The 114,250-nt window shown below is 64.5% G+C and carries 103 protein-coding genes, 1 other RNA gene and 1 pseudogene (1 of these 105 cut by a window edge); 54 read left to right on the top strand and 51 right to left on the bottom strand.

Going from position 1 to position 114,250, the window contains the following annotated elements; all coding sequences use genetic code 11:
* From ybgF to aspS, 12 genes are all read right to left on the bottom strand, one after another.
* A protein-coding gene (gene ybgF, locus E4487_RS08660) for a tol-pal system protein YbgF (protein ID WP_134677357.1) crosses the window boundary here: on the bottom strand, positions 1–609 show its 5' portion. Its footprint begins 201 nt before the window's first position; the window shows 609 of its 810 coding nt (coding positions 1–609); the start codon lies at positions 607–609; its stop codon lies off the left edge, out of view.
* Positions 610–615: 6 nt separating this feature from the next.
* On the bottom strand, positions 616–1,113 hold the full coding sequence (gene pal, locus E4487_RS08655) for a peptidoglycan-associated lipoprotein Pal (RefSeq protein WP_037047296.1): 498 nt from the start codon (positions 1,111–1,113) through the stop codon (positions 616–618).
* Positions 1,114–1,168: 55 nt separating this feature from the next.
* Positions 1,169–2,467, bottom strand: coding sequence for a Tol-Pal system beta propeller repeat protein TolB (tolB, locus tag E4487_RS08650; protein ID WP_150608567.1), 1,299 nt, complete (start codon positions 2,465–2,467; stop codon positions 1,169–1,171).
* A 5-nt stretch (positions 2,468–2,472) separates the two neighbouring features.
* Positions 2,473–3,426 (bottom strand): cell envelope integrity protein TolA, encoded by a 954-nt coding sequence (gene tolA / locus E4487_RS08645; RefSeq protein WP_134677355.1) that lies wholly within the window; start codon positions 3,424–3,426, stop codon positions 2,473–2,475.
* Positions 3,426–3,878, bottom strand: coding sequence for a protein TolR (gene tolR, locus E4487_RS08640; protein ID WP_037047288.1), 453 nt, complete (start codon positions 3,876–3,878; stop codon positions 3,426–3,428). The genes tolA and tolR overlap by 1 nt, the downstream gene beginning before the upstream one ends.
* A 15-nt stretch (positions 3,879–3,893) precedes the next feature.
* Positions 3,894–4,589 (bottom strand): protein TolQ, encoded by a 696-nt coding sequence (tolQ, locus tag E4487_RS08635; RefSeq protein WP_037047286.1) that lies wholly within the window; start codon positions 4,587–4,589, stop codon positions 3,894–3,896.
* A 20-nt stretch (positions 4,590–4,609) separates the two neighbouring features.
* On the bottom strand, positions 4,610–5,044 hold the full coding sequence (gene ybgC / locus E4487_RS08630; protein WP_037047284.1) for a tol-pal system-associated acyl-CoA thioesterase: 435 nt from the start codon (positions 5,042–5,044) through the stop codon (positions 4,610–4,612).
* 53 nt (positions 5,045–5,097) lie between these two features.
* On the bottom strand, positions 5,098–6,150 hold the full coding sequence (gene ruvB / locus E4487_RS08625; RefSeq protein WP_175253145.1) for a Holliday junction branch migration DNA helicase RuvB: 1,053 nt from the start codon (positions 6,148–6,150) through the stop codon (positions 5,098–5,100).
* An 84-nt stretch (positions 6,151–6,234) separates the two neighbouring features.
* Positions 6,235–6,840 carry a Holliday junction branch migration protein RuvA gene (gene ruvA / locus E4487_RS08620; RefSeq protein WP_175253144.1) on the bottom strand — a complete coding sequence of 202 codons (606 nt, stop codon included), beginning with the start codon at positions 6,838–6,840 and terminating at the stop codon, positions 6,235–6,237.
* An 18-nt stretch (positions 6,841–6,858) separates the two neighbouring features.
* The gene (gene ruvC, locus E4487_RS08615) at positions 6,859–7,383 is read right to left on the bottom strand and encodes a crossover junction endodeoxyribonuclease RuvC (RefSeq protein WP_175253143.1); all 525 of its coding nucleotides are present in this window, start codon (positions 7,381–7,383) and stop codon (positions 6,859–6,861) included.
* A gap of 149 nt (positions 7,384–7,532) precedes the next feature.
* On the bottom strand, positions 7,533–8,282 hold the full coding sequence (locus E4487_RS08610; protein WP_047592698.1) for a YebC/PmpR family DNA-binding transcriptional regulator: 750 nt from the start codon (positions 8,280–8,282) through the stop codon (positions 7,533–7,535).
* A gap of 169 nt (positions 8,283–8,451) precedes the next feature.
* Complete coding sequence (aspS, locus tag E4487_RS08605; protein WP_175253142.1) at positions 8,452–10,227, bottom strand: aspartate--tRNA ligase; 1,776 nt, start codon at positions 10,225–10,227, stop codon at positions 8,452–8,454.
* Between the two features lie 192 nt (positions 10,228–10,419).
* Between aspS and E4487_RS08600 the strand changes: the two genes are divergently transcribed.
* The 5 genes and pseudogenes from E4487_RS08600 (at position 10,420) to E4487_RS08585 (ending at position 14,290) form a co-directional block, all read left to right on the top strand.
* On the top strand, positions 10,420–11,538 hold the full coding sequence (locus tag E4487_RS08600) for an HD domain-containing phosphohydrolase (RefSeq protein ID WP_175253141.1): 1,119 nt from the start codon (positions 10,420–10,422) through the stop codon (positions 11,536–11,538).
* Positions 11,539–11,877: 339 nt separating this feature from the next.
* Entirely contained in the window at positions 11,878–12,348 is a 471-nt protein-coding gene (locus E4487_RS08595) for a Dps family protein (protein WP_037047267.1), read from the top strand.
* A gap of 95 nt (positions 12,349–12,443) precedes the next feature.
* Positions 12,444–13,511 carry a GGDEF domain-containing protein gene (locus E4487_RS08590; RefSeq protein WP_175253140.1) on the top strand — a complete coding sequence of 356 codons (1,068 nt, stop codon included), beginning with the start codon at positions 12,444–12,446 and terminating at the stop codon, positions 13,509–13,511.
* Positions 13,512–13,684: 173 nt separating this feature from the next.
* Positions 13,685–13,990, top strand: a pseudogene (locus E4487_RS24675) (cold shock domain-containing protein membrane protein); the annotation flags it as partial.
* A 99-nt stretch (positions 13,991–14,089) separates the two neighbouring features.
* Positions 14,090–14,290: a cold shock domain-containing protein gene (locus E4487_RS08585; RefSeq protein WP_230622853.1), complete on the top strand. Its 201-nt coding sequence runs from the start codon at positions 14,090–14,092 to the stop codon at positions 14,288–14,290.
* A gap of 40 nt (positions 14,291–14,330) precedes the next feature.
* Here the strand turns inward: E4487_RS08585 and E4487_RS08580 are convergent, their stop codons facing one another.
* Both E4487_RS08580 and E4487_RS08575 read right to left on the bottom strand, forming a co-directional pair.
* A complete protein-coding gene (locus E4487_RS08580; protein WP_037047258.1) occupies positions 14,331–14,537 on the bottom strand; it encodes a SlyX family protein in 207 nt (68 codons plus the stop codon).
* Positions 14,534–14,965: an HIT domain-containing protein gene (locus E4487_RS08575; RefSeq protein ID WP_175253139.1), complete on the bottom strand. Its 432-nt coding sequence runs from the start codon at positions 14,963–14,965 to the stop codon at positions 14,534–14,536. The genes E4487_RS08580 and E4487_RS08575 overlap by 4 nt, the downstream gene beginning before the upstream one ends.
* Positions 14,966–15,620: 655 nt before the next feature.
* On the opposite strand from E4487_RS08575, the gene E4487_RS08570 reads away from it, so the two are divergent.
* Positions 15,621–16,889 (top strand): OprD family porin, encoded by a 1,269-nt coding sequence (locus tag E4487_RS08570; protein WP_175253138.1) that lies wholly within the window; start codon positions 15,621–15,623, stop codon positions 16,887–16,889.
* Positions 16,890–16,958: 69 nt separating this feature from the next.
* Here the strand turns inward: E4487_RS08570 and E4487_RS08565 are convergent, their stop codons facing one another.
* Entirely contained in the window at positions 16,959–17,366 is a 408-nt protein-coding gene (locus tag E4487_RS08565) for a PaaI family thioesterase (RefSeq protein ID WP_134677430.1), read from the bottom strand.
* 143 nt (positions 17,367–17,509) lie between these two features.
* Here E4487_RS08565 and E4487_RS08560 point away from each other — a divergent pair, with 143 nt between their 5' ends.
* Together E4487_RS08560 and E4487_RS08555 are read left to right on the top strand one after the other, a co-directional pair.
* Entirely contained in the window at positions 17,510–19,225 is a 1,716-nt protein-coding gene (locus tag E4487_RS08560) for a proline--tRNA ligase (protein ID WP_037047250.1), read from the top strand.
* Between the two features lie 20 nt (positions 19,226–19,245).
* Complete coding sequence (locus tag E4487_RS08555) at positions 19,246–20,202, top strand: hypothetical protein (RefSeq protein WP_037047249.1); 957 nt, start codon at positions 19,246–19,248, stop codon at positions 20,200–20,202.
* Positions 20,203–20,228: 26 nt separating this feature from the next.
* Here E4487_RS08555 and E4487_RS08550 read toward each other — a convergent pair whose 3' ends face one another.
* Both E4487_RS08550 and E4487_RS08545 read right to left on the bottom strand, forming a co-directional pair.
* Positions 20,229–21,050, bottom strand: a complete 822-nt coding sequence (locus tag E4487_RS08550; RefSeq protein WP_037047247.1) for an aldo/keto reductase — start codon at positions 21,048–21,050, stop codon at positions 20,229–20,231.
* Between the two features lie 64 nt (positions 21,051–21,114).
* Entirely contained in the window at positions 21,115–21,795 is a 681-nt protein-coding gene (locus E4487_RS08545; protein WP_037047246.1) for a bifunctional 2-polyprenyl-6-hydroxyphenol methylase/3-demethylubiquinol 3-O-methyltransferase UbiG, read from the bottom strand.
* Between the two features lie 171 nt (positions 21,796–21,966).
* Between E4487_RS08545 and E4487_RS08540 the strand changes: the two genes are divergently transcribed.
* Positions 21,967–25,065, top strand: coding sequence for a transglycosylase domain-containing protein (locus tag E4487_RS08540; protein ID WP_175253137.1), 3,099 nt, complete (start codon positions 21,967–21,969; stop codon positions 25,063–25,065).
* Positions 25,066–25,160: 95 nt separating this feature from the next.
* The gene (locus tag E4487_RS08535; protein ID WP_134677331.1) at positions 25,161–26,045 is read left to right on the top strand and encodes an alpha/beta hydrolase; all 885 of its coding nucleotides are present in this window, start codon (positions 25,161–25,163) and stop codon (positions 26,043–26,045) included.
* Between the two features lie 6 nt (positions 26,046–26,051).
* On the opposite strand, the gene E4487_RS08530 is transcribed toward E4487_RS08535, so the two are convergent.
* The 3 genes from E4487_RS08530 to E4487_RS08520 all read right to left on the bottom strand — a co-directional run bounded on the left by E4487_RS08530 (position 26,052) and on the right by E4487_RS08520 (position 29,396).
* Entirely contained in the window at positions 26,052–26,264 is a 213-nt protein-coding gene (locus E4487_RS08530; protein ID WP_037047239.1) for a VF530 family DNA-binding protein, read from the bottom strand.
* A 103-nt stretch (positions 26,265–26,367) separates the two neighbouring features.
* Positions 26,368–27,852 (bottom strand): sodium/proline symporter PutP, encoded by a 1,485-nt coding sequence (gene putP / locus E4487_RS08525; RefSeq protein ID WP_037047237.1) that lies wholly within the window; start codon positions 27,850–27,852, stop codon positions 26,368–26,370.
* Between the two features lie 410 nt (positions 27,853–28,262).
* Positions 28,263–29,396 carry a GNAT family N-acetyltransferase gene (locus tag E4487_RS08520; RefSeq protein WP_175253136.1) on the bottom strand — a complete coding sequence of 378 codons (1,134 nt, stop codon included), beginning with the start codon at positions 29,394–29,396 and terminating at the stop codon, positions 28,263–28,265.
* Between the two features lie 103 nt (positions 29,397–29,499).
* On the opposite strand from E4487_RS08520, the gene E4487_RS08515 reads away from it, so the two are divergent.
* Positions 29,500–30,105 carry an inorganic diphosphatase gene (locus E4487_RS08515; protein WP_175253135.1) on the top strand — a complete coding sequence of 202 codons (606 nt, stop codon included), beginning with the start codon at positions 29,500–29,502 and terminating at the stop codon, positions 30,103–30,105.
* A gap of 56 nt (positions 30,106–30,161) precedes the next feature.
* Here the strand turns inward: E4487_RS08515 and E4487_RS08510 are convergent, their stop codons facing one another.
* The 7 genes from E4487_RS08510 to E4487_RS08480 all read right to left on the bottom strand — a co-directional run bounded on the left by E4487_RS08510 (position 30,162) and on the right by E4487_RS08480 (position 36,004).
* Entirely contained in the window at positions 30,162–31,091 is a 930-nt protein-coding gene (locus E4487_RS08510) for a ParB/Srx family N-terminal domain-containing protein (protein WP_175253134.1), read from the bottom strand.
* Positions 31,092–31,177: 86 nt separating this feature from the next.
* Positions 31,178–32,476, bottom strand: coding sequence for an OprO/OprP family phosphate-selective porin (locus E4487_RS08505; RefSeq protein ID WP_150608549.1), 1,299 nt, complete (start codon positions 32,474–32,476; stop codon positions 31,178–31,180).
* 159 nt (positions 32,477–32,635) lie between these two features.
* A complete protein-coding gene (locus E4487_RS08500) occupies positions 32,636–32,968 on the bottom strand; it encodes a YnfA family protein (RefSeq protein WP_037047228.1) in 333 nt (110 codons plus the stop codon).
* A gap of 9 nt (positions 32,969–32,977) precedes the next feature.
* Positions 32,978–33,406 (bottom strand): hypothetical protein, encoded by a 429-nt coding sequence (locus tag E4487_RS08495; RefSeq protein ID WP_037047227.1) that lies wholly within the window; start codon positions 33,404–33,406, stop codon positions 32,978–32,980.
* A gap of 72 nt (positions 33,407–33,478) precedes the next feature.
* On the bottom strand, positions 33,479–34,612 hold the full coding sequence (locus tag E4487_RS08490) for a CynX/NimT family MFS transporter (RefSeq protein ID WP_175253157.1): 1,134 nt from the start codon (positions 34,610–34,612) through the stop codon (positions 33,479–33,481).
* A 130-nt stretch (positions 34,613–34,742) separates the two neighbouring features.
* A complete protein-coding gene (locus tag E4487_RS08485; RefSeq protein ID WP_037047221.1) occupies positions 34,743–35,555 on the bottom strand; it encodes an SDR family oxidoreductase in 813 nt (270 codons plus the stop codon).
* A 119-nt stretch (positions 35,556–35,674) separates the two neighbouring features.
* Positions 35,675–36,004, bottom strand: a complete 330-nt coding sequence (locus E4487_RS08480; RefSeq protein WP_037047219.1) for a DHCW motif cupin fold protein — start codon at positions 36,002–36,004, stop codon at positions 35,675–35,677.
* A 197-nt stretch (positions 36,005–36,201) separates the two neighbouring features.
* Here E4487_RS08480 and E4487_RS08475 point away from each other — a divergent pair, with 197 nt between their 5' ends.
* The 4 genes from E4487_RS08475 (at position 36,202) to E4487_RS08460 (ending at position 39,622) form a co-directional block, all read left to right on the top strand.
* The gene (locus tag E4487_RS08475) at positions 36,202–36,423 is read left to right on the top strand and encodes a DUF2061 domain-containing protein (RefSeq protein ID WP_175253133.1); all 222 of its coding nucleotides are present in this window, start codon (positions 36,202–36,204) and stop codon (positions 36,421–36,423) included.
* A 169-nt stretch (positions 36,424–36,592) separates the two neighbouring features.
* Positions 36,593–37,891, top strand: a complete 1,299-nt coding sequence (locus E4487_RS08470) for a serine/threonine protein kinase (RefSeq protein ID WP_150608545.1) — start codon at positions 36,593–36,595, stop codon at positions 37,889–37,891.
* The gene (locus E4487_RS08465; RefSeq protein ID WP_037047204.1) at positions 37,884–38,651 is read left to right on the top strand and encodes a VacJ family lipoprotein; all 768 of its coding nucleotides are present in this window, start codon (positions 37,884–37,886) and stop codon (positions 38,649–38,651) included. Before E4487_RS08470 ends, E4487_RS08465 begins: the two co-directional genes overlap by 8 nt.
* Positions 38,652–38,767: 116 nt before the next feature.
* Complete coding sequence (locus E4487_RS08460) at positions 38,768–39,622, top strand: pirin family protein (RefSeq protein ID WP_175253132.1); 855 nt, start codon at positions 38,768–38,770, stop codon at positions 39,620–39,622.
* Positions 39,623–39,628: 6 nt separating this feature from the next.
* Here the strand turns inward: E4487_RS08460 and E4487_RS08455 are convergent, their stop codons facing one another.
* Complete coding sequence (locus E4487_RS08455) at positions 39,629–40,810, bottom strand: patatin-like phospholipase family protein (protein WP_134677317.1); 1,182 nt, start codon at positions 40,808–40,810, stop codon at positions 39,629–39,631.
* Between the two features lie 35 nt (positions 40,811–40,845).
* A complete protein-coding gene (locus E4487_RS08450) occupies positions 40,846–41,778 on the bottom strand; it encodes a lipid A biosynthesis lauroyl acyltransferase (protein WP_175253131.1) in 933 nt (310 codons plus the stop codon).
* A 202-nt stretch (positions 41,779–41,980) separates the two neighbouring features.
* Between E4487_RS08450 and minC the strand changes: the two genes are divergently transcribed.
* The 7 genes from minC (at position 41,981) to lpcA (ending at position 47,390) form a co-directional block, all read left to right on the top strand.
* Positions 41,981–42,709 (top strand): septum site-determining protein MinC, encoded by a 729-nt coding sequence (gene minC, locus E4487_RS08445; RefSeq protein WP_150608539.1) that lies wholly within the window; start codon positions 41,981–41,983, stop codon positions 42,707–42,709.
* A gap of 100 nt (positions 42,710–42,809) precedes the next feature.
* Complete coding sequence (gene minD / locus E4487_RS08440) at positions 42,810–43,625, top strand: septum site-determining protein MinD (protein ID WP_037047179.1); 816 nt, start codon at positions 42,810–42,812, stop codon at positions 43,623–43,625.
* Positions 43,622–43,876, top strand: coding sequence for a cell division topological specificity factor MinE (gene minE / locus E4487_RS08435; RefSeq protein ID WP_037047177.1), 255 nt, complete (start codon positions 43,622–43,624; stop codon positions 43,874–43,876). The genes minD and minE overlap by 4 nt, the downstream gene beginning before the upstream one ends.
* Positions 43,877–43,985: 109 nt before the next feature.
* Positions 43,986–44,651 (top strand): RluA family pseudouridine synthase, encoded by a 666-nt coding sequence (locus E4487_RS08430; protein WP_373921509.1) that lies wholly within the window; start codon positions 43,986–43,988, stop codon positions 44,649–44,651.
* An 11-nt stretch (positions 44,652–44,662) separates the two neighbouring features.
* The gene (locus E4487_RS08425; protein ID WP_175253129.1) at positions 44,663–45,247 is read left to right on the top strand and encodes a trans-aconitate 2-methyltransferase; all 585 of its coding nucleotides are present in this window, start codon (positions 44,663–44,665) and stop codon (positions 45,245–45,247) included.
* A 100-nt stretch (positions 45,248–45,347) separates the two neighbouring features.
* A complete protein-coding gene (locus E4487_RS08420) occupies positions 45,348–46,637 on the top strand; it encodes a M18 family aminopeptidase (protein WP_175253128.1) in 1,290 nt (429 codons plus the stop codon).
* 165 nt (positions 46,638–46,802) lie between these two features.
* Positions 46,803–47,390, top strand: a complete 588-nt coding sequence (gene lpcA, locus E4487_RS08415) for a D-sedoheptulose 7-phosphate isomerase (protein WP_037047170.1) — start codon at positions 46,803–46,805, stop codon at positions 47,388–47,390.
* Positions 47,391–47,472: 82 nt separating this feature from the next.
* Here lpcA and E4487_RS08410 read toward each other — a convergent pair whose 3' ends face one another.
* Positions 47,473–48,222 carry an AraC family transcriptional regulator gene (locus tag E4487_RS08410; RefSeq protein WP_037047169.1) on the bottom strand — a complete coding sequence of 250 codons (750 nt, stop codon included), beginning with the start codon at positions 48,220–48,222 and terminating at the stop codon, positions 47,473–47,475.
* 282 nt (positions 48,223–48,504) lie between these two features.
* On the opposite strand from E4487_RS08410, the gene E4487_RS08405 reads away from it, so the two are divergent.
* From E4487_RS08405 to E4487_RS08395, 3 genes are all read left to right on the top strand, one after another.
* The gene (locus E4487_RS08405) at positions 48,505–49,176 is read left to right on the top strand and encodes a hypothetical protein (RefSeq protein ID WP_257229373.1); all 672 of its coding nucleotides are present in this window, start codon (positions 48,505–48,507) and stop codon (positions 49,174–49,176) included.
* A gap of 61 nt (positions 49,177–49,237) precedes the next feature.
* Positions 49,238–51,634, top strand: a complete 2,397-nt coding sequence (lon, locus tag E4487_RS08400; RefSeq protein WP_037047164.1) for an endopeptidase La — start codon at positions 49,238–49,240, stop codon at positions 51,632–51,634.
* Between the two features lie 126 nt (positions 51,635–51,760).
* Positions 51,761–52,153, top strand: coding sequence for a protease inhibitor I42 family protein (locus tag E4487_RS08395; RefSeq protein WP_037047429.1), 393 nt, complete (start codon positions 51,761–51,763; stop codon positions 52,151–52,153).
* A 270-nt stretch (positions 52,154–52,423) separates the two neighbouring features.
* Here E4487_RS08395 and E4487_RS08390 read toward each other — a convergent pair whose 3' ends face one another.
* The 8 genes from E4487_RS08390 to kdgD form a co-directional block, all read right to left on the bottom strand.
* Entirely contained in the window at positions 52,424–53,185 is a 762-nt protein-coding gene (locus E4487_RS08390; RefSeq protein WP_037047162.1) for an ABC transporter permease, read from the bottom strand.
* Positions 53,182–54,111, bottom strand: a complete 930-nt coding sequence (locus E4487_RS08385; protein ID WP_047591735.1) for an ABC transporter ATP-binding protein — start codon at positions 54,109–54,111, stop codon at positions 53,182–53,184. The genes E4487_RS08390 and E4487_RS08385 overlap by 4 nt, the downstream gene beginning before the upstream one ends.
* A 239-nt stretch (positions 54,112–54,350) precedes the next feature.
* Positions 54,351–55,289 carry a 2-hydroxyacid dehydrogenase gene (locus E4487_RS08380; RefSeq protein ID WP_175253126.1) on the bottom strand — a complete coding sequence of 313 codons (939 nt, stop codon included), beginning with the start codon at positions 55,287–55,289 and terminating at the stop codon, positions 54,351–54,353.
* Between the two features lie 58 nt (positions 55,290–55,347).
* Positions 55,348–56,766: an FAD-binding oxidoreductase gene (locus E4487_RS08375; protein WP_175253125.1), complete on the bottom strand. Its 1,419-nt coding sequence runs from the start codon at positions 56,764–56,766 to the stop codon at positions 55,348–55,350.
* 1 nt (position 56,767) lies between these two features.
* Entirely contained in the window at positions 56,768–58,324 is a 1,557-nt protein-coding gene (garD, locus tag E4487_RS08370) for a galactarate dehydratase (protein ID WP_175253124.1), read from the bottom strand.
* Between the two features lie 23 nt (positions 58,325–58,347).
* A complete protein-coding gene (locus E4487_RS08365) occupies positions 58,348–59,673 on the bottom strand; it encodes an MFS transporter (RefSeq protein WP_037047146.1) in 1,326 nt (441 codons plus the stop codon).
* Positions 59,674–59,728: 55 nt separating this feature from the next.
* Positions 59,729–61,078 (bottom strand): glucarate dehydratase, encoded by a 1,350-nt coding sequence (gene gudD, locus E4487_RS08360; RefSeq protein WP_134677297.1) that lies wholly within the window; start codon positions 61,076–61,078, stop codon positions 59,729–59,731.
* A 99-nt stretch (positions 61,079–61,177) separates the two neighbouring features.
* Positions 61,178–62,089: a 5-dehydro-4-deoxyglucarate dehydratase gene (gene kdgD, locus E4487_RS08355; RefSeq protein ID WP_037047142.1), complete on the bottom strand. Its 912-nt coding sequence runs from the start codon at positions 62,087–62,089 to the stop codon at positions 61,178–61,180.
* A 546-nt stretch (positions 62,090–62,635) separates the two neighbouring features.
* Between kdgD and E4487_RS08350 the strand changes: the two genes are divergently transcribed.
* The 4 genes from E4487_RS08350 to E4487_RS08335 all read left to right on the top strand — a co-directional run bounded on the left by E4487_RS08350 (position 62,636) and on the right by E4487_RS08335 (position 67,148).
* Complete coding sequence (locus E4487_RS08350) at positions 62,636–64,030, top strand: enolase C-terminal domain-like protein (protein ID WP_175253123.1); 1,395 nt, start codon at positions 62,636–62,638, stop codon at positions 64,028–64,030.
* 34 nt (positions 64,031–64,064) lie between these two features.
* On the top strand, positions 64,065–65,042 hold the full coding sequence (locus tag E4487_RS08345) for a tripartite tricarboxylate transporter substrate binding protein (RefSeq protein ID WP_037047135.1): 978 nt from the start codon (positions 64,065–64,067) through the stop codon (positions 65,040–65,042).
* A 66-nt stretch (positions 65,043–65,108) separates the two neighbouring features.
* Positions 65,109–65,618 (top strand): tripartite tricarboxylate transporter TctB family protein, encoded by a 510-nt coding sequence (locus E4487_RS08340; protein ID WP_175253122.1) that lies wholly within the window; start codon positions 65,109–65,111, stop codon positions 65,616–65,618.
* A gap of 9 nt (positions 65,619–65,627) precedes the next feature.
* A complete protein-coding gene (locus tag E4487_RS08335) occupies positions 65,628–67,148 on the top strand; it encodes a tripartite tricarboxylate transporter permease (RefSeq protein ID WP_047588753.1) in 1,521 nt (506 codons plus the stop codon).
* A 57-nt stretch (positions 67,149–67,205) separates the two neighbouring features.
* On the opposite strand, the gene E4487_RS08330 is transcribed toward E4487_RS08335, so the two are convergent.
* Positions 67,206–68,351, bottom strand: a complete 1,146-nt coding sequence (locus tag E4487_RS08330; RefSeq protein WP_175253121.1) for a mandelate racemase/muconate lactonizing enzyme family protein — start codon at positions 68,349–68,351, stop codon at positions 67,206–67,208.
* A gap of 113 nt (positions 68,352–68,464) precedes the next feature.
* Here E4487_RS08330 and E4487_RS08325 point away from each other — a divergent pair, with 113 nt between their 5' ends.
* Entirely contained in the window at positions 68,465–69,370 is a 906-nt protein-coding gene (locus tag E4487_RS08325; protein WP_037047125.1) for a LysR family transcriptional regulator, read from the top strand.
* Between the two features lie 3 nt (positions 69,371–69,373).
* On the opposite strand, the gene E4487_RS08320 is transcribed toward E4487_RS08325, so the two are convergent.
* Positions 69,374–70,528 (bottom strand): mandelate racemase/muconate lactonizing enzyme family protein, encoded by a 1,155-nt coding sequence (locus E4487_RS08320; RefSeq protein ID WP_150608527.1) that lies wholly within the window; start codon positions 70,526–70,528, stop codon positions 69,374–69,376.
* A gap of 309 nt (positions 70,529–70,837) precedes the next feature.
* Here E4487_RS08320 and E4487_RS08315 point away from each other — a divergent pair, with 309 nt between their 5' ends.
* The 4 genes from E4487_RS08315 (at position 70,838) to E4487_RS08300 (ending at position 77,418) form a co-directional block, all read left to right on the top strand.
* Complete coding sequence (locus E4487_RS08315) at positions 70,838–72,463, top strand: methyl-accepting chemotaxis protein (protein WP_037047120.1); 1,626 nt, start codon at positions 70,838–70,840, stop codon at positions 72,461–72,463.
* A gap of 145 nt (positions 72,464–72,608) precedes the next feature.
* Positions 72,609–73,766, top strand: coding sequence for an efflux RND transporter periplasmic adaptor subunit (locus E4487_RS08310; RefSeq protein ID WP_175253120.1), 1,158 nt, complete (start codon positions 72,609–72,611; stop codon positions 73,764–73,766).
* 193 nt (positions 73,767–73,959) lie between these two features.
* Positions 73,960–77,019: a multidrug efflux RND transporter permease subunit gene (locus E4487_RS08305; protein ID WP_175253119.1), complete on the top strand. Its 3,060-nt coding sequence runs from the start codon at positions 73,960–73,962 to the stop codon at positions 77,017–77,019.
* A 171-nt stretch (positions 77,020–77,190) separates the two neighbouring features.
* Positions 77,191–77,418: a hypothetical protein gene (locus tag E4487_RS08300; RefSeq protein ID WP_037047109.1), complete on the top strand. Its 228-nt coding sequence runs from the start codon at positions 77,191–77,193 to the stop codon at positions 77,416–77,418.
* A 160-nt stretch (positions 77,419–77,578) separates the two neighbouring features.
* Here the strand turns inward: E4487_RS08300 and E4487_RS08295 are convergent, their stop codons facing one another.
* Positions 77,579–78,208, bottom strand: coding sequence for an FKBP-type peptidyl-prolyl cis-trans isomerase (locus tag E4487_RS08295; protein ID WP_037047105.1), 630 nt, complete (start codon positions 78,206–78,208; stop codon positions 77,579–77,581).
* 210 nt (positions 78,209–78,418) lie between these two features.
* Here E4487_RS08295 and E4487_RS08290 point away from each other — a divergent pair, with 210 nt between their 5' ends.
* The 3 genes from E4487_RS08290 to E4487_RS08280 all read left to right on the top strand — a co-directional run bounded on the left by E4487_RS08290 (position 78,419) and on the right by E4487_RS08280 (position 83,655).
* A complete protein-coding gene (locus E4487_RS08290) occupies positions 78,419–80,908 on the top strand; it encodes an ATP-binding protein (RefSeq protein ID WP_175253118.1) in 2,490 nt (829 codons plus the stop codon).
* The gene (locus tag E4487_RS08285; RefSeq protein WP_037047099.1) at positions 80,898–81,968 is read left to right on the top strand and encodes an HD domain-containing phosphohydrolase; all 1,071 of its coding nucleotides are present in this window, start codon (positions 80,898–80,900) and stop codon (positions 81,966–81,968) included. Before E4487_RS08290 ends, E4487_RS08285 begins: the two co-directional genes overlap by 11 nt.
* Positions 81,969–82,029: 61 nt before the next feature.
* Positions 82,030–83,655, top strand: a complete 1,626-nt coding sequence (locus tag E4487_RS08280; RefSeq protein ID WP_037047095.1) for a methyl-accepting chemotaxis protein — start codon at positions 82,030–82,032, stop codon at positions 83,653–83,655.
* Here the strand turns inward: E4487_RS08280 and E4487_RS08275 are convergent.
* From E4487_RS08275 to E4487_RS08250, 6 genes are all read right to left on the bottom strand, one after another.
* The gene (locus tag E4487_RS08275; protein WP_081876413.1) at positions 83,646–83,792 is read right to left on the bottom strand and encodes a DUF2256 domain-containing protein; all 147 of its coding nucleotides are present in this window, start codon (positions 83,790–83,792) and stop codon (positions 83,646–83,648) included. The genes E4487_RS08280 and E4487_RS08275 overlap by 10 nt on opposite strands.
* Positions 83,789–85,348, bottom strand: coding sequence for a cryptochrome/photolyase family protein (locus tag E4487_RS08270; protein WP_244976481.1), 1,560 nt, complete (start codon positions 85,346–85,348; stop codon positions 83,789–83,791). The genes E4487_RS08275 and E4487_RS08270 overlap by 4 nt, the downstream gene beginning before the upstream one ends.
* Complete coding sequence (locus E4487_RS08265) at positions 85,345–85,647, bottom strand: DUF6482 family protein (protein WP_037047088.1); 303 nt, start codon at positions 85,645–85,647, stop codon at positions 85,345–85,347. The genes E4487_RS08270 and E4487_RS08265 overlap by 4 nt, the downstream gene beginning before the upstream one ends.
* Positions 85,648–85,775: 128 nt before the next feature.
* A complete protein-coding gene (locus E4487_RS08260; RefSeq protein ID WP_037047085.1) occupies positions 85,776–86,273 on the bottom strand; it encodes a TIGR00645 family protein in 498 nt (165 codons plus the stop codon).
* A 130-nt stretch (positions 86,274–86,403) separates the two neighbouring features.
* On the bottom strand, positions 86,404–86,757 hold the full coding sequence (locus E4487_RS08255; RefSeq protein WP_037047082.1) for a hypothetical protein: 354 nt from the start codon (positions 86,755–86,757) through the stop codon (positions 86,404–86,406).
* Positions 86,758–86,921: 164 nt separating this feature from the next.
* Positions 86,922–89,414 carry a Lon protease family protein gene (locus E4487_RS08250; RefSeq protein ID WP_037047080.1) on the bottom strand — a complete coding sequence of 831 codons (2,493 nt, stop codon included), beginning with the start codon at positions 89,412–89,414 and terminating at the stop codon, positions 86,922–86,924.
* 183 nt (positions 89,415–89,597) lie between these two features.
* Between E4487_RS08250 and E4487_RS08245 the strand changes: the two genes are divergently transcribed.
* Entirely contained in the window at positions 89,598–91,238 is a 1,641-nt protein-coding gene (locus E4487_RS08245; RefSeq protein ID WP_175253117.1) for a cation:proton antiporter, read from the top strand.
* On the opposite strand, the gene E4487_RS08240 is transcribed toward E4487_RS08245, so the two are convergent.
* Positions 91,231–91,542, bottom strand: a complete 312-nt coding sequence (locus E4487_RS08240; protein ID WP_037047077.1) for a TraR/DksA C4-type zinc finger protein — start codon at positions 91,540–91,542, stop codon at positions 91,231–91,233. The two genes, E4487_RS08245 and E4487_RS08240, sit on opposite strands and share 8 nt — an antisense overlap.
* Positions 91,543–91,660: 118 nt before the next feature.
* On the opposite strand from E4487_RS08240, the gene E4487_RS08235 reads away from it, so the two are divergent.
* Complete coding sequence (locus tag E4487_RS08235; protein ID WP_175253116.1) at positions 91,661–93,541, top strand: DUF4105 domain-containing protein; 1,881 nt, start codon at positions 91,661–91,663, stop codon at positions 93,539–93,541.
* On the opposite strand, the gene rtcR is transcribed toward E4487_RS08235, so the two are convergent.
* The gene (rtcR, locus tag E4487_RS08230; RefSeq protein WP_175253115.1) at positions 93,535–95,136 is read right to left on the bottom strand and encodes an RNA repair transcriptional activator RtcR; all 1,602 of its coding nucleotides are present in this window, start codon (positions 95,134–95,136) and stop codon (positions 93,535–93,537) included. The genes E4487_RS08235 and rtcR overlap by 7 nt on opposite strands.
* Positions 95,137–95,355: 219 nt before the next feature.
* Between rtcR and E4487_RS08225 the strand changes: the two genes are divergently transcribed.
* The 6 genes from E4487_RS08225 to E4487_RS08200 all read left to right on the top strand — a co-directional run bounded on the left by E4487_RS08225 (position 95,356) and on the right by E4487_RS08200 (position 102,368).
* Positions 95,356–96,906 carry a TROVE domain-containing protein gene (locus E4487_RS08225; protein ID WP_175253114.1) on the top strand — a complete coding sequence of 517 codons (1,551 nt, stop codon included), beginning with the start codon at positions 95,356–95,358 and terminating at the stop codon, positions 96,904–96,906.
* A 678-nt stretch (positions 96,907–97,584) separates the two neighbouring features.
* Positions 97,585–98,811: an RtcB family protein gene (locus E4487_RS08220; protein WP_134677267.1), complete on the top strand. Its 1,227-nt coding sequence runs from the start codon at positions 97,585–97,587 to the stop codon at positions 98,809–98,811.
* A gap of 4 nt (positions 98,812–98,815) precedes the next feature.
* The gene (locus E4487_RS08215) at positions 98,816–100,159 is read left to right on the top strand and encodes a PBS lyase (RefSeq protein ID WP_175253113.1); all 1,344 of its coding nucleotides are present in this window, start codon (positions 98,816–98,818) and stop codon (positions 100,157–100,159) included.
* A gap of 20 nt (positions 100,160–100,179) precedes the next feature.
* Positions 100,180–100,968: a nucleotidyltransferase domain-containing protein gene (locus E4487_RS08210; RefSeq protein WP_175253112.1), complete on the top strand. Its 789-nt coding sequence runs from the start codon at positions 100,180–100,182 to the stop codon at positions 100,966–100,968.
* A 53-nt stretch (positions 100,969–101,021) separates the two neighbouring features.
* On the top strand, positions 101,022–102,044 hold the full coding sequence (rtcA, locus tag E4487_RS08205; protein WP_175253111.1) for an RNA 3'-terminal phosphate cyclase: 1,023 nt from the start codon (positions 101,022–101,024) through the stop codon (positions 102,042–102,044).
* Between the two features lie 78 nt (positions 102,045–102,122).
* Positions 102,123–102,368 (top strand): hypothetical protein, encoded by a 246-nt coding sequence (locus tag E4487_RS08200; RefSeq protein WP_037047057.1) that lies wholly within the window; start codon positions 102,123–102,125, stop codon positions 102,366–102,368.
* 27 nt (positions 102,369–102,395) lie between these two features.
* On the opposite strand, the gene E4487_RS08195 is transcribed toward E4487_RS08200, so the two are convergent.
* On the bottom strand, positions 102,396–105,311 hold the full coding sequence (locus E4487_RS08195; protein WP_175253110.1) for an ATP-binding protein: 2,916 nt from the start codon (positions 105,309–105,311) through the stop codon (positions 102,396–102,398).
* 130 nt (positions 105,312–105,441) lie between these two features.
* Here E4487_RS08195 and ssrA point away from each other — a divergent pair.
* Positions 105,442–105,798: a transfer-messenger RNA gene (gene ssrA, locus E4487_RS08190) on the top strand.
* A 194-nt stretch (positions 105,799–105,992) separates the two neighbouring features.
* Here the strand turns inward: ssrA and E4487_RS08185 are convergent.
* Positions 105,993–106,883 (bottom strand): LysR substrate-binding domain-containing protein, encoded by an 891-nt coding sequence (locus tag E4487_RS08185; protein ID WP_134677258.1) that lies wholly within the window; start codon positions 106,881–106,883, stop codon positions 105,993–105,995.
* Between the two features lie 112 nt (positions 106,884–106,995).
* Here E4487_RS08185 and phnD point away from each other — a divergent pair, with 112 nt between their 5' ends.
* The 8 genes from phnD to E4487_RS24505 all read left to right on the top strand — a co-directional run.
* Entirely contained in the window at positions 106,996–107,862 is an 867-nt protein-coding gene (gene phnD / locus E4487_RS08180) for a phosphonate ABC transporter substrate-binding protein (RefSeq protein ID WP_134677253.1), read from the top strand.
* On the top strand, positions 107,859–108,656 hold the full coding sequence (gene phnC, locus E4487_RS08175) for a phosphonate ABC transporter ATP-binding protein (RefSeq protein ID WP_134677251.1): 798 nt from the start codon (positions 107,859–107,861) through the stop codon (positions 108,654–108,656). The genes phnD and phnC overlap by 4 nt, the downstream gene beginning before the upstream one ends.
* 1 nt (position 108,657) lies before the next feature.
* Positions 108,658–109,476: a phosphonate ABC transporter, permease protein PhnE gene (gene phnE, locus E4487_RS08170; RefSeq protein WP_134677249.1), complete on the top strand. Its 819-nt coding sequence runs from the start codon at positions 108,658–108,660 to the stop codon at positions 109,474–109,476.
* A gap of 228 nt (positions 109,477–109,704) precedes the next feature.
* On the top strand, positions 109,705–110,796 hold the full coding sequence (psrA, locus tag E4487_RS08165) for an iron-containing alcohol dehydrogenase PsrA (protein WP_175253109.1): 1,092 nt from the start codon (positions 109,705–109,707) through the stop codon (positions 110,794–110,796).
* Positions 110,797–110,912: 116 nt separating this feature from the next.
* Entirely contained in the window at positions 110,913–112,217 is a 1,305-nt protein-coding gene (locus E4487_RS08160; protein WP_134677245.1) for an MFS transporter, read from the top strand.
* A 40-nt stretch (positions 112,218–112,257) separates the two neighbouring features.
* Positions 112,258–113,130, top strand: a complete 873-nt coding sequence (locus E4487_RS08155; RefSeq protein ID WP_134677243.1) for a LysR substrate-binding domain-containing protein — start codon at positions 112,258–112,260, stop codon at positions 113,128–113,130.
* A gap of 70 nt (positions 113,131–113,200) precedes the next feature.
* On the top strand, positions 113,201–114,028 hold the full coding sequence (gene phnX, locus E4487_RS08150; RefSeq protein ID WP_134677241.1) for a phosphonoacetaldehyde hydrolase: 828 nt from the start codon (positions 113,201–113,203) through the stop codon (positions 114,026–114,028).
* Between the two features lie 144 nt (positions 114,029–114,172).
* Positions 114,173–114,250: hypothetical protein (locus tag E4487_RS24505; RefSeq protein ID WP_257229372.1), on the top strand; the 78-nt coding region annotated here is incomplete at its 3' end.

Here is a 114,250-nt window from a genome sequence, read left to right as displayed (position 1 = left end):
CTGCAGGTCACCCTTGGCCAGGTTCACTTCACCCAGCCAGTACTGCGCGTTGCCGGCGTACTGGCTGTTGGGGTAACGATTGAGGAACGCAGTGAATGCCTGCGACGCCTTGTCGAAGTCCTTGGCCTTGATCAGGTCGAAGGCGGCGTCGTAGTAGAGCTTTTCCTTGGCCGGATCGGCCGCCTCGGCGCTGCCCTGCTGCTGAGCGGCAGGCGGCGTCGGGGTGTCGTTGGCGTTCACCGCGCCATCGGCAGAATTCTGTGCGGGAGTACCACCGGCAGCGGCGCCGGAGGAAAGGCGTTGATCCAGATCCTGGTAACGCTCCAGGCCTTCCCGTTTGAGGCGCTGGATTTCATTCTGCTGTTCTTCCAGCATGCCACGCAGCTGGGCGATCTCCTGCTGCATCTGCTGCAGCTGATTGAACAGCATGCCCTGCGCCGATACCTGGGCACCTGCCCCGGTACCGGCGGAGGCGCCGGCCGTACCATAACCCGCCGGAGGATAGCTGCTGCCTTGCATGGAGCTGCTTTCCAGCACGGGAACTTCCGCCATTGCCACGAGTGGCAAGGCGAGCGTCAGAACGGTCAGAGTACGGCGGCACTTAAGCATGGCAAATTACTTGCGCAGCTCTACGCGACGGTTCTGAGCCCAGGATTGCTCGTCGTTGCCAGTGGCAACCGGACGCTCTTCACCGTAGGAAACCAGCTCCAGCTGAGCCGGGGAAACGCCCTGCAGAACCAGGTAGCGCTGAACGGCCTTGGCGCGACGCTCGCCCAGAGCCATGTTGTACTCGCGGGTACCGCGCTCGTCAGCGTGGCCTTCCAGAACGACGCGGTTGCCGTTGGCTTTCAGGTCCTTGGCGTGTACGTCCAGAGCGCGCATGGCTTCGGCTTTCAGGTCGGAGCTGTCGTACTCGAAGTAGAAGGTGGTGATAGCGCGCAGGGCCGCTTCTTCGCTCAGGCTGCCGTCGACAGCACCGGTGTTGGCGCCGTAGCCGGCGTTCGGGTCTACTGCGCCTTCGCCAGCAGCGTCACCGCCTTTGGAGGAGCAACCTACAGCAACGGCGAGAGCCAGGGACAGCGCAGCGAACTTACCGAATTTCAGCATTTCCATCATGTAACTCCTAATGAACCCCAGTTGTGTTAAGCAAGATTGGTGAAGCGCCGCATCAGTTCAGGTAAGGGGACCAAGAAGGCTCTCGAACTTCGCCTTGAGCGGTAGGAAGAGGGAGCCTCACGCGTCCATTGGTGGACGCCAACATCAAGACTCCCCGGCCCTGCTGGCGGGTGGCGTAGATTAGCATGGCGCCATTTGGCGCAACAGTGGGCGACTCATCCAAACTTGTGTCGGAGAGTATGCGCAGACGGTTGGTTTCAAGGTCCTGGGCGGCGACCTTGAACACGGTGAAACCGTCTTGGCGATGAATCATAACCAGCGTCTTCTCGTCAGCCGACAATTTCGGGTTGGCGTTGTAGTTACCGACGAAGGTGACTCGTTCTACCGCACCGGAATTGATGTTGGTTTTATAGATCTGCGGCTTACCCGCACGATCCGAGGTGAAGTACAGGGTCTGACCGTCCTTGCCCCAGAAAGGTTCGGTATCGATGGCATAATGATTCGTCACGCGGCGAATCTGCCGGCTACCCATGTCCATCACGTAGATTTCCGGGTTGCCATCCTTGGACAGCACGAACGCCAGGCGCGCACCGTCCGGCGACCAGGCCGGAGCACCATTGAGGCCTTCGAAGTTGGTGATCTGCTCGCGGCGACCGGTATCGATGTGCTGCACGAAGATGCGCGGACGACGCTGTTCGAACGACACATAGGCGATACGACGACCGTCGGGGGCGAAGGACGGCGACAGGATCGGCTCACGCGATTGCAGCAGGGTCACCGCGCGCGCACCGTCATAGTCGGAGCGCTGCAGGGTGTAGCGGGTGTTGTTGGTGCCCATGCGCTCGGCAGTGACGTAGAGCAGGCGGGTCGAGAACGCACCCTTGACGCCGGTGAGCTTCTCGAACGACTGGTCGGCGATGTAGTGCGCCATGTCGCGCAGTTGATCGGTACCACCGCCGACGTTACCGGTCACCACCTGTTGTTCGGTGTTGACGTTGAACAGCGCGTACTGCACCTGCAGGCGTCCACCGTTGGGCACGATGTTGCCGACCAGCACGTACTGCGCGCCGAGGGCCTTCCAGTCGCGGTAGATGACTTCACTGGCCTGGGTCGGCAGGCTGATCATGTTCTGCCGCGGAATCGGCTCGAAGTAACCGGAGTTGCGCAGGTCGTTGCCGATGATCTCGGCCATGTCCTGGGGCAGCACGTTGCCGCCCTGCCAACCGAACGGGACGACGGCGATCGGCGTGGCGCGGTCGGCGCCATGCGAGATCACCAGCGGGTCGGCTGCCTGGACGCTGCCGGCCAGCATGACCAGCCCCAGCAGGGCGATACGAATCAGGGTATTCACAGAGCTCAATCCTCCGGTTTGAAAATGACGCGGCGCTGCCTGTACAGACGATCGAAGGTAGCGCGATCCAATTGTTGCATCTCGGGAATACGACCAACGTTACGCACGGCGGCCACCGCCGAACTGTCGAAGGCGGCATCGCCGCTGGAGCGCGATACGCTGGCATTGGTGACGGTGCCATCGGGCAGCATCTGGATCAGCAGTTCGACACTCATACCGCGACGCGCCGACATCGGACGCTGCCAGTTCTCGGTAATCAGCTTGATGATCAGATCGTCGAGGTTGCCCGCGACCTGGTCACCATGGGTTTCGGCCAGCGCCTGCTGGTTCTGCACGTTGTCGGAAAGCAGCTCGGCCAGCGCCGCTGCCTTCTGCTCCTCGGCAGCCTTGCGCTTGGCATCCTCGGCCGCTTTCTTCTTCGCGTCCTCGGCTGCCTTCTTCTTCGCTGCCTCGGCAGCAGCGGCCTTCTTCTTGGCCTCCTCTGCCGCTTTTTTCTTGGCCTCTTCAGCCGCCTTCTTCTTCGCTTCTTCCTCGGCGCGTTTCTTGGCGATATCCGCCTGGCGCTTCTGCTCGGCGGCTTTCTCGGCCTCGGCCTTCTTCGCAGCTTCGGCCTTGGCCGCCTCAGCTTTGGCCTGCTCGGCCTGCTTTTGTTCCTCAGCCTTCTTGGCTGCGGCGACTTTCTGCTCCTCGGCTTTCTTCTGCTCCAGACGCTCCGTCTCGAACTGCGGCGCCGAGGTCTTCTGCGCCTCGCCCGCCACCTTCTGCGTGGTCTGGGTGGTGGCCTGGCTCTGCGACTTCAGCTGATACAGCGTAGCCTGCACCACCGGACGCGCCGGCGGCAGCTCCGGGCTGAAGGCGAAGCTGACGAACAGCATGGCGAACATCAGGACGTGCAGACCCACGGCCCAGACGATGGGCCAGAAGTAGCTTTCCGATTGCGAACGCTCGGTTTGCTGCATCAGGGGGCCTCGGTAATCAATCCGACGTTACCGACGTCGGCCTGTTGCAGACCGCCCATGGCCGCCATCACGGTGCCGTAGTCCACCGCCTTGTCACCGCGCACGAAGACCTGCACCTGCTTACCCTGGCGACGGTTCTCGGCAATGATCGCCGTGACGGCCTGGGTCATCTGCTCGAGCGTGGAGGCGCGCTCCTGCTCGGTGTCGACGTCCACTTCGCTACCCATGTTCCAGTAGTAGGTCTTGTCGGCCTTGATGGAGATGGTCAGCACCTGGGCGTCGTTGTCCTGCGGCAGCACTTCGCTGCTGACCTTCGGCAGGTCGACCTTGACACCCTGGTTGAGCATCGGTGCAGTCACCATGAAGATGACCAGCAGCACCAACATCACGTCGATGTAGGGCACCACGTTCATCTCGGCGACCGGTTTGCGTCTGTTGCGAATTCTCGCCATGGCTGAAACCTGCCCTTAGTCTTCCGAGGTGTGCACTTTGCGGTGCAGGATGGCCTGGAACTCGTCGGCGAAGGTGTAGTAGCGGCCGATCAGCATCTCGCCGCGCGCCGAGAAACGGTTGTAGGCGATGACCGCAGGGATCGCGGCGAACAGGCCGATGGCCGTGGCGATCAGTGCCTCGGCGATACCCGGAGCGACGGTGGCCAGGGTGGCCTGCTGCACCTGGGCCAGGCCACGGAAGGAGTTCATGATGCCCCATACGGTACCGAACAGGCCGATGTAGGGGCTGGTGGAACCGACGGTGGCGAGGAACGGCAGCGCGGTTTCCAGCTTCTCCTCCTCACGCGAGATGGCCACGCGCATGGCGCGCGAAACGCCATCCATCACGGCGTCCGGGTCGACACCCTGCTGCTGACGCAGGCGCGAGAACTCCTTGAAGCCGGCGCGGAAGATCTGCTCCAGGCCCGAGTCCGGGTCCGGATTGCTGCCCGCCTGGCGATAGAGCTTGGACAGGTCGATGCCGGACCAGAAGCGATCCTCGAAGTTGTCCAGCGCACGCTTGGCGGCACGCAGGGCACTGCTGCGCTGGAAGATCATGACCCAGGAAATGACCGAGGCGGCCACCAGGGTAAGCATCACCAGCTGGACCACCAGGCTGGCATTGCTGATCAGACTCCACATCGACATATGGTCAACGGCGTTAGCTTCCACGCTTACTCTCCTGCTGCAATTTAAGTCCGCGCCTGCGTCCCGGCGAACGCGTGTCGCAGGGTTTCGGGGATGGCCCGGGGTTTCAAGTTGTCGGCGCGCACACAGGCCACCAGAAACTGCCCTTCGCAGAGCAGCGCATCATCCGCAGCCCGCCTGACCTGTTGACGAAAACGCAGGCTGGCACGGTTCAATTCGATCACATCGGCGCTGATCAGCAGCTCGTCATCCAGTCGGGCCGGGGCGTGGTAACGCGCCTCGGCCGAATGCACGACGAACAACAGGCCCTCACCGGCCAGCGTCGACTGGGCATAACCCAGCTCACGCAGGCGCTCGGTGCGAGCCCGCTCCATGAATTTGAGGTAGTTGACGTAGTAGACGATACCGCCGGCGTCGGTGTCTTCGTAATAGACCCGACAGCGGTGGCTGAACGGCTGCACTCCGTTTGGCGCGCGCATACTCTATTCCTCGGCCTTTCGCTTGCCAATCCGGCCTGGTAACAATTTTTTCGTCATTCGTCGTCCGCCGCGAACAGGTCGGTGGCAGGCGGCTCGGCCTGGCGTGACGAAGTGTTGAGACCGAAGTGCTGGTAGGCATGCCGTGTCACCACACGCCCGCGCGGGGTACGCATCATGTAGCCCTGCTGGATGAGATAGGGCTCGAGCACATCCTCGATGGTGTGGCGTTCCTCGCCGATGGCTGCCGCCAGGCTGTCTAGCCCGACCGGGCCGCCGTCGAACTTCTCGATCATCGCCAGCAGCAGGCGACGGTCGGAGTGATCGAAGCCACGTTCGTCGACATCCAGCAGGTTCAGCGCCTGGTCGGCGATCAGCTGGGAGATCTGCCCGGAGCCGCGCACTTCGGCGAAGTCACGCACCCGGCGCAGCAGGCGGTTGGCGATGCGAGGCGTGCCCCGCGCGCGGCGGGCGATCTCGTAGGCACCCTTGGCTTCGATGGGCAGCCCCAGGATACCGGCGGAGCGCGAGACGATGGTGGCCAGGTCGTCGACGCCGTAGAACTCCAGGCGCTGGACGATACCGAAGCGGTCACGCAACGGGTTGGTCAGCATGCCGGCACGGGTCGTGGCGCCGACCAGGGTGAACGGTGGCAGATCCAGCTTGATCGAACGTGCGGCCGGGCCCTCGCCGATCATGATGTCGAGCTGGAAATCCTCCATGGCCGGATACAGCACTTCCTCGACCACCGGTGAAAGACGGTGAATCTCGTCGATGAACAGCACATCGCCGCTTTCCAGGTTGGTCAGCAGCGCCGCCAGATCACCCGGACGCTCCAGCACCGGGCCCGAGGTGCTCTTGATCGAACTGCCCATCTCCTGAGCGATGATGTTGGCCAGGGTGGTCTTGCCCAGGCCGGGCGGACCGAAGATCAGGGTATGGTCGAGCGCTTCCGCCCGCCCCCGCGCGGCCTGGATGAACAAGGCCATCTGCTCGCGCACGACGGGCTGCCCGGTGTAGTCGGCCAGGCGCAGCGGCCGAATGGCGCGGTCCTGCTGCTCTTCACGCTCGCGCGGGCTGGAGGTGATCAGGCGATCGGCTTCGATCATCGAGGTGTTCCACTAAGAGTCCATTGAATTGCGGTGCAGCGTTTTCCACCGGAAAACCGGTGGATGAAAACGGCGTCATCCAGCCTACGCCATGCCGCGCAGTGCGCGTCGGATCAAATCTTCGCTGCTCATGCCATCCTCCTTGACGGCGGCAACCGCTCGACTGGCTTCCTGCGGCTTGTAACCGAGGGAAATCAGCGCGCTGACCGCATCGTTCTCCGCGCTTGAGACTGCCTGGGCCAGTTGAGGTTCCACCACCAGGGGCGCAATGGCAGGGATCGACTCCCAGGCCTTGAAGCGATCCTTGAGCTCCACCAGCAGGCGCTCGGCAGTCTTCTTGCCAACGCCGGGAACCTTGGTCAACGCCGCCGTGTCCTGCGCTTGCACACAGCGCACCAACTCGTCGACCTCCAGCCCCGACATCAGCGCCAGCGCCAGCTTGGGGCCGACGCCATTGAGGCGAATCAACTCGCGGAACAGCTCGCGATCACGCTTTTCATAGAAACCGTAGAGCAGATGCGCATCCTCACGCACCATCAGATGCGTGTGCAGGGTCACCGTCTCACCCTGCGCCGGCAGACGATAAAGGGTCGTCATCGGTACTTCCAGTTCGTAACCGACGCCATTCACATCCAGAAGCAAATGCGGCGGCTGTTTCTCCGCCAGGGTGCCGCGCAAACGTCCGATCACCAGAGATTCCTTAACAGGTTATAAACGAAGACGACCGCCGCGCCGCTTGGCGCTGGCCAGCCCATGGGGAATGAGACTTTGCCGGTGGTGGGCATGGCACAAGGCAATGCCCAGGGCATCGGAGGCGTCGATCTGCGGTTTCTGCACCAGTTTGAGCAGGTGCATGACCATCATCTGCACCTGCTGCTTGTCGGCAGCCCCGCTGCCGACCACGGCCTGCTTGACCTGGGTGGCGGTGTACTCGCTGATCTCCAGCCCCGCTTCGGCGGCCGCGACGATGGCCGCACCGCGCGCCTGACCGAGTTTGAGCGCCGAGTCGGCGTTACGCGCCATGAACACCTGCTCGATGCCCATGGTCATGGGCCCGTAGGTGGCGATGACCTCGCTGACGCCACGAAAGACGATCTGCAGGCGCTCGGCCAGCGCCCCGTTGCCGGTACGGATGCAGCCGGAAGCCACGTATTCGCATCCCCGTCCGGTGTCGCGTATCACGCCATAGCCGGTGATGCGCGAGCCGGGGTCGATGCCAAGGATCAGGGTCATGTCAGCAACTGTCTATTTATCCAGTTCGCGAGTATACGACGCGACCCCGGCGCCGTCATCCGCCGGCCCCGTGAAAAGCCGATGGCCCGACAAAAAAGCCGGAAACGCTGTGCACGCTTCCGGCTTTCTGACCAGCACGAACGGGCAGCTCAGCCAAGCTGCTCCATGATCTCGTCCGCGACCTCGGCGTTGTGGTAGACGTTCTGCACGTCGTCCAGGTCTTCGAGCATGTCGATCAGCTTGAAGACCTTCTGCGCGGTCTCCAGGTCATCGATCGGCGCGCTGATCGAGGGAATCATGGCGATTTCCGCCTCTTCACCCTTGAAGCCCGCCGCCGCCAGCGCCTCGATCACGGCATGGAACTCGCTGAAGCTGGTCGACACCAGCGCGGCGCCCTCCTCGCCCATTTCCACGTCATCGGCGCCGGCCTCGAGCGCGGCTTCCATCAGTTCATCCTCGTCCACACCCGCAGCGAAGCTGATCTGGCCCTTGCGCTCGAACATGTAGGCCACGGACCCGTCGGTGCCGAGGTTGCCACCGCACTTGCTGAAGGCATGACGGACTTCAGCGGCGGTCCGGTTGCGGTTGTCGGTCATCACCTCGACGATGATCGCCACGCCACTGGGCGCGTAGCCCTCGTAGCTGAACTCGACGACGTTGTCGGCTTCGTTGTTGCCGGCACCACGGGCGATGGCACGGTCGATGACATCACGCGACATGTTGTTGGTCAGCGCCTTGTCCACGGCCAGGCGCAGACGCGGGTTATCGGCAGGAATCGGGCCACCGTGCTTGGCGGCCACGGTCAGCTCGCGAATCAGCTTGGTGAAGATCTTGCCGCGCTTGGCGTCCTGACGCCCCTTGCGGTGCTTGATGTTGGCCCATTTGGAATGACCAGCCATAACTCACTCCATCTTTTTCAAAACAAACTACAACCGGCACAAGCCGAGATGAGAGCCGTCGCGAGCGCAGGTCAGGCAAGGCGGGAAGAGGTGAGAAAGCGCAGTTTGCTGAAGCAAATGAGCATTTCGAACCTCTTTCCAACGCAGCATGACCAAGCGCAGCAGGTTATCACTCGGCTTTGGGTTGCTCGCGCAGGCGGATGTGTAGCTCGCGCAGCGACTTGGCGTCCACCAGCCCCGGCGCCTGGGTCATGACGCAGGCCGCGCTCTGGGTTTTCGGGAAGGCGATCACTTCGCGGATCGACTGTGCACCGGTCATCAGCATCACCAGGCGATCCAGGCCGAAGGCCAGGCCACCGTGGGGCGGCGCGCCGAACTTCAGCGCATCGAGGAGGAAGCCGAACTTCTCTTCCTGCTCCGCTTCGCTGATGCCCAGCACCTCGAAGACGGCCTGCTGCATCTTCTTGTCGTGGATACGGATCGAACCGCCACCCAGCTCGGTACCGTTGAGCACCATGTCATAGGCGCGCGACAGCGCGGCGCCCGGGTTGGCCTTGAGCTCTTCCGGGCTGCACTTGGGCGAGGTGAACGGGTGGTGCATGGCGGTCAGGCTGCCATCGTCGTTTTCCTCGAACATCGGGAAGTCGACGACCCACAGCGGCGCCCACTCGCAGGTCAGCAGGTTCAGGTCGTGCCCCAGCTTGATGCGCAGCGCGCCCAGTGCCTCGGAGACGATCTTGGCCTTGTCGGCGCCGAAGAACACGATATCGCCGTCGACGGCACCGACGCGATCGAGGATCACGTTGATGTTGTCCAGCGGGATGTTCTTGACGATCGGCGACTGCAGACCTTCGACACCCGCGGCACGCTCGTTGACCTTGATGTAGGCCAGGCCCTTGGCGCCGTAGATGCCGACGAACTTGGTGTAGTCGTCGATCTGCTTGCGCGGCATGCTCGCCCCGCCCGGTACGCGCAGCGCGGTGACGCGGCACTTCGGATCGTTGGCCGGGCCGGCGAAGACCTTGAATTCGACGTCCTTGAGCTGGTCCTCGACATCCACCAGCTCCATCGGGATGCGCAGGTCCGGCTTGTCCGAGCCGAAGCGACGCATGGCCTCGGCCAGGGTCATGTGCGGCAGCGTGTCGAACTCGACGTTCAGCACTTCCTTGAACAGGTTGCGCACCATGGTCTCGGTGATGTCCATGATGTCTTTTTCATCGAGGAAGCTGGTCTCGATGTCGATCTGGGTGAATTCCGGCTGACGGTCGGCACGCAGGTCTTCGTCGCGGAAGCACTTGGCGATCTGGTAGTAACGGTCGAAGCCAGCGACCATCAGCAGCTGCTTGAACAGCTGCGGCGACTGCGGCAGGGCGAAGAAGCTGCCGGCGTGGGTGCGGCTCGGCACCAGGTAGTCGCGAGCGCCTTCCGGCGTGGCGCGGGTCAGGATCGGCGTTTCCACGTCGAGGAAGCCGTTGTCATCGAGGTAACGACGGATGCTCGAGGTGATGCGCGAACGCAGCTTGAGCTTCTCGGCCATTTCCGGACGACGCAGGTCGATGAAGCGGTAGCGCAGGCGGGTTTCCTCGCCCACGTCGGTGTACTCGTTGAGCGGGAACGGCGGGGTTTCCGCTTCGTTGAGGACCTCCAGCTCGTAACCCAGCACCTCGATGGCGCCACTGGCCATGTTGGCGTTGCGCGCGCCTTCCGGACGCAGACGCACCTTGCCGGTGATCTTCACCACGTATTCGCTGCGCACGCGGTCGGCCTTGGCGAAGGTCTCGGCACGATCCGGATCGAACACCACCTGGGCCAGGCCTTCACGGTCACGGATATCGAGGAAGATCACCCCGCCATGGTCGCGACGACGGTGTACCCAGCCGCAAAGGGTGATTTCCTGGCCATCCAGGCTCTCGTTCAACTGGCCGCAATAGTGGCTGCGCATCATGATCGTGTTTCGCTTCTCTAAGGTCTGGGATAGGTCAGGCAGCCCCCAACGCCTTGGGCAGGAGCCACATCGCGGCGAACGTCCACGCCGCGCTTCGATAAAGAGCGGGATTATATAGCGTAAATCGCCGAGACGCAGCCGCCCGGCAAGAGCCTTCTATAATGAACGGGGCCGCCACCGTGGAGAATCGCCATGGCCACGCCCCACTACACCGATTTGTCCAGCGACCTGCTGGAAGACTTCCGGCTCGACGCGGCGGAGCAGTTCCCGCGTTGCGAGCAGCTGCTGATCGAGCTGGAGCAGGCACCGAGGAGCACGGAGCGTCTGCGCGAGCTGTTTCGCCTGATACATACGCTCAAGGGCAATCTCGGTTACGTCGACCTCAACCAGCTGATGCCATTGCCGCAGGCGATGGAAGACGTGCTCGACGCCCTGCGTTCGGGGCGCCTGAGCTTCGACAGCCTGCTGGGCGACATCCTCCTGCTCTGCCTCGATCACCTGCGCGCCCTGGTGGACCAGGCACTCGGCGGAGCGGACGCGCCCCTGAGCGCGGCCCAGCTCGATACGCTGTGTCAGGCCCTGCACGCCCTGGCCATGGCGCCCGCCGGGCAACAGACCGAGGTGCGCCGCGAGCTGTTGCTGCACATGGACCCGAGCACCCGCCTGCAAGCGCCCGAGGCAGCCGAACCCAGCCAGACCGAAGCGCTGCTGGTTCGCCACGGCATCGCCATCCACCCCGACCTGCAGTTCTTCTGCGCCCTCACCGAGGCCGCCGAGCAACGTTCCAGCTACTGGCAGGGACGCAACCTGCGCCTGCTCGAACTGGCACTCAGCATGAACGCGGCCGGCGCCAACGCGGAACGTCCCGAGCAACTGGCAGCCGCCGTGTGCCTGCATGACCTCGGCATGGCCTTCCTGCCCTTGGATCTGCTGCACAAGCAAAGCCACTTCAGCCGCGAGGAGCGGCGCCTGATGCAAGGCCACCCGCGCCTGGCCAGCGAACTGCTCAAGCGCATGCCCGACTGGGCTGCGGCCATGGAGATCGTTCTGCAGCACCAGGAACATGCGGACGGCAGCGGCTACCCCAAGGGGCTGCGGGAAATGGAGATCACCCCAGGCGCACTGATCCTGCATATCGTCGACACCTTCGATGCACGCACCCACGAACGCGCGCACCAGACCCTGAGCAAGCGTCCGCTACTGCGCGCCATTCTCGAGATCAACAACCTCGCCGGCCAGCAGTTCAGCCGTCACTGGGTGGAGGTGTTCAATCGCACGCTGCAACAGCGCCCCGGCCTGGCGCACCCCTGATCGCCGGGGCAGGGCCATAGCGCTGTTCACATGGGAAGTGGTCGGACGCGATCAGCCCCCTCGCGCCTTTGGGGAGAGGGGGAAACCGGCCGTTTTGCGGCAGTTTCAGCCCTCTCCCCCAGCTCCTCTCCCATGAATGGGCGAGGGGAGCCAAAAATGAACAGCATCAGGCGCAGAACCAGGCCATTTGGTCATAAGAAATGAACTGTGCGCGCTCGATAGCTTCTAAACATCGCTTTCATTGACAGAAGCCAAGATTATTCTCGGATCCTGCATGTTAGGCTCGTCCCAACATTGCGGAACAGACTTCCCCAGGCCCACCTGATAAGGAGAAAGATCATGGAAATCAACATCGGAATCGCTGAACAGGATCGCGCCGCCATCGCCGAAGGCCTCTCGCGCCTGCTGGCCGACACCTACACCCTGTACCTGAAGACCCACAACTTTCACTGGAACGTCACAGGCCCGATGTTCAACACCCTGCACCTGATGTTCGAGGGGCAGTACACCGAACTGGCCCTGGCAGTGGATGCGATCGCCGAGCGTATTCGCGCACTGGGCTTCCCGGCCCCTGGCACCTATGCCGCCTACGCCCGCCTCTCCTCGATCAAGGAAGAGGAAGGCGTTCCCAGCGCGCAAGAGATGATCAAGCTGCTGGTACAGGGCCAGGAAGCAGTCGTACGCACCGCACGCAACATCTTCCCGCTGCTGGACAAGGTCAGCGACGAACCCACCGCCGACCTGCTGACCCAGCGCATGCAGGTGCACGAGAAAACCGCCTGGATGCTGCGCAGCCTGCTGGCTGCCTGACACTCCTGAGGCCCGGTAATCCGGGCCTTTTCATTAGGCACGCCGCCTCGCTCTGATCTATGCTCTGGCCAATCGCCAATGAGTTCCCGCGCCCCATGAGTCAACCAAGCAGACCGCCAAGCATCATCGAGCTGTATCCGGAGGAAACCCGCAAGGCGGCTTCGCTGCTGAAGCAGGCCGTACCCCTGATGATGCGCCACGACATACCGCCGAACCCGGTGCACTATGCGCTGTGGTACACCTACAGCCGGGGCAGCGAACCGGAACTCAATCGGCGCATGGACAAGGCGGTGGAAGACTTCGATGTCTTCCCGACGGAGACCGCAAGCCGGCTGTTCCGCGACTACATCATCCGCGGCGAGCTGGAAGAGGCACGTGCCGGCCAGCAGCAGGTGATCGAACTGGTCGATGACATCGAAGACGATGTCTCGCACAGCGTCATCGGCAGCCAGCACTACCAGCAGAGCCTGAGCCAGGGCCTCAGCGCCCTGCAGGAACCGATCATCGACGACCTGCCCAGCGTCCTCAACGACCTGCAGGAAAGCACCCAGCTGATGCAGGATCAGCAGGAGAAATTCCTCTATCGCCTGCGCGCCGCGCAACAGGAGATCACCCATCTGCGTGGCCAGCTGGAGCGCGCGCACATGGCCGCGACACTGGACAGCCTGACACGCGTCTTCAACCGCCACGCCTTCACCCGCCTGCTGGAGCGCGCCCTCGCGGAGTCCCAGCAGGGCCTGGCGCTGGTGATCCTGGATATCGATCACTTCAAGCAGTTCAACGACCAGTACGGCCACCCGCTCGGCGACCGGGTGTTGCAGCATGTCGGCCAACTCCTGCGCGACCTGCTGCCTCCCGGCGCCTTTGCGGCGCGCTACGGTGGCGAGGAGTTCTGCGTGGTACTGCGCGACTGCAAGGGTTTCAGCGAAGTGATCGAGTTCGCCGAACAGCTGCGCAACAAGATCCAGTCGCTGCGCATCAAGGTCAGGCGCACCGACCAGGTCCTGGACAGCATCACCGCGTCGTTCGGCTGCGCGATGGCCGAGGAGGAAGACGACTTCGAGTCGCTGCTGACCCGAGCGGACGATGCGCTCTATCAAGCCAAGCGCAGCGGCCGCAACCAGGTCCACCCCGCCAAGGGCGAAACAATGCTAAGCGCTTGATTTGAGAAGCCCCCGCCTTTGCTGTTAAATAGGACGGCACGCCGCATTATCACCCTGCGGCGGCGCCGACCTTGCTCCACAGGCGCCCAGGATGACCGTTCGACTGGCCATCCACAGCGTGCGCTCCCTCCGCAATACCTTGAGTCATCATTCAATCAGTGAGTTCGTCCAACATGTTGAAGATTGCCCATTTCGTGACAGGGTTTGCCGCCCTGCTGCTGTCTGCCGTCCCCGGCTTTTCCAGTGCGTTCCTCGCCACACCCGATGCCATCTATTTGACCCTGATCGGCCTGCTCAACCTGCTTGCCGCAGCGCAACAGAACACGCCTGCCCCGCGCCAGCAACTGGCCAACCTGTCATCGGCACTGCTGGTCCTGGCGGCCGTGGTGCAGAGCCTGATCCTGCTCGCCCCGCTACCCAACATCGGCGGCCAGCCGGCGATCTGGCTGCCGCTGCTGACCATCGGCATCGCGGTAGCCTTCCAACTGACCGCCCAGCTGAACCCGCAACCGCGTGACAGCCAGCCACGCGCCGTCGCACAGCACAGCGCCAGCCAGGAAGACCGCGAGACCGGCACGGTGAAGTGGTTCAACACCTCCAAGGGCTTTGGCTTCATCTCCCGCGATTCGGGTGAGGATATCTTCGTGCACTTTCGCGCCATTCGCGGTGAAGGCCACCGCGTCCTGATCGAAGGCCAGCGCGTGGAGTTCTCGGTGATGCAGCGCGACAAAGGCCTGCAGGCAGAAGATGTGATCGCCGCAGCACCCTCACGGCGCTGAAGACGACAAGAAAAAGCCCGGGAAACCGGGCTTTTTCATATCAGTAGTGCGGTGGCGGCGCTTCGTCCTCGGCAATGCCGACCTGGCCGTTCAACTCCTCCTGGCGACGCGCCAGCGCTGTCAATTGCAGCTGCATGCGCTCGATGCGCCTGTTCTGCTCGACCAGCTCGTCGCTCAGCGCCTGGATGGTGTCGTCCTGGAAGGCCAAACGACTTTCCAGCTCCATGATTCTGGCTTCCAGGCTCATACCAGGCCTCCGGCAAACTGGAAGTCCTCGGTCAACACCAGACGCAACTTGTCGATGATCTGGCGTATCTGCGCGTCCTCGTAAGGCCTGGCCGGCTGTCGCCCCCAGACGGGTGCTGGCCACGCTGCGTCATCACGCCGCCGCACGATGACGTGCATGTGCAGCTGACTGACCACGTTACCCAGCGTCGCCACATTCATCTTGTCGGCGGCGAAGGTATCCTTGAGGGTCTCGGCCAGCAACGAAGTCTCCTGCCACAACTGACGCTGATCGGCGCCATCAAGCTGAAAGATCTCGCTGACCTCTTCACGCCGGGGCACGAGAATGAACCAGGGGTAGCTGGCGTCGTTCATCAACAGCAAGCGACAGAGAGGAAAGTCTCCGACCAGCAGGCAGTCCTGCTGAAGACGTGAATCCAGGGTGAACATGATGTTTTCCTCCTTTACCCGACCTTATCAAGCTTAGCGCCAGCCACACCCGGCGCGATGGCGCGCAGCATACGCAGGGTCGCGCGACAATTCACCCGCCACCGTCGCACCAGTACAAGGCACGTCACAGGCACCCGCACCGTCGGCGTGCACCATTTTGTTTCCTCCCGTAATACCTCGCCTCAAGCGTTACCGCGACGCCTCACCACAGTGCACCCTTCGCACCGGGAGAAAACGCCGCAACCGCCCACGCAGGCGACAGGCAAGCCCACAGAATGCAACGCCCACGCAGCCGCGCGTGGGGTTCGCACCGGGAAATCACGTTTTTGCAGAATCCCTGGCGTTTTGAGCACGACTTTTGCTAACTGTCAGAGCAATGCCCGGCACGCCGTGCAGTCGATCAATAACAGCGGTACCAGGCAACCCAGAACCGCGAGAGCGTCGGCCTAACGCAACGCAAGTGAAGATCTACAGATTTGCGACATCCTTCATTACGCCATGCGACACCGTTCTGAACGAACCCGCAATGAATAGACTGCAACTATCGCCATAATTGGCTGCGTGCTATAAGTTACCGCCGACACAAAAAGAAAGAGCCGCCCATACAATAAAATAGTGGGCAGCGCAACTCTTCTAAACCAAAGGAGCAATCACGATGCAAGTGATGAAGTGGAGCGTAATCGCCCTGGCAGTCGCCGCGGGCACTTCCCAGATGGCAGTGGCATCCAGCCAGTCCGAGTCGAACGGTTTGATCGAAGATAGCAGCTTCAACATCTTCAACCGTGCCCTGTACATGAACCGTGACTTCCGCAACGGCGGTGTAGGCCGCAGCGACCAGAGCTATCGCGAAGAAACTGGTCTGGGCATCCGCCTGCTGTTCGAATCCGGCTTCACCCAAGGCACCGTAGGCGTCGGCTTCGACGCTCACTCGCTGAGCAGCATCAAGCTCGACAGCGGTCGTGGCCGCCACAGCAACGGCCTGTTCGCCACCACCGACGACGGCCGTGGTGATGACACCCAATCCGAGGTTGGCGGCGCCATCAAGTTCCGCATCTCTGACACTGTCCTGAAGTACGGCAACCAGTTCGTGGCCAGCCCGGTGTTCTCCACCGACGACAGCCGTATCCTGCCGGAAGTTGCCACCGGCACCCTGCTGACCAGCAACGAAATCGAAGGTCTGGAGCTGACTGCAGGTCGCTTCACGGCCATGAACAGCCAGGTTGCCACCGGACGCGATAGCCTCACCCAAAGCGGCGAAAGCCTTAAGTCTGCCAACATCGTCGGCGCCAGCTACAGCTTCACCGACAATTTCAGCGGCGCTATCCACGCGTCCGACGTTGAAGACTTCTGGAAAAAGAAATACCTCAACCTGAACTACAATCTGCCACTGGCAGAAGAGCAGGCCCTGAACTTTGACTTCAACTTCTATAAGAGTGACGACGACGGTCGTGCTCTTGCCGGTGAGTTGGACAACAAGATTTGGAGCTTGGCAGCCGCCTATTCCCTGGGCGCCCACACCTTCACAGTTGCCCACCAGCGCTCTTCTGGCGACACTGGCTACAATTACGGCATCGACGGTGGCGGCACCATCTGGCTGGCCAACTCGGTTCAGTACTCTGACTTCTACTACAAAGACGAGCGCTCCTGGCAAGTTCGTTACGATATCGATATGGCCACCTATGGCGTGCCGGGCCTGAGCTTCATGACTCGCTACATCGCTGGTAGCAATATCGATGTAGGCGCGGGCCAAAGTGATGCTTCCGAGCGCGAGCTGGACATCGAAGCCAAGTATGTCATCCAAGAAGGCGCTGCGAAGGACCTGTCCTTCCGCATCCGTAATGCGTTCTATCGTGCAGACAATCGTCTGGACAACGACATCAATGACTTCCGCCTGATCGTCGAATACCCGCTGAGCGTTCTGTAACGACTGCGTAATTCGACAACAAAGAAACCCGGCCTAGGCCGGGTTTCTTTTTATGGGCAGGATGCTGCGTCAGATCGGCAACGCATATGTCCCGGTCACGTGGGCCACCAGCTCAGCCTCGTTCCCCGCCGAATACAGCGAAACCTCACAGACGGCCTGGCGCCGGCTCAGGCGCAGGATGCTCGCCTCGGCCAGCAGGTCCACCGGCTGAGGTTTGACCAGGAAGTTGATGTTGAGATTGGAGGTCACCGCCATCTCCACGCGCCCCAGACGCCCCAATACCACGGCGTACATCGCCGCATCGCCCAGCGCCATGATGGTCGGCCCCGACAAGGTACCGCCCGGACGCACCAATTTGGCATGAAAGGGAACCCGTGCCAGTACCCCCGCCTCGTCGAGCCGGTCGATACGCAGGTCGATGTCCTCGGCCATGGGCAACCCGGCCCGAATCAATGTCTGAACCTCACGCGCAGTCAGTCCCACAGCATCGCCCTCCTGGATTAACGCAGCGCCGCACCCAATGCCGGTCGCAGTACCTGCAACCGTCCTGTACGCCACTGTATAGGCACCGTACAATGCCGGCCTATTCCAAGCCCTAGCAACCGACAGAACAGCCAAACATGCGTACCAGTCAGTTCCTGCTCTCGACCCTGAAAGAAACTCCCTCCGATGCCGTGGTGATCAGCCACCAGCTGATGCTGCGTGCCGGCATGATCCGCAAACTGGCCTCCGGCCTGTACACCTGGCTGCCGATGGGCCTGCGCGTGCTGCGCAAGGTTGAGAACGTGGTGCGCGAGGAAATGAATGCCGCCGGCGCGCTGGAAGTGCTGATGCCGGCCATCCAGCCCGCCGAACTGTGGCAGGAATCCGGTCGCTGGGTGCAGTACGGCCCGGAGCTGCTGCGGGTTCATGACCGTCATGACCGCGAGTTCTGCGTCGGCCCGACCCACGAGGAAGTGATCACCGATCTGGCGCGCAACGAGCTGAACAGCTACAAGCAGCTGCCGATCAACTTCTACCAGATCCAGACCAAGTTCCGTGACGAGATTCGTCCGCGCTTCGGCCTGATGCGCGGCCGCGAGTTCATCATGAAGGACGCCTACTCCTTCCATGCCGACCAGGCGTCGCTGCAGGAAACCTACGACCGCATGCACCAGGCGTACTGCAACGTGTTCAGCCGCCTGGGCCTGGACTACCGTCCGGTGCAGGCCGACACCGGCTCCATTGGCGGCACCGGCTCGCACGAGTTCCACGTGCTGGCCGAATCCGGTGAGGACGACATCGCGTTCAGCACCGTCTCCGACTATGCCGCCAACATCGAGAAGGCCGAGGCCGTGCCGCGTGAAAGCGCGCGCGGCGCCGCGACCGAGGAAATGCGCCTGGTCGATACCCCGGACACCAAGACCATCGAGGCGCTGGTCAACGGTTTCGGCCTGGCCATCGAAAAGACCATCAAGACCCTGGTGGTGCACGCCGCCGAGGAAGGCAAGCTGATCGCGCTGGTGGTACGTGGTGACCACGAGCTGAACGAGATCAAGGCCGCCAACCTGGAACTCGTTGCCAGCCCCCTGCAGATGGCCAGCGAGGCCGAGATTCGTGCCGCCATCGGCGCCGGCCCCGGCTCGCTGGGCCCGGTCAACCTGCCGATTCCCTGCGTGATCGACCGCAGTGTCGCCCTGATGAGCGACTTCGCCTCGGGCGCCAATATCGAGGACAAGCACTACTTCGGCGTCAACTGGGAGCGTGACCTGCCCCTGCCCGCCGTCGCCGACCTGCGCAACGTCCTCGCGGGCGACCCCAGCCCGGACGGCCAGGGCACCCTGGAGATCAAGCGCGGCATCGAGGTCGGGCACATCTTCCAGCTGGGCACCAAGTACAGCGAAGCGATGAACTGCCAGGTACTCGGCGAGAACGGCAAGCCGGTGACCCTGAGCATGGGCTGCTACGGCATTGGCGTATCGCGCGTCGTGGCCGCCGCCATCGAGCAGAACTTCGACGAGCGCGGCATCCGCTGGAATGACGCCCTGGCGCCCTTCCACATCGCCCTGGTACCGCTGCGCTACGAAACCGAGCAGGTGCGCGAAGCCACCGACAAGCTGTATGCGCAACTGACCGCAGCGGGCTTCGAGGTGCTGCTCGACGATCGCGACAAGAAGACCAGCCCCGGCATCAAGTTCGCCGACATGGAGCTGATCGGCATCCCGCATCGCGTGGTGGTCAGCGATCGCGGCCTGGCAGAGGGCAACCTCGAGTACAAGAGCCGCGCCGAAACCGAGCCGCAAGCCGTACCGCTGGCGGAAATCCTGTCCTTCCTGCAAGCCCGTATCAGCCGCTGATCACGTAGCACCGAGACATCATGCACACGAGCAACAACCTTCGCCTGACTGGCGCCGCACTGTGCGGCGCCCTCTTTCTCAGCGGCTGCGCCAACCAGCTCCCCCAGCGCAGCGAGCATGAGGAGCGTATCGAGCGCAAACTGCTGGATCACCAGTTGCAGATCGATACGGGCGAGCCCAAGGTGCTGGAGCTGCCGCAACGGCGTATCCGCGTGCATGACCAGAAGAGCTACGAAGTCACCGCATTCGAGGTCACGCGCCGTTACGACCGCTATACGCCCTATCAGCCCTGGCGCGAGCTTTACGAGGTGCCGGTGGGGGCCGTCGCGGTCGTGGCCGGCGTCGGCGCCAACGTGCTCAACGTGGTGCTCCTCGGCAGCCTGCCGGAAACCGCGACCCGCGACTGGATCAGCTACGGCATGGCGGGCCTGAATCCGTTCATGAACGTGGAATCCAACGGCCGTGCCGAGCAGAACCTGGCGAGCATCGAGGAGCTGCAGCGCGATCGGCGCATGGAGTACACCAACCTGCCCTGGGCCGAGAGAGCGGTACAGGTCCAGGCCGGGGAGCAACGCTTCGAGCTGCTTACCGACAGCACCGGCGTGCTGCGTCTCAACCTGCTGGACAGCCCGTTCACCGAGCAGGACATCACGCGACTGAACCTGTTGCAGCTGAGCGTCGAGGAACGGCTGGGCGACGACCTGGCCCGCGCCGAAACGACCCTGATGGTCAGCCACACCCTGCGCGGCAAGCTGCGCGAGGCGCACGACCTGATCTTCGACGACCTCGAAGGCGATGATGTCGCCCAGTGGGTGCACCGGGTCAAACGCCTTTCCGATCTGGGCCTGGAGGAAGAAGCCAGCGAGCTGGAGCAGAGCCTGATCGAGCTGACCCGCAACGACCCCGAGCTGCAGGATGCCTTCCTCAAGGCTCTGCTCAAGGATGCCGGGCGTCTGGCCGCCGACCCGGCCAACTGACCACCGGTTTGCCCCGCTCCGGGGCGCTAGACCATCTCCAGCGGACGCTTGCGCTGCGGCGGCGCGAAGGCCGCATCCAGCGAATCCAGGTCGTGCGTATCGAGGACAATGGCAGCCGCCGCCGCATTGTCGCGCAGGTGCGCGCTGCCAACCGCCTTGGGAATGGCGATCACCCCGTCCTGCCTGAGTGTCCAGGCCAGCGCCACCTGGGCCGGCGTCACCCCATGCCGCTTGGCGACCGCGCACAACGCAGGCGCCTGCAGCAACGCCCCCGCCTGGCTGAGCGGGCAGTAGGCCATCAACGGCATCGCGGCACGCTGCTGCCAGGGCAGCAGGTCATATTCGATGCCGCGTGCCTCGAGGTTGTACAGCACCTGATTGGTGCTGCAGCCCGGCTGATCCAGCTCCAGCAGATCGTCCAGGTCGAAGTTGGAAACACCCCAGGCGCCGATCTTGCCCTGTTCGCGCAAGCGCTCGAAGCCTGCCACGGTTTCCGCCAGCGGATAACGCCCACGCCAGTGCAGCAGATACAGGTCGATACGTTCGCAGCCAAGGCGCTTGAGGCTGCGCTCGCAGGCCGCCTGCACACCGTCCAGGCTGGCATTGTGCGGGTACACCTTGCTGACCAGGAACACCTCGTCACGACGCCCGGCAATGGCTTCTCCCACTACCTGCTCGGCACCACCCTCGCCATACATCTCGGCGCTGTCGATCAGCGTCATGCCCAGATCCAGTCCCTCACGCAGCGACGCGACCTCGCGCGCACGCTGCTGCCGGTCTTCCCCCATGCGCCAGGTGCCCTGCCCGATCACCGGTACCTGGCTACCAGCCAGTTCAATCTTGCGCATCGACAGATCCTCGAGTGATTGAGCGCGGCTCACTGCCGCGCCATGGCCGACGAACGTGGCCGGTTCAGAGTGGCTTGAGCAGAAGCAGCAGGGAAACCGGCTGGACGCTTTCGGGGTGCAACGGCTCCTGCAGCCATTCCAGGCGCCAGCCGGTCTCGCCGAACAGCGTCAGCCAGGATTGCAAGGTGCGGAAGAACCAGGGCATGGGCGCCTGGAAGCCCTCGCCAAAACCGGCGAAGTCCTCCACCCGCCAACCATCCTGGTAGGGTTCGCCATGGCTGGCGCGCCAGGGGTGCAAGGTCTGAATCAGCAGGCTGCCGCCAGGTGCGAGCAGGGCATGCAGGCTCTGCAACACCGGCTGCAGGGGCTCCTCCAGCAAGGCGAAATTGCACACCAGCACCTCGAAACGCCCGAGCTGCTCGGCATGCTGATCCAGCTCGGCATAGCCACAGACACGGTACTGGCTGCGCCCGTCGCAGGCGGCACGAGCGGCTTCGATCAGGGGTGCCGAAGCATCCACGCCGACCGGCTCGATGCCATGTTCGGCCAGCCCCCGGCACAGCCAACCCTCGCCGCAACCGATGTCCAGCACACGCCTGGGCTGCAGCGCCAGCACCGCCTGGATGATGGCGGCATCGGTGACCAGGCGACGGCTCTCGATGCGCTGCTCGCGCACAGCGGCAGCCCAGGCATCGGCGTTGGCCTGCCAGCTCTGCTGAAGCTGTTCTCGATGGTCGCGCTGCATGCGGGGCCCCCTACATCTTGCGTTGCAGCGAGTCTAGCAGCCCTGTTGGCGGAGCAATACCGCAGGCGCCATCGACTAAGCTGTAGTGCATGAGTGGCGACGAACGCAGTGCTGCCGGCACGCGAGCACTGGTGCAGTTCACATGAGGCCGACAGGCCGGGCCGGTGGTATATGGGCGCGTCATGGCAATCCAACCCGCAGCACGGTGTCCTGGTCCGCTCGCCCGACCTGCAGGACTCGCCTGGTGCGCCGACCAGCAAGCGTCGCTGGCGCACCTACCTCTATCTCCTGCTGACCTTGCTGGTGCTGCTCGGCACGGCGCTGCTGGTATACGAGTCGCGCAGCGCGCACTTCCAGTCACGCGAGCTGAGCCGCTATGCGGCCAGCCTCGGCTACCAGGTCGAACCCGGCCCCAGCGAACGCATCGTCTACCCGTCCGATGGGCCGTTCGACAAGCGCCAGGGCTATGCCTACCTGCCGCTGATGCTGGAGCGCCTGCAGCAGCGCGACTACCTGATCAGCGAGCAGTCGCGTTTCTCCGACGCACTGCTGGCCTACACCCGCCGCGGCCTCTTCCCGCCGTTCGCCGAGAAGAGCCAGAGTGGCCTGAGCATCAGTGACTGCCGTGGCAGCCCCTTCTACACATTTCTCTATCCGCGCCAGGGCTATGCCGATTTCGCCAGCATTCCGCCCCTGGTGGTGAACAGCCTGCTGTTCATCGAGAACCGTCACCTGCTCGACCACGCGCAACCGCTGGCCAACCCGGCGGTGGACTGGCCACGCTTCGCCATTGCCGCACTGTCCCAGGTGGGCAAGGTGCTCGACCTTCAGGACCAGTCGGCCGGCGGCAGTACGCTGGCAACCCAGCTGGAGAAGTACCGTCACTCCCCGGACGGGCTGACCCTGTCCGCCGGGGAAAAACTGCGGCAGATGATTTCCGCCAGCGTGCGCGCCTACCAGCAGGGCCCGCAGACGCTGGAGACGCGCCAGCGCATCGTGCGCGACTACCTCAACAGCGTGCCGCTCTCCGCCGCGCCAGGCCATGGCGAGGTGCACGGCCTGGCGGACGGCTTGCGCATCTGGTACGGCGCGGACTTCGAACGCATCAATGCCCTGCTCGATCCCGCCCGCTCGACCGAGGCCAGCCTCGCCGAACGTGGCCTGGCGCTGCGCCAGGTGTTGTCGCTGATGATCGCCCAGCGCCGCCCGTCCTATTACCTGGCCCAGGGCCGGCACGACCTGGAGGACCTGACCGAGAGCCACATCCGCCTGCTGGCCAGTGGCGGGCTGATCGACCATGACCTGCTGGACGCCGCCCTGGGCCAGCGCCTGGTCTATCGGGACTGGCAACTAGAGCCCAACCTGCGCGTGCAGGAGAACGACAAAGGCATCAGCGTCGCCCGCTCGCGCCTCTCCAACCTGCTGGGCATGCCGTTCTACGACCTCGACCGCCTCGACCTCGCCGCCAGCAGCACCCTGCAGTACGACCTGCAGCATCAGGTCAGCCACTACCTGCAGCAGCTGGCCGAACCGCAGTTCGCCGGGCAGATCGGCCTGTTCGGCGAGCGCCTGCTGTCCCCGGAGAAGACTGCAGAGGTGCGCTACAGCTTCACCCTGTTCGAGCGCACCGCAACTGGCAGTCGGGTGCGGGTGCAGACCGACAGTACCGACCAGCCGTTCGATATCAACGAGGGCAGCAAGCTCGAACTGGGCTCGACCGCCAAGCTGCGCGTGCTGGCCACCTACCTGGAGATCATCGCCGAACTGCATCGGCAGCACGCAGGCAAGACCCCGGCCGAGTTGCGTGAGGTGGACATCGCCCGCCAGGATCACCTGAGCCGCTGGGCGGTCGACTACCTGCAGGCCAACCCGCAGGCGGATCTGGCCGGCATGCTGCAGGCGGCGCTGGAGCGGCGCTACTCGGCCAATCCCAACGAACGCTTCTTCACCGGAGGCGGCCTGCACAGCTTCGGCAACTTCCGCCGCGAGGACAATGGCCGCAACCCGACCCTGCGCGAGGCCCTGCGCGAGTCGATCAACCTGCCCTTCGTGCGCCTGATGCGTGATCTGGTGCGCTACAGCACCTACCAGAACAGCGCCGAGTTGCTCAAGGACGACAAGGACCCGCGCCGCCTGAAATACCTGCAGCGCTTCGCCGACCGCGAAGGACGCACCTTTCTCCTGCGCTTCTGGCGCAAGTACCAGGGCCAGCCCGAGCAACAGCGCCTGGAGACCTTCATCAGCGGCCTGCGCCAGACCTCGGTGCGCCTCGCCGCCGTGCACCGCTATCTGCTGCCGCACGCCGACGAGGCCAGCTTCGCCGCGTTCCTGCGCGCCCAGCTGCCGCAGGAACGGCTCAGCGAGCAGCGCATCACGCGCCTCTACCAGGACTACGGGCCTGGCGCCTACAGCCTCCCCGACCAGGGCTACATCGCCCGTGTGCACCCGCTGGAGCTGTGGCTGCTGGGCTACCTGATCGACCACCCGCAGGCCAGTTTCAACGACGCCGTCGCTGCCAGCGTCGACGAGCGCCAGGAGGTCTACGGCTGGCTGCTGCGCAGCCGCCACAAGAGCGCGCGCGACAGTCGCATCCGCATCATGCTGGAAGTCGAAGCCTTCTCCGACATCCATCGCCGCTGGCAGAACCTGGGCTACCCCTTCCAGCATCTGGTGCCGTCGCTGGCCACCGCGCTGGGCAGCTCCGGGGATCGGCCGGCAGCGCTGGCGGAGTTGATGGGCATCATCCTCAACGACGGCATTCGCCAGCCCGTCCTGCGCATCGATGCGCTGCACTTCGCCGCCGACACGCCCTACGAGACCCGCGTCGAACGCGATACCCGGGGCGGCAGGCGGGTGATGGCCTCCGAAGTCGCCGCCGCGTTGCGCGACGCCCTGTCCCAGGTGGTGGAGGGAGGCACCGCACGCCGGCTGCAGGGCAGCTTCCAGTTGCAGGACGGCCACAGCCTGACGCTCGGCGGCAAGACCGGCACCGGCGACAACCGTGTCGAGAGCGTTGGCGCCGGCGGCCGGGTGATCAGCTCACGGGCGATGAACCGCACGGCCACCTTCGTGTTCTTCCTCGGCCCGCGCCATTACGGCACGCTCACCGCCTTCGTGCCGGGGCGCGAAGCCGAGCGCTTCACCTTCACCTCGGCGCTGCCGGTGCAGGTGCTCAAGGGCATGGCGCCGATACTCGCGCCCTATCTGGAACCAGGCAGCGCGACCGGATGCCAGGCGCCCCTGAGCGCCCCTCAGATCAGTTGGCGGTAACACCTGGTAACCAGCGCGGGGGCAGGCGCAGGAAACCCGGCAGCGCCTGTGCAGTCCATGGCAGCACCACCGTTTTTCTTTCGTGAGTGTCGCCCATGCCCCTGTCCTGGCTGGCCCTGCTGCGCCGTCGTCGCCTGAGCCTGATCATCCTCGCGTGCCTGCTGGCATTGCTGCCGATAGGCTGCGCCAAACTGGAGCAGACCGAGCGCGAACTGGTGTTCCGTATCGAGCCGGGCACCGCCCGCTGGTTCAATGGCCTGCCGGCCGGGCTCGAGGACGTGCAACTGCAATCCCCCGAGCTGACGGCCGAGGAAAGCCTGCATGCCTGGTGGTGGCCCGCCAGCCGGCAGGACGCGCCAGCCCTGCTCTATCTGCACGGCTCTCGCTGGAACCTGACAGGCCAGCTGTTTCGCATCGAGCAGCTGCATGCCATGGGATTCTCGGTGCTGGCCGTGGACTACCGCGGTTTCGGTCAGAGTCGTGGCGCGCTGCCCTCCGAGCGTAGCGTCTACCAGGACGCCGCCATCGCCTGGCAGCACCTGGCTCGCCTGCAACCCGAGCCGGGCAAGCGCTTCATCTACGGCCACTCCCTCGGTGGCGCCGTAGCCGTCAACCTGGCCCATGAACTGGCCAGTGAACACAGCAGCGCACAAGCCGGCGGGCTGATCGTCGAATCCAGCTTCACCAACCTGGGCGACATTGCCGCTGCAGTCACCCATACCTCGCTGCCCGTGCGCTGGCTGCTATCGCAGGATTTCGACTCGCTCGGCAAGATTGGCGCAGTCGGTGTGCCGGTGCTGATCGCCCACGGTCGTGATGATCGCTACGTGCCGTCGCGCTTCAGCGAGGAGCTGTTCGCCGCGGCCAGTGAACCCAAGCAACTGCTGCTGATCGACGGCGCCAACCACAACAACGGCCTGCGCATGGCCGGTGCGAACTACCGTCAGGCGCTGCAGACGCTTGGCCTGTCGCCCAACTGAGCGGACTCAGGACTTGAACTGCTGGAGGTAGAGCTGCTCGACCTTGGCACGGGCCCAGGGCGTCTTGCGCAGGAAGGCCAGGCTCGACTTGATGCTGGGCTCATGCTTGAAACAGCGCACATCGATCTGCCGCGCCAGGCCATCCCAGCCCAGGCGTTCCACCAATGCGCCGAGAATCGCCTGCAGGGTCAGGCCGTGGAGAGGATCGTTGCTGGTCATGCGGACATCCGTTGCGAAATGGCAGGCGCCTACCTTAACGCCAGCGCAAAGAAAAAGGCGATGACTGTCTGCCAGTCATCGCCTTCGGCTACAGCCAGCGCACTTACGCCGACTTGTATTCCTTCTCGGCCTCATCGAAGCGGCTGAGCATCGACTGGCTCGGGGCCTGACCGATGCGGCTGAAGATCACGATCGCCAGGGTGGCGAGGATGAAGCCCGGGATGATCTCGTACAGCCCCATGCCAATCCAGTTCTTCCACACGATCACGGTGGTGGCACCGACCAGCATGCCGGCCAGCGCGCCATTGCGCGTCATGCCTTTCCACAGCAGCGAGAGGATCACCACCGGACCGAAGGCGGCACCGAAGCCGGCCCAGGCGTAGGACACCAGGCCAAGTACGCGGTTTTCCGGGTTGGCGGCCAGAGCGATGGCGACCAGCGCGACCAGCAGGACCATGCCGCGGCCGACCCAGACCAGCTCGGACTGCGAAGCGCCCTTGCGCAGGAATGCCTTGTAGAAGTCCTCGGTCAGCGCACTGGAGCACACCAGCAGCTGGCAGCTCAGGGTGCTCATCACCGCTGCCAGGATGGCGGACAGCAGGATACCGGCGATCCAGGGGTTGAACAGCAGCTTGGACAGCTCGATGAAGACGCGCTCCGGGTTCTCGCCGACCGGGCCGGCCAGTTCAGGATGCGCGGAGAAGTAGGCGATGCCGAAGAAACCGACGGCCACGGCACCGGCCAGGGTCAGAATCATCCAGGTCATGGAGATGCGACGGGCAGCCGGGATCGACTTGACCGAGTCGGCGGCCATGAAGCGCGCCAGGATGTGCGGCTGACCGAAGTAGCCCAGGCCCCAGGCCATCAGCGAGATCACGCCAATGAAGGTGGCGCCCTTGAGCATGTCGAAGTGGCTCGGGTCGACCGCCTCGATGGCGGTCATCGCCGGATCGAAGCCACCGGTGCCGATCAGCACGAATACCGGGGTCAGGATCAGGGCGAAGATCATCAGGGTCGCCTGCACGGTGTCGGTCCAGCTCACCGCCAGGAAGCCACCGATGAAGGTGTAGGCGATGGTCGCTGCGGCACCGGCCCACAGGGCGGTTTCGTAGCTCATGCCGAAGGTGCTTTCGAACAGACGGGCGCCAGCCACCACGCCGGAGGCGCAGTAGATGGTGAAGAACACCAGGATGACCACTGCCGAGAAGATGCGCAGGATGCGGCTGTTGTCTTCGAAGCGATTGGTGAAGTAGTCCGGCAGGGTCAGGGCGTTGCCATTGTGCTCGGTCTGCACGCGCAGGCGACCGGCGACGAACAGCCAGTTGAGGTAGGCACCGATGACCAGGCCGATGGCAATCCAGCTTTCGGAAATACCGGCAACGAAGATCGCGCCCGGCAGGCCCATGAGCAGCCAGCCGCTCATGTCGGAGGCTCCCGCGGACAGCGCGGTCACGAAGCTGCCGAGGCTGCGGCCACCCAGGATGTAATCGGAAAGGTTCTTGGTACGCAGATAGGCGATCAGGCCGATCAGTACCATGGCTGCGATGTACACCACGAAGGTGACGAGCATTGGAGTACTAGCTGTCATTGGGGGGCTCCCCTCTCGTTTGTTGTTCTCGGGCACCGAACCCTGAAGGCATGCTGCATCCACCTGTGCGGATGCGGGCTTCGGTCTCTTTTCCTCGTCACACCGATGCCGGGTGAGCACGACCAGGAAGCATCCTTCCCGATCTCCCAGGCTGACGCCTGCGGCCACCGAATCGCGTCACGACCGTACTGCAATCACGCAATGCCCTGGCTAAGGGTCTAGCCCAGCAACGCTGGTCTGACCAATACATAAGGGTAAAAACGGTCGTAACGAAAGTGAAGGGCGGAATTTAGTGGCAGAACCGAACGGGCTTCTTGCCGAAAGCTCTGGAGTTTTTGCAGAAACCTACGCCCCGGGGAACTTCCGGCGAACGGCAGCTGCATGCCCGCCGGCACTACCTGAGCGACTGGTCAACTCTCGCCGGTATGGCGAAACGGCAGGTAGCTGCGTGCTTCGTCGGCATAGGACAGCACGCCAGAACGCTCCTGCACGAGGAAGTCGGTGACGGCAGCACGCAGCCCCGGATGGCAGAGATAGTGCCAGGAACGCGTGATGACCGGTTCGAAACCACGGATCAGCTTGTGCTCCCCTTGCGCGCCGGCATCGAAGCGCCGCAAGCCTTCGGCGATGGCCAGCTCCATGCCCTGGTAGAAGCAGGTTTCGAAATGCAGCCGGTCGAACTCGGCCAGGCAGCCCCAGTAGCGGCCATAGAAGGTATCCCCGTCCACCAGGCTGAATGCCATGGCCACCGGCCGACCGCGCAACTGCGCGAACACCAGGCGAATCATCTCCGGCATGCGCTCGGCCAGCAGGCTGAAGAAGGCCCGCGTCAGATAGGGTGCCTGCCCCCGTACGTGATAGGTGTTGGCGTAGCAGTGGTAGACGAAGTCCCACTCCTGCTCGCTCAGCTCATGGCCCAGGCGTCGGTCGAACTCGATGCCCTGCCCCGCGACCTGCTCACGTTCCTTGCGCAGTTGCTTGCGCTTGCGCGAGCTGAGCGCGTCGAGAAAGTCCTGAAAGTCACGGTAACCGCGATTGTTCCAGTGAAACTGGCAGCCCAGGCGCTCCAGCCAGCCGTCACGGCCGTTCAGCAGCGCATCGCATGCCGGGCTGGTGAAGTTGATGTGCAGGCTCGACAACCCCTGCGCCTCCAGCTCGGCCGTCAGCTCATCGAGCATCGCGCCCGCGCAGCGGGGCTCCCCGAGCAGCCGCGCACCGGCAACCGGCGAGAACGGCACGGCGCCCAGCAACTTCGGGTAATAGGCGATCCCGGCGCGCCGACAGGCATCGGCCCAGGCGTGGTCGAACACGTACTCGCCATAGGAATGCCGCTTCAGATAGGCCGGCAACGCCGCCCTCACCTGCCCCTGGTCATCGCACCAGAGACGATGTGACGGCTGCCAGCCAGTGTCGCCCCCGACACTGCCGCTGTCTTCGAGAGCGCTGTGAAATGCATGCCGCAGAAACGGCTGAGCACCGGGCAGCAGGGCGTCCCAGGTATCGGCGGAGAGCGCGTGAAGTGAATCGAGGGTGGTGACGGGCATGACAACGAATCCCAGAAGCGAGGTTGCAATATATCTCTAACAATGCGCCCGCAATATGAGAAGGCCAACCTTTATAACCTTCAGCTCTGCAAAGGAGTCATCCATGCAAAAGTCCCTTCTCGCCCTTGGCGTCGCCATGCTTCTCGGTAGCGGTGCCGCACTCGCGCAGCAGTCGATCACCCACCCGTTTCACGCGAGCCAGGCGAAGGATGCTCCGAACAACGTTCACATGGCGGTGGAAATTCCCGCGGGCAGCTTCACCAAGTATGAGATCAACGAGGAAGGCCTGGTGTTCGTCGACCGCTTCCAGTCGATGCCGGTCGTCTACCCAGCCAACTATGGCTCTCTGTCTCGTACCCTGGGTGGCGACAGTGACCCGCTGGATGGCCTGGTACTGACTCGTGAGCCGTTGCACCCGGGCGTGCTGATCAAGTTCCGCCCCATCGGCTACCTGAAGATGATCGACGGCGGCGAGCACGACGAGAAGATCATCGGCGTCCCCAGCAGCGATATCGACCCGACCTACGACAACATCAAGGACATCGGCGACCTGCCGGCCATCGAGCGCCAGCGCATCGAGGCGTTCTTCCGCGTCTACAAGCAGTTGCCGGAAGGCCGCAAGAAAGTCGAGCTGAATGGCTATGGCAATGCCGCCGAAGCGCGGCAGATGATCCAGACGGCGCTGGACAACTACAAGAAGCATAACTGAGCCGAGCAAGCGCAGAAGAAAGCCCGGCCCAGTGCCGGGCTTTTTCGTTACAGGCCTCAGCTTCCCTCGGCCAGCGCCTTCTTGTAACGGGTGGCATAGTTCAGTTTGCGTCCAGCGACCTTGTTCAGCTCCTTGCGGTCGATGGACGAGTAACCGCCCAGTTCGCGCGCCTTGAAGCCGCTGTCACCGACGATCTCGTCCGGGGCCAGGGCCACCATCTTCTTCGCGGCGGCCTCGACGGCGTCCCGGTAATCGCCACGATCACTCAGGTCATAACCTTCCAGCGGCATCACCGAGCGCAGCCAGTTACCCCAGTAGAACTCGAGAAACTCGGGGGCCACCTCTCCGGAACGCGGCTTGTCGTAAGCGACCTCGCGGGTGAAGTACACCAGCGCACGATAAGGGTCGTTGGCCAAGTGCTGGAGCCCCAGCTGAGCAGGTATCTGCTGCGGGTCGATGCTTCGCCCATTGCCATCCTTGAGCCATACCTTGCGTGCCTGCGCCATGCGCTGCCAGAAGCTGGCCATGTCTGCACTGTCGCTGAAGTTGTCGGTAACGCGCACCCACATGTTCAGGTCGGCGCCAGCATCGGGATACTCCATCAGCACGGTGAAGGTGTGATGGCCATCGGTCAGGAACAGTTTGCCCTGCGGACCGATCACGACGGTTTTCATCTCGCTGCTGCGAGTGCCTACCGCGTTCTGGCAGCTGAAGCTGTCCGGTTTGTGCAAGTCTGCATCGCCAGGCACCCTGGCGCTCTCGCCCTGGCCGTTGGCCTCGCAGTACTCGTCGAACAGCTTGTTGCGCTCATTGGCGAAGCGCCCGAGCTTATAGAAAATCTGGTCATAGCCCACTGCTGCCTGAGTCGGATGCAAGGACGTCAGCGGCACCTGGAGCAATTCGCCCGGTTTGGCCGCACTGTAATCCTGCGCCAGGGCAATGGCGCTGAAACCGATCGATAGCAGCAGAGCGGTAGTCTTACGCATAGCGCTTTTCCATCAATACAAAGCAATAAAAAAGCCCCGCGAAACGCGGGGCTCGAATCAGGAGCAACACTTCAAGGGAGTGAAGCTTAGAAGACGTACTGCAGGCGACCTACGATGGCCTTACCGTCGTCCTGTACATCTTCGCCGTTGACTTGGCTGGAGGTATCCAGGTTGTCGACTTCATAGTCGACGTAGTTCAGGCTCACGCGCACCGCCGGGTTCACGAAGTAGTTCACACCCAGCACCATGGCCTTGGTTTCGAACTCCTTGCTGGCGTCATCAGCCACCAGACCAGCGATACCCAGGTTGGCGGGGATAGCATTGGCGTCAGAGTCGACGGTGGAGCTTTCGTAACGGGCAAAGATTTCCCAGGAGCCGTTCATGTTGTCCGGCTTGTCCCACTTGCCATCGGCAGCCTTGTACTGACGCACGCCGTTGAACATGTAGGAAACCTGACCGTAGTAGCCGTTGATATCGACGTCGGAGTTGGCACCACCAGCGGTTTCACCGCTGATCTGGCGCTGGAAGTACTCGGCCTGGGCACGGAAAGCACCGAACTGCGCGCCGGACTCCAGAACCCACTCGTTGTCTTTGTCTGCAACGGTGACGTCACCCAGGGTCAGGCGGAAGTCATTGTCGCTGCGGATGCCCATGCGGGTACGTGCGCGTGCACGTTCGTCATCGGCTTCGGAGTTGTGGTAGTTGGCCGCCAGGTGGATGACATCGGTGCCGTTGAGGTACGGCGCCCAGTGGGCACGCAGGGTGTAACCGTAGAGCTCGTTGTTGTCGTCGCTCTCGTACTTGTCTTCGTAGGTGGCGACCTGAGCCATCAGACCGTAGTTATCACCGGAGTGCTTGATGTTCACACCGAACTGAGTGTCCTCGTCACCGTTCAGGTAGTCGTACATGAACGGACGCTCGATGGCGGTAATCCAGGACGAACTGGTGGTGTTTTCCAGACCGTAGTCCACACCGAAGCGGCCAACGGTGATCTTGGCGAAGTCCAGGCCCTTGTACGCGATGAAAGCACGGTCGACGCTGGTGTCGTCGTACTCGTCGTAGCTGACACGCAGGCCCCAGTCCCAATCGCTGTAGGCAGTGCCTTCCAGACCGAACTCACCACGACGGATGAAGGTGTTGAAGGTATCGTCGAACGGCTGGTTCTGATCGGCAGCCATCAGACCATCGAAGTTGGTGGCATCCCACTGCAGCTTGCCGCTCAGCTTGAAGCTGAACGCCTTGTCGGTGGTAGCGACTTCCAGGCCACCTTTGGTCTTGATCACGAGGTCGGCGCCGTCAGTGGTAACAGTACCGGCGAAAGCCTGGGCGGAGACGGCCAGAGCCAGAGCGCTGGCTGCGAAACCGGCGAAGTGCTTACGGATCATCGAGGATTCCCCTGTTGAACTTTAAGTGTTGAAAACACCCGAGCGATGGGCTCGTTCGTGTTGGGGGGAATCTTGGCGGGGGGTTATTTCAGCTCAGTTGCCGATATATAAAGATTTGATTACAGCGGAACTTTTTTACTTCCACTGCTTATAAGCGGATCAGGGGCCCTGGATGCGCGGCCCGAGCAGGATGATCGCGGCACCCGCCAGGCACAGCGCTGCACCCAGCCAGTCGCTGAGTAGCGGCCGACTCTTCTCGACCAGTGCCAGCCACGCCAGCGAGGCGACGATGTACACGCCGCCATAGGCCGCATAGGCGCGCCCGGCGAAGGCGGCTTCGACACGGGTCAGCAACAGGCCGAACAGTGCCAGGCTGAGCAGCCCCGGCACTATCCACCAGGCACTGCGGTCGAGCCGCAGCCACATCCAGAAGGCGTAGCAGCCCGCGATTTCGAACGCGGCTGCGAGCAGGAACCACAGGTAATTGATCATCGCCCCAGCCTAGCCGCGCAAGGCGCCTTCGCGCTCCCAGGCACACCGCACGCGCAGGGAACCCTCCTGCGGGCTGTGAAAGCCACTGTCGGACTCCCAGCGGAAGGTGTGCATACCGTTGAGCTCGGTTTCCAGATGGACCACCGCGCTGGCCCAGTACAGACGCTTGAGCAGCGCCTCGAAGGCCTCGATCCACAGGTTCCATTCGTACTCCACCGCGCCGTAGCTGGCGCCGAAGTGGATCACCTGGGTCTGATAGAGCCCCGCCCCCGGCAGTTCGCAGAAGGAGAACATCTCGCGACCGAGAAACGGCCAGAGTTCACCGGCCGGCAGTTCGGCGAGCACGCCGTGGTTGGTTTCACGACGCAAGCGACGTAGCTCGGGATCATCCGAGGGCCAGTCGCGGATACAGCCATAGACGATGGATTCTGACTCCACACCGGCACTCCTGAATAAGCAGAAAGCCTTCTAACACAGCCTGCCAGGGCAAGAAAGGAACTGGCGCGAATTCTAGCGTTGCTGGCGTCGACCGCGCCCCAGCAGCCAGGCCATCAGGATCATCACCAGGGCCAGGGCCGTGAGCACCATGAACGGCAACTGGTAGCTGCCGGACAGGTCCCGCGCCAGGCCGGTGAGAATCGGCGTCAGGCAACCGAGACCATATCCGGTGAAGAGCATCATCGCGGTCCAGCGGCTGACCGCCAGCGGCGAGCCTGCCTCGTACAGCGGCAACACCAGCGACAGGGCGAAGGAGCCTCCCAGGGAGAAACCCATGATCACCGCCCACAGTTCCGGCACCACGCGTGGCAGGAAAGTAATCATCGCCAGACAGCTGCAGGTGATCACGCCGCAGGCCAGCAACAGCAGATAGCGTGCGTCGTAGCGCTGCGCCAGCCAGGGCAGCAGGAAGGAGCTGGGCAGGCCCATCAGCATGATGAAACTCAGCAGCGAGTTGCTGTGCAGCATGCTCAGGCCCGCTTCGTGGTAGCGCGCCACGGCCCAGGTCGCGATGGCGTAGAACAGACCGGCCTGAATCGCGAAGAAGCCGCTGATCAGCCAGGCGCGCGGCTGTCGCCAGGGCAGCCCGCCGCCTTCGCGTTCCTCCGAGCTGCCGCTCTGGTTGGGCAGGCACAGCCAGAGCATCACGCCAAGCAGCGCCGGTAGCGCCCATATGGCCAGCCCCAGGTGCCAGGCGTCACCGAACAGCTGCGTCGCCGGTGCGGTCAGCACGGCACCACCGGCACCGCCGATGGCCATGCCCAGCGAGTACCAGCCCACCACACGGCTCATCTGACCGGCGAAATGGCGCTTGATGAAGCCGGACAGCAAGGGCCCGGCGACCGCAATGGCGGCGCCCAGGGCAATGGCACTGCCGATCAGCACGGCGCTCTGGTGCGCGGCCAGACGGGCCAGCAGGGCCAGGCCGATCAGGGCCAGGCAGAGCATGATGGTGCGCTCCAGCCCCCAGCGCACGGCCAGACGGGGCGCCAGCGGGGCCAACAGGCCCATGCACAGCACCGGCAGTGCCGTGGTCAGACTGATGAAACCGCGACTGAGCGACAGTTCGTCGGCGATGCGTTCGATGAGAGGCGCGAGGGAGGTGATGCCGGGGCGCAAATTGATCGCCGCCAGCACCAGGGCCATCAACAACAGGGCCCGAGAGGCTGGTTTCACGGAGTATCCAAGGTCAGGGCGGCAGGCAGGCCGGGGCCGTCACCCTACCCCCGCAGACCTTGCCAGGCAAGCCTGCAGGGGCAAATAACTGACCTGTTGGTCAGCTGACGGATCGGGCCTTGCCACGCATCTTCTCGGCCATGCCGGCCATCTCGTCGTAGAGCGCCTGCGGGTTCTTCTGCTTCAGCGCCCAGGCCATGCGCCCCATCTCGTGCGGCAGGATCATGAAGCTGCCCTTGGCCAGCTCGTCATGGATGTAGCCGGCGATGTCCGCCGCGCTGATCGGCGAGCTTTCCAGCAGCTTGCCGACCTGGGCCTTCATCGCCGGGGTCGGGCCACGAAAGGAATCCAGCAGGTTGGTCTGGAAGAACGACGGGCAGACCACATGCACGCCGATCTCCTGCTGCCGCAACTCCACCAGCAGGCTCTCCGACAGCGCCACCACGCCGGCCTTGGCCACGTTGTAGTTGCTCATCGCCGGCCCCTGCATCAGTGCCGCCATCGAGGCGATGTTGACGATCTTGCCCTTGCTCTTCTCCAGCAGCGGCAGAAACGCCTTGCAGCCCTTGACCACGCCCATCAGGTTGATCGAGATCTGCCAGTCCCAGTCCTCCAGCGACAGCTCGCTGAAGAAGCCACCGGAAGCCACCCCCGCATTGTTGACGATGATGTCGATGCCGCCGAACTGCTCGTCGCAGGCCTGCGCCAGTGCCGTCAGTTGGCTGTAGTCACGCACGTCACAGCGGCGCGTGAAGCCGTCACCGCCGGCTTCGCGCACCAGCTTGAGGGTTTCCGCCAGGCCAGCCTCGTTGACGTCCGCCAGCGCCAGGCGCCAGCCATCGCGAGCCCAGCGCAAGGCAATCTCGCGCCCCAGGCCGGAACCGGCCCCCGTGATCATCATGCGGTTTTGCATAGCGAACCTGCCTTACATGTCCTGTGGGAATGCCAGAGAGTGTAGCGAGGAAGACCGGGGACACCGCCCTCCATCAGACTCATGAATAGGCAAGGCAAATTGCCACGGCGGGCGAGGGTTCAGTCGACCACGAACAGCCGTGCGCCCTGTTCGGTGAAGGAACGGTGCGCTTCGGCGTCGTCAGCCACCTGGTAGCTCATCCCCGGACGCAGCACGAAGACGCGGCCATCCTCCAGCTCGGTGTGCAGCTCGCCCTCCAGGCACAGCAGCACATGGCCCTTGCGGCACCAGTGGTCGGCCAGATAGCCCGGCGAGTACTCGACCATGCGCACCCGCACCTCGCCAAACTGGCAGGTTCTCCAGCGCGCGAGACCGGTTTCGCCCGGGTGCTCGGTTGGCGTGACGGCGGACCAGTCGGTGATGCCGAAGGCGATATCGCGGATGTGCATGAACCGGGACTCCTTGTGACGAGGCCAACACTCTATTGTTTCGCAGGCAGGTGAGAGAAGTGAATAGATAGGCACTTTCACACGAGAAGCTTTCATGTGCGCAGGCTATCGAAGCCATGGACACAGCGCATTTCACCACACACCCGCGGCGTACTAACCTGAGCCTCATCGGTAAATGATTCTCATCGAGGTGCGCCATGCTCAAGACCCTGACCTTCACCATCATGCACTTCTGCATCGCCTTCGGCGTGGCCTACCTGTTGACCGGCAGCATCGCGGTCAGCGGCCTGGTGGCTGCAGTGGAGCCGCTGTGCAACTCGGTCGGTTTCTACTTCCACGAGAAAGTCTGGGCACTCCTGGAGCAACGCAAGCGCGAGGACTCGATTCCCAAGCACGCCTGGTTGCATCACCACGCGTGACGCCGGCATCCGCCTACCCCGAGGGCGACACCCGCAGGCGACGAAAAGGACGCTGGACAGACCGACTCGATGTATCTTGTTGACGGCAACGTGGCACTTTGCCCGACTTGCTGCTGTCATAAGCGAGCGCTTCAATCCCGATGTTCGCTTATTAAAAGGGACTTACCACATGCCCAGCCTTGCCCGACTCGCCGCCCTGCTCGGCGGCCTGGTCTTCTGTGTCTCCGCGACGGCCGCCGATGTGGACGCGCAAAGCTACGGCTATCCGCTGGCCAACCCGTTCGAGGCGACCATCGCCACCACACCGCCCGAACTGCGCCCTGCCCTGCCGGATGACCGTGACATCGACCAGAGCGACTACTCGGTTCGCCTGCGCCCGGACCGGGAGTTCGAACTGCTGGACAACTTCTGGCCGGTGACCAAGCTGCAATACCGCCTGGCCGAGCAGAAGGGCCGCGCGCCGCTGATCTTCATCATCTCCGGCACCGGCGCCAGCTACGCCAGCAGCATCACCGAGTACCTGAAGAAGCTGTTCTATGGCGCCGGCTTCCATGTCGTGCAGCTCTCCTCGCCAACCAGCTACGACTTCATGGCCGCCGCCTCGCGCTTCGCCACGCCAGGCTACAGCCCGGACGATGCCGACGACCTGTACCGGGCGATGCAGGCGGTGCGCGCCCAGCACCCGAAGCTGCAAGTCAGCGAATACCTGCTCACCGGCTACAGCCTCGGTGCGCTGCATGCCGCCTTCGTCAGCCAGATCGACGAAACCCGCCGCGCCTTCAACTTCAAGCGCGTGCTGCTGCTCAACCCGCCGGTGAACCTCTACACCTCGGTGAGCAACCTCGACAAGCTGGTGCAGACCCGGGTGCAGGGCATCGACAACAGCACCAACTTCTATGAGCTGGTGCTGGGCAAGCTGACCCGCTACTTCAACGACAAGGGCTACCTCGACATCAACGAGGCGATGCTCTACGACTTCCAGCAATCCAAGGAAAAGCTCTCCGACGAGCAGATGGCCATGCTCATCGGCACCTCGTTCCGCTTCTCCTCCGCCGATATCGTCTTCACCTCGGACCTGCTCAACCGGCGCGGGCTGATCACCCCGCGCGATTACCGCATCACTGAAAGCACCAGCCTCACCCCGTTCTTCCAGCTGGCGCTGCGCTGCGACTTCGATTGCTACATCGCCGAGCAGCTGATGCCCATGTGGCGTGCCCGCTACGACGGCGGCAGCCTCAACCAGCTGATCGAACAGAGCAGCCTCTATGCCCTCGAGGACTACCTCAGGGGCAGCGACAAGATCGCCGTGATGCACAACGCCGACGACCTGATTCTCGGCAAGGGCGACATCGGTTTCCTGCGGCGCACCTTCGGCGAGCGCCTGACCCTGTACCCGCATGGCGGGCACTGCGGCAACCTCAATTACCGCGTCAACAGCGACGCCATGCTGGAGTTCTTCCGTGGCTAAGCACAGCACCCTGATCATCGCTCTGCTGCTGGCCAGTGCACACGCCTGGGCCGGCGAGGTCGACGCCGACGGCTTCACCAACCCGCTGCAGGACCTGAAATTCAACCCCGGACTGGACCAGCAGGAGTTCGAACGCGCCTCCAGCGACGCACTGCGGGTCTATGACCCGCTGGAACCCTGGAACCGCCGCGTCTACCACTTCAACTACCGTTTCGATCAGTGGGTGTTCCTGCCGGTCGTCAAAGGCTACCGCTACGTCACCCCGAACCTGGTGCAGAGCGGCGTACACAACTTCTTCAGCAACCTGGGGGAGATCCCGACCCTGGCCAACAGCCTGCTGCAGTTGAAGGGGCAGCGGGCGATGAACAGCACGGCACGGCTGCTGTTCAACACCATCATCGGCGTGGGTGGCATCTGGGATCCGGCCACGATGATGGGGCTGCCGCGCCAGGAAGAAGACTTTGGCCAGACGCTGGGCCACTACGGGGTACCCGCGGGCCCCTACCTGATGCTGCCACTGCTGGGCCCCTCCAACCTGCGTGACACCGCCGGGCTGACGGTGGACTACAGCCTGGCGAGCACGGTCAACTATCTCGGCGTGGTCGATGCCAGCCTGAGCGAGGCGCTGCCCATCGCGATACGCGCCGTCGATGAGAGGGCCAACACCAGCTTCCGCTACGGCCAGCTCAACTCGCCATTCGAGTACGAGAAGATCCGCTACTTCTACCATGAGTCGCGCAAACTCAAGATTGCCGACTGAGATACCCTCGCCAAACATCGATCAGTTCGATATTTAGCGCGGGAAAATTGCGACCATCGATCGACATGATCGGCATAGCATGGGCTCATTCCTCGCCTCGAACGGAGCCCAATGCCATGACCCAACAGCGCCGCATCATCAGCATCCAGCCAGGCCAGCCGGCCTCCGACGGCGCCGGCGTGCGCCTCAACCGCGTGATCGGCGGACCGGGCCTGGAGCGCTTCGACCCGTTCCTCATGCTCGACGAATTCGCCACCGACAATCCCGACGACTACATCGCCGGCTTCCCGCCTCATCCGCACCGTGGCTTCGAGACCATCACCTACATGCTCGAGGGGCGCATGCGCCATGAGGACCACCTCGGCAACGTCGGCCTGCTGGGCAGCGGTGGCGTGCAGTGGATGACCGCTGCACGCGGCATCATCCACAGCGAAATGCCCGAGCAGGAGTCCGGCGCCATGCGCGGCTTCCAGCTATGGCTCAACCTGCCAGCCAGGGACAAGCTGGGCGAAGCCGGCTACCGCGACATTCCGGCCGCCGACATTCCACGCCTCGTCACCCGCACCGGCGTGGAGGTGGTGGTGATCGCGGGCGAGTTCGACGACGGCGAACAGCGCCAGGTCGGCGCCGTGCAGCGCCCGCATACCCAGCCACAGCTGTTCGACCTGCGCCTGGCGCCCGGCAGCCAGGTCGCCCCGCGCCTGACCGATGGCCAGCGGGTGATGCTGTACGTCTACGAAGGTCAGCTGCAGCTCGCCGCTGCCAGCGCGCAGACGGTCGGCGCCGGTCGCCTGGTACGCCTGTCCGACGAAGGCCAGCTGCAACTGGCCAGTGCCCAGGGTGCGGGGGTGCTGCTGATCGCGGGCACGCCACTGAACGAGCCCATCGTGCAGTACGGTCCGTTCGTGATGAACAGTCGCGAAGAGATCGAACAGGCGTTGCGCGACTTCCGGGACGGCGTGCTGGCGTAACGCGCGTCAGGCGGGCTGTGTCAGCTCGGTGAGGCCGAGGAAGCGACTCAGCTCGGCCTTGCGCGCCATGGCGTCCTGGTAACCCAGTTCGATCAGTTCGCTGCAGTAGCCGGGCTCGAACAACAGGTAGCTGAGCACCCCGGCGCCGCTGGTCTTGGTCGCCCCCGGACCACGCAGGAACAGGCGCAGCGCGCGGGGCAGCTCACGCTGGTGGCGCGCCGCGATCTGATCCAGCGGCTGGCTCGGGGCGATCACCAGCACGTCCACCGGGTTCAGCCCCAGGCCCCTGGGCCGAAGCTCGGGCGGCACCAGTTCGCTCATCTGGTTGAGCCGTTCGAGTAGTTCGATATCGGTTTCCAGGTTGTCGATGAAGGTGCTGTTGAGCATGTGCCCGCCGATCTGCGCCAGGCTCGGTGGCCGGTTGCTGGAGACCCGTGGTGCCGGCGCCTCCGATTCGCCCTGGGTATTGCCGCTGACACCGATCACCAGCACCCGGCTGGCGCCCAGGTGCAATGCCGGGCTGATGGGCGCCGCCTGCCGCACAGCGCCGTCGCCGAAGTACTCACGGTGGATTCTCACCGGCGGGAAGATCAGCGGGATCGACGCACTGGCCAGCAGATGTTCGAGGTTCAGGCGGGTGGGAATGCCGACACGGCGATGGCGAAACCAGGGGTCGATGGTCGCCCGCCCTTGGTAAAAGGTCACCGCCTGGCCACTTTCGTAGCCGAATGCCGTGACGGCGATCGCCCGCAAGCGGCGATGGCGCACTGCGGCCGCGATGCCGGAGAAATCCAGCTCACGGGCCAGCAACTCGCGCAACGGGGAGCTGTCGAGCAGCGCCACGGGGATGTCGCGCCCGATACCCAACAGGCTGTGCCCCACGAAGCGCGCAGCCTGGCGCAGCACGCCCGGCCAGTCGCTGCGGTACACCATCCGCGTATGAAAGCCCTGCCAGACCGAGGTGAGACGGCGCACCGCCTCACCGAACTGCAACGCACCGCAGGCCAGGCTGACCGCATTGATCGCCCCCGCCGAGGTGCCGACGATGACCGGAAAGGGGTTGTGCGAGGCGTCCGGCAGCAGATCGGCAATGGCCGACAGCACACCCACCTGATAAGCCGCCCGCGCCCCACCACCGGAAAGAATCAGCCCGGTAACGGGCTCGTGAGGGTGGGCAATGACGGTCATCGGGCGGTCCTGTTTTTCGTTGCAGTATAGATGGGCTACTTGCGCGCCCCGTACAGCTTCGGTTCGCCCTCGGGACGCGTCTTGAAGCGTCGGTGCGCCCACAGGTACTGCTCGGGGCAGGCACTGACGACCTGCTCGATCCACTGGTTGATGCGCAGGCAGTCGGCCTCTTCACTGTCCCCGGGGAAATCGGCCAGCGGCGGATGGATCACCAGGCGATAACCGCTGCCATCGGCCAGGCGCTGCTGGGTGAAGGGCACCACGCGTGCCTTGCCCAGACGCGCGAACTTGGTGGTGGCCGTGACCGTGGCGGCCGGTATGCCGAACAGCGGCACGAAGATGCTCTGTTTGCGCCCATAGTCCTGGTCCGGCGCGTACCAGATGGCCCGACCGGCACGCAGCACCTTGAGCATGGCGCGAATGTCCTCGCGCTCGATGGCCGTGGCGTCGCGGTTGTGCCGCTCACGTCCACGGCGCTGGATGAAATCGAACAGCGGGTTGTCGTGCTCGCGGTACATGCCGTCGATGGTGTGCTGCTGGCCCAGCAGCGCCGCACCGATCTCCAGGGTGGTGAAGTGCACCGCCATGAGGATCACGCCCTGCCCGGCGGCCTGCGCCTGCTGCAGGTGCTCCAGCCCCTCGACATGTGCCAGGCGGGCCAGGCGCGATCGGGGCCACCACCAGCTCATGGCCATCTCGAAGAAGGCGATGCCGGTGGAGGCGAAGTTCTCGCGCAGCAGCCGCTCGCGTTCGGCCGCGCTCTTGCCCGGGAAACACAGCTGCAGGTTGCGCTCGGCGATCTGCCGGCGCGGGCCGGCCAGGCGGAACATCAGCCAGCCCAGCAGACGCCCGAGCTGCAGTTGCAGGCGATAGGGCAACTGCACCACCAGCCACAACACGCCGAAACCCAGCCACAGTGGCCAGAAGCGCGGGTGCAGAAAGTAGGCGCGAAAGCGGGGGCGTTCCATGTAGCGGGTCCGGTCACAGGCAGGGCCGCGCATTCTACCCCACTTTGCCGGCCTGACTCGCCAACCAGCCACACGCCATGCGAACGCTGTCAGGGTTTGCCGGTCAATGTCCTGCAACCGGCCTTCGAGTTGCGGTGCGCAGTCGATACCGCTATAAGTCCGGCAACCTTTCGTAGTGCTGCAGAAGTCTCCTCTTTCGACCATGAGCCAAGCCGATCTCCTCGCCCAAGACCCCGTATTCCAGCTCAAGGGCAGCATGCTGGCCATCACCGTGATGGAGCTGGCCCACAACGACCTTGAACGCCTCGACGCCCAGCTGACGGAAAAGGTCGCCCAGGCCCCGGCGTTCTTCAGCAACACCCCGCTGGTCCTGGCGCTGGACAAGCTGCCGGAAGGCGAAGGGCAGCTGGACCTGGCCGAACTGATGGCCGTGTGCCGTCGCCATGGCCTGCGCACCCTGGCCATCCGCGCCTCCCGCGAGAGCGACGTGGCCGCCGCCGAAGCCCTGGACCTGCCGGTGCTGCCGCCGTCCGGCGCGCGCGAACGCCCGCTCGACCCGGCGCCGAAGAAGGTGGAAGAGAAACCCGCCGAACCCGAGCACAAGCCCAGCCGCATCGTCACCACACCGGTGCGTGGCGGGCAGCAGATCTATGCCCAAGGTGCGGACCTGATCGTCCTCGCCCCGGTCAGCGCCGGGGCGGAACTTCTCGCCGATGGCAACATCCATGTTTACGCGCCCATGCGCGGCCGCGCCCTGGCAGGTATAAAGGGCAACGCCAAGGCACGCATATTCTGTCAACAGATGGGCGCCGAAATGCTGTCGATCGCCGGCCATTACAAGGTCGCCGAAGACCTGCGACGTGACCCGCTGTGGGGGGATGCCGTCCAGGTCAGCCTGTCGGGTGACGTGTTGAACATCACCCGCCTTTAACGGATACTGCGGCCATTTTTCAGGGACACAGAAAGGGCATCTGGAAGCCTTAAATGGCCACGGATTCCCGCGTTATCTTCTTTTTTTGGGGTGAATCACCTTGGCCAAGATCCTCGTAGTCACTTCCGGCAAGGGTGGCGTCGGTAAAACCACCACCAGCGCTGCCATCGGCACCGGCCTCGCCCTGCGCGGGCACAAGACCGTCATCGTCGACTTCGACGTCGGTCTGCGTAACCTCGACCTGATCATGGGCTGCGAACGCCGCGTGGTGTACGACTTCGTCAACGTCGTCAACGGCGAAGCCACCCTGACCCAGGCCCTGATCAAGGACAAGCGCCTGGAAAACCTCTACGTGCTGGCCGCCAGCCAGACCCGTGACAAGGACGCGCTGACCCAGGAAGGCGTCGAGAAGGTCATCGCCGAGCTGTCGGAGAACTTCGAATACGTGGTCTGCGACTCGCCAGCCGGTATCGAGAAAGGCGCGCACCTGGCGATGTACTTCGCCGACGAAGCCATCGTCGTGACCAACCCGGAAGTGTCCTCGGTGCGTGACTCCGACCGCATGCTCGGCCTGCTGGCGAGCAAGTCACGCCGCGCCGAGAAAGGCGAGGAGCCGATCAAGGAACACCTGCTGCTGACCCGCTACAACCCCGAGCGCGTGACCAAGGGCGAAATGCTCGGCGTCGAGGACGTCGAGGAAATCCTCGCCATCCGCCTGCTCGGCGTCATTCCCGAGTCGCAGGCCGTGCTCAAGGCTTCCAACCAGGGTATCCCGGTCATCCTCGACGACCAGAGCGATGCCGGCCAGGCTTACAGCGACGCCGTAGACCGCCTGCTGGGCAAGGACATGCCGCATCGCTTCCTCGATGTGAAGAAGCAGGGCTTCCTGCAGCGCCTATTTGGAGGTCGAGAATGAATATTTTCGACTTCTTGCGTTCGCGCAAGAAGGAAACCACAGCATCCATCGCCAAGGAACGCCTGCAGATCATCGTGGCCCACGAACGTGGCCAGCGCAGCCAGCCCGACTACCTGCCTGCCCTGCAGCAGGAGCTGGTCGCGGTGATCCGCAAGTACGTCAACATCGACCAGAAGGACGTGCAAGTCGCTCTGGAAGACCAGGGTAGCTGCTCGATCCTGGAACTGAACATCACCCTGCCGGATCGTTGATCGACACCGGCGGCGCTCACGGCGGCTTCGGCCGCCGTGTTCATTTGTAGCAACACGCACCTGCACGAGCGGATCATCCGCGTCGCTTGCGCAGCCAGACACATCGCGAATCCGTTCGCTCCGACACCAGCCACAGCCCATGCCGCTAAGCCAGATCGAAATCGTTCACCAGGACGCCGCCCTGCTGGTGATCAACAAGCCCACCCTGCTGCTGTCGGTGCCTGGCCGCGCCGAGGACAACAAGGACTGCCTGGTCACCCGCCTGCAGGAAAATGGCTACCCCGAGGCACGCATCGTCCATCGGCTGGACTGGGAAACCTCCGGGATCATCGTGCTGGCGCGCGACGCCGACAGCCACCGCGAGCTGTCGCGGCAGTTCCACGACCGTGAGACCGAGAAGGCCTATACCGCACTGTGCTGGGGCCAGCCCACGGCCGACAGTGGCAGCATCGACCTGCCCCTGCGCTACGACCCACCGACCAAGCCGCGCCATGTCGTCGACCACGAACTGGGCAAGCACGCCCTGACCCACTGGCGCATTCTCGAGCGCTGTGGCGACTGGTGCCGGGTGGAGCTGACGCCGATCACCGGGCGCTCGCACCAGCTGCGCGTGCACATGCTGTCCATCGGCCACCCGCTGCTCGGCGACCGCCTCTATGCGCACGAACAGGCCCTCGCCGCCCACGAGCGCCTGTGCCTGCACGCCAGCATGCTCGCCCTCACCCACCCGCAAAGTGGCGAGCGCATGCGCTTCGAGTGCCCGGCGCCGTTCTGAGCCGCCGACGAATGAGTGACAAGCGCTATTACGACCGCACCCAAGGGGCTCCCGCCTGGCCGGCACTGCTGATGGCGCTGGATGCAAGCACCAGAACGACAGGATTTGCCATCGATCTGGGCTGTGGTGCCGGCCGCGATACGCTAGAACTGTTGCGCCGGGGTTGGGAAGTTCTGGCAATAGATCGCGAAAAACAGGCCATTGCGCGTCTGTGCCAACAGCTACAGACAGATCAAGCGCCACGACTGCAGACTCTCTGCGAACACTTTGAGCATTGTGAACTGCCGCCAGCCGACCTGATCAACAGCGCCTTCGCCTTGCCTTTCTGCCATCCCAAGGAGTTTCCCCATCTTTGGCAACGCATAAGCCACGCTTTAAAGCATGACGGTCTGTTCTGCGGTAACTTCTTCGGCCCTGACGACGACTGGGCGAGCGCTGATCTGAGCATTCTCGACAAACAGTCCGTAGAGAACCTCTTTGCCGGCTGGGAACTGCTCCATTTCGAGGAAATTAACCGTCAAGGAAGCACCGCTCGTGGCCACACCAAGCACTGGCATCTGTTCTCGGTCGTAGCGCGCCGAAAGTACGCCAGATAGCCGTGCTGGATAGACGCCAACTATCGCCCCAAACGAGTGCATAGCCGGCACAGCGCGATGCAAATTGGTTAAACTGCGCCATCGCTGTCTGGAGCCATGCATGCGCGAAGAACTCAATATCGGGCTGATCGACTTTCTCAACGCCTCTCCCACGCCTTTCCACGCGACCACCAGCCTGGCCATGCGCCTGGAAGCGACCGGTTATCGCCACCTGGACGAACGCGCGACCTGGCATCTCGAGACCGGCGGCCGCTACTACGTGACCCGCAACGACTCGTCGCTCATCGCCTTCAAGCTGGGCAAGCGCCCGGCCCTCGACGGCGGCCTGCGCCTGGTCGGCGCCCATACCGACAGCCCCTGCCTGCGGGTGAAACCCAGCCCGGAGCTGCAGCGCCAGGGCTACTTCCAGCTCGGCGTGGAGGTCTACGGCGGCGCCCTGCTCGCACCCTGGTTCGACCGCGACCTGTCGCTGGCCGGCCGCGTCACCTACCGGCGCGACGGCAAGGTGGAAAGCCAGCTGATCGACTTCTACCAGCCGATCGCCGTGATCCCCAACCTGGCCATCCACCTCAACCGCGAGGCCAACCAGGGCTGGGCGATCAACCCGCAGACCGAGCTGCCACCGATTCTCGCCCAGCTCGCCAGCAGCGAGACCGCCGACTTCCGCGCCCTGCTCGCCGAACAGCTGGCCATGGAGCATGACTTCAACCCGGACGCGGTACTCGACTACGAGCTGAGTTTCTACGACACCCAGAGCGCCGCCATCGTCGGCCTCAACCAGGACTTCATCGCCAGTGCGCGCCTGGACAACCTGCTGTCGTGCTACGCCGGCCTGCAGGCGCTGATCGACTCCAGCGACGAAGAAACCTGCGTACTGGTGTGCACCGATCACGAAGAGGTCGGCTCCTGCTCGGCCTGTGGCGCCGACGGCCCCTTCCTCGAACAGGTACTGCGCCGCGTCCTGCCGACAGGCGAGGGTTTCGTCCGCACCATCCAGCGCTCGCTGCTGGTCTCGGCCGACAACGCCCATGGCGTACACCCGAACTACGCCGACAAGCACGACGGCAACCACGGCCCGAAACTCAACGCCGGTCCAGTGATCAAGATCAACAGCAACCAGCGCTACGCCACCAACAGCGAGACTGCTGGTTTCTTCCGCCACCTGTGCCTGGAGAACGAAGTACCGGTGCAGAGCTTCGTGGTGCGCAGCGACATGGGCTGCGGCTCGACCATCGGCCCGATCACCGCCAGCCAGCTGGGCGTGCGTACGGTCGATATCGGCCTGCCCACCTTCGCCATGCACTCGGTTCGCGAACTCGCCGGTAGCCATGACCTGGATCACCTGGTGAAAGTCCTGACCGCGTTCTACTCGAGCCCCGAGCTGCCCTGAACACCTGTTGAAATCCGCTGCGCTTCAGCCCTGCCGTGCTGCACCGGCTGAAGCGCCAGCCCGGTCGAAATGCCGATTTACAACGCGTAAACTCCGCTTTCTCGCCAGCTTTCGCCTTGCATGGCTCTGGCTCGCGAAACTGCCAAAGAGGTTCCAAGACCTGCCATGATCGAACATATCCGCAACAGCCTGCAGGAAGCCCAGCGCGCGCTGGAAGCCTTCCTCGGCAACGAACAGACCCTGGCCAACATCCAGCGTGCTGCCGAGCTGCTGGTCGAGAGCTTCGAGCACAAGGGCAAGGCCTTCTCCTGCGGCAATGGCGGCTCGATGTGCGACGCCATGCACTTCGCCGAGGAACTGACCGGACGCTACCGCAGGAACCGCCCCGGCATCGCCGCCGTGTCGATCAGCGACCCCAGCCACATCAGCTGCGTGGCCAATGACTTCGGCTACGACTTCATCTTCTCGCGCTACATCGAGTCGCACGGCCGCGAAGGCGACGTGCTGATCGCCATCAGCACCAGCGGCAAGAGCCCCAACGTGGTCAAGGCCGCCGAAGCCGCCAAGGCGCTCGGCGTGAAGGTGATCGCCCTGACCGGCAAGCCCGGCTCGCTGCTGGAAGGCCTGGCCGATGTGTGCATCTGCGCCCCCGGCGGCGACTTCGCCGACCGTGTACAGGAACTGCACATCAAGGTGCTGCACATCCTCATCGAGCTGATCGAACGCAAGCTGAGCCCGCAGAACTACGCCTGAGCAAGCCCCGGCGTGTCGTCATTCCCGCTCAGGCGGGCGTGACGACGGCGGTTGCAGACTGTTGCTCAGGCGTTATCGCACTCTAAGCCGCACGTACCCGCTTGGGCGTCAGCCCCAGGTAGCGGCGCATCGCGGTGGTCAGGGCGCTCTGGCTGGAGAAGCCGCACTCTTCGGCGACCCGTACCAGCGGCAGGTTGCTCTCGCGCAGCAGGCGGGCAGCCCGGTCGAGACGGGTCTTGAGCAGGTACTGGTGCGGGGTGAGGCCGACGCTGTCCTTGAACTGCGCATGGAAGTGGCTCGGACTCAGGCACATCACTTGGGCCAGCTCGGCAACGCTGATGCGCCGCGCCAGGTGCTCGCCGATGTAATGATCGAGGCGCTGCAGGTCCAGCACGCCCTGTGCCGGACGACGCTGTTCGCCGAACAGCCGCAGGTGCAGCGCACGCAGCAGCACGCCGCCGATGGAGCGCGCCAGGATCGAGTCGCTGCCGTAGCGCTCCAGCTCGGAGCCGGCGTAATTGAGCAGGTTCTGGAAGTCGACATCGAGCGCCGGGTAGCAGGGTTTCTCGAACAGGCGGTGAAGCAGTTCGAGGTCCTCGCTGGGCGTGTCCTGCTCGTCCAGGTCGAGAATCAGCATGCGATTCTCGCCCATGCCGGCGAACTGATGAGCCGCATCACCGGGCACCAGGCAGGCACGCATGCGGCAGACCTCCCCACCACGGCCACCGACCTCGAATTCGGCACGACCGACCAGGGACATCACCAGTTGATGATGATCATGGGCATGTTCATGGGCCTGTTCATCCAGGCGGATCACACGGGCTTGCAACATAACGGCAGACTGACAGCACGAAACAAGGGTTGCACTTTACTCTTTTCCGCAAGAAAACGCCGCAACCACCCATCAGCAACAAGGTTGCACCTTTAGCAACCCATACACCATCAGGCACCCCGGCATGGTCGCCTGCTCCATTTCCGTGCAGTGCGACAGGCGCGTACTGCCGGAATCCGCCCCCCTCTGCGGCTGGCAGGGGAGTTGCTTCATCGAAGGATGAACCTGCACGCCGCCCTCACGAGCCTCCATGAGTCATGCCGCCTCTTCGCCGTCGCCCTGTTGATCACCCTGTTGGCATTGAGCTTCTGGCTGACCCAGCGCCAGGAGGCCCGCCAGCAGTCGGCACGCCTGCAGCAGCACAGGCAGGTCGCGCAGCGCTGTCTGGACCTGCTCCAGGCACTGCAGCTGCATCGCGGGCTGGGAGCCATGCAGGGTGCCGGGAACCTCGAGCAGCGCACGCAAGTGGCCCGGCAGCTCGACGACCTGTGGCTGAACTGGCCCGGCGCCAGCCTGCAGCTGCCAGCCCTGCAGCAGGACTGGCCGCAGCTACGGCGCAAGCCCGGCGACTTCGACGCGCATTGCCGCCTGATCGAAGCCCTGCTGGCGGTGATCGAACAGCTCGAAGACCGCCTCTATCGCCACGACCACCCTGCCATCCGCGGCCTGGGCGAAGCCTGCCGCTCGCTCGAGGACCTCTCTCGCCTGCGCGGCCTGGCGGTTCGCGCAGCGAGCTACGAGCGCTGTCCGCCGGGGCTGCAGATGCAGCTGCGCTTTCTCTGCGAGCGCCTGCTGAGCCAGCAGCAAGCGCCGCCGTTGCAGGCCCTGATCGAGCGCCTGCAGACCGAGCTGATCGAGTCCTCTCAGGTGCAACTGAGCCCGGATGACTGCTTCGCCCTGCTCACGCCGTTGATCGAACAACGCCTGCAGGGTATTCGCCTGGGCCTGGATTGAAGCGTTGAAAACCTGGCGCTGCCGCCCCATGTAGCAAGCAACGTGCAAGCAAAGGTGCTCCATGAACGATCAGGACATCCACCCCGAAGCAGTCGACGAAACCGTACAGCCTGGCGCGACCGGCCTGGTTCTGCCCGCGCAGCGACTGCCGGACAAGCTCTACATCATCCCCATCAACAACCGCCCGTTCTTCCCGGCGCAGGTCCTGCCGGTGATGGTCAACGAGCACCCATGGGGGCGCACGCTCAAGCGCGTGGAGAATACCGAGCACAAATCCCTGGCGGTGTTCTACGTCGACACGCCGCCCGACGAGCACGGCGAGTTCGACCTCGACAGCCTGCCGGAGCACGGCACACTGGTGCGCCTGCACCATGTCAGCGAGGAAGGCGGCAAGCTGCAGTTCGTCGCCCAGGGCCTGACCCGTGTGCGCATTCGTGGCTGGCTCAGCCGCCGTGGCCCGTACCTGGCCGAGGTGGAGTACCCGCAGGCGCCTGCCGATCCGCGCGACGAGGTCAAGGCCTACGCCATGGCGCTGATCAACGCGATCAAGGAGCTGCTGCCGCTCAACCCGCTGTACAGCGAAGAATTGAAGAACTACCTCAATCGCTTCAGCCCCAACGAGCCGTCGCCGCTCACCGACTTCGCCGCCGCCCTGACCACCGCTTCCGGCCATGAGTTGCAGGAGGTGCTGGACACCGTGCCCATGCTCAAGCGCATGGAGAAGGTGCTGCCGCTGCTGCGCAAGGAGGTCGAGGTCGGCCGCCTGCAGAAGGAGCTGTCGGCCGAGGTCAACAAGCAGATCGGCGAGCGTCAGCGCGAGTTCTTCCTCAAGGAACAGCTGAAGCTGATCCAGCAGGAGCTGGGCATCAGCAAGGACGACAAGAGCGCCGACCGCGAAGAGTTTCTCGCTCGCCTGGAAGGCAAGACCCTGACGGCCGCCGCGCAGAAGCGCATCGACGAAGAACTGAACAAGCTGTCGATCCTGGAGGCCGGCTCTCCTGAGTATGCCGTCACCCGCAACTACCTCGACTGGGCCACCGCCCTGCCCTGGGGCATCCAGGGCCAGGACAAGCTCGACCTCGGTCACGCACGCAAGGTGCTGGACAAGCACCACGCCGGCATGGACGACATCAAGCAGCGCATCACCGAGTTTCTCGCGGTCGGCGCCTTCAAGGGCGAGATCGCCGGCTCCATCGTGCTGCTGGTCGGCCCGCCCGGCGTGGGCAAGACCAGCATCGGCAAGTCCATCGCCGAATCCCTCGGCCGGCCGTTCTACCGCTTCTCGCTGGGCGGCATGCGCGACGAGGCCGAGATCAAGGGCCACCGCCGCACCTACATCGGCGCCATGCCCGGCAAGCTGGTCCAGGCCCTCAAGGAAGCCGAGGTGATGAACCCGGTGATCATGCTCGACGAGATCGACAAGATGGGCACCAGCTACCAGGGCGACCCGGCCTCGGCATTGCTGGAAACGCTGGACCCGGAGCAGAACGTCGAATTCCTCGATCACTACCTGGACCTGCGCCTGGACCTGTCCAAGGTGCTGTTCGTCTGCACCGCCAACACCCTCGACTCGATTCCCGGGCCGCTGCTCGACCGCATGGAGGTGATCCGCCTGTCCGGCTACATCACCGAGGAAAAGCTGGCCATCGCCAAGCGCCACCTGTGGCCGAAGCAGCTGGAAAAGGCCGGCGTACCGAAATCACGCCTGGGCATCAGCGATGCCGCCCTGCGCGCGGTGATCGAGGGCTACGCCCGTGAAGCCGGCGTGCGCCAGCTGGAGAAGCAGCTAGGCAAGCTGGTGCGCAAATCCGTGGTGAAACTGCTGGACGACCCCGAGGCGAAGATCCGCATCGGCGCCAAGGACCTGGAAGAGGCCCTCGGCATGCCGGTATTCCGCAACGAGCGGGTACTCGCCGGCACCGGGGTGATCACCGGGCTGGCCTGGACCAGCATGGGTGGCGCCACCCTGCCGATCGAGGCGACGCGCATCCACACCCTCAATCGCGGCTTCAAGCTCACCGGGCAGCTCGGTGACGTCATGAAGGAGTCGGCGGAGATCGCCTACAGCTACGTCAGCTCACACCTGAAGCAGTTCGGCGGCGACCCGAGCTTCTTCGACCAGGCCTTCGTCCACCTGCACGTGCCGGAAGGCGCCACGCCCAAGGACGGTCCCAGCGCGGGGATCACCATGGCCAGCGCCCTGCTCTCCCTGGCACGCGACCAGGCGCCGAAGAAAGGCGTGGCCATGACCGGTGAGCTGACCCTCACCGGCCAGGTCCTGCCGATCGGCGGTGTGCGCGAGAAGGTCATCGCGGCGCGCCGGCAGAAGCTGCATGAGCTGATCCTGCCGGAAGCCAACCGCGGCAGCTACGAAGAGCTGCCCGACTACCTCAAGGAAGGCCTGACGGTGCACTTCGCCAGACGCTTTGGCGACGTGGCCAAGGTGCTTTTCGAATAGCCGCTGACGGCCAGCTTCAAGCTGCAGGAAAGAGCGGCGCGCGCTTCGGCTTGTCGCGTGCAACCTGTAGCTTGAGGCTTGCTCGTGCGGCTATGCTGAGCCAGGTTTCATCGATTGGAGTTCATCATGCACGCCCCCTTGCGCCTGCTCACCCTGTCCGCCCTGGCACTGCTCACGGCCTGCGCCCATCAGTCCGGCACGCTGGAGCTGAAGAAGGATCGGCAGTGCCCACTGACGCTGACCAAGGGCCAGTTGCTGATTCTCAGCCTGCCCAGCAACCCCACCACCGGCTTCCGCTGGATGCTCCGCGACACGGCGACGAACGTGCTGCAAAGCCTTGGCCCGGAGGTTTACACCAACCCGGAGGATGCCGGTCTGGTGGGCGCAGGCGGTATCTCCACCTGGCGCTTCAGCGCCCGTGAGCCGGGCGAGGGACGCCTGCTGCTGACCTACCAGCAGCCCTGGGAGCCGAGCGTACCGCCCGCGGATACCTTCGACTGCGAACTGCGGGTGAAGTGAGACAGACGACTGCTCAGGCTGGATCGCGCCTTGTCGATCCGGCCTGGCGGTGGATGTGAAAAGCGACATCCACCCCACGCCGTCTGTGAGAGGGCTTCAGCCGCGACGACTCGTAGGGCGGGTGCAACCCGCCACCTATTCATGGCGGGTTTCAGCCGCCCTACCGGCTGAACATGGGCAGGGCATGATGCCCTCGCGCCCTCGTTTCGCGGCTGCAGCCGCTCCTACAGTTTGAGGCTCGCACGACGTTAGCCGAGCACAGGCGCGGCATCAGCTCTTGAGGCGGTAACCGCTCTTGAAGATCCAGCCCACCAGGGCGATGCACAGCAGCAGGAAGCCCAGCACCATCGCCAGGCTGACGCCGACGTTGACGTCGGACACCCCGTAGAAGCTCCAGCGGAACGCACTGATCAGGTACACCACCGGATTGAACAGGGTCACCGTCTGCCAGGTCGGCGGCAACATGCTGATGGAGTAGAAGGCGCCGCCCAGGAAGGTCAGCGGCGTGACGATCAGCGCGGGCACGATCTGCAGCTTCTCCCAGCCATCCGCCCAGACGCCGATGATGAAGCCGAACAGGCTGAAGGTCAGCGCCGTGAGCAGCAGAAACGCCACCATCCACAGCGGGTGCTGGATCTCGAAGTCGACGAACAGCCGTGCGGTGATCAGGATCACCACGCCGAGGATCACCGACTTGGTCGCCGCCGCACCGACGTAGCCGATGAGAATCTCCAGGTAGGAGACGGGCGCCGAGAGAATCTCGTAGATGCTCCCCGAGTACTTGGGCATGTAGATGCCGAACGAGGCGTTGGAGATGCTCTCGGTCAGCAGCGCCAGCATGATCAGCCCGGGAATGATGAAGGCGCCGTAGCTCACGCCCTGCACCTGGGTCATGCTCGAGCCGATGGCCGAGCCGAACACCACGAAGTACAGCGACGTGCTGATCACCGGGGTGGCGATGCTCTGCAGCAGGGTGCGCCAGGTGCGCGCCAGCTCGAACAGGTAGATGGCCTTGATGGCATACAGGTTCATGCGCGCGCCTCCTTGATCAGACCGACGAAGATCTCCTCCAGCGAGCTCTGGCTCGACTGCAGGTCCTTGAAATCGATGCCGTGCTGCGCCAGATCACGCAGCAGTTCGGCGATGCCGGTGTTTTCGTGCTGGGCATCGAAGGTGTACACCAGCGCATGGCCCTGGTCCGCCAGTTCCAGGCCGTAGCGCGCCAGCTCCGCCGGCACGCAGGACAGCGGCTGCTGCAGTTGCAGGGTCAGCTGCTTCTTGCCCAGCTTGTGCATCAGCACCTGCTTGTCCTCCACCAGCACGATCCTTCCGGCACTGATCACCCCGATGCGATCGGCCATTTCCTCGGCCTCCTCGATGTAGTGGGTGGTCAGGATGATGGTCACGCCGCGCTCGCGCAGGCGCCGCACCATGTTCCACATATCGCGACGCAACTCGACGTCGACACCGGCGGTGGGCTCGTCGAGAAAGAGGATCTGCGGCTCATGGGAGAGCGCCTTGGCTATCATCACCCGGCGCTTCATGCCGCCAGACAGCTCCATGATCTTGGCGTTGCGCTTGTCCCACAGCGAGAGGTCCTTGAGCAGCTGCTCCAGGTAAGCCGGATCGGGCTTCTTGCCGAACAGGCCACGGCTGAACTTGACCGTGGCCCACACGGTTTCGAACACGTCGCTGACCAGTTCCTGCGGCACCAGGCCGATCTGCGAGCGGGCCGCACGGTAGTCGCGGACGATGTCCTTGCCGCCGACCAGCACCCTGCCCTCGCCGGGGTTGACGATGCCGCAGATGATGCTGATCAGGGTGGTCTTGCCAGCACCATTGGGGCCGAGCAAGGCGAAGATCTCGCCCTGGCGAATGTCCAGGTCGATACCCTGCAGGGCCGGGTGGCCCGATGCATAGGTTTTGTTCAATTGTTCGATGGTAATGACCGACTGCACGGTGACTGATCCCTTGCCTGCGGAAAACACCGCAGTCTACAGGGCTTGTGCGGCCCGATCATCGCGCGGCATGAAAAACGGCGCACTTGTGGTGCGCCGGGATGCAGCAGGAGAGGAAAGAAACGATCGCCGCGCTTGTGGCGCGGCAACGATAGGCCAGGCAGCGATTGCCAACCCGGCGTATTCAGAACCGCAGGGCGGGTGAAACCCGCCGCCCTGGTTGGCGGGTTGCAACCGCCCTACAACGGAGTCAGCAGCGTGCCGGTGTCGATATAGGCACGCAGGTTGTCCAGCACCAGGTCGGCCATCTGCTGGCGTGTCTCGACACTGGCACTGCCGACGTGCGGCAGCAGTACCACGTTGTCCAGCTCGCGCAGCGCCGCCGGCACCTGGGGTTCCTGCTCGTAGACGTCCAGACCGGCCCCGGCGATCACATTGTGCTGCAAGGCGTCGATCAGCGCCGGTTCGTCCACCACCGAACCACGCGCCACGTTGATCAGGAAACCATCGCTGCCCAGCGCCGCGAGCACCGCCGCGTCGATCAGGTGATGGGTCGCCTTGCCACCGGGGCAGGTCAGCACCAGGAAGTCCGCCCAGCGCGCCAGCGCCAGCAGATCCGGCTCGTGCTGGTAGCTGCTGCCCGCGACCGGGCGTCGGTTGTGGTAGCGCACCGACATGGAGAAGCCCGACGCCCGCAAGGCCACCGCCTCGCCGATGCGCCCCATGCCGACGATGCCCAGACGCTTGCCACTGACCCGCCGCCCCAGCGGGAACGCCGCACCGTTCCAGGCACCGCTGCGGGTAAAACGGTCGGACTCGCTCAGACGCCGGGCGCTGTCGAGCATCAGGCCGAAGGCCAGGTCGGCGACACAGTCGTTGAGCACATCCGGGGTGGTGCTGATGGCGATGCCGCGATCACGCAGCAGCTCCAGCGGATAGGGGTCGTAGCCAACGCCGAAGCTGCTGATCACCTCGAGATTGGGCAGCAGCGCCAGCTGCTCGGCGCTGCAACCGAAGCGCGCCGACGACACCAGGTAGCGAAACCGCTCGCCCTGCTCACGCAGGAAGGCCAGCGGATCGGCCTGCTGCCACAGGGCGCTGACCTCGTACCGCTCGGCCAGCTCACGATTGAAACGCTCGCTCAGCGGCGCGACTTGCAACACTCGGACCTTGCTCATGATGCCTCCTCTCTCGTCGGTCTGTGGACGCCGTCAGCGGCGTGGATATCGGTCGGGTTCACAACAGCTTGCCCGGGTTCATCAGCCCGGCGGGATCGAGTGCCTGCTTGATGCTGCGCATCAGCTCCAGTTCCAGCGGTGCCTTGTAGTGCTGCGCCGCCGCACGCTTGGATTGCCCCAGGCCATGCTCGGCACTGATGCTGCCGTCATCCTCCAGGGTCGAGTCGTAGATCACCCGCATGATCGCCTCGGCCTGGGCCTTGAAGGGCGCATCGTCGCTGTCGGGCGGCTTGCTGATGTTGTAATGCAGGTTGCCGTCGCCAACGTGACCGTAGGCCACGACGCGCACGCCGGGAAAGGCCTGCTGCAGCGCACGGTCGGTACGCGCGATGAAGTCGGGGATGCGGCTGACCGGCACGCTGATGTCGTGCTTGAGGCTCGGCCCCTCGTGGTTCTGCGCCTCGGAAATGCCTTCGCGCAGCGCCCACAGGGCCTCGACCTGGGCCTGGCTGCCGGCGACCACGGCGTCGAGCACCAGCGCCTGTTCGAAGGCTTCGCCCAGGCCCTGCTCCAGCAGGTCGTTCAACGCGGCATCGGGCTGGGTGTCGCTCAGCTCGATCAGGACGTACCAGGGATGCCCTTCGGCGAAGGGATCGCTGGCGCCCGCGACATGGCGCAGGACGAACTCCAGGCTTTGCCGCGACATCAGCTCGAAGCCGGTCAGGCGGTCGCCGCACAGCCCGCACATCTGCCCGAGCAACGTCACGGCTGCCTGCGGACTGGGCAGGGCGACCCAGGCGGTGGTCAGGCTGCGCAGCGCCGGGAACAGCTTGAGCACGGCAGCCGTGATGATGCCGAGCGTGCCTTCGCTGCCGATGAACAGCTGCTTGAGGTCGTAGCCGGTGTTGTCCTTGCGCAGGCCGCGCAGGCCATCCCAGATGCGCCCGTCAGGCAGTACCACCTCCAGGCCGAGCGCCAGGTCGCGCATGTTGCCGTAGCGCAGCACGGCCGTGCCGCCAGCGTTGGTCGCCAGGTTGCCGCCGACCGTGCAGCTGCCTTCGGCGCCCAGCGACAGCGGGAACAGACGACCGACCTCGGCTGCCGCGTCCTGCAGCTGTTGCAGGAACACGCCGGCCTCGACGGTGATGGTGGCGTTGGCCACATCCACCTCGCGAATGCGCTTCAGACGGGTCAGCGACAGCACCATCTGCGCCCCCGACGCATCCGGAATCGAGCCGCCACACAGGCCGGTATTGCCGCCCTGCGGCACCAGCGCGACGCCGGCCTGCGCGCACAGGCGAACCGCCGCCGCGACCTCCTCGGTCGTGCCCGGGCGCAACACCGCCGCAGCCTGGCCACGGTAGGCGTTGCGCCAGTCGCTGAGGTAGCTCTGCATGCGCTCGGCATCGGTGATCAGGCCGGCCTCGCCCAATGCGTCGCGCAGAGCCGGGAGCAGGTCTTCGGGAAGTCGTGTCATCTCAGGTCACCGGCGCCGGGTTGAAGAGCACCAGGTCATTGTGCAGACGCAGGCGCTCGGCACAGGCCTGCTTGCGGCCACTGGCAATGTCCAGGTAGAGCTGGAAGATGTGCCAGCCCATCTGTTCCAGGGTCATGCGTCCGGAGAGGATCTGCCCGGCGTCGACGTCGATCAGGTCGGGCCAGCGCTCGGCCAGCTGGGTGCGCGTGGCCACCTTGATCACCGGCACCATGGACAGCCCGTAGGGCGTGCCGCGCCCGGTGGTGAAGATATGCAGGTTCATCCCCGCCGCCAGTTGCAGCGTGCCGCAGATGAAGTCGCTGGCCGGCGTGGCGCAGAACCACAGGCCCTTGCCGCGAATGCGCTCGCCCGGCGCGACCACCCCGGCGATCGGGCTGTTGCCGGACTTGGCGATCGAGCCCATGGCCTTCTCGACGATGTTGTTCAACCCGCCCTTCTTGTTGCCCGGCGTGGTGTTGGCACTGCGGTCGGCCATGCCGCGCTGCAGGTAGCGGTCGTACCAGTCCATCTCGCGGATCAGCGCATCGGCCACCTCGACGCTGGCGGCACGCGGAGTGAGCAGATGGATACCGTCACGCACCTCGGTGTTCTCGCTGAACATCACCGTGGCACCGGCGCGCACCAGCAGGTCGGCGGCCACGCCCAGGGCCGGGTTGGCGGTGATGCCGGAGAAGGCGTCGCTACCACCGCACTGCATGCCCACCACCAGCTCGCTCGCGGGCACCGTTTCGCGGCGGCGCAGGTCGAGGACCTGCAAGCGCGCCTCGATCATGCCCATGATCTGCTCGACCATGCCGGCGAAGCCGCTGCCGGAGTCCTGCAGGCGGAACAGCCAGTCCTCCTCGTCCATGCCGTTGGTCAGCAGGTCGCCATCCATCAGCTGGCTGGCCTGCAGCTTCTCGCAACCGAGGCTGATCACCAGCGCCTGGCCAGCGAAGTTGGGATTGCGGCTGATGTTGTACAGGGTGCGGATCGGCACCACGGCATCCGGCGCATTGATCGCCACGCCGCAGCCATAGCTGTGCGACAGCGCCACCACGTCATCGACGTTGGGGTACCTGGGCAGGAGTTCCCGGCGCACCCGCTCGACCACGTGATCGAGCACGCCGACCACGCACTGCACGGTGGTGGTCACGCCGAGGATGTTACGGGTGCCGACGCTGCCGTCCGGGTTGCGGAAGCCCTCGAAGGTGTAGCCTTCCAGCGGTTCGCTGGGTGCGGCCTTGATGGTCGCCTTGGGCAGGTTGTCGAGCAGCGGCGGCTCGGGCATGCGCAGCACCTGCTCGGTGACCCAGCTGCCAGCGGCGATGGGCTCGAGGGCATAGCCGATGACCTCGCCGTAGCGCACCACCTCGGCGCCTTCGGCGATGTCCTGCAGCGCCACCTTGTGGCTCTGCGGAATGCCGCAGGTGGCCGCAAGGCCATCGTCGAAGCGGCCGCCGGCGGCCACACCCTGGTCGTTGACCACCACGCCGACGTTGTCGCTCGGGTGCAGGCGGATGTAACGGGGCGAATCCTGATGGGGAATCAACTGCATGGATGGGTTCTCCTGTTTTGCGCTCAGGCCGCCGCGCTGCGGCCATCGGCCGGCAGCTCGAGCCTGTGAATACGACCGACGATAAGGGTAAAGCCGACAACCGCGAGCAGGGCATTGGCGCCGACATACAGCAGCGCGCCGTCGAACGAGCCGGTGAGGCTGACCAGGTAGCCGATGATGATCGGCGTGGTGATCGCCGCCAGGTTGCCGAAGGTGTTGAACAGCCCGCCGCACAGGCCGAGGATCTGCCGGGGCGCGGTGTCGGCGACCAGCGTCCAGCCCAGCGAGCCCAGGCCCTTGCCGAAGAAGGCCAGGGTCATCAGCGCCACCACCGCGGCGTCGCTCTCGACGAAGATGCACAGCACCAGGCTGCACGACAGGAGCAGCCCGAACACGCTGGGCAGCTTGCGCGCCAGGGTCAGCGAATGGCCACGGCGCAGCAGGCCGTCGGACAGCAGCCCGCCGAGCACACCGCCGATGCAGCCACTGATGGCCGGCACCGCGGCGGCGAAACCGGCACCGACGATGCTCATGCCGCGAGCCTGGATCAGGTACACCGGAAACCAGGTGAGGAAGAAATAGGTGATGGCGTTGTTGCAGTACTGCCCCAGGTAGATGCCGAGCAGGGTGCGCTGGGTCAGCAACAGGCGCAGGTGACGCCACTGCGGGCCGCCGGCGCCACTGCGCTGGTCGAGGTCGACCAGCGCCCCGCCCTGCTCCAGCAGCTGCAGCTCCGCCGCGCCCAGCAGCGGATGCTCGCGCGGGACGTAGAGGTTCTTCAGCCACAGCAGCGACAGCGCCAGGCCCAGGCAACCGAGAATGATGAAGACGAATTGCCAGCCGAGGGCCTGCACCACCCAGCCCATCAGCGGCGCGAACAGGGCCGTGGCGGCGTACTGCGCCGAACCGGCGATGGCCGTGGCGGTGGCGCGCTCGGCCGAAGGGAACCAGGACGCCGTGACCCGGGCGTTGCCCGGAAAGCACGGCGCGCCAGCGAACCCCACCAGCAGGCGCAGGAGGAACAGACTGCTGACGGCCCAGGTGGTCGGCAACCAGCCGACGAAACCCTGCAGCAGGGTCAGCAGCGACCAGGCGAACAGTGCCAGGGTGTAGACCGGCTTGGTGCCGAAACGGTCGAACAGCCAGCCACCGGGAATCTGTCCGATCACATAGGCCCAGCCGAACGCCGAGAAGATATAGCCGAGGGCTACCGCATCGATACCCAGGCCGGCCTGCAGGGCAGTACCGGCAATGGACAGGCTGGAGCGGTCGGCAAAGGTGACCGTGGTCACCAGGAACAGCATCAGCAGGATGCGGTAACGCACCCGGCCGGATTGGGCGGCTTGCATCTGGACGACTCGCGGCAGGCTGGCAAAGCCCGGCCTCGGGGCCGGGCCTGCCGATTCAACGCACCAGGCAGGGCTTCTTGTTGTTGAAGCTCCAGCCCGGGATCAGGTACTGCATGGCGCTGGCGTCGTCGCGCGAGCCCAGGCCCCTGGCCTTGTACAGCTCGTGCGCCTGCGCCAGCGCATCCCAGTCCAGCTCAACGCCCAGGCCAGGGCTCGATGGCACCTGTACCAGGCCACCTTCGATGCGCAGCGGGTTGCGCGTCAGGTGCTGGCCGTCCTGCCAGATCCAGTGGGTGTCGATGGCCGTGACGCGTCCCGGCGCCGCAGCGGCGACGTGGGTGAACATGGCCAGGGAGATGTCGAAGTGGTTGTTGGAGTGCGAGCCCCAGGTCAGTCCCCAGTCGTTGCACATCTGCGCCACGCGCACGGAACCGGCCATGGTCCAGAAATGCGGGTCGGCCAGGGGGATGTCCACCGATTGCAGGGAGATGGTGTGGCCCATCTGCCGCCAGTCGGTGGCGATCATGTTGGTCGCGGTCGGCAGGCCGGTGGCACGACGGAACTCGGCCATCACCTCCCGTCCGCTGTAGCCGTTCTCGGCGCCACAGGGGTCCTCGGCGTAGGCCAGCACACCATGCAGGTCACGGCACAGGGCAATGGCTTCGTCCAGCGACCAGCCGCCGTTGGGGTCGAGGGTCACACGCGCCTCCGGGAAGCGCGCCGCCAGGGCGCGAATCGCCTCGACCTCGGCCTCGCCATGGAGCACGCCGCCCTTGAGCTTGAAATCGTTGAAGCCATAGCGGGCGTGCGCGGCCTCGGCCTGACGGACGATGGTCTCCGGGGTCAGCGCGGTCTGGTTGCGCACACGGAACCATTCGTCATCGGCCTCGGCCTCGTCGCGGTAGCCGAGATCGGTCTTGCCCTTGTCGCCGACGAAGAACAGGTAGCCGAGCATCTCCACCGCGTCGCGCTGCTGGCCCTCGCCGAGCAGCGCCGCCACCGGCACACCGAGGTGCTGGCCGAGCAGGTCGAGCAACGCCGACTCCAGCGCGGTGACCGCATGGATGGTGATGCGCAGGTCGAAGGTCTGCAGGCCACGGCCACCGCTGTCGCGGTCGGCGAAGGCACGGCGCACCTGGTTGAGCAATGCGTTGTAGTTGCCGACCGGCTGGCCGACGAGCAGCGCGCGGGCGTCTTCGAGGGTCTTGCGAATGCCCTCGCCGCCGGGGACTTCGCCGACACCGACGTGACCGGCGCTGTCCTTGAGAATGAGGATGTTGCGGGTGAAATACGGACCATGGGCACCGCTCAGGTTGAGCAGCATGCTGTCCTGACCGGCGACCGGTACGACTTGCAGCTCGGTGATCAGCGGGGTGCCGATGGCGGCAGGCGTCTGTGAATTCATCAAGGTTACCCTGTTGTTCTTATGGGGTTCGACGAACAGCGGGCCGTTGCCCCGTCGAGGGGACAACGGCATGCAGGGGCCCTAGGGCACCCGTGGCGCTTACTGCGCGCCTTGCGCTTCGATCAGCTTGGCCAGCGCCTCGTATTCTTCCGGCAGCAGGTCGGTCAGCGGCGCACGCACCGGGCCGGCATCGTAGCCGACGATCTTGGCACCGGCCTTGACGATGCTCACGGCGTAACCGGCACGGCGGTTGCGGATATCCAGGTACGGCAGGAAGAAGTCATCGATCAGCTTGCCGACGGTGGCGTGGTCATCGGCGGCAATCGCCTTGTAGAAGGCCATCGCGGTTTTCGGGATGAAGTTGAACACCGCCGACGAATAGACCGGCACACCCAGGGCCTTGTAGGCAGCGGCATAGACTTCAGCTGTCGGCAGGCCGCCGAGGTAGGTCAGACGCTCGCCCAGGCGGCGACGGATCGACACCATCAGCTCGATGTCACCCAGGCCATCCTTGTAGCCGATCAGGTTCGGGCAGCGCTCGGCGACCTGCTCAAGCAGGCTGGCATTGAGGCGGCAGACGTTACGGTTGTAGACCACCACGCCGATGTTCACCGACTTGCACACCTGCTCGACATGAGCGGCGACGCCCTCCTGAGAGGCTTCGGTCAGGTAGTGCGGCAGCAGCAGCAGCCCCTTGGCGCCCAGGCGCTCGGCTTCCTGAGCCATCTGGATGGCCACGCGGGTCGGGCCACCCACGCCGGCGAGGATCGGCACGCTCTTCTCGCAGGTATCCACGGCCGTCTTGATCACGGCGCTGTACTCGCTCGGCGCCAGGGAGAAGAACTCGCCGGTACCACCGGCAGCGAACAGGGCGGATGCACCGTAGGGTGCCAGCCACTCCAGGCGGCGCACGTAGCCCGCCTGATGAAAATCACCGGCAGCATCGAAGTCGGTCACGGGGAAAGACAGCAGACCGGAGGAGAGGATGGACTTAAGTTCTTGTGGATTCATTATGCGAACACCCTGTAAAGCGAGTTGTGAGGAATGACGTCAGCCGCAGCTGTAGAGATACGTTATCGTACAACAACAAAAAAAACACCAGTTTTTATACCCTCCGTTCGTCGCCCATCCCGGCGCCATTTCCCTCATCCCCGGAAAAACCTGCCCTAGACGGCAAAGCCAGACGTAAACAGGTCCCGACCAAGAGGTCAAGGCAGATGGCAACGCAATCATCGAGACGCATGAGGAGCGTTGACAGGCCAGGAACAGGCTGGTACTAATTTCACCAAGTCATACGACAACCTATGACATTCCAATAAAAACAAGCGAGGCCCGGGTCATGTCATCGACCGTCACTGCCGCTCACCTCCTCTGCGCCAGCGCCCGCGCTGCAGCCAGCGATTGCCCGCAGCGTACGTCCCAAGCCGGCTTCGCGGCCATCTTCGCCCCAGCTCTCACGCCTTGCAGCCCTGCGCCCCTGCCGGCCGCGCTGCTCGACTGAACCGCCCCCTTGCCATAGCGGCCGAGGGCCGCGCCCAGTTCGGAGCCCCTGCCAAGATGTACGAAGCCTCCTCCACCAGCACGCCACATGTCATCGAGATGCAGGTCATTCCTGTTGCCGGCCATGACAGCATGCTGCTCAACCTGTGCGGCGCTCACGCCCCCTATTTCACGCGCAACCTGGTGCTGCTCAGGGACAATGCAGGCCGTGTCGGTTGTGGTGAAGTCCCTGGCGGCGAAGGTATCCGCCAGGCGCTGGAGCGCTGCCGCAAGCTGGTGATCGGCCAGCCGGTCGGGCGCTACAACCGCGTGCTCAATCGCCTGCGCCAGGCGATCGCCGGGCCGGGCAAAGGGCCGCAGACCACCCAGCACCAGGTCACCTCGGAATCCGAAGCACGGGTGCTGAAGCAGCCCCACGAAATCAACCTGCGCCTGGACAACGTGATCACCGCCGTCGAGGCGGCCCTGCTCGACCTGCTCGGCCAGCATCTCGACGTCCCCGTCGCCGAGCTGCTCGGCAGCGGTCAGCAGCGCGACCGCGTGCCGATGCTGGCGTACCTCTTCTACATAGGCGAGCGCCAGCGTACCGACCTGCCCTACCTCAGCGGCCAGGGTTCGAGCGATGACTGGTACCACCTGCGCCACCAGGCCGCGCTGACGCCCGAGGCGATCGCCCGCCTGGCCGAAGCCGCGCATGCCCGCTATGGCTTCAACGACTTCAAGCTCAAGGGCGGCGTGATGCACGGCGCCGAAGAGATGGACGCCATCCGCGCGATCAAGGCGCGCTTCCCGGATGCGCGCGTGACCCTCGACCCCAATGGCGCCTGGTCGCTGGAGCAAGCCATCGCCCTGTGCCAGGGCCAGGGTCATGTGCTGGCCTATGCCGAAGACCCCTGCGGGCCGGAGAACGGTTACTCGGGCCGCGAAGTGATGGCCGAGTTCAAGCGCGCCACCGGCATTCCCACCGCCACCAACATGGTCGCCACCGACTGGCGCCAGATGGGCCACTCGCTGCGCCTCGAAGCCGTCGACATCCCGCTGGCCGACCCGCACTTCTGGACCATGCAGGGCGCCGTGCGCCTCGGCCAGGTGTGCGAGGAATTCGGCCTGACCTGGGGCTCGCACTCCAACAACCATTTCGACATTTCCCTGGCCATGTTCACCCATGCGGCAGCCGCCGTACCGGGCCGCGTCACCGCCATCGACACGCACTGGATCTGGCAGGAAGGCAGCGAGCGCCTGACCCGTGAACCCTTGCAGATCGTCGCGGGTCAGGTGGAGGTCCCCGACAAGCCCGGCCTCGGCATCGAGCCGGACATGGACCGGATCATGGCCGCCCACGAGCTTTACAAGAAAGTGGCCAATGGCGCGCGTGACGACGCCATGGCCATGCAGTACCTGGTTCCGGGTTGGCAATACGACCCGAAACGTCCCAGCCTCGGCCGCAACTGACTCAAGCGGCTTTCATCCACACCGGAGTATTCCAATGAAAAAAACATTCCGCGCCTCCCTCCTTTCTGCCCTGGTCGGCATCGGTGCCCTGGTCACCCACGCCGCGACGTTCGCCGATGAGGTCAACTGGCCGACTCGTCCGATCCAGGTGGTGGTCATCGCCAACCCCGGCGGCGACACCGACTTCAATGCCCGCACCATGGCCAAGTACTTCAACCAGATCACCGGCAAGACCATGGTCGTGACCAACGTCGCCGGAGGTGGTGGCACCCTGGCCGCCGAACAGGTCAAGGGCGCCGCAGCGGATGGCAACACCATCCTCTTCACCCACCCGGGCCAGCTGATCGTCAACGAAGTGGCCGGGCTCACCGAAGACAGCTACGAGACCTTCGATATCGCCTGCATCGCCGGCGTCGACAAGAGCACCGTGTTCGTCGCCTCCAAGCAGTCCGGCGTGACCAGCATGCAGGACCTGGTCGACAAGTCGAAAGCCAACCCCGGCAGCATCACCTATGGCACCGAGATGGGCAGCTTCTCGCATATCCAGGGCCTGATGCTGGAGAAACTGACCGGCGCCAAGCTGAAGATGGTCGACGGCGGCACCGTGTCCGACCGCGTGGTCGGTATGCTCGGCGGCCGCCTGGACATGGGCGCGATCACCTACGGTTCGGTGCAGGACTACGTCAAAGGTGGCCAGATGGTCGCCCTGGGCCAGCCCAACGCCGAGCGCAACGCCATGCTGGGCGAGGTGCCGACCCTCAAGGAGCAGGGCCTCGACATCACCATGGACAAGCCCTATGTGGTCGCCTTCCCGAAAGGCACCGACCCGGCCATCGTCAAGAAGATGTCCGACCTGATGAAGCAGATCACCGAAGTGCCCGCGTACGCCGAGGACCTGAAGAAGTTCAAACAGCCGGTATCCTACTTCGCCACCGAGGATGCGAAAGCGATCCTGGCCAAGACCCGCGAAGACTTCATGCAGTTCAAGGATGACCTGCGCAAGGCCAAGTAAGCCCTAACGCAACACCGGCCCGTGTCGATCCGGCCGGTGTTGCACCTCAGAACATCGAGGTACGCGATGAACACCCTGAACAAGAAAGAACTGCTCATTGGCGTCGCCATGCTCGGCGCCAGCCTGGCCTATCTGGTGATGGCCAAACAGCTGCCAGGCCATGAAGGTGTGGACGCCGCCACCGTTCCCACCCTCCTGGCCGGATTCCTGTCGCTGCTGGGCGTCATGCAACTGATCAGCGCCTTCTCCAGCAAACCCCGTGTGGCAGGCGAAACGCCAAGCCAGCCTGCGGGCAAGAACGAAGAGCCGGCACCCGGCATCATCGAACCGAAGACCGTCATCAAGACCCTGCTGCTGATCCTGGGCTACATCGCCCTGCTCGGCCCCATGGGCTTTCCGCTCATGACCGTGGTCTACCTCTACCTGCAGTTCATCGTGCTGACTCCGGTGAGCCAGAAGATCCGCCACCTGAGCTACCTGCTGATTGCCGTGATCAGCTCCGCCGCCATTTTCCTGCTGTTCCGCGAGGCCTTCGACCTGATGCTGCCCGCTGGCCTGCTGAACAACTTCCTCTGAGGATCGACCATGCTCGAATTACTCCAGCAAGGCTTCGGTGCCGTCTTCTCCATCCATATCCTGATGCTGATGGCCGTTGGCGTGGCCATGGGCATCGTCTTCGGTGCCGTACCGGGGCTGTCCGCCACCATGGCGGTGGCGCTGTGCCTGCCGCTGACCTTCACCATGGGACCGCAGGCGGGCCTTTCGCTGCTGGTGGCGCTGTTCATCGGGGCGACCTCGGGCGGTCTGATCTCGGCGATCCTGCTGAAGATTCCCGGAACGCCCTCCTCCATCGCCACGGTATTCGACGGCGGCCCGCTGATGGAGAAAGGCGAAGGGGTCAAGGCACTCGGTGTCGGCATCGTCTTCTCCTTTCTCGGCACCATCTTCAGCATCGTCGCGCTGATGTTCATCGCGCCGCAGCTGGCCAAGGTGGCGCTGAGTTTCGGCCCGCACGAATACTTCGCCATCGCCGTATTCTCCCTGACCCTGATCGCCACCCTGTCGGCCGGTTCCATGGTCAAGGGCCTGTTCGCCGGCGCCCTGGGGATCGCCGTCTCCACGGTCGGCATTGCCCCCGTGGAGGCCATCCGCCGCTTCACCTTCGGCATCAATGAACTCAACGGTGGCTTTTCCATGCTCACCGTGATGATCGGCATGTTCGCCGTGGCCGAGATCATCAAGCTTGCCGAGAGCGGTCGCCATGCGGTGCAGGGCAAGGCCAGGTCGGTGAGCATGAAGAACATCAAGGGCTTCGGTTTCTCGCTCAAGGAGTTCCGCGAGCAACTGCCCAACGCCGCCCGCTCCGGAGCGATCGGCCTGGGCATCGGCATCCTCCCCGGCATCGGCGCCGGCACCTCCAACCTGGTGTCCTACATCATCGCCAAGAAGCGCGCCAAGGATGGTGATACCTACGGCAAGGGCAACATCGGCGGCGTGGTGGCCAGCGAAACGGCCAACAATGCCGGGGTCGGTGGCGCCATGATGCCGCTGATGACCCTGGGCATCCCCGGCGACACCGTGACCGCGATCATGCTCGGCGGCTTCCTGATCCACGGCATCCAGCCCGGTCCGCTGCTGTTCATCAGCCAGGGGCCGCTGGTGTACACCATCTTCGCCGCGCTGATCGTCGCCACCTGCATGATGCTGTTCATGGAGTTCTACGGCCTGCGCCTGTTCATCAAGCTGCTCGACGTGCCCAAGCACATCCTCCTGCCGATCATCCTGGTGCTCTGCGTGGTCGGTGCCTTCGGCCTGTCCAGCCGCCTGTTCGATGTCTGGTCGATCCTGCTGTTCGGCCTGCTCGGCTACGGCTTCGTCAAGGCCGGCATGCCGGCGGCGCCGTTCATCATCGGCTTCATCCTCGGGCCGATGGCGGAGACCAACCTGCGCCGGGGCCTGATGCTGTCGGACGGCAACTTCGCCGACTTCTTCACCAACCCCATCGCCGGCACCTTCCTCGGCCTGGCCCTGGCATTCGTGCTCTGGCAGGTGTTCAGCGCGCTGCGCCCGAAGCCCAGCGCGATCAACGAGATCCTCCGCACCTGACGCCTGCGAGGGGCGCGGAAGGGGTCGCCGACGCGGGTTGGCGACCCCTTCTGTCGTTCAGCGGCGCTGCCCGAAAGCCTGTTGCGCCAGCGTCCAGCCGGCGACCCGCTCACTGAGCGTCAGCCCCAGCCCCGGGCGCATCGGCACCTGCATGCAGCCATCGGCGATCTGCAGACGCTCCTCGAACAGCGGCTCCAGCCATTCGAAGTGCTCGACCCAGGTGGCGTGCTCGTAGGCGGCCGCCAGGTGGATGTGGATCTCCATGACGAAATGCGGCGCCATGACCATGCCGCGCCGGCGCGCCGCCTCGGCCACCTGCAGGAATGGCGTGATCCCACCGACACGCGGGGCGTCGTGCATGATCACGTCCACCGCGCCCTGCTCGACGTAGGCACAGGCCTCGGCCGCGCTGCTGAGCATCTCGCCGCTGCCAACCGGCGTGACCAGCTGCGCCGACAGCGCAGCATGCCCCGCCAGATCGTGGGCGTCCAGCGGCTCCTCGATCCACACCAGGTTCAGCTCCTCCAGCGCCTTGCCCATGCGCAGCGCCGTGGTGCGGTCCCACTGCTGGTTGACGTCGACCATCAGCGCGACGTCATCGCCCAGCGCCCGGCGCAAGGCCTGCACGCGGCACAGGTCTGCGGCCTGGTCCGGCTGGCCGACCTTGAGCTTGACCCCACCGATGCCGCGCGCCAGCGACTGGCCGGCACGCTCGATGATCTCCTCGATGGGGGCCTGCAGGTAGCCTCCGGAGGTGTTGTAGCAAGGCACCGCCTCGCGCTGGGCGCCGAGCAGCTTGGCCAGCGGCAGCCCCGCACGGCGCGCCTTGAGATCCCACAACGCGCTGTCGAACGCCGCGATGGTCTGCACCGCCAGGCCGCTGCGACCGATGGAGGCGCTGGCCCAGCTCAGCTTGCTCCACAGCCGGGCGATATCGTTGGGGTCCTCGCCGATCAGCAGCGGCGCCAGCTCCAGCGCCTGTGCGTACTGCGCCGGGCCGCCGGTACGCAGGGTGTAGGTGAACCCCAGGCCGTGCTGGCCCTGTTCCGTCTGCAGCTCGACGAACAGCAGGCTGACAGCCGCCAGCGGCAACTGACGCCCGGTGGACACCTTGGCATCGCTCACCGCCCGCGCCAGTGGCAGTTCGACGGAACGCAGACCGACCCAGCGCACGGGGTCGGGGTTGTAACGCTTGATACCCATCCTCTTCTCCTCGATCAGGGCCGGCAAGGCAGCGCCGGCCCGTCGATGATGGACGCGAGAATTGATACAGGTCTAATCTACTTATCAACTCCATTGATACCTGAATTAGATCAATGTTCGACCTGTCCCAGCTGCGCTGCTTCACCACCCTGGCGGCGGAACTGAACTTCCGCCGCGCCGCCGAACGCCTGCACATGACCCAGCCACCGCTGAGTCGGCAGATCCAGCTGCTCGAGCATCAGCTCGGCGTCAGCCTGTTCACCCGCAGCACGCGCTCGGTGGCGCTGACGGCGGCTGGCCGGGCCTTCTTCGTCGAAGCCCAGGCCCTGCTCGACCAGGCCCACCGTGCGGCACAGAGCGCCCGCCTGGCGGCCATCGGCGAAAGCGGTTCGCTGAACATCAGCTTCGTCGCCAGTGCGGTCTACGACCTGCTGCCGCACGCCGTGAGTTGCGCCAGGCGCGAGCGCCCCGGCGTGGAGATCGCCTTGCTGGAGATGAGCACCTTCGAGCAGGTGCAGGCCCTGCGCGCCCGCCGCGTCGACCTGGCCATCGTGCGGGCGCCCCTGCAACAGCCCGGTCTGAACAGCGAATGCCTGCTGCGCGAACCCTTCGTCCTGGCCGTGCCGGCCGAGCATCCCCTGGCCCACGCACGGCAACCGAAGGTGCAGATGCTGCATGAGCAGCCGTTCATTCTTTATGCCCATACCGCGTGGCAGCCGTTCAACGAACTGCATACCGGCCTGTTCCGGGCCAGCGGTATCCAGCCGCAGTTCGTCCAGTCGCTGGGCTCGACCCTGGCCATCCTGTCGCTGGTCAACGCTGGCATGGGGCTGGCACTGGTGCCGCGCAGCGCCAGCGCCATTCGCTTCGCACAGGTGCGCTTTCGCGACCTGGCGCTGCCCGCCGGAATCTGCGGCGAACTGCACCTGGCCTGGCGCGACGACAATGACAACCCCGCGCTGCCCGCCGTGCTCGAGGCCGTGCGCCAGGCGGCGCGCGACCTCCATCCGCAAACCTGAGCCTCAGGCGCGCTGGCCGACCTCGGCCTGCTGCACCGTCCAGCCCGCGACCTGCTCGCTGAGGCTCAGCCCCAGCCCCGGACGGTTCGGCACCCGCATGCGCCCGTCCTGGATCTCCAGGCGCTCGTTGAACAGCGGCTCCAGCCACTCGAAGTGCTCGACCCAGGGCTCGCGGACATGGGTGGCCGCCAGGTGCACGTGCAGTTCCATGGCGAAGTGCGGCGCCAGGCTCATGCCGGCCTGCTCGGCCAGCGTCTGTATGCGCAGGTAGGGGGTGATGCCGCCGACGCGCGGCGCATCGGGCATGAGGAAGTCGGCGCCACGCTGGCGGATGAACTCCCAGTGCTCGGCTGGGCTGGTGAGCATCTCGCCGGTGGCGATCGGCGTATCGAACTGACGCACCAGCTCGGCATGGCCTTCGGCGTCGTAGCAATCCAGCGGCTCCTCGATCCAGATCAGGTCGAAGGGTTCGAGGCGGCGGCACATGCGACGGGCCAGCGGCCGGTCCCACTGCTGGTTGGCATCGACCATCAGCGGGAAGCTCTCGCCCAGGTGCTCGCGCACCGTGCTGACGCGGTGGATATCCAGCGCCCAGTCGGGCTGGCCGACCTTGAGCTTGATGCCACCGATACCCTTCTCGCGGGAGAGCTCGGTGTTCTTCAGCAACTGCTCGAGCGGCGTATGCAGGAAACCGCCGGAGGTGTTGTAGCAGCGCACCGAGTCACGCTGCGCGCCCAGCAGACGCGCCAGCGAAAGGCCTGCGCGACGCGCCTTGAGGTCCCACAGGGCGACGTCGAAGGCGCCGATGGCCTGCGTCGCCAGCCCGCTGCGGCCGACCGAGGCGCCGGCCCAGCAAAGCTTGTCCCAGAGCCTGGCGATATCACTGGGGTTCTCGCCGATCAGGTTCGGCGCCACTTCCAGGGCGTGGGCGAACTGGCCGGGACCACCGGCGCGCTTGGAGTAGCTGAAACCCAGGCCGCGATGACCGTCGCGGGTTTCGATCTCGGCGATCAGGATGGCGATCTCGGTCATCGGCTTCTGCCGTCCTGTGAGCACCTTGGCATCGCTGATCGGGTTGGCCAGCGGCAACGCCACGGAGCGCAGGTTCAGCCAGGTGATACGGTCGTCGTCGGCATGTGGAATGGAGCGTTCGGTCATTGCGTGTTCCTCGTGCTGGACCCCGGCGCCCCGGATGGGCCGCCAGAAAATGGGCAACCCGAGCCAGATTATGATGATTGCGCAATCATTCAAGCACCCGTCAGAGCAGGTCCTGACCGCCTGCTCTGACCCGGGTCGACGCAACAATCCGATGAAAGCAAAGTGCCATCTCAAAATGACCTGTCTATACTCCAGCCATCGGCCTCCCTCAGGCCGGTACAACGCCAGGAGAGAGGGATATCCATAAGACTGACATCTGCGACCGTCAGGCTGGCAAACCCCAACGCTAGACCTCCGAGGCATGCCACCATGTTTCTGCAAAAATCTCTGCGCGCGCAGATTCTCGCCCTGCTCGGCGGCAGCCTGGCGCTGATCCTCATCACTGCCCTGGCCTGTTTCAGCTTTCTCTCCAACGGCATTCATTCCTACCGTGGCCTGCTCGATGGCCCGGTGGAGTCCTCGCGCCTGATCGACTCCGCCAACGTCGAGTTCAAGATCCAGGTGCAGGAATGGAAGAACGTGCTCCTGCGTGGTCAGGACAGCGCCAACCTGCAACGCTACTGGAGCCAGTTCGAAGAACAGGAGCGCAAGGTGCAGGACATCCTCGGCAAACTGGTTCAGGTAGCCGCTGCCGACCCGGCCCTGAAACAGCAGGTCGAACGCCTGCGCAGCGAGCACCAGGCACTCGGCGCCAACTACCGCAAGGGCCGTGACGCCTTCGTCGCTGCCGGTGCCGACGCCAAGGCCGGCGACGCGGCGGTCAAGGGCATCGACCGCGATGCCAGCGACCAGATGACCGCGCTGGTCGAGCAACTGCGGCAGAACAGCCTGAGCCAGGCCGAACAGATCAACAGCAGCGCCACTCGCACCATTCTCAGCGGCACCATCGTGATGCTCGGCGCCGCCCTGGTCATCGCGGTGTTCAGCCTGTGGCTGGTCAACCGCAACCTGATCATCCCCATTCGCCATCTGATCGGTCACGTCGACCAGCTCAGCCACGGCCAGTTCGGACAACGTGTGGAGAGCACCCGCCAGGACGAGCTGGGCCTGCTCGCACGTGCCGCCAACAAGTTGCGTGATTTCCTCGCCAGCACCACCGAGCGCCTGCACCACAGCACGCAGAACCTCGACAACGCCAGCAGCGAGTTGAACGCCATCGCCTCGCGCATGACCGAAGGCGTCAGCGAGCAGTTCGAGCGTACCGATCAGGTCGCCACGGCCATGCACGAGATGTCCGCTACCGCGCAGGAGGTGGCCCGCCACGCTGCCGACGCCGCCCATGCGGCCAACGATGCCGACGACTCCGCACGCCAGGGCGGCGCGGTGATGCAATCGACCATCGCCACCATCACCGACATCCGTGGCGAAATCGCCAGTACCGCCGAGGTGATCCGCCGCCTGGAGAACGACAGCGGCCGTATCGGCAAGGTGCTCGAAGTGATCCGCGGGATTGCCGAACAGACCAACCTGCTGGCCCTCAACGCTGCCATCGAGGCCGCCCGTGCCGGCGAGCAGGGTCGCGGCTTCGCGGTGGTCGCCGACGAGGTGCGTCACCTGGCCCAGCGCACGGCCGAGTCCACGGCGGAGATCAACCAGATCATCGACACCGTGCAGACCGGAGCGCTGAATGCGGTGCGCGCCATCGAAAGCGGCCAGCAGCGCAGCGAACAGGGGGTGACCCAGGTCACCGAGGCCGGTGCCATGCTGCAGCGCATCACCGACGCGGTGGAGGCGATCCGTGACATGAACCATCAGATCGCCACCGCCGCCGAGGAGCAGACCTCGGTGGCCGAGGACATCTCGCGCAACCTCACCGAGCTGACCGCCATCGCCAGCGCCAACCAGGACAACGTCGAGCGCACGCAGATGGCCAGTCACAACCTGCGCGAAATGTCCGGGGAACTGGGCGACGTCACCCGCCGCCTGGGCTCCTGAGCCCTTCCCGCATGCCGGCGCAGGGATGCGCCGGCCAACTGTTCGAGCAAACTTGACGAGACGCTTTGACAGCGGCGGTATCTGGCACTAAGGTCCCCTTCTTGCCTATTCCCAGGCCTCCCCCTGCTCGCCAAGGAAACGGAATATGTTGCTCCGTCGCATGCTCATCATGCTCGGCGTCGTACTGCTCGTGGTACTCGCCCTCGCCGCCTACAAAGGCTTCTCCATCTACCAGCAGATCCAGATGTTCTCGGCCCCGCAGCCGGCCATCAGCGTGTCCGCAGCGCATGCCGAAGAGCAGCCGTGGCAAGGCCGCCTGCCCGCCATCGGCACCCTCAAGGCATTCCAGGGCGTCGACCTTGCCGCAGAAGTGGAAGGCATCGTGCGCGACGTGATGTTCGAGTCCGGGCAGAAAGTGACCCAGGGCCAGCCGCTGATCCAGCTCGACAGCGAAGTGGAGCGCGCCAGCCTGGCCACCGCCGAGGCCGAACGCAGCCTGGCGCAGGTCGAGTTCGAGCGCGGACGCAGCCTGGTCAGCCGGCAGAACATCTCCAAGAGCGAGTTCGACCGCCTGTCCTCGACCCTGCAGAAGGCCAGCGCCAGCGTCGCCCAGTTCAAGGCGCAGCTGGAGAAGAAGCGCATCAGTGCGCCATTCGCCGGCACCATCGGTATCCGTCAGGTCGACACCGGCGACTACCTCTCGCCAGGCGCCACCATCGCCACCCTGCAGGACCTGTCACGCCTGCATGTCGACTTCTTCCTCCCGGAGCAGCGTGCGCCGCAGCTGCAGGTCGGTCAGCCGGTCAAGCTGAGCGTCGCCGCCTATCCGGGGCAGTCCTTCGACGGTCGCATCAGCGCGATCAACCCCAAGGTGGAGAACGAGACGCGCAACCTGCAGGTGCGTGCCACGCTGAACAACCCGGACGAGAAACTGCTGCCGGGCATGTTCGCCAACCTGGAAGTGCTGCTGCCGGATGACCAGCCGCGCGTCGTGGTCCCGGAAACCGCCATCACCTACACCCTGTACGGCAACTCGGTGTACGTCATCGCCGAGAAGAAGGGCGAGGACGGCGAACCGGTCAAGGATGCCGACGGCACCACGCAACTGGCCGTCGAACGCCGCTTCGTCGAGACCGGCGAGCGCCGTGACGGTCGCGTAGTGGTCAGCAAGGGCCTGCAGGCCGGCGAGCAGGTGGTCACCTCCGGCCAGCTCAAGCTGGACAACGGTGCCCACGTGGCCATCGTCGACGACCAGGCGCAGCAGCTCGGGACAGACGAACCGGCTGACGTCACTGCGCAGTGACTTCGCCTCCGTTGTAATGCTGTTCGATTGAGCGTGCGTCGCGCCGGGCCCCTCCGCGGAGGGACCCGACGAGGGGAAACGGGTAGCGCCACGATGCTCCCGTACCCCGGCCCCTCCCCACGAACGGGGAGCGGCGCGGAACGTGCGCAACTGTTGATAGACAGGCCGCCGCAGGGCGGCCAAGGAAACCCTTATGGCTTTTACCGATCCCTTCATCCGCCGCCCGGTGCTGGCCACCGTGGTCAGCCTGCTGATCGTCCTGCTCGGTTTCCAGGCGTTCAGCAAGCTGGTCATCCGCCAGTACCCGCAGATGGAGAATGCCCTGATCACGGTGACCACCTCCTACCCCGGAGCCAACGCCGAGACCATCCAGGGCTACATCACCCAGCCCCTGCAGCAGAGCCTGGCCAGCGCCGAAGGCATCGACTACATGACCTCGTCGAGCCAGCAGAACCTGTCCACGATCTCCATCTACGCGCGTATCGGCGCCAACAGCGACCGCCTGTTCACCGAACTGCTGGCCAAGGCCAACGAGGTGAAGAACCAGCTGCCGCAGGATGCCGAGGACCCGGTGCTGTCGAAGGAGGCCGCCGACGCCTCGGCGCTGATGTACGTCAGCTTCTACAGCGACGAGCTGTCCAACCCGCAGATCACCGACTACCTGTCGCGCGTGATCCAGCCCAAGCTGGCCACCCTGTCCGGCATGGCCGAGGCGCAGATCCTCGGCAACCAGGTGTTCGCCATGCGCCTGTGGCTGGACCCGGTGAAGATGGCTGCCTATGGCGTTACCGCCGGCGACCTCAACAGCGCGGTGCGCAAGTACAACTTCCTCTCCGCCGCCGGCGAGGTGAAGGGCCAGTACGTGGTCACCAGCATCAACGCCAGCACCGACCTGAAGTCGGTCGACGCCTTCGGTGCCATCCCGGTGAAGACGGTCGGCGACACCCGCGTGCTGGTGCGTGACATCGCCCGCGTGGAGATGGGCGCGGCCAACTACGACTCGATCAGCTCCTTCGATGGCATCCCCTCGGTGTACATCGCCATCAAGGGCACCCCCAGCGCCAACCCGCTGGACGTGATCAAGGAAGTGCGCAAGGCCCTGCCCGAGCTGGAAGCGCAGCTACCGCCGAACCTCAAGGTGGCCATCGCCTACGACGCCACCCAGTTCATCCAGGCCTCCATCGACGAAGTGGTGAAGACCCTGGCCGAGGCCGTGCTGATCGTCATCGTCGTGGTGTTCCTGTTCCTCGGCGCCTTCCGTTCGGTCCTGATCCCGGTGGTGACCATTCCGCTGTCGATGATCGGCGTGCTGTTCTTCATGCAGCTGATGGGCTACTCGATCAACCTGCTGACTCTGCTGGCCATGGTGCTGGCCATCGGCCTGGTGGTGGACGACGCCATCGTCGTGGTGGAGAACATCCACCGCCACATCGAGGAAGGCAAGACCCCCTTCGATGCCGCCATCGAGGGCGCCCGCGAGATCGCCGTGCCGGTGATCTCGATGACCATCACCCTGGCCGCCGTGTACGCGCCGATCGGCTTCCTCGAAGGCCTGACGGGGGCGCTGTTCAAGGAGTTCGCCCTGACCCTGGCCGGTGCGGTGATCATCTCAGGTATCGTCGCCCTGACCCTGTCGCCGATGATGTGCGCCAAGCTGCTGCGCCACGAGGAAAACCCCTCGGGCCTGGCCCATCGCCTGGACATGATCTTCGACAAGCTCAAGCAGCGTTACCAGAAGATGCTGCACGGCACCCTCAACACCCGTCCGGTGGTGGTGGTGTTCGGCCTGATCGTCATGGCGCTGATCCCGGTGCTGCTCAGTTTCACCCAGAGCGAACTGGCGCCCGAGGAAGATCAGGGCATCGTGTTCCTCTTCGCCAACGCACCGCAGCCGACCAACCTCGACTACGTCAACGCCTACACCAACCAGTTCGTGGAGATCTTCAAGACCTTCCCCGAGTACTACTCGTCGTTCCAGATCAACGGCTTCGACGGTGTGCAGTCGGGCATCGGCGGCTTCCTGCTGACGCCCTGGGACGAGCGCGACCGCACGCAGATGGAGATTCTTCCCGAGGTGCAGGCCAAGCTGAACCATATCCCCGGCCTGCAGATCTTCGGCTTCAACCTGCCGTCGCTGCCGGGTACCGGTGAAGGCCTGCCGTTCCAGTTCGTGATCAACACGCCGAACGACTACGAGTCGCTGCTGCAGGTGGCCGAGCGGGTCAAGGCGCGTGCGCAGGAGTCGGGCAAGTTCGCCTTCCTCAACATCGACCTGGCCTTCGACAAGCCGGAGATCGTGGTCGACATCGACCGCGAGAAGGCCGCGCAGATGGGCGTGTCCATGGAGGACCTCGGCAGCACCCTGGCCAGCCTGCTCGGCGAAGGCGAGATCAACCGCTTCACCATCGACGGCCGCAGCTACAAGGTGATCGCCCAGGTCGAGCGCGCCTACCGCGAGAATCCGGGCTGGCTGGACAACTACTACGTGCGCAGCGAGAGCGGCAGCATGGTCCCGCTGGGTACGCTGATCACCCTCAGCGATCGCGCCCGACCGACCAAGCTCAAGCAGTTCCAGCAGCTCAACTCGGCAATCATCGAGGGCGTGGCCATCGTCAGCCAGGGCGAGGCCATCGACACCATCACCGCCATCGCCCGGGAAGAAGCGCCACGCGGCTACAGCTTCGACTACGCCGGTGCCTCGCGTCAGTATATCCAGGAAGGCAGCGCGCTGTTCGTCACCTTCGCCCTGGCGCTGGCGATCATCTTCCTGGTGCTGGCGGCGCAGTTCGAAAGCTTCCGTGACCCGCTGGTGATCCTGGTGACCGTGCCGCTGTCGATCTGCGGCGCGCTGATCCCGATCTTCCTCGGTTTCTCGACGATGAACATCTACACCCAGGTGGGCCTGGTGACGCTGATCGGCCTGATCAGCAAGCACGGCATCCTCATCGTCGAGTTCGCCAACCAGCTGCGCCACGAGAAGGACCTGCCCCTGCGCGAGGCCATCGAGGAGGCCGCGGCGATCCGCCTGCGCCCGGTCCTGATGACCACTGCCGCGATGGTGTTCGGCATGCTGCCGCTGATCTTCGCCACCGGTGCCGGTGCGGTGAGCCGCTTCGACATCGGCCTGGTGATCGCCACCGGCATGAGCGTCGGCACCCTGTTCACCCTGTTCGTCCTGCCCTGCGTCTACAGCCTGCTGGCCAAGCCGGACGCGCAGCCACAGGCGCAGGCCGAGGCCTCGCCCGCTCACTGATCGCCCCATGGGAGGGCTCCGGCTGCGCCTGTCGCGGCCAGAGCCTTCCCGTCGGCCCCCCTGCCAGCCAGCTGCTGATTCACCCAACCGACAGAAGGTCGCAATTAATCCTTGCTATTTGCGTAATAGGAATTATTCTCAGTTACGTAAAGACGGCCAAGGAGAACTGCCATGACCTACCTGATCGATGCCTGGCTGGATCGGCCACATCCCTACCTGCGTATCCTCAACCGCCAGACCGGCGAAGTCTGCGCCGTGCTGGAAGAAGATGCGCTGGACGAGCTGCGTGACCAGGGTGACCTGGACCTGCATGAACTGAGTTCGAGCGAGCCCATCGTGCTCAAGGAGCTGGTGCGCAGCCTGTTCCTGTTCTGCTATGCCAGGGCCTTGCGACCCTGAGCGACACGTCGAGCGCCAGCCCTGGCGCCAAAACGCAAACGGGGCGCCCTGTCACCAGGGCGCCCCGTTTCGTTGCAGCCGCGCAGGATGGGCGACGCTTCACCCTTGCACCGTGATCACGATGCAAGGGTAACGCCAGTGACCCGCCTGCGGATGGCGCTTACAGGATGTCGAGCAGCTCGACGTCGAACACCAGCACGCTGTGCGGCGGGATGCTGCCGACGCCCTGGGCGCCATAGGCCAGCTCGCTCGGCACGTGCAGGCGCCACTTGCTGCCGGTACCCATCAGTTGCAGGGCCTCGACCCAGCCCGGAATCACGCCGCCCACCGGGAATTCAGCCGGCTGGCCACGCTCGTAGGAGCTGTCGAACACGGTGCCGTCGATCAGCGTGCCGTGGTAATGGGTACGCACCTGGTCCTCGGCCGACGGCTTGGCGCCCTCGCCCGCCACCAGCACTTCGTACTGCAGGCCGGACGGCAATACGGTCACGCCGTCACGCTTGGCGTTCTCGCTCAGGTAGGCACGGCCTTCGCCAGCAGCCGCTTCGGCCTTGGCAGCGGCTTCGGCCTGCATGATCTCGCGGATGACCTTGAAGCTGGCCCCCAGCTCGGCCTCGGAAACGCGACTGGCCTGGCCGGAGAAGGCATCGGTCAGACCGGCGAGGATGGCCTGCAGGTCGACGCCCGGCGGCGGGTTGTCGCGCAGCTGACCACCGAGTTGACGACCGATGCCGTAACTGACGCGGCCCTCGTCGGAGGACAGATCGGGGCTGAAGGTGAATTCGGACATGAAAAGGCTCCGCTTGGGGCTACAAAAAGGTCGGCCAGCCTAGCACAGAACAGGATTCGACCGGACGCCGCGCCAGCCTGCCGAACGCAAATGGCCAGCTCGCCCTCGGTGCCACGCATTTGCTACTACCTTTAGCTAAGCCTCACTTAAGAAAAGGACAGATATCATATTGATATCATTCGTTCGCTTCCCCGCGCAGGAGAGTGCGTCATGCAAGATAGCTCTCGCGTCAGTCTTCGGACATGGATATGGCGTGCTTTCGCTCAAACGGCCCTGATCCCGCTGATCCTGGTGGAAACCGTACTCATCAGCGTCTATCTGATCAGCAACGTCTCCATTCGTGATGCGCAGATGTCCCACCTGCGCGAGACCGCACTCAACGACCTGCAAAGCGCGGCCGAACAGGAAGCCCATCTGTTCGAAAGCGAACTGGGCCATATCTCGCGGCTGACATCCACCTACGCGGCGCTGACCCAGCAGACCCTGCACGACCAGCGACCTGTCGCCCCGGCCGAACTGGCCGTCACGCCCAGTGGCGTGCGCTACAGCGCCGAGGATGACGGCGGCTCGGCGTCCTTCTACTCCAACGTGACGCCGCTGCAGCAGCAGGACCTGAGCAAGGTCGCCCGGCTCGCCCAGCTCGACCCGCTGATGCGCGAAACGGTGCGGCAGAATCCGCTGGTCGCCAGCATCTACTTCAACAGCTGGGACAGCTACAACCGCATCTACCCCTGGTTCGACACGTCGCAGCAGTACCCTCACGACATGGTCATCCCGGACTTCAACTTCTATTACCTGGCGGACGCCGCGCACAACCCCGAGCGCAAGGTCGAGCTGACCGACATCTACCTCGACCCGGCAGGCCAGGGCTGGATGCTCTCCGCCATCGCCCCGGTGTTTCGGGGCGACTTCCTCGAGGGAGTGGTCGGCCTGGACGTCACCGTGAGCAAGTTGCTCGAACATATCCAGGGCCTGGACGTGCCCTGGGGCGGCTACGCGGTGATCGTCAGCAACGAGATGAACATCATGGCCTTGCCTCCGGCCGGTGAAACGGACTTTGGCCTCAGCGAGCTGACCACGCACTCCTACGATGACGCCATCAGCTCGGAGCTGTTCAAGCCGGAAGATTTCAACCTGCTGAAGCGCAACGACACCATGGCCCTGGCGAAAAGCATCGGCGAGCGCAGCAATGGTGTCCTCGCCATGTCGCTTGATGGCCAGCCCAAGCTGGTGGCCTGGGCCAGTATCCCGGCGACGGGCTGGCACCTGCTGGCGATCGTCGACGAGAGCGTGGTGTTCAGCCAGACCAATGCCCTGGCCAGCCACTACCGCGACATCGGCTACCTGCTGATCGCCGGCCTGGTGCTGTTCTACCTGGTGTTCTTCGCCTTCATGTGGGGCCGCGCCCGCAAGTTGACCGAGCGGCTGCGCCAGCCCATCGGCGGCATCGTCGCCATGCTCCGTGAAATAGGCCAGGGCAACTGGAAGCCGAAGCGCCCGGCGACCACCATCGCCGAGCTGGAAACCATCATCGACGACGTCGAATCCATGGGCCAGCAACTGGAGCGCAATGCCACCCAGCTGCAGCGCGCCACCCATGAAGCGCAGGAGGCCAGCCTGGCCAAGAGCCAGTTCATCTCCAGCATGAGCCATGAGCTGCGTACCCCGCTCAATGCCATTCAGGGCTTCGCCCAGCTGATGCGCATGCAACAGGCACCGCAAGACGTCCAGGAGACCGACTACCTGGAAGAGATTCTGCTGGCCAGCCGTCACCTCAACCAGCTGGTCGGGGACATTCTCGACTGGTCCAGCCTGCAGAGCGATCAACCGCGCCTGGAGTTGCAGAAGGTCGACGCCGTCGAGCTGATGCACGAGTGCGCGGACCTGGTCGCCCCGGAAGTCGAAGCACGCGGCCTGAGCCTGCAGGTGTCGCTGCCGAGCGAGCCCCTGCCGGTGCTGGCCGATCAGCGGCGCCTGCGCCAGGTGCTGTTGAACCTGCTCTCCAATGCGATCAAGTACACCCCCGCCGGAAGCATCACCCTGAGCTGCCAGGCCCGGGATGAACAGGTCCGACTGATGGTCAGCGACACCGGCATGGGCATCGCCAGCGAGCTGCAACCGCTGCTGTTCGAACCGTTCCAGCGCCTCGGCCAGGAGAACGGCGCCATCCAGGGCACCGGGATTGGCCTCTCGCTGTGCAAGGAGTACGCCGCCCTGATGAACGGCGAGATGGGCCTGGAAAGCCAGCCCGAGCACGGCAGCCGCTTCTGGATCAGCCTGCCCCGCTACAGGGAGTCCGAGCGCACCGCCACGGAGCAGCCGCACAAGGCCAGGGCCCGCGTCTATCACGGCGACCTGGATGAGCGTAACCGCGAACTCGTCAGCCTGGCGCTGTCGGACTCCGACCTGCTGCAGTTCGACGATGGCCGCGAACTGCTGACGGCATTGCGCGCCCAGCGGCCCGACGTGCTGCTGCTGAGCGTGGACATGCACGGCCTGGACGGGCGCGAACTGCTGCGCACGCTGCACCAGAGCCCCGAGCTGGCAGACCTGCCGGTCGTGCTGCTGAGCCGTGAGGACCAGCTCGAGGAGCTGGTGGGGCTCGGCGTCAGTGCCCTGCTCGCCGTACCCATCGACCCCAACGAGCTTTACCAGCTGGTCCGAGACCTGACTGGCCAGGAGGCACCGCATGCTCTCTAAGGACTTCCAGCAATCACGGGTGGTCATCGTCGACGATGTGGTCGCCAACAGCCGCCTGCTCGAATCCAGCCTGAAGGCCTTCGGCCTGCGCAACACCATCAGCTTCTCGGATTCCGCCGCTGCGCTGGAATGGCTGCAGCACAACCCCTGGAGCCTGCTGCTGCTCGACCTGGACATGCCCGCCCCCAACGGCTTCGATATCCTGCGTGCACTGTCCGGTCGCGACCGCAGCACCAATCCGATCATCATCATCACCGCCCTCAGCGACGCGGCCAGCCGCCGTACCGGCCTGGAGCTGGGCGCCAACGACTACCTGAGCAAGCCGGTCGACCTGCCCGAGATGATCCTGCGCGTGCACAACAGCCTGCAGATGAACCAGGCGACCCTGGCCCTGCACGAAGCCAACCGCACCCTGGAACAACGCGTGCGCGAGCGCACCGCGCAACTGAGCCAGAGCTACGGCGCGGTGGTGCGTACCCTGTCGCGCGCAGCGGCCTACCGTGACAACGAGACCGGCAACCACATCATGCGCATCGGCGAGTCCGCCGCGCTGATCGCCCAGGCCCACGGCATGGACCCGCATTGGGTCGAGCTGATCCGCCAGGCGGCACCCATGCACGACGTCGGCAAGATCGGCATAGCCGACGAGATCCTGCTCAAGCCCGGCAGGCTCAACGATGACGAGCGGCAGCTGATGCAGCAGCACCCGCAGATCGGCCACGCCATTCTTTCCGACCAGCACGCCTCGGAACTGACCGCCCTGGCAGCAGAGATCGCCCTGAGCCACCACGAGAAATGGGACGGCAGCGGCTATCCTGAAGGTCTGAAAGGCGAGGCGATACCACTCTCCGGGCGCATCGTCGCCATCTGCGACGTCTACGACGCCCTGCGCATGGCGCGCCCCTACAAGGCTCCCTGGCCACGGGAGAAGGCGCAGGCCTTCATCCGCGAACAGTCGGGCAAGCACTTCGACCCGGCCCTGGTCGCCATCGTCGAGGGGCTGTACGAGCAGATAGAGGCCCTGCAGCAGGACCTCAGCGACGCGCCACAGGCGAAATGACCTTCGCGGACCAGGCCAGGCAAGGCCTGGCCACCGCCATCACAACTCGGGTACCGCCAGCATGAACTTCAGATCCATCTCCATCGCCCCACGCGCCGCAATAGGGTTTGGCTTGATTGCGTTACTGGTGTTCGCGCTGGGGGGCTTCGCGCTGCAGCAGATGCGCAGCATGCATGCCCACTCCAGCGAGGTCGAGGACAACTGGATACCCAGCCTCAATACCCTCGGCGACGTCACCCAGGACGTCCTGCGCCTGCGTGCAGTGACCTTGCGCATGGCGTTGAGCGAAGACGCCCAGCAGTTGCAGGCGAGCATGCCACTGGCCGACGAGTTGCTCGCCGACCTGGAGCAGGCCCAGCAACGCTACGAAACCCTGATCAGCTCGAGCGAGGAGCGCGCCCAGTTCGATCGCTTCAAGGCCGCGGAAGCCAGTTATCTCGCCCTGCGCAAGCAACTCGTCGAGGACCTGCGCCAGGGTGACCGGCAGAAGGCTCACAACGTACTTGGCGGCAGTTTCAACGAGCAGTCCGACGCCATGGTCGCAGCCCTGAACGCCCTGATCGCGCTGAACCGCCAGGGCGCGTCAGCGGCGGCACAATCCTCCGGCGCCGTGTACAGCCATGCCCTGCGCGGCACCGTGCTGGCCATGGCCCTGGCGGCCATCGCCACGGCGATCCTCGCGACGCTGCTGACGCGCAGCATCGTCAGGCCGTTGGCCGAGGCCGTGCAGGTGGCCGACTCGGTGGCGGGCGGCAATCTGACCCTGAGCTTCGACACCCGGGGCAACGACGAACCGGCCAGGCTGCTGCTGGCCCTGAAGAGCATGCAAGGCAACCTGCGCGGCACCATCGAACAGATCGCCGATGCCTCCGACCAGCTGGCCTCCGCCGCCGAACAACTCAGCGCCGTGACCGAGAACACGGCGCTCAACCTGCACCAGCAGAGCCAGGAGATCGACCAGGCCGCCACGGCCGTCACCGAGATGAGCACGGCGGTGGACGAGGTGGCGCGCAACGCCGCCAGTGCCTCGGCAAGCGCCAACGCGTCGGGCCAGGTCGCCCAGCAGGGCAGCGAACGCATCGCCCAGACGCTGTCGTCGATCAGCCAGCTGGCCAGCAATGTGGATGGCACCTCGAGCGACTTCGGTGAACTGGCCGACAAGATTCGCGGCATCAGCAAGGTGCTGGATGTGATTCGCGGCATCGCCGAACAGACCAACCTGCTCGCCCTCAACGCCGCCATCGAGGCCGCGCGTGCCGGTGAGGCGGGCCGTGGCTTCGCCGTGGTCGCCGACGAGGTCCGCGCGCTGGCGCACAAGACCGGCCAGTCGACGCGGGAAATCGAAACCATGATCGGCACCGTGCAGAACGATACCGAGCGTGCGCTGCATGCCATGGAGTCGAGCAACGGCCTGGCCCAGCACACCCTCGATATCGCCCAGGGCGCCGGCAGCGCGCTGCAGCAGATCATCCAGTCGATCGCCGAGATCGGCGAGCGCAGCCTGGTGATCGCCAGCGCGACCGAAGAGCAGGCCCACGTCGCCCGCGAGGTGGACCGCAACCTGGTCAACATCCGCGACCTGTCGCTGCAAAACTCGGCCGGCTCGGAACAGACCAGCACCGCCAGCCGCGCCCTGTCGAACCTGGCGGCCGATATGCAGGGCATGGTCGCGCGTTTTCAGGTCTGAACCGCAGAGCGGCGTGCACGGCGGCAGCGCTCGGAGCAGTAGCGCACCTCGTCCCAGCAGCGTGCCCACTTCTTGCGCCAGGTGAAGGGCAGGCCGCAGCATGCGCACAGCTTCACCGGCAGCTCACCCTTCTTCACAGCATTTCTCCGGCATCCAGCCGCGCCAGCAGGCGTTCCCCCCAGTCCCAGAGCGCCTGTTGCCGGGCGTCGTCCATGCGCGCCAGGTTACGGTAGACCATGCCCATGCGCGGGTTGCGCTGCAGGGGGTCGCGGTGACGCATGAGGAAGTGCCAGTACAGCGCATTGAACGGACAGGCCGACTCACCGGTGCTCTCGCTCACCTTGTAACTGCAACCCTGGCAGTGATCGGACATGCGCTTGATGTACTGACCACTGGCGCAGTAGGGCTTGGAGCCGAGGTAGCCGCCATCGGCGTGCATCACCATGCCCAGGGTATTGGGCAACTCGACCCAGTCGAAGGCGTCCATGTACACCGCCAGGTACCAGTCACAGATGGCCTTGGGCGCGATGCCGGCGAGCAGGGCGAAGTTGCCGGTGAGCATCAGCCGCTGGATGTGGTGTGCATAGGCGTGCCGCAGGGTCTGGCCGATCGCCTGACGCATACAGTTCATGCGCGTCTCGCCGGTCCAGTAGAACGCCGGCAACGCACGCGAGTTGCCGAATGCATTGCCTTCGGCATAGTCGGGCATGCGCAGCCAGTAGATGCCGCGCACGTACTCGCGCCAGCCGATCAGCTGGCGAATGAAGCCCTCGGCCGCGTTCAGCGGCACATCCCCTGCGCGGTAGGCCGCCTCGACCTCGGCGCAGATCCGTCGCAGGTCGAGCAGGCCGATGTTCAATGCGGCACTGATGCGCGAGTGAAAGAGAAACGGCTGGTCGTCGGCCATGGCGTCCTGGTAATCGCCGAAGTCGGCGAGGCCCCGGACGAGGAAGTGCTGCCAGAGACGCTCGGCCTGTTCTGCCGTCACCGGATAGTCGAAGCCGTCCAGGCTGCCGTAATGGTCGGGGAAGCGCTGCGCCACCAGCGCCAGCACCTCACGGCTGATGGCGTCCGGCTCGATCCGTAACGGCGCGGGCGGCTGCACCTCGCGCGGCAACGCCTTGCGGTTGTCTGCGTCGAAGTTCCAGGCGCCGCCCTCGGGCGTGCCGTCGGGGTTGAGCAGCAGGCCATTGCGGCGACGCATCTCACGGTAGAAGTACTCCATGCGCAGCTGCTTGCGTCCCTGCGCCCAGTCGGCGAAGGCCTCCCGGCTGCAGAGAAAGCGCGAGTCGGCATGCCAGTGGATCGGCACGCCGCAGTGGCGCAGCGCCTGCTCCAGACGCCAGTCGCCGCATTCGGTCAGGTGCACTTCGGCAGGATCGAGCTGCTGCGTCCAGCGCAGCAGCTCGCCCGGCAGCGAGCCACTGTTGTCCACATCGTCCAGGGTCACGTAATGCACCTGCAGCCCCTGCTCGCGCAACTGCTCGGCGAAATGGCGCATGGCGCTGAAGATCAGGGCGATCTTCTGCGGGTGGTGCGGCACATGGCTGGCCTCCTCCATTACCTCGGCCAGCAGCAGGTGATCGCGCTGCGGGTCGATGTCCTGCAACGCACCGAGGCCCGGCGTCAGCTGGTCCCCCAGGATCAGCACCAGCCGGCGCACACCCGGCTCGCGCGTGAACGAGGCAGTCACCAACTGGAACGGAAGGCGATGGGCACGCGCAGGCTGTTGTCAGCCGACGGCATGCCGCACATCTCGTCGTGCACCGAACTGTGCACCAGGAAGAAGGGCAGCGCCGGCATTTCCTGCAGGACGTCCCGTGCGTGCTCGACCGAGCGCAGGTTCAGCGTGCTGCCGCGCGGGTCGAGAATCGGATGGCTGCGGCCGTCCATCTGCGCTTCGAGCAGATAGATACCGCCCTCCAGGGAAATCAGGTTCAGTTCATCGATACGCCCGGCCTGGGCGTGGATAGACAGGTCATGCAGATTCATCAGGTCGGCCTCCTGGTTAAACTATACAAGAACCTATACAAAATTGATTCTTGTACAACACAGGAAAAACTCAAACCTGAAAAGCAGACCGCCCGTCATGTTCGGACGGGCGGTCGGGGGCGTGCGGGTCAGTCGTGCTTGGGCTTGGTCAGCTTGTCCAGATAGCCCATGGCGAAGGCGGATGCGACGAACGTCATGTGAATGATCACGTACCACTTCAGCTTCTCGTTCTCGATCTGCTGGGCATCCATGAACATGCGCAACAGGTGAATCGAGGAGATCGCCACGATGGAGGCGGCAACCTTCATCTTCAGCGAGCTGGAGTCCATCTTGCCCAGCCAGTCGAGTTTCTCCTTGCCTTCATCGATGTCCAGCTGCGAGACGAAGTTCTCGTAGCCGGAGATCATCACCATCACCAGCAGGCCGCCGACCAGTGCCATGTCGATCAGCGACAGCAGCACCAGGATGAGCTCCGACTCGCTCTTCTCGAACACGTGCGGAAGGATGTGGAAGATTTCCTGGAAGAACTTCAGCGACAGGGCCAGCAGCGCGAGCGACAGGCCGAAGTAGATAGGCGCCAGCAACCAGCGCGAGGCATACATCGCGTTTTCGAGTAAGCGTTCCATGTGTGGCTCACAGAAGGAAAAGAAAAACGGCGGCGAGTATAACCAGCAGCCGGCCGCAGCAGAAGCATCGGTGAAATTGTGGATAACCCTCTGGACCGGGGCCTGGGCAGCCCTGGGGGGGCGCTGCCGCTCAGCTCTGCCCGTCGGTCTCGGGATGACGCTGGAAGGCCCCTGGCAGGCTGTAGCGCTCACCGTTGACGCGACGCAGCTCGGCCTGCAGGTGCACGCGCCAGATCGGCGGTTCGCTGCACTCGACATATCCCTGCACGAACAGGCTCTCGGCGATCGCCTCGAGCACGTCCTCGGCGACGAAAGGCCCGTGGAACGGGCCCTGGGCCCGGATCGCAGAAGGTTGCGCCCCCGACATCCCGGCAGCGCAGAGCAACGTCCAACGTCCGTTGTCTCCTGCCAGTGGCCTGATGATGCATTCGATGCGGGTCACCAGGCCCAGGCATTGGCGGGTAAGGCAGAGGCTGCGCGACATGACGACGACCCTCGCAGAATCCAGACCTCAGCCTACACCCCGAACGCTTGCACTGTGAAGCCAAAGTTATTCACGCAATCTGTGGATAACTCTGTGCATGACGGGTGAGCAAGATGCCTGGGGCAGCTACCTCAGGCGATCCGGGACAGTCGTGCAAGATTCGATCAGCTGGCGCCGCCCTCCTCCTCGCCCTTCTTGCGTCGGGGTGCCTTGGCCGGTTTGGCGGCCTCGGCCTTGGCCTTCTCGACCTTGGCTTTCTCGGCCTCGACCGGCTTGCTCTCTTCCTCCAGGCCGATCTCGGCGATATCGCGCAGGCGCTCGACCACCCGGGCGTTGACGCTGCCCTTGGGGAAACGGCCCTTCTCGTCGGGGTGCCCGGCCGGCTCGCCGACCAGCAGGCTCAGGGCCTCATCGACATGGCGCACGGCGTAGACGTTGAACTGGCCGGCGCGCACCGCCTGCAGCACGCGCTCGTCGAGCATCAGGTTGGCGACGTTGGAATGCGGGATGATCACCCCCTGCTCGCCCGTCAGGCCACGCGCCTCGCAGAGCCGGAAGAAGCCCTCGATCTTCTCGTTTACCCCGCCGACCGCCTGCACTTCGCCGAACTGGTTGATCGAACCGGTGATGGCGAAGCACTGCTTGAGCGGCGTGCGCGACAGCGCGGAGATCAGCGTGCACACCTCGCCCAGCGAGGCGCTGTCGCCATCGACGTAGCCATAGGACTGCTCCAGGGCGATGCTCGCGGAAATCTCCAGCGGGAATTCCTGGGCATAGCGACTGCCGAGGAAGCCGGTCAGGATCATCACCCCCTTGGAGTGGATCGACTGGCCGAGGCTCACCTCGCGTTCGATATCGACGATGCCGCTGCCGCCGGGATAGACGGTGGCGGAGATACGCGCCGGCACACCGAAGTCCGAGTCGCCGACGGCCAGCACGGTGAGGCCGTTGCACTTGCCCACGGCAGCGCCACTGGTGTCGATGAGGATGATGCCGGCCAGCATGTCATCGATGATCCGCGCCGAGACCCGCCCGGTGCGGGTCGCCTTGGCCTTCAGCGCACGCTCGATATGGCCGACCTCGGTGATGCTTTCACCGGCCAGCTGACGGATGAAGTCGGCCTCGCTGACCAGCTGGAACAGATCGCCGATCCGCGCCGACAGGCGCCCCTGGTGCTCGGCCAGACGCGCACTGTAGGTGGCCAGGCGTGCCACGGCCGCGCCGGTGAGCGGCGCCATGCCCTCTTCCGAGGTGCGGGTCTTCATCAACTGGGCGAACTGCTCCAGGCTGTCCTCGGCCAGCGGGATGTCCTCGTCGAAGTCGACCAGCACACGGAACATCTCCTGGAAGTCCGGATCGTGATCCTGCAGCGCGTAATAGAGCTGGCGCGAGCCGATGATCACCACCTTGAGCTGCAGCGGGATGACCTGCGGGTTGAGGGTCACGGTGGCAATGCGGCCCAGGTCGCCCAGCGGCGACTCCATCTTCAGCTGACGCGAATGCAGGGCGCGCTTCAGCGCCTCCCAGACGAAGGGCTCGCCGAGCAGCTTCTCCGCCTCGACCACCAGGTAGCCGCCGTTGGCCCGGTGCAGGGCGCCGGGACGCAGCTGCCGGTAGCTGGTGTACAGCGCCCCCTGGTCGGAGCTGTATTCGATACGGCCGAACAGGTTGTCGTAGGTCGGGTGCGACTCGAACACCACCGGCGCACCGCCATTGGCGTGATGGCCGACCACCAGGCTCGGGCAGTACATTTCTTCCAGCAGCTTGCGCAGCTGCGGGTCGGCCTTGTCCACATCCACCAGCTGCTCGACCGCGGTCTTCAGCAGGTTGACCTGCATGGCCTGCAGGTAGGCGCAGACACCGGCGTTCTCCGCGTACTTCTCCGACAGTGGCGCCAGCAGCGGCTGCAGGGCCACGGTGATGGTCTCTTCGTTGAGCTGGCGCAGCAGGTTGCTCGATTCGCGCTTCCATTGCGGCAGGCTCGCCAGTTCTTCGTTCAGGCGCTCTTCCAGCTCGGCGATATCGGCGTGGAAGCGCTCGCGGTCGGCCTCCGGCAGCTGGGCGAACTCGGCTTCGTCCAGCGCCTTGCCGTCCGCCATCGGGGTGAAGGCGATGTTGCTGCTGTCGCGGTACAGCGCCACCCCCTTCTCCAGCGCCAGCCGTTCGATCACGTCCAGCGCCTGGTCGTAGCGCTTGTTGAAGCCACGGTCGATGGCGCTCTTCTTCTGCTGGTAGGTCGGCGTCTCGAACACCGCCGGGAAGGTGGCCAGCAGGTTGTCGATCAGCTGATTGATATCGGCGATGAAATCGCCGGCGGTGCCGGCAGGCAGCTCCAGGGCGCGCGGCTCGCGTGGCTCGTCGAAGTGGTTGACGTAGACGCGGTCGGCCGGGGTGTCCATGCGCTTGGCTTCCGCCTTGAGGTAGCGCTGGACGAAGGAGAAGCGCCCGGTACCCGGCTCGCCCATGACGAACACGTTGTAGCCCGGGCGCGGCATGGCCACGCCGAACTGCAGGGCCTCGACCGCGCGCGCCTGGCCCAGCACGCCGCGGAAGGGTTCGAGATCATCGGTACTGTCGAAATTGAACTGCTCGGGGGCGAAGGGGCGGGTCAGTGATTCGGGGGCAAGGCGCAAAGCATCGAGGCTACGCTTGGACATTGGCGATCCTTATAGCGGGCGGAGTCTTCCGCAAAACATGGGGTGATTCTGGGCCTGTGGCGCGAAGAGGATCAAGGCTTGATTCAAGGCAATGCGCAAAAACGGTGCTGCGATAAGCTGCCACGCATTGCCCCACCAAGCCTGCACCATCGACAGGCAGCCCCACCACAAGGAACCTTGCCTATGAGTGCCTTTCAGGAAATCGCCGCCCTGCTCAGCCTGTCCGCGCTGCTCGGCATGCTCGCCGTGAAGCTGCGCCAGCCGCTGATCATCGCCTACATCCTGGTCGGCATTCTCGCCGGCCCGGCGGTGATGAACCTGTCGGGCGATCACAGTTCCATCAGCCTGCTGTCGGAAATCGGCATCACCGTGCTGCTGTTCGTCGTCGGTCTCAAGCTGGACATGCACCTGGTACGCACCCTGGGTGCGGTGGCCCTGGCCACGGGCCTGGGGCAGCTGGCCTTCACCATCCTCGCCGGCCTGGCCCTGTGCCGCCTGCTGGGCCTGGACTGGACGAGCGCCGGCTACGTGGCCGTCGCGCTGACCTTCTCCAGCACCATCATCATCGTCAAGCTGCTGTCGGACAAAGGCGAGATCGACTCGCTGCACGGGCGCATCGCCATGGGTTTCCTCATCGTGCAGGACATCGCCGTGGTGCTGGCGATGCTGGTGATCAGCCTGTACCAGCCGGCCAGTGGCGAGCACACGGGCCTGTCACCGCTGGCCCTGATCGGCGCGCTGCTGGCCAGCCTCCTGGTGCTCTACCTGCTGATGCGCTTCGCCCTGCCCCGCCTGCTGACCCCCATGGCCCGCTCCCCCGAACTGCTGATGCTGGTGGCGATCGCCTGGGGTACGCTGCTGGCGGGCGGTGCCGAGGCACTTGGCCTGTCCAAGGAGCTGGGCGCGTTCATCGCCGGTTTCTGCCTGGCCTCCACGCCGTTGCGCGAGGCGATCGCCAGCCGCCTGACCAGCCTGCGTGACTTCCTCCTGCTGTTCTTCTTCCTGCACCTGGGCATCCAGCTGGACTTTTCCTACCTGCACCAGCAGATCGGCAGCGCCGTGCTGCTGTCGCTGTTCGTGCTGATCGGCAACCCCCTGATCGTCATGGCCATCATGGGCGCCATGGGCTACCGCAAGCGCACCGGTTTCATGGCCGGCCTGACGGTGGCGCAGATCAGCGAGTTCTCCATCATCTTCGTCGCCATGGGCATCAGCCTCGGCCACGTGGGCGGAGCGGCACTGGGACTGACGACCCTGGTGGGAATCATCACCATCACCCTGTCCACCTACATGATTCTCTACTCGCAACCGCTGTTCGAACGCCTGTCTCCCTGGCTCGGGCTGTTCGAGCGAAAAGTCGCCCACCGCGAGAATGCCGAGGACAACGCCCCCGCCCAGGCACAGCCGGAAGTCATCGTCTACGGCCTCGGTCGCTACGGGCGCGAGCTGGCGCACCGCCTGCAGGAGGGCGGCCTGCGCGTGCTGGGCGTGGACTTCGACCCACAGGCGCTGGCCAGCGCCCGCCAGGCCGGCCTGGCCGTGTGCTACGGCGATGCCGAGGACGCCGACTTCATCGCCCACCTGCCCCTGCAGCAGGCCCGCGCGCTGGTCAGCACCATCCCCCAGCGCGAGGTCAACGCATTGCTGCTGCGCGCCGCGCGCAGTGCCGGCTTTCGCGGCAGCGTGACCCTCAGCGCCTTCCGCGAAGGCGACCTGGAAGCCTTCAATCGCGCCGGCGCGGCCAGCGTCCTGCAACCCTACATCGACGCCGCCGACTCGGCCGCCCGCCGTCTGCTGCAGGAGGTCGAAGCGCCGCTCAGTTGAACTCGGCGCAGTGCAGGCAGTACTCGGCGACCGGCATGGCGGCCAGGCGCGCCGCATCGATCGGCTCGCCACAGCACAGGCATTCGCCATAGCGCCCTTCGGCCAGCCGCTGCTGCGCCTGGCGCACCCGCACCAGGCCCTGCTCGGCCTCGGCCAGCAGGGCCTCCAGCACTTCATCGTTCTGCCGTTGCTGCGCCTGCTCGGCGAAATCAGCCGAATGGGTGCGCCCCAGATCGCGGCGAATCGCCTCGGCGCGGGTCGTATAGTCGCGCTGCAGCGCGTCCAGCACATCTCGATGAGCCATGAGCCCTGTCTCCTTGGGAGTGAGGAATCACCAGTGTGATCCGCCGCGCACGGCGCAAGACTGACGCCGATCAGCACTTGCGCGAAATGCGTTCATCGACTGCCTTGACACCCAGCGCATGGCTGACCAAAGCTCGGCCATCCTCATAAGCAGAAGAACAGTGCCCTTGAAACGGATATTCGCCGTCATCGCCCTGAGTCTCAGCCTGCCCCTGCATGCCGCCAGCCTCGAACGACTGGCTGACGATCCCTACTGGATCGCCCTGGGCCACTACGAAACCGGCAAACTCGGTGGCTGGCGCAGCTACGTCGACGACGACGATTTCTTTCTCGCGGAACACGGCGCCAGCGACCCGGCAGCCGAGCTCCAGGCGACCGTCAAGGCGCTGTACCAGCCCGCCGAGCTGGGCGACCGCCACCCGCAGTGCGTCTACCCGGCGCGTACGCGCTGGCTCAAGGCGCAGCTGCAACTGAACGACCTGCCCACCCCGGACTGCGCCGAGTACCGCACGTGGATCGCCGACGTGAACCCACACAGCACGGTGCTGGTGTTCCCGGCGGCCTACCTGAACAGCCCGTCGTCGATGTTCGGTCATACCCTGCTGCGCATCGACCAGCCCGACATCGACAGCCACAACACCGCCTTGCTCAGCTACGCGCTGAACTTCGGGGCCTTCATCGAAGGCAACGACAACAGCATCCTCTATGCCTGGCGCGGGCTGATGGGGGGTTACCCCGGCCTGTTCGCCCTGGTGCCGTACCGCGAGAAACTCAGCGAGTACAACCGCCTGGAGAACCGTGACCTGTGGGAGTACCGGCTCAACCTGACGCCGGAGGAAACCACGCGCATGGTCGAGCACGTCTGGGAACTCAAGCAGATCCGCTTCGACTACTTCTTCTTCGACGAGAACTGCTCCTACCGCCTGCTGGAACTGCTGGAAATCGCCCGCCCCGGCATCGAGCTGACCGAGCACTTCCCGCTCACCGCCATCCCCACCGACACCGTGCGCGCGGTCAAGGACGCCGGGCTGATCGAGCGCATCGACTATCGCCCGTCGCGTGAACGCGAGCTGCTGGGGCGTGCCGCCCCGCTGGACGCCGACGAGCAGGCCTGGGTACTGCGCCTGAGCCAGGACCCGGCGCAACTGGACGACGCCGCCTTCACCGCCCTGCCCGCCGAGCGCCGCGCCCTGATGCAGGATGCGGCCTTCCGCCTGGTGCGCTACCACGCCAACGACGAAGAGCGCAGCAGCAACGCCCAGCGCAGCTTCCAGCTGCTCGGCGCCATCAGCCGCAATCCACCGCCGGCACTGGACGTCGAGCGCCCACCGCTGCCCGAGGAAGGCCACGAATCGCGGACCTGGCAGTTGGCCGGCGGCAGCCGGGACGATCGCGCCTTCGCCGAGTACGGCCTGCGCATGGCCTACCACGACCTGAACGACAACCTCGACGGTTTCCCGCTCGGCGCACAGATCGAGATTCTCCAGCTCAAGCTGCGTCAGTACGAGAACAACCACTGGCAGCTGCAGCGCCTGGACCTGGCCAACATCCGCTCGCTGACTCCGCGCAACGCCTTGCTGCAACCGCTCTCCTGGCAGGTCGGTGGCGGGCTGGAGCGGGTGCTGGGTGAAGACGGCGATACTCCGCTGGTCGGTCATCTCAGTGGCGGTGCAGGCGCCAGCTGGCAACTGCACGACGACCTGCTCGGCTTCGCCCTCGGCACCGCGCGCCTGGAATACAACGAGGACTTCGCCGCCGTCATCGCCCCCGCGCTGGGCTTCAACACCGGCCTGCTCTGGCGCAACCCCATGGGCAACCTGACCCTGGAGGCGGCTGGCGACTTTTTCCACAACGGAGAGGTGCGCCGCCGCCTGTCACTCAACCAGCAGTGGGAAGTCTCGCGCAACCTCGGCCTGCGCCTGAGCGCCCAGCGTGAGTTCAGCCAGCTCGCCAGCCCGGTCAACGAGGTGCAGCTGGAGCTGCGCTGGTATCACTACTGACGCAGCGCCTGCCAATCCAGGCCGAAGCGCGCCAGGTACTTGCGCAGGCGGTCGGCATCGTTGGGTTGCGCCTTGGCCAGGCGTGATACCTGATACAGGCGTCTGCCCGCTTCCGACAGGCTGTCGGCCTGGCGGCACACCTCGATCACCGCCTGCAACTGCAGACGGTCGAACAGATCGAGGCCGGCAGCCTGCTCCCCGAGCAGGTCGCCCAGCGCGTCCTGCCGCTGGGCCAGCCCCCAGGCCCGCCGCAGCCGCGTGATTTCCTCCTCGACCTGCGCCTCGTCGATACGCCCGCTGTCGGCCAGGGTGGCCATGCGCGTGATCGAGGCCGACAGCTCGCGGAAATTACCCTGCCAGGCCGCCTCGCCCGAGCTGGCAAACGCCAGGTAGCGGCGCCGGGCCTCCAGGTTGAAGCGCACCATGCGCCCCTGCTCGCGGGCATGACGCTCCAGCTCGAAGTCGATGTTCGGTTCGATGTCCTCACGCCGCCCGGCGAGGCCCGGCAGCTCGAAGGTCCACAGGTTGATGCGGGCGTAGAGGTCCTCACGGAACAGGCCCTCGGCGACCCGCGTACGCAGGTCGCGGTGAGTGCCGGCGATCAGCAGAAAGTCGCTGCTTACCTCCTTGTCCGAGCCCATCGGGAAGAAACGCTTCTCCTCGATGGCCTTGAGCAGCATGGCCTGCTCGTCGAGACCCAGCTCGCCGATCTCGTCGAGGAACAGCATGCCGCCGTCGGCCGCGCGCAGCAGGCCATCGCGGGCATTCTGCGCACCGGTGAAGGCGCCCTTGATATGGCCGAACAGCGCCGACATCGCGCCGTCGCCGCGCAAGGTGGCGCAGTTGACCTCGACGAAACGTCCCTCGACCAGATGGCGACTGCGCTTGAGTTCGTACACGCGGCGGGCGAGGAACGACTTGCCGGCACCGGTCGGGCCGATCAGCAGCATCGGCGCCGATGAGCGCAACGCGACCCGTTCGATCTGCTCGATGCTGCGGTTGAAGGCGTCATTGCGCGTGGCGATGCCGGACTTGAGGAAGGCCAGGCTTTCCAGGCGTTTGCTCTGAAAGCGCGAGGCGATGCGGTCATAGCGCGACAGGTCGAGGTCGATCAGTGCATGGGTACCGGTGACCTGCGCCGCCTCATCACGCTTGCGCGCCGGTGAGGTCTGCACCAGGCGCGCCGGCAGATAACGCGCCTCGGTCAGCAGGAACCAGCAGATCTGGGCCACGTGGGTACCGGTGGTGATGTGCACCAGGTAGTCCTCGTGCTCGGTATCGAAGGCATAACCGCTGGTGAAGTCATGCAGTGCGCCATACACCTCCTCGAAATCCCAGGGGTTGCGCAGGTGCATCGGCTGCAGACGCACCTCGGTCTCCGGGGAAATCTGCCGGATGTCGGCGCGGATACGCTCGGCCAGGCTGAGGTCGCGCGCATCGGTACCGTGAATCAGCTCCAGGCGATCGATCAGCAGATCGGCCTGCTGACACAGACCGATGCTCGGCCGCCACTTGTTCCAGCGGTTGGCGCCCTTGCCGACCCGGTCCAGGGTCGCGCCGATGAAACCGATGGCGACCGTGCGCTTGCCATTCATATCCGCCGTCCCAGAAACTATCCAAAAAGATAAACAACGATATCATCAGATATGAAAATTGCGGAGCACGCTGTCGAGAGCTTTTCCCTTACGGGCAAGAAATTATAATTAAATCCTTACAAATCAATTAGTTGAAATTTAATCACAGCCAACCAACAAAACCTGGCACAGCCGCTGCAATAGTCCTGGCACAACGGATAAACACAGCGAGACGCCACGATGGCCAACTTCAATCTGTTCAACACCCGGGCCGCGCAACTGCCGGCCAGCGACACCCTGAATCAGCAGCAGGCACCGGCTTATGCCTACACGCCCAAGCACAAGCTGGCTCAGCTCGCCGTCACCGGCTGCCTGAACCAGACCTTCTACGCCGATGCTGAAACGCAGCTGGCCGAAGTGCTGAAGCTGGTCGCCGAACTCGACGCCCGCTACGTGGCCAAGGCCGCACTGTACGCCCGCAAGAAAGGCCACATGAAAGACATGCCGGCCCTGCTGCTGGCGGCCCTGGCCGCCCAGCGCTCGAGCCTGGTGCCGGCGCTGTTCGAGCAGGTGGTGGACAACGGCAAGATGCTGCGCACCTTCGTGCAGATCCTGCGCAGCGGCGTGACCGGACGCAAATCGCTCGGTTCGCAGCCCAAGCGCCTGGTGCAGAACTGGCTGAACGCGGCCAGCGAACGCCAGCTGCTGCAGGCGGCGATCGGCAACCAGCCGTCACTGGCGGACGTGGTGAAGATGGTTCACCCCAAGCCGAGCGAAGCCTGGCGCGAAGCCTTCTTCGCCTGGCTGATCGGCAAGCCGGCCGATGCCGCCGCCCTGCCGCCGCTGACCCGTGCCCTGCTGGCCTTCCGCAGCGGCGCCAGCAGCGAGCTGCCGGACGTGCCGTTCCAGCTGCTCGGCAACGAGACGCTGAACGCCGAGCAATGGGCTGAGCTGGCCGGACGCATGGGCTGGCAGGCTCTGCGCATGAACCTCAACACCCTGCTGCGCCATGGCGCACTGGCGGTCGAGGGTTGCGCAGAGCGGGTCGCACAGCGCCTGGCCGACGCCGAAGCCGTGGCCAAGGCACGGGTTTACCCGTACCAGCTGCTGGCCGCCTACCGCATGACCGGCGACGGTGTGCCGCTGGCCGTGCGCGAGGCGCTGCAGGACGCCCTGGAGCTGTCGCTGGCCAACGTGCCTGCGCTGAGCGGCCATGTGGTGGTGTGCCCGGACGTGTCCGGCTCGATGCACAGCCCCGTGACCGGCTACCGCCAGGGCGCGACCACGGCGGTGCGCTGCATCGATGTCGCGGCGCTGGTGGCGGCGGCCATCCTGCGCAAGCAACCGCGTGCTCAGGTACTGCCGTTCGAGAACAAGGTGGTGAAGGTGGCGCTCAACCCGCGTGACAGCGTGATGAGCAACGCGCAGATGCTGGCGGCGGTGGGCGGTGGCGGCACCAGCTGCTCCGCGCCGCTCAAGCAACTGGCTGACGCCAAGGCCAAGGTGGACACACTGGTTCTGGTTTCCGACAACGAATCCTGGATCGACGCCCGCCGCCATGGTGCCACCGAAACCCTGCGGCAGTGGGAACGGATCAAGCACATCAACCCGCAAGCGCGGCTGATCTGCATCGATCTGCAGCCCTACGGCACCACGCAGGCGGCGGACCGCAAGGACATCCTGAATGTCGGCGGCTTCAGCGACGCGGTGTTCGATGTGCTGGCACAGTTCGCCAGCGGCCGCTTCGGCGCCGGCCACTGGGTCGACGCCATCGAGCAGATGGAGTTATGACAACGCGCCCGGCCCATTGCGGCCGGGCACACAGATCAACGATTTCGAGCGCATTCGAATGCCGATGGGACTACATCCAAGACGTCTCATCACACCCTTGTCGACTGCGCACGAAGGCACGAATGCCAGTGGCTGTACATTGGTTATGCCGGGTTCGATACCGGCCCGTGGCAACACGGAACAGTCACTCATCTTGTCGTGCCACCTGATTCAGAGTTTTGCGACGAATGCCGGTGGAACTACACCCTTCCACGGTCGAGATGCGGGTTCGAATCCCGTCGACTCCATCACTGCGGGGTCGTAGTTCAATGGCAGAACACGAAAACGTTTCACCACACCTTGTCGTCGCATCTTTTTTGGCCCGCCACGGCGGGCCGGCAGCGAATGCCACGGGTACTACATTGGGTCGCGGGTTCGAATCCCGCCAGCCGCAAGGCCGTAGCTCAGCCGGTAGAGCAAATGTGCCCGTTATCTCGTCGCTGCGCGGAGGCCCGGCCTCCACTTTTTTGACTGACCCGGCGAATGCCGGTGGAACTACAGAACGTGAAGGTTGCGGGTTCGACTCCCGCCCCGGCAACGGGTAGCTCAATGGGATAGAGCGGCGCGCATGTTTCACCACCTCTAGTCGCCGCACTGCACACACGCCGGATGACCGGCACGAATGACGAGTGAATGACGATGCAAACCAAGACTTACAACCTGCTGGAAGTGGCCAACGGCAAGCCGATCAAGCTGTGGACGCAAGGCGTCCCGGTCGAGGAGGACGCCAAGCAGCAGTTGATGAATACGGCGAAGATGCCGTTCATCTTCAAGCACCTGGCGGTGATGCCGGATGTGCACCTGGGTAAGGGCTCGACCATCGGCAGCGTGATCCCCACGGTCGGCGCGATCATCCCGGCGGCCGTTGGTGTGGATATCGGTTGCGGCATGATCGCCGCGCGCACCACGCTGATGGCCCACGACCTGCCGGATAACCTGGCCGGCCTGCGCGCCGCCATCGAGAAGGCCGTGCCGCACGGCCGTACTTCCGGGCGCGGCGCCCGCGATAAAGGTGCCTGGGAGAACGTGCCGGAGCTGACCGACCACGCCTGGTCGGCGCTGAGCGAGCGCTTCAAGCTGATCACCGACAAGCACCCGAAGCTGGAGAAGACCAACAACCGCAAACACCTGGGAACCCTGGGAACCGGCAACCACTTCATCGAGGTCTGCCTGGATGAAGCCAACCGCGTGTGGTTCATGTTGCACAGCGGATCACGCGGCGTAGGTAACGCCATCGGTAACCTGTTCATCGAACTAGCCCAGGCCGATATGCGTCAGCACATCGCCAACCTGCCGCACCGCGACCTGGCCTACTTCGAAGAAGGCAGCCAGCACTTCAACGACTACGTGGAAGCCGTGGGCTGGGCGCAGGACTTCGCCAAGCAGAACCGCGCACTGATGATGCACGCGGTGATCGCGGCGGCACGAGGCGTGATCAGCAAGCCGTTCGATGTGGCGCTGGAAGCGGTGAACTGCCACCACAACTACGTGCAGAAGGAGCGCCACTTCGGCGAAGAGGTGCTGGTAACGCGAAAAGGTGCGGTGTCGGCGAAGAAGGGTGAGCTGGGGATCATCCCCGGCTCCATGGGGGCCAAGAGCTTCATCGTGCGCGGCCTGGGGAACGAGGAAGCGTTCTGCTCCTGCAGCCACGGCGCCGGCCGAACCATGAGCCGTACCAAGGCGAAGAAGCTGTTCACCGTGGACGACCAGATCAAGGCCACGGCTCACGTCGAATGCCGAAAGGACGCCGACGTGATCGACGAAATCCCGATGGCCTACAAGGACATCGACCAGGTAATGGACGCCCAGCGCGAGCTGGTGGAAGTGATGCATACCCTGCGACAGGTGGTATGCGTGAAAGGATAGGAAAATGAAGTACCTGAACGACTGGCTGGAGCGGCTGAAAAGCCGCGCCCCGGCCGCAGATTACGGGGAGAACTGGCGCCTGCAGGAAGCGCAGAGCGCCCTGCGCCAGGGCCACGCAGAGAGCGACTGGGCAAGACTGAGCGGCCACCGCAATGGCCTGGTGCGCGAGGCCGCCGTACGCGAACTCGGCGAGCAACCCTCGCCCGAGGCGTTGACGGCGCTGCTCGAACGCCTCAACGACTGGGTACCGCAGATACGTACCCTGGCCAAGGCGGCGCTGCAGCGCTACCTCACCAGCGGGCACGCCGCCGAGTTGCTGTACGCCCTGCCCCAGCTGATGGCACTGGCCGGGCGCCAGCGTGACGACCATGCTCCGACCCTGGCCGCCGCCCGCCTGGCACTGCAGGCCGACTCGGTGCGCAGCCAGGTGGAAGCCGCCTTCGCCAGCAGCCAGGGGCAGGCGGCGCGTTTTCTCTTCGCGCTACTGCTCGAAGTCAGCGACACCCCTGCCCGGCTGCTGGAGCGAGCCCTGGCGCACCGCGAAATGACCGTGCGCCAGCAAGCGGTGCTGGCCTGCCAGGCTCTGCCGGATGAACAGGCCATCGCGCTGCTGCAAGAAGCCCTGCACACACCCGGCGCCAGCGTACGGGTAAAGGCCATGCATGCCCTGCTGCAGCGCCTCGACGACCCACGCGAACTGCTGCGTCGTGCACTGCTCGATGCCTCACCCGCCATGCGCAACCTGGCGCTCTGGGCGGCGCCGCGCTGGCAACTGGACGCCCGCCAGGTACTGAGCGGCCGCCTGCAACAAGCGCTGCCAGAGAGCAAGCGCGAGTGGCTCATGGTCCTCGGCCTGGCCGCCGACCTGGATACGCGCCTGGCGGACGACTGGCTGCAAGCCGCTCTGCGCGCCCCGCAAAGCAGCGTGCGCCTGGCCGCCGTCAGCGCCCTCGGTGACACACAGTTGAACGAGCAACTGGCCGCTCTCGATGACCCGGCAGACAAGGTCTTCGCCATGGCCGTGCGCAGGCTCAGCCAGCAGCCCTGGTCAGCGATGGCCGAGGCACTGGATGCCCGCCTCGACCGCCAGCAGCTGTCGCCCGCGCGCCACAGTGCACTGATGCACCTGCGCCCGCGCTGGCAGCAACTGGCTTACCTGCTGCGCCGCCTGGACAGCCGCGAGGCTGACCAGCACTGGCTGGAGCAGATCGCCCAGTGGTGCCAGCGGCAAGGGCTGATGGTCGACCCGAGCACAGGCCGAGACGAACGCATGCAACTGCTGGAGCGACTGCAAACACTGGAACAGCACGGCCAGCTGCCGCCAGGTTGCTACGCACGCCTGGCATGAAGGACAGAAGGATGAAAGAAATGAACCTGCAACAACGCCATCCGCTCAGCGACGCCATGCGCGCACGGGTGCTGGAAGAACTTGAGCGCATAGAACGCGAGCACAACGTCAAGGTGCTGTATGCCTGCGAGTCGGGCAGCCGTGCCTGGGGCTTCGCCTCGCCCGACAGCGACTACGACGTACGCTTCGTCTACGTGGAAAAACCGGACTGGTTCATCCAGGTCGACACACCGCGTGACGTGATCGAGCGGCCGCTGGACGACGAGTTGGACGTCAGCGGCTGGGAGCTGCGCAAGACCCTCGGCCTGCTGCGCAAATCCAACCCGACGCTGCTGGAATGGCTCGACTCACCGCTGGTGTATCGCCAGGAGGACGACGCCACGGCGCGCCTACGCGAACTCGCCGAGCTGTTCTACAGCCCGCCGGCGGCGCGTCATCACTACCTGTCGATGGCCAGGAAGAATTTTCGCGGCTACCTGCAGGACGAGACGGTGCGCTTCAAGAAGTACTTCTACGTGCTGCGCCCGCTGCTTGCCGTACGCTGGATCGACCAGGGCCGCGGCCGCCCGCCGATGACCTTCGCCGACCTGCTGCAGACGGTGGACGACCGCGTCCTGCTGGCGGAAGTCGACGAGCTGCTGGCGCTCAAGCGCAGTGCTGACGAGTCGGCCTACGGCCCACGTCGCCCGGCCCTGCATGCGTTTATCGAAGCGCAGCTGGAGCAGACGGTAGCGAGCCTGCCACGCACCCGAGCGGACGATAGCGTGCTCGATACCTACCTGCGTGAGACGGTCGAGCGATACGCCTGAATGATCATGCCCTCGCGCTACAAGGGCATGATCAGCGAACACAAGGACACAACATGAACACGGATTTCCTCGAACTGGACGGCGCCATCGGTGGCGGCCAGATTCTGCGCAGCGCGCTGAGCCTGTCGATGCTCACCGGCCAGCCGTTTCGTATCCACAACATCCGCGCCAAGCGCAGCCGGCCGGGCTTGCTGCGCCAGCATCTGACCGCAGTGAATGCCGCCGCGCAGATCTGCTCGGCCAACACCTGCGGTGTCGAACTTGGCTCGCAGAGCCTGAGCTTCGTACCGGGGCCGATTCGCGGCGGCGATTACCGCTTCGCCATCGGCACCGCCGGCAGCTGCAGCCTGGTGCTGCAGACGCTGCTGCCCGCCCTGCTGCAGGCCGACGCGCCGAGCCGCATCCACCTCAGCGGCGGCACGCACAACCCGCTGGCACCGCCTTTCGAATTTCTCGCGCACAGCTGGCTGCCACTACTGCAGCGCATGGGCGCACAGGTCGAACTGCAGCTGCTGCGCCATGGCTTCGTGCCGGCCGGCGGCGGTGAACTGGCCCTGCAGATCACCCCTGGCACCCTGCAACCGCTGCACCTGAGCGGCCCCGGCGAACGCCTCGGCCAGCAGGCACGGGCACTGCTGGCCGACGTGCCGGGACATGTGGCCGAGCGCGAACTGGCGAGGGTCGGCAAGCGCCTGAAATGGCCGGCCGAAGACCTCAAGGGGGTGTGGCTGGAGCGAGACATCGGCCCCGGCAACATACTGCTGCTGGAGGTCACCTGCAGTGATGTCACCGCCGTGTTCAGCAGCGTCGGACAGACCAGCGTGCGCGCCGAACAGGTAGCCGACCAGGCCATCGAACAGGCGCGCACCTGGCTCGGCAGCGGCGCCGCCGTCGAGGAGCACCTGGCCGACCAGTTGTTGCTGCCACTGGCCATGGCAGGTGCCGGCAGTTTCACCACGCCACACGTCAGCGAACACCTGAGCAGCAACATCGAGGTCATCCAGCGCTTCCTGGATATCGATATCCGCTGCTGCAAGTCGGAGCGCAACGTGCAAGTACAGGTGCTGCGACGCTGACCACGTTGCTGTCGACAATCAGCCACTGGCCCAGGCTCTCCTATACTGAGATTCCCGCCCCCTTCCAGGAGAGCCATCATGCGCCGCACGCTCATGTTTCTCGTCGCTGCACTGATCAGCCTGCCGCTCTGGGCCATGCACTGCCCTCAGGACATGGCCAAGATCGATGCCCTGTTGCAAAGCGAACCGCCGACCGACCCCGAGGTACTGGCCAAGGTGAAGGAGTTGCGCGCCGAGGGCGAAGCCCTGCACAAGGCGGGCGATCACGCCGAATCGGTCAAGGTGCTGGGCGAAGCGCTGGACCTGCTGTCCGCCAGCGAGTGACACCCCTGGGCGTGATGCTTGAGCCTGCTAGAAACCGCTGTATAGCAGGCTCAACGCCAACTGACGCACTTCCTGCAGGTCCACCGGTTTGCTCAGGCAGGCCGCGGCGCCACGTGCCCGGGCATCCTCGAACAGCCGGTCATCGGCCACCGCACTGATCACGATCACCGGTATGTTGCGCAACCTCGGTTCCAGGCGCATGGCATCCAGCACGTCCAGGCCACTGCCGTCCGGCAGGTCGATATCCAGCAGCACCAGCGCCGGCTCGCTCTCCTGCAATACGGCCAACGCACTCTTGCAGGAGCTGACGCCGCGAACCTCGGCGAACTCCCGCAACGAGGCCTGCAGAATCCGCATGCAGGCCGGGTGATCTTCGACGCACAACACCTGAACCAGACTCTGCACGGTCTGAGGCGCGGCCTCATGGCTCTCGTCGCCCAGCGCGTCCGGGCTGGCCGCGCTGGGCAGGTTGAGCCAGAAGCAGCTGCCGACTCCCGGCTCGCTGCGCAGGCCGATCTCGCCATCCATCAGGGTGGCCAGCTCGCGGCAAAGCACCAGCCCGATACCGGTACCGGGAATGTTCGAGCTCTCACGCCCCAGTCGCTGGAACGGCTGGAACAGTTGCGCCTGCTGTTCGCTCGACAACCCCGGGCCGGTGTCGTCGACCCACAGCCGCACGCAGTCGGCGCGCACCTCGTACCCCATGCGAATCATCCCGTGCGGGCTGTTGTACTTGATCGCATTGGAGAGCAGGTTGAGCAGAATCTGCCGTACGCGCCGCGGGTCGCCCTGCACGAACAGGGGCGGGTCCGCCGGTTCCATGACCTGCAGGTGCAGCTGTTTCTGCTGCACCTCCGGCTGCACCAGCTCGGCACAGCCACTGAGCAGCGTACCGATGTCGATCGCCTGCAGCTGCAGCTGCTGACGCCGGCTCTCGATACTGGACAGATCGAGGATGTCGTCGACCAGCGAGGTGAGATGGCGACTGGCGCTGACGATTTCCCGCGAATAGTCGGTCTCCAGGCGGGCATCCGCCTTGTCCTGCGCCTCCATCTCGATCAGCTGGGCAAAACCATGGATGGCGTTGAGCGGCGTGCGCAGCTCATGGCTCATGCTCGACAGGAAGCGACTCTTGGCCTGGCTGGCCGCAAGCGCCTCCAGGCTGGCATGCCGCAACTCCTCCTGAACCTGCTTGAGCCGGGTGATATCGACGTGTGTACCCGCGATGCGCAGCGGCCAACCGCTCTCGTCCCGGGCCAGGACCTTGCCCCGGCTGAGCAGCCAGAGGTATTCGCCACGGCAGTCCAGGTAGCGGTATTCGGCATCGAAATGCTCATCGCCATTGTCGGCGAACTGCTTGCGCAGGTGACGCAGGCGCTCGAGGTCATCCGGGTGCACACGCTGGTTGAACTCGCTCAGCGTCAGGTGCGTGCCACCCAGGCCGAAGCGGCGAACGAAGCGCTCGCTGAGCTCGATGGTCAGGGCCCGGCTATCGATTTCCCAGAGGCTTTCCGTGGTGCTGTCGAGCACCAGCTGCAGGATGCTCTGGGCTTCGAGCCGCTCCTGCTCGCTGGCCTTGAGCTGCTTGCCGGCCCGCTGCATGGCATCGGCGAGGCGCCGCACTTCATGGATGTGGCTGTCCGGCGCGACGGGCAGCTCCCTGCCCTCACCCAGGCGGGTCGCCATGTCGACGATGCCGGAGATGGGCTTGGCCAACTGATCGCTCAGATGCCGCGAACGCAGCCACATCAGGGCGAAGAACAACAGATAGAAGGCCAGCAGCCCGGCGATCAGCAGGTAGCCGATCTGCATGTAACGCTCGGACAACTGGTTGGTATCGTGAAACACCTGCTCCTCGTCCACCACCAGCAGCAGGCGCCAGCCGGTCTGCGGAATCTCGCTCCAGGCCACCAGCTGATTGCGCCCGCCCAGCAAGACCTCCTGCACGCCACCTGGACCCTCGCTCATCGCCTCAAGCAGCGGCGCCATGCCATCGCGCTTGGCCAGGTTGAAATCCTCGGGCTTGAGTACCTCGCGACGCACCGCCTCCTCGTAGGAGTATTGGGTCAGCTCGCGCAGGCCGAAGTCCAGCTCACCCGCTTCGGGGAGCGCCATGATGTTGTAGTCATGGCTGACCAGCATCGCATAGCCACGCCAGGGCACGTTGAGCTCGGCGATCTCGCTCAGCACCTGGCCGACCGTGACATCCAGCCCTACGACACCTTCGAGAAAGCTCTCGCGGTAGACCGGGGCGATGACCGACATCGTCCAGCCCAGGCCCGCCGGGTCCAGATACACGTCGGTCCATACCACCTTGCGCTCGGGGTTGTGCTTGGCGTCGGCAAGGTAATAGAAGTTGTAATCGGGTATCACCATGTCGTGGGGATACTGCGCCGGCGTGTCGAACCAGGGATAGATACGGTTGTAGCTGTCCCAGCTGTTGAAATACAGCGCCGCCACCAGCGGGTTGGCGTGCCGGATCGAACGCATCAGTGGATCCACCTGCGACAGGCGCATGACCTTGGCGTGGTCCTGTTGCGCCAACGGCGTGCTGTTGGCGTAGAACGAAGCAGCCCGACCATCGTCACTGCGGGTATAGAACACCCCGGAGTCGGTCAGCGCATGGCGCGCCCGTTCGAGGTCATCGGCCTGGAAACGGCTATCGAGCAGCGCATCATGCGTCGCATCGCGATAGACCTGCAGCAGCGACTCGATGGAGCGCAGGCGACCATCGATGATCTGCCCTTCGCGCAACGCGGCGCTGGCCAGGTCCTTGACCGCCGTTTCCTGCAGGTGGCTGATCTGCGCATCACGAATGGCCTGATTGCTCAGCAGGTACACCGCAATCAGCACCGACTCCACCAGAATCAGCGGGATCAGCGCGCTTTGCACGAACGCTCGCCAGATCCACTGACGCAGAGGGTGGCGGCTAGAACTCGGCATTGCGGCTCCTTTCCATGGGCAGGCAGGCGGATGCGGGAGGCCATCATAGCGTCCTGAGATGGAATCCGCAGTCGACGCCGAGGAACCTTTACCGTACACTCCGCGTCGTAGATGTAACCACGAAGGTTTTGGGGCCGATTAGGATTCGACGCCGGTAGCGAAACTTGAGGGGCATGCCGAGTAGGTGACAGTTCTCGTAAATCCGCTGCCACAATTTGATAGTTGCCAACGACGACAACTACGCCCTGGCCGCCTAAGGGCGCCAGCTGACCCTAGGGGATGCCTGTAAACCCGAAGATCTGGTCAGTCATATAGAACAGGATCGCCGCCAAGTTCGCTGCAGACGTAACGGCTAAAACTCATGCAGCTCGCTCCAAGCACCCTGCCACTCGGGCGGCGCGGAGTTAACTCAGTAGAGATGGCTAAGCATGTAGAACCGATAGCGGAGAGCTGGCGGACGGGGGTTCAAATCCCCCCGGCTCCACCAAATAAACCCCTGATTTTCCTAGAGAAAGCCAGGGGTTTTCTTTTAGTGTCGAAGATGCGTCGAAGCGTTAAACGAAGTTGATGGCTGCCGAGGCCAAGGACGACCTGACGACCTGACGACCTGACGACCTGCATGCCAACGATCACCGCAAACATCAATGATCGCGCCGGACTCGCGGGACAGCCCCGGGACCTCTAGTAGCTTGCTGCCCCTCTACGCCGTTGCCGAGCTTCATCAGCACAGGTCAGGAAAGCGTCCACCAACTGACTGCTGCGGCGCTCGGCTAGACAATAGAGGTAAGTCTCGGTGTAAACCGGATCGCCCTCGATGCGTATAGCCCGTAATTCCTCTCCAGGAATAAACTCTGCCTCTGATACCACACCCAGGCCAATACCTCGAACAACTGCTTCGCGCAGGGCTTCGCGGCTACCGATCGTCATCACCATGCGCGGGGTCACGTCATGCTCTGCGATGACTTTCTCGAAGGCCAGTCGCGTTGTAGAACCCTGCTCTCTACGCAGCATCCGTTGGCCCTGCAGGGCCTGAATCGGAATGCACTCACGATCTGCCAAGGGATGGTCGTGGCGGGCAAAGACGATCACCGGGTGCCTGGCATAGAGCGTTGCGTGGTAAGCATGGTCGTCATGCAAGCCAGCCAGCACACCGACATCGATTACATAATTGTCCAGATCGGCCAGCACTGAGGCGGAGTTACCGACACGGATCGACAAGTCGATCTGTGGGTAGCTGCGACTGAAGGTGTCGACCATCTCGATGACATGAAATGGCCCAACGGCCCCGAGGCGCAACTGGCCACGTACCAGCGTTCCACAATCGCGCAACAGACCATCGGCTTCACTTTCCAGAGCCAGCAACTGCTGGGCGATGGGCAGTAGCTGGCGCCCCACGCTGGAGAGTTCGGCGCGGCGACCACGGCGGTGGAAGAGTTCAAGGTTGTGCTGCCGCTCCAGGGCTTGTACCTGGGTGGTGACGGTCGGCTGACTGAGCCCGAGGGAACGTGCCCCCGCACTGAAACTGCCATGCCGAGCGACGGCGAGAAAGGCGCGAAGCTTGCTGTTGGCCATCTATAGAATTACTCAATACTTTTCAGTCGAAGGCCATATTGAATCGATAGTGTGACCGTCACATTACAGGCCTAGCTTAAGCGGCATTCCAACCAACGAAACCGGGAATGCCATGAAGACTCTTCGCCAACTGTTATGTGTCGCCAGCGTGTCTCTGCCGCTGTTTGCCAGTCCCCACCTGCAGGCCGAGACGGCTCTCAGCATCGGCCTGATTCCGTCCGAGGACTCCCAGTCGATGATCGAGAGCAGTCAGCTCGTGCTCGATCAGTTGCAGTCGCAGTTGGGCATGCCCGTCAAACCGTTCGTGGCCACCGACTACAACGGCGTGATCGAAGCACTGCGTTCAAAGAAACTGGATGTCGCCTATCTGGGTCCATTCTCCTATGTGCTGGCAAACCAGATCGCCGATGCAGAGGCCTTTGCAGTTGCGGTCACCAAGAAGACTGGCAAGAGTGCCTACCGCAGCCTGATCGTGGCCCGTGCCGACAGCGGCATCCATTCGCTGGCCGACCTCAACGGCCACACCTTTGCCTTCGTCGATCCCAGCTCCACCTCCGGTCATCTGTTTCCCAAGGCTGGTATCGAGCAGGCTGGATACGCCCCGGACAAGCTGTTCTCCCGCGTGATCTTCTCCGGCTCGCATGACGCCAGCATTCTGGCCGTGATCAACCGCAAGGTCGACGCCGCCGCCGTGGCAGACCGCATTCTCAACTCCGCCATCAGCTCGGGGCAGGTCAAGCAGGACGACCTGAAGATTGTCTGGAGCTCGAACGACATCCCTGAGTCACCAATGGTCTGGCGCAAGGATCTAGATCCGGCATTGAAGCAGAAACTGGTCACTGCCCTGGCCAACGTCAAAAACGTGCCCTGGGGTGATCAGGGAATGCTCGACGGCTTCCAGCCAACCACCGACAACGCCTACAACGTGGTACGTGACACCGCCAAGGTGCTCGATCTCGACCTGAGCAAGATGAAATGATCAAGGTCCGCCAACTCACCAAGCACTACGGTGACAACCCCGTCCTCTGCGGTATCGACCTGCATGTCGGCGCTGGCGAGTTCGTTGTCGTGCTCGGCCAGTCCGGTGCAGGCAAGTCCACCTTGCTGCGCTGCATGAATCGCCTGGCCCAAGCCGATGGAGGCGAACTAGAGGTGGCAGGTATCGATGCGATGCAGGTACGTGACGAACGCGATCTGCATAGACAGGTCGCTATGATCTTCCAGCACCACAATGTGGTTCGGCGCCTCTCGGTACTGAAGAACGTGCTCAGCGGGCGACTGGGGTCTGTCTCGACCTTGACCTCTGTGCTTCAGCTGTTCAGCAACCACGATGTCGAACTAGCACGCGAGTGCCTGCGCCGAGTAGATCTGCTACACAAGGCCGGTGCCCGTACGGACTCCCTGTCGGGCGGGCAGATGCAGCGTGTGGGCATTGCCCGCGCACTTGCTCAACAACCCAGAGTAATTCTCGCCGACGAGCCCGTGGCCAGTCTCGACCCGAAGACCGCACGCCTGGTCATGCAGTACCTGCGTGATGCCAGCCGCGAGTTGGGCATCACGGTGGTATGTAACCTCCATCAGGTGGACTTGGCCCGTGAGTTTGGCGATCGAATCATCGGTCTGGCTCACGGCCGTCTGGTCTACGACGGCAGTGCCGATGGTCTGGACGAACCAGTCTTGCAGCGTATCTACCCCGCCCCCGAAGAGTGTCCCGACGCGGCGTCTGAAGCCTGTGTACCACATCCACACTACGCCAATGGTCTGGGAGGCTGACATGCGTGCACACAACTATCGCTGGATGGTGAATACGCCCGAAAACCTGCGCGGCTGGCTCGCCAGCTCCGCTCTGATCTTGGCCCTGATCACCATGCTCCACTGGAGCGCTGGCGGCGCACAGCTGAGCTGGGGTGAGCTGGCCGCCGGCTTGCCGCAGATCGGTGACTTCCTCTCACGTTCGGTGCCTCCGGACCTGGACATCCTTTCCAGGCTGGTTGCTCCAGCGCTGGAGACTATCCAGATTGCCATCTGGGGCACCCTGCTGGGCATCATTTTCGCCGTGCCACTGGCCTTTCTCGCCGCACGCAACCTGCACAGCAATCGCTGGCTCTACCAGGGCACCCGGCAGACGCTGAACGTGATCCGCAGCATCAACGAACTGATCCTGGCGCTGATTTTCGTCTCCGCCGTCGGCCTTGGCCCGTTCCCTGGCGTACTGGCGCTCGCAGTACATGGTGTCGGCATGCTGGGCAAGTTCTTCGCCGAGAGTATCGAGGAGATCGATCAGGGGCCGATCGAGGCGCTGCGCGCTACCGGCGCCAGACCGTTGCAAGTGATCGTGTTCGGCGTGCTGCCGCAGGTGATCACTGCCTGGATCGCGGTGATCCTCTACCGCTTCGAGGTCAACCTGCGCTCGGCCACCGTATTGGGAATGGTCGGCGCCGGCGGTCTGGGCTTCGAACTGGTCAGCAGCCTGAAGCTGTTCAAGTACCAGGAAACCGCCACCTGCATCATCGTCATTACCCTGATGGTGATAGCCGCCGACATGCTGTCCAGCCGCTTGCGCAGCAGTATCCAGCAAGGCGGCAGGCACTGAGCCCGCCGCCGATACAAGCTTTTCCCTTAGCTGAGGCCAGCCGAGGCTCTGTACCGGCTACCGCCTCAGGCATCCCCGAATTTCTGGAGTACCCGAACGGTGACCCACGATATCGCTGCGCCCTCATCTATCGGCCCCGCCGATCCATACCTTGAATCAATCGATTTGAGCGTCGCTATGGTGGCAGAGACTATGGCCCCACGTTCAAACAACAATAAAGGAAGTGCCATGCCTGCCCAGTTCCATAACCCGGTCGCTACCTATTTTGGCGGCGGCAGCCTGAGCCAGATCACCACCCTTACCGAAGGCCAGACCGTGGCCTTGGTGATCTTCCCCGAAGCCCGTGGCCTGGGCCTGGTCGACAAGATCCAGGCTCTGTTGGGCGATCGCCTGGTGCATATCGTCGAAGATGTGCAACCCAACCCCGATGTCGCCCAGCTATGCACGACCTATGAGCGCTTCTGGCAGCAGGCAGCAGGCTGCGAGACCGTGCTCGCGGTCGGCGGCGGCAGCGCCATCGACACCGCCAAGGCGCTGATGGTCGGCACCACCTCCGGCAGTTTCAGAGAGTTGCTGAGCCTGCTGGCCAGCGGCAAACAGTTCACCCCGCCGCGCTGCAAGTCGCTGATCGCCGTACCGACCACCGCCGGCACCGGCAGCGAAGTGACGCCCTGGGCGACCATCTGGGATGCCGCCCAGCAGAAGAAGTACTCCTTACACCTGTCCTGCACCTGGCCGACTGCCGCCATCGTCGACCCGGAGCTGATGCTGACGGTACCGGCCGGCGTCACCGTGTCTACCGGCCTGGACGCCCTGTCGCACGCACTGGAAGCGATCTGGAACGTCAACGCCAACCCGATTTCCGACACTTTCGCCATCTCTGCCATCGAGGACATCCTCGAATGCCTACCCCGACTGCGCCAGGACCTGTCGAGCCGTGACCTTCGCTCGCGCATGGCATTGGCCGCATTGAAGGCGGGGATGGCCTTTTCCAACACCAAGACCGCACTGGCGCACTCCATCTCCTATGAGATGACCCTGCGCCACGGCCTGCCCCACGGCATCGCCTGTTCCTTCACCCTGCCCTATGTACTGGGCCTGGCCTGGGGACGCGATGCCACGCGGGATCAGACGCTGCAACGAGTCTTCGGTACCGATCTGGGCCTGGCCCAGAAGCGCCTGCGGGAGTTCCTGCATAGCCTCGACGTCAAGACCGAGTTCACGGATTACGGGGTGACGGAGAGTGAGGCACAGGAGATGATCCTCTACGCCATGCAGGGTGCTCGCGGCAAGAACTTCATCGGTTCGCAAGCCGTCTGAAAGCCGCTTCCAATGCTGGGCGCCCACTTGCGGACGCCTGTTTCCTGTAGCACCAGAAAAGAGTGCCGTCCTTCCGGCTAAGTGTCCGGAGGGAGCGTAACAAGAAGGAAAAGATCATGAGCCGTTCCCAATCCCTGTCTGGTATTGCTTTACCTGCTACACCGTCTTTTCGTTTCGCCCAATGGCGCATGCTATTGGCGGCGATGTTCTGTTACCTGTTCTTCTACACCGGCCGGCAAACTTTCGGTTTCGCCATTCCGGGCATGCAGGCCGAGTTCGGCCTGAGCAAGGAAACCCTCGGTTGGATCTCCGCCGCCATGCTGTGGTGTTACGCAATCGGCCAGGCCATCAACGGCAACCTCGCTGACAAGTTCGGGGGCCGACGCATCATGAGCCTGGGCGCAGTGTTGTCCTGTGGCGCCAACTGGGTTACCAGCTTCGCCACCGGTTTCTTCAGCCTGATCCTGCCCTGGGGCCTCAACGGCTATTTGCAAGCGCTGGGCTGGGCACCTGGCAGTCGCGTGCTGTCCAACTGGTGGGGCGTGCACGAACGCGGCAAGGTGTACGGCTTCTATGTCTTCGCTGCCGGCTGCGCGTCGATCCTCTCCTACGTCACCTCGGTGGTAGTCCTCGAGGTCCTGCAGCTCGAATGGCGCTGGATTTTCCGTCTGCCGGTACTGCTGATGCTCGCGGGTGGAATCATGTTCTTCTTTGTCGCTCGGGAGCGCCCGCAGGACCTCGGCTTCGAGCCGCTGGCCGACACGGGCGTGGCCAATGCTGAGGACAAGGGTCAGGAAGCGGCCTCCGGTGAAGTAGAAACCTCGGCCCAGCGCTACAAGGCCGTACTGAAGAACTTCCGCCTGATCATTGCTGCGGTCTCACTGGGCTTCCAGAATGCGGCGCGCTACGGCCTGATAGTCTGGGTACCGGTGCACTTCCTAGGTGCCGACTGGAAAAGTGGCGGCGCTGACGCCTGGATCGATCCGAAGTGGATCACCATCGCCTTGCCCGTTGGTATGGCGGTCGGCGCCCTGAGCAATGGCTGGGTGTCCGACAAGCTGTTCGGCTCCAAGCGCTACAAGGCGATCATGCTGTACATGATTCTCGGCGCCGCCACCAGCCTGTGGATGTGGAGCCTGCCAGCACACAGCGCCATCGGCCTTATCGCCCTGTTTCTTTGCGGCTTCTTCGTCTACGGCCCGGCGTCGAGCTTCTGGGCACTGTGTCCGGACCTCGTGGGCGCCAAACGAGCGGGTACGGCAACCGGGGTGATGAACTTCTCGTCCTACCTGTTCGCCGGTCTGGCAGAGCCGCTGATCGGCAGCATGCTCGACAGCACCGGCAACACCTCGTTGATCTTCGTGGTCGTGGCTTCGGCTTGTGCATGCAGTGCGCTGGTCGCCCTGTTCGTGCGTCGTTGACCTAGGCTGAAACGGCCCAGAATCAAGATCGAGAAACACTATGTACCAGTACCACAAATGGCTTCGCTCCTTTCACGCGGTCGCGCGTACCGGCAGCTTCACTCAGGCTGCCGAGTACCTGAGCGTCGGCCAGCCGACCGTCAGCGAGCAGGTTAGCGCGCTTGAGAACATGTTCTCCGTCGAGCTGTTCCACCGCCGCGGTCGCTACATCGAGATGAGTGACGCCGGGCATCAGCTGTACGCGATCACTCAGGGCCTGTTCGGCCAGGAAGACGAAGCCGTGCAACTGTTACAAAGCTTCCGCCAGCGCAAGGCAGGGATGCTGCGCCTGGGGGCCGTTTCACCACCTATCGCCATGAACCTGACCTACGAGTTGATGCAACAGTACCCGGACGTCGAACTGGAGACCTCGTTCTCCTCCGAAGTCGACACCCTGGAGCGGCTGTACAACTTCGATATCGACGTGGCCATTCTGGCACTATCCGGACTGGATCAACGCCTGCACACCCGCCTGTATCGCCGCTATCCGATCATCGCCGTGGTGCGCGACGACCATCCCTGGGCCACTCAGGAGCAGGTACGTGTCGAACAGCTTCGCGGCGAGCGACTGGTTCTGCGCGAGCGTGCATCACGCACCCGGCAGTTGGTCGAGGATGGAGCTCAACAACTCGACATTGAACTCGACTGCGTGATGCAGCTCAACAGCCGCGAAGCCATCGTCCACGCCATCGCCCAAGGCATCGGTATCGGTTTTGTCTCTGCAGTCGAGTACGCCGAAACACCTGGAACCAGGCCGGTTACCTTCGTCGACCACCCGTTCCACATCGACTATCACCTGTGCTGCCTGGCCATCCGCAAGAACCGGCCAATGATCGCCGAGCTGTTAGCCAACGGCCCACCTCCAACAACATGACTGCATCGTTAACCCACAGCCGCCCCATAGGACGGTTAGCACCTCATCGCCCTCGAAACGGAGAAACACCATGAACTACCAGCAACCTACCCACCTGCAAGCCGTCATCCTCGACTGGGCCGGCACCGTCGTCGACTTTGGCTCCTTTGCTCCTACGCAGATCTTCGTCGAAGCCTTTGCCGAGTTCGGCGTCCAGGTCAGCCTGGATGAAGCTCGCGGCCCAATGGGCATGGGCAAGTGGGATCATATTCGCACTCTGTGCAACGTCCCGGAAATTGCCGAGCGTTACCGTGCCGCGTTTGGTCATCCGCCGACCGACGATGACGTAACCGCTATCTACGAGCGCTTCATGCCGCTGCAAATCGAGAAGATCGCCGACCACTCGGCGCTCATTCCCGGTGCACTCGAGGCCATTGCCACCTTACGTGACAAAGGCCTGAAGATCGGCACCTGCTCCGGCTACCCGGCCGTGGTGATGGCCAAGGTGGTCGACCTGGCGCGCGACAACGGCTATGTCCCGGACCACGTCGTCGCCACCGACGAAGTGCCCAATGGCCGCCCCTACCCGGCGCAATCGCTGGCCAACGTGATCGCCCTCGGCATCAGCGATGTGGCCGCCTGCGTGAAGGTCGACGACACCTGGCCAGGCATCCTCGAAGGTCGCAGCGCCGGCATGTGGACCGTGGCGCTGACCTGCTCCGGCAACGCCCTCGGCCTGACCTTTGACCAATACAAGGCGCTGCCGCAGGACAAACTGGAGCAGGAGCGCAAGCGTATCGGCCAGATGTTCGAAGGCTCGCGCCCGCACTACCTGATTGACACCATTGCCGAGCTGCCAGCCGTGATCGACGATATCAACGCCCGCCTGGCTCGCGGAGAAACCCCACAAAGTGCCTGAAATACGCGCCCTGGGGCAGCCCCTAGGGCGTGCGACAGCGCTGCCCACCCGGGCAGCGCGTTATGGGGCAGATATCTGCAGCTAGTCCCGATACCGCCCGTCCCGACCGTTCACGGCCGGCCAACAATAAGAGAGGACCGCACTATGATTTACGCGAAACCGGGTACAGCAGGCGCCGTCGTCACCCTCAAGCCGCGCTACGGCAACTACATCGGTGGTGAA

This window comes from Pseudomonas sp. BMW13 (genome assembly GCF_013357275.1).
Lineage (GTDB): Bacteria > Pseudomonadota > Gammaproteobacteria > Pseudomonadales > Pseudomonadaceae > Aquipseudomonas > Aquipseudomonas khazarica.
This window is presented reverse-complemented; position numbering and strand designations above follow the sequence as displayed.

Excerpts from the sequence above, each read along its gene's own strand:
- E4487_RS08460 (WP_175253132.1), top strand. The coding sequence starts at position 38,768 with ATGACCCAACAGCGCCGCATCATCAGCATCCAGCCAGGCCAGCCGGCC.
- E4487_RS08250 (WP_037047080.1), bottom strand. The coding sequence starts at position 89,414 with ATGTCCAAGCGTAGCCTCGATGCTTTGCGCCTTGCCCCCGAATCACTG.
- E4487_RS08260 (WP_037047085.1), bottom strand. The coding sequence starts at position 86,273 with ATGGAACGCTTACTCGAAAACGCGATGTATGCCTCGCGCTGGTTGCTG.
- aspS (WP_175253142.1), bottom strand. The coding sequence starts at position 10,227 with ATGATGCGCAGCCACTATTGCGGCCAGTTGAACGAGAGCCTGGATGGC.
- E4487_RS08220 (WP_134677267.1), top strand. The coding sequence starts at position 97,585 with ATGCAAACCAAGACTTACAACCTGCTGGAAGTGGCCAACGGCAAGCCG.
- lon (WP_037047164.1), top strand. The coding sequence starts at position 49,238 with ATGAACGATCAGGACATCCACCCCGAAGCAGTCGACGAAACCGTACAG.
- E4487_RS08160 (WP_134677245.1), top strand. The coding sequence starts at position 110,913 with ATGAGCCGTTCCCAATCCCTGTCTGGTATTGCTTTACCTGCTACACCG.
- E4487_RS08305 (WP_175253119.1), top strand. The coding sequence starts at position 73,960 with ATGGCTTTTACCGATCCCTTCATCCGCCGCCCGGTGCTGGCCACCGTG.
- E4487_RS08455 (WP_134677317.1), bottom strand. The coding sequence starts at position 40,810 with ATGACCGTCATTGCCCACCCTCACGAGCCCGTTACCGGGCTGATTCTT.
- tolA (WP_134677355.1), bottom strand. The coding sequence starts at position 3,426 with ATGCAGCAAACCGAGCGTTCGCAATCGGAAAGCTACTTCTGGCCCATC.
- E4487_RS08600 (WP_175253141.1), top strand. The coding sequence starts at position 10,420 with ATGGCCACGCCCCACTACACCGATTTGTCCAGCGACCTGCTGGAAGAC.
- E4487_RS08610 (WP_047592698.1), bottom strand. The coding sequence starts at position 8,282 with ATGGCTGGTCATTCCAAATGGGCCAACATCAAGCACCGCAAGGGGCGT.
- E4487_RS08520 (WP_175253136.1), bottom strand. The coding sequence starts at position 29,396 with ATGCCCGTCACCACCCTCGATTCACTTCACGCGCTCTCCGCCGATACC.
- E4487_RS08380 (WP_175253126.1), bottom strand. The coding sequence starts at position 55,289 with ATGAGCAAGGTCCGAGTGTTGCAAGTCGCGCCGCTGAGCGAGCGTTTC.
- E4487_RS08215 (WP_175253113.1), top strand. The coding sequence starts at position 98,816 with ATGAAGTACCTGAACGACTGGCTGGAGCGGCTGAAAAGCCGCGCCCCG.
- E4487_RS08325 (WP_037047125.1), top strand. The coding sequence starts at position 68,465 with ATGTTCGACCTGTCCCAGCTGCGCTGCTTCACCACCCTGGCGGCGGAA.
- E4487_RS08295 (WP_037047105.1), bottom strand. The coding sequence starts at position 78,208 with ATGTCCGAATTCACCTTCAGCCCCGATCTGTCCTCCGACGAGGGCCGC.
- rtcR (WP_175253115.1), bottom strand. The coding sequence starts at position 95,136 with ATGAATGGCAAGCGCACGGTCGCCATCGGTTTCATCGGCGCGACCCTG.
- E4487_RS08575 (WP_175253139.1), bottom strand. The coding sequence starts at position 14,965 with ATGTTCACCCTGGATTCACGTCTTCAGCAGGACTGCCTGCTGGTCGGA.
- E4487_RS08330 (WP_175253121.1), bottom strand. The coding sequence starts at position 68,351 with ATGGGTATCAAGCGTTACAACCCCGACCCCGTGCGCTGGGTCGGTCTG.
- tolR (WP_037047288.1), bottom strand. The coding sequence starts at position 3,878 with ATGGCGAGAATTCGCAACAGACGCAAACCGGTCGCCGAGATGAACGTG.
- ruvB (WP_175253145.1), bottom strand. The coding sequence starts at position 6,150 with ATGATCGAAGCCGATCGCCTGATCACCTCCAGCCCGCGCGAGCGTGAA.
- garD (WP_175253124.1), bottom strand. The coding sequence starts at position 58,324 with ATGCAGTTGATTCCCCATCAGGATTCGCCCCGTTACATCCGCCTGCAC.
- E4487_RS08570 (WP_175253138.1), top strand. The coding sequence starts at position 15,621 with ATGCAAGTGATGAAGTGGAGCGTAATCGCCCTGGCAGTCGCCGCGGGC.
- psrA (WP_175253109.1), top strand. The coding sequence starts at position 109,705 with ATGCCTGCCCAGTTCCATAACCCGGTCGCTACCTATTTTGGCGGCGGC.
- phnC (WP_134677251.1), top strand. The coding sequence starts at position 107,859 with ATGATCAAGGTCCGCCAACTCACCAAGCACTACGGTGACAACCCCGTC.
- E4487_RS08450 (WP_175253131.1), bottom strand. The coding sequence starts at position 41,778 with ATGGAACGCCCCCGCTTTCGCGCCTACTTTCTGCACCCGCGCTTCTGG.
- E4487_RS08420 (WP_175253128.1), top strand. The coding sequence starts at position 45,348 with ATGCGCGAAGAACTCAATATCGGGCTGATCGACTTTCTCAACGCCTCT.
- E4487_RS08425 (WP_175253129.1), top strand. The coding sequence starts at position 44,663 with ATGAGTGACAAGCGCTATTACGACCGCACCCAAGGGGCTCCCGCCTGG.
- putP (WP_037047237.1), bottom strand. The coding sequence starts at position 27,852 with ATGACAGCTAGTACTCCAATGCTCGTCACCTTCGTGGTGTACATCGCA.
- E4487_RS08300 (WP_037047109.1), top strand. The coding sequence starts at position 77,191 with ATGACCTACCTGATCGATGCCTGGCTGGATCGGCCACATCCCTACCTG.
- E4487_RS08240 (WP_037047077.1), bottom strand. The coding sequence starts at position 91,542 with ATGGCTCATCGAGATGTGCTGGACGCGCTGCAGCGCGACTATACGACC.
- E4487_RS08505 (WP_150608549.1), bottom strand. The coding sequence starts at position 32,476 with ATGATCCGTAAGCACTTCGCCGGTTTCGCAGCCAGCGCTCTGGCTCTG.
- E4487_RS08375 (WP_175253125.1), bottom strand. The coding sequence starts at position 56,766 with ATGACACGACTTCCCGAAGACCTGCTCCCGGCTCTGCGCGACGCATTG.
- E4487_RS08245 (WP_175253117.1), top strand. The coding sequence starts at position 89,598 with ATGAGTGCCTTTCAGGAAATCGCCGCCCTGCTCAGCCTGTCCGCGCTG.
- E4487_RS08535 (WP_134677331.1), top strand. The coding sequence starts at position 25,161 with ATGCCCCTGTCCTGGCTGGCCCTGCTGCGCCGTCGTCGCCTGAGCCTG.
- E4487_RS08555 (WP_037047249.1), top strand. The coding sequence starts at position 19,246 with ATGCACACGAGCAACAACCTTCGCCTGACTGGCGCCGCACTGTGCGGC.
- E4487_RS08320 (WP_150608527.1), bottom strand. The coding sequence starts at position 70,528 with ATGACCGAACGCTCCATTCCACATGCCGACGACGACCGTATCACCTGG.
- E4487_RS08540 (WP_175253137.1), top strand. The coding sequence starts at position 21,967 with ATGGGCGCGTCATGGCAATCCAACCCGCAGCACGGTGTCCTGGTCCGC.
- minE (WP_037047177.1), top strand. The coding sequence starts at position 43,622 with ATGAATATTTTCGACTTCTTGCGTTCGCGCAAGAAGGAAACCACAGCA.
- E4487_RS08185 (WP_134677258.1), bottom strand. The coding sequence starts at position 106,883 with ATGGCCAACAGCAAGCTTCGCGCCTTTCTCGCCGTCGCTCGGCATGGC.
- E4487_RS08235 (WP_175253116.1), top strand. The coding sequence starts at position 91,661 with ATGGCTGACCAAAGCTCGGCCATCCTCATAAGCAGAAGAACAGTGCCC.
- E4487_RS08590 (WP_175253140.1), top strand. The coding sequence starts at position 12,444 with ATGAGTCAACCAAGCAGACCGCCAAGCATCATCGAGCTGTATCCGGAG.
- E4487_RS08395 (WP_037047429.1), top strand. The coding sequence starts at position 51,761 with ATGCACGCCCCCTTGCGCCTGCTCACCCTGTCCGCCCTGGCACTGCTC.
- E4487_RS08200 (WP_037047057.1), top strand. The coding sequence starts at position 102,123 with ATGCGCCGCACGCTCATGTTTCTCGTCGCTGCACTGATCAGCCTGCCG.
- E4487_RS08335 (WP_047588753.1), top strand. The coding sequence starts at position 65,628 with ATGCTCGAATTACTCCAGCAAGGCTTCGGTGCCGTCTTCTCCATCCAT.
- E4487_RS08480 (WP_037047219.1), bottom strand. The coding sequence starts at position 36,004 with ATGCACATCCGCGATATCGCCTTCGGCATCACCGACTGGTCCGCCGTC.
- E4487_RS08310 (WP_175253120.1), top strand. The coding sequence starts at position 72,609 with ATGTTGCTCCGTCGCATGCTCATCATGCTCGGCGTCGTACTGCTCGTG.
- gudD (WP_134677297.1), bottom strand. The coding sequence starts at position 61,078 with ATGAATTCACAGACGCCTGCCGCCATCGGCACCCCGCTGATCACCGAG.
- E4487_RS08315 (WP_037047120.1), top strand. The coding sequence starts at position 70,838 with ATGTTTCTGCAAAAATCTCTGCGCGCGCAGATTCTCGCCCTGCTCGGC.
- E4487_RS08390 (WP_037047162.1), bottom strand. The coding sequence starts at position 53,185 with ATGAACCTGTATGCCATCAAGGCCATCTACCTGTTCGAGCTGGCGCGC.
- E4487_RS08485 (WP_037047221.1), bottom strand. The coding sequence starts at position 35,555 with ATGCAAAACCGCATGATGATCACGGGGGCCGGTTCCGGCCTGGGGCGC.
- E4487_RS08225 (WP_175253114.1), top strand. The coding sequence starts at position 95,356 with ATGGCCAACTTCAATCTGTTCAACACCCGGGCCGCGCAACTGCCGGCC.
- lpcA (WP_037047170.1), top strand. The coding sequence starts at position 46,803 with ATGATCGAACATATCCGCAACAGCCTGCAGGAAGCCCAGCGCGCGCTG.
- rtcA (WP_175253111.1), top strand. The coding sequence starts at position 101,022 with ATGAACACGGATTTCCTCGAACTGGACGGCGCCATCGGTGGCGGCCAG.
- E4487_RS08290 (WP_175253118.1), top strand. The coding sequence starts at position 78,419 with ATGCAAGATAGCTCTCGCGTCAGTCTTCGGACATGGATATGGCGTGCT.
- ybgC (WP_037047284.1), bottom strand. The coding sequence starts at position 5,044 with ATGCGCGCGCCAAACGGAGTGCAGCCGTTCAGCCACCGCTGTCGGGTC.
- E4487_RS08470 (WP_150608545.1), top strand. The coding sequence starts at position 36,593 with ATGCCCAGCCTTGCCCGACTCGCCGCCCTGCTCGGCGGCCTGGTCTTC.
- kdgD (WP_037047142.1), bottom strand. The coding sequence starts at position 62,089 with ATGAATCCACAAGAACTTAAGTCCATCCTCTCCTCCGGTCTGCTGTCT.
- E4487_RS08345 (WP_037047135.1), top strand. The coding sequence starts at position 64,065 with ATGAAAAAAACATTCCGCGCCTCCCTCCTTTCTGCCCTGGTCGGCATC.
- E4487_RS08340 (WP_175253122.1), top strand. The coding sequence starts at position 65,109 with ATGAACACCCTGAACAAGAAAGAACTGCTCATTGGCGTCGCCATGCTC.
- E4487_RS08155 (WP_134677243.1), top strand. The coding sequence starts at position 112,258 with ATGTACCAGTACCACAAATGGCTTCGCTCCTTTCACGCGGTCGCGCGT.
- E4487_RS08500 (WP_037047228.1), bottom strand. The coding sequence starts at position 32,968 with ATGATCAATTACCTGTGGTTCCTGCTCGCAGCCGCGTTCGAAATCGCG.
- ruvC (WP_175253143.1), bottom strand. The coding sequence starts at position 7,383 with ATGACCCTGATCCTTGGCATCGACCCCGGCTCGCGCATCACCGGCTAT.
- E4487_RS08515 (WP_175253135.1), top strand. The coding sequence starts at position 29,500 with ATGCAAAAGTCCCTTCTCGCCCTTGGCGTCGCCATGCTTCTCGGTAGC.
- E4487_RS08255 (WP_037047082.1), bottom strand. The coding sequence starts at position 86,757 with ATGTCGCGCAGCCTCTGCCTTACCCGCCAATGCCTGGGCCTGGTGACC.
- E4487_RS08210 (WP_175253112.1), top strand. The coding sequence starts at position 100,180 with ATGAACCTGCAACAACGCCATCCGCTCAGCGACGCCATGCGCGCACGG.
- E4487_RS08545 (WP_037047246.1), bottom strand. The coding sequence starts at position 21,795 with ATGCAGCGCGACCATCGAGAACAGCTTCAGCAGAGCTGGCAGGCCAAC.
- E4487_RS08550 (WP_037047247.1), bottom strand. The coding sequence starts at position 21,050 with ATGCGCAAGATTGAACTGGCTGGTAGCCAGGTACCGGTGATCGGGCAG.
- E4487_RS08595 (WP_037047267.1), top strand. The coding sequence starts at position 11,878 with ATGGAAATCAACATCGGAATCGCTGAACAGGATCGCGCCGCCATCGCC.
- phnE (WP_134677249.1), top strand. The coding sequence starts at position 108,658 with ATGCGTGCACACAACTATCGCTGGATGGTGAATACGCCCGAAAACCTG.
- E4487_RS08365 (WP_037047146.1), bottom strand. The coding sequence starts at position 59,673 with ATGCAAGCCGCCCAATCCGGCCGGGTGCGTTACCGCATCCTGCTGATG.
- minC (WP_150608539.1), top strand. The coding sequence starts at position 41,981 with ATGAGCCAAGCCGATCTCCTCGCCCAAGACCCCGTATTCCAGCTCAAG.
- phnX (WP_134677241.1), top strand. The coding sequence starts at position 113,201 with ATGAACTACCAGCAACCTACCCACCTGCAAGCCGTCATCCTCGACTGG.
- E4487_RS08410 (WP_037047169.1), bottom strand. The coding sequence starts at position 48,222 with ATGTTGCAAGCCCGTGTGATCCGCCTGGATGAACAGGCCCATGAACAT.
- E4487_RS08265 (WP_037047088.1), bottom strand. The coding sequence starts at position 85,647 with ATGAATCTGCATGACCTGTCTATCCACGCCCAGGCCGGGCGTATCGAT.
- E4487_RS08195 (WP_175253110.1), bottom strand. The coding sequence starts at position 105,311 with ATGCCGAGTTCTAGCCGCCACCCTCTGCGTCAGTGGATCTGGCGAGCG.
- E4487_RS08530 (WP_037047239.1), bottom strand. The coding sequence starts at position 26,264 with ATGACCAGCAACGATCCTCTCCACGGCCTGACCCTGCAGGCGATTCTC.
- E4487_RS08510 (WP_175253134.1), bottom strand. The coding sequence starts at position 31,091 with ATGCGTAAGACTACCGCTCTGCTGCTATCGATCGGTTTCAGCGCCATT.
- E4487_RS08560 (WP_037047250.1), top strand. The coding sequence starts at position 17,510 with ATGCGTACCAGTCAGTTCCTGCTCTCGACCCTGAAAGAAACTCCCTCC.
- E4487_RS08490 (WP_175253157.1), bottom strand. The coding sequence starts at position 34,612 with ATGGCCCTGGTGCTGGCGGCGATCAATTTGCGCCCCGGCATCACCTCC.
- E4487_RS08475 (WP_175253133.1), top strand. The coding sequence starts at position 36,202 with ATGCTCAAGACCCTGACCTTCACCATCATGCACTTCTGCATCGCCTTC.
- phnD (WP_134677253.1), top strand. The coding sequence starts at position 106,996 with ATGAAGACTCTTCGCCAACTGTTATGTGTCGCCAGCGTGTCTCTGCCG.
- E4487_RS08280 (WP_037047095.1), top strand. The coding sequence starts at position 82,030 with ATGAACTTCAGATCCATCTCCATCGCCCCACGCGCCGCAATAGGGTTT.
- pal (WP_037047296.1), bottom strand. The coding sequence starts at position 1,113 with ATGGAAATGCTGAAATTCGGTAAGTTCGCTGCGCTGTCCCTGGCTCTC.
- E4487_RS08285 (WP_037047099.1), top strand. The coding sequence starts at position 80,898 with ATGCTCTCTAAGGACTTCCAGCAATCACGGGTGGTCATCGTCGACGAT.
- E4487_RS08580 (WP_037047258.1), bottom strand. The coding sequence starts at position 14,537 with ATGAGCCTGGAAGCCAGAATCATGGAGCTGGAAAGTCGTTTGGCCTTC.
- E4487_RS08350 (WP_175253123.1), top strand. The coding sequence starts at position 62,636 with ATGTACGAAGCCTCCTCCACCAGCACGCCACATGTCATCGAGATGCAG.